General features: G+C 62.2%; 104 protein-coding genes and 1 tRNA gene (1 of these 105 running past the window's edge). 67 read left to right on the forward strand and 38 right to left on the reverse strand.

Features of this window, described 5'->3' with window-relative positions:
* Positions 1 to 504, reverse strand: a 504-nt coding sequence (locus tag ACN50D_RS25095; RefSeq protein WP_419970242.1) for a hypothetical protein, incomplete at its 3' end; no start/stop codon positions are given.
* 178 nt (positions 505 to 682) lie between these two features.
* Between ACN50D_RS25095 and ACN50D_RS25100 the strand changes: the two genes are divergently transcribed.
* On the forward strand, positions 683 to 1,183 hold the full coding sequence (locus ACN50D_RS25100) for an ImmA/IrrE family metallo-endopeptidase (RefSeq protein ID WP_003946241.1): 501 nt from the start codon (positions 683 to 685) through the stop codon (positions 1,181 to 1,183).
* Positions 1,180 to 2,181, forward strand: coding sequence for a hypothetical protein (locus tag ACN50D_RS25105; protein WP_007729031.1), 1,002 nt, complete (start codon positions 1,180 to 1,182; stop codon positions 2,179 to 2,181). Before ACN50D_RS25100 ends, ACN50D_RS25105 begins: the two co-directional genes overlap by 4 nt.
* A 60-nt stretch (positions 2,182 to 2,241) precedes the next feature.
* On the opposite strand, the gene ACN50D_RS25110 is transcribed toward ACN50D_RS25105, so the two are convergent.
* Positions 2,242 to 2,658 carry a helix-turn-helix domain-containing protein gene (locus tag ACN50D_RS25110; protein WP_003946231.1) on the reverse strand — a complete coding sequence of 139 codons (417 nt, stop codon included), beginning with the start codon at positions 2,656 to 2,658 and terminating at the stop codon, positions 2,242 to 2,244.
* A 479-nt stretch (positions 2,659 to 3,137) separates the two neighbouring features.
* Here ACN50D_RS25110 and ACN50D_RS25115 point away from each other — a divergent pair, with 479 nt between their 5' ends.
* From ACN50D_RS25115 to ACN50D_RS25125, 3 genes are all read left to right on the forward strand, one after another.
* The gene (locus ACN50D_RS25115) at positions 3,138 to 3,293 is read left to right on the forward strand and encodes a hypothetical protein (protein WP_003946253.1); all 156 of its coding nucleotides are present in this window, start codon (positions 3,138 to 3,140) and stop codon (positions 3,291 to 3,293) included.
* A 145-nt stretch (positions 3,294 to 3,438) separates the two neighbouring features.
* A complete protein-coding gene (locus ACN50D_RS25120; RefSeq protein WP_007729029.1) occupies positions 3,439 to 4,284 on the forward strand; it encodes an SDR family oxidoreductase in 846 nt (281 codons plus the stop codon).
* Between the two features lie 48 nt (positions 4,285 to 4,332).
* Positions 4,333 to 4,815: a DUF2505 domain-containing protein gene (locus ACN50D_RS25125; protein ID WP_030536322.1), complete on the forward strand. Its 483-nt coding sequence runs from the start codon at positions 4,333 to 4,335 to the stop codon at positions 4,813 to 4,815.
* Here ACN50D_RS25125 and soxR read toward each other — a convergent pair.
* Together soxR and ACN50D_RS25135 are read right to left on the reverse strand one after the other, a co-directional pair.
* Positions 4,801 to 5,280 (reverse strand): redox-sensitive transcriptional activator SoxR, encoded by a 480-nt coding sequence (gene soxR, locus ACN50D_RS25130; protein WP_003946250.1) that lies wholly within the window; start codon positions 5,278 to 5,280, stop codon positions 4,801 to 4,803. The two genes, ACN50D_RS25125 and soxR, sit on opposite strands and share 15 nt — an antisense overlap.
* 5 nt (positions 5,281 to 5,285) lie before the next feature.
* Positions 5,286 to 5,774 carry an FABP family protein gene (locus ACN50D_RS25135; protein WP_003946270.1) on the reverse strand — a complete coding sequence of 163 codons (489 nt, stop codon included), beginning with the start codon at positions 5,772 to 5,774 and terminating at the stop codon, positions 5,286 to 5,288.
* Positions 5,775 to 5,873: 99 nt separating this feature from the next.
* Between ACN50D_RS25135 and arcA the strand changes: the two genes are divergently transcribed.
* Positions 5,874 to 7,091, forward strand: coding sequence for an arginine deiminase (gene arcA, locus ACN50D_RS25140; RefSeq protein ID WP_158170053.1), 1,218 nt, complete (start codon positions 5,874 to 5,876; stop codon positions 7,089 to 7,091).
* A 13-nt stretch (positions 7,092 to 7,104) separates the two neighbouring features.
* On the opposite strand, the gene arsC is transcribed toward arcA, so the two are convergent.
* On the reverse strand, positions 7,105 to 7,458 hold the full coding sequence (arsC, locus tag ACN50D_RS25145) for an arsenate reductase (glutaredoxin) (protein WP_003946209.1): 354 nt from the start codon (positions 7,456 to 7,458) through the stop codon (positions 7,105 to 7,107).
* 94 nt (positions 7,459 to 7,552) lie between these two features.
* On the opposite strand from arsC, the gene ACN50D_RS25150 reads away from it, so the two are divergent.
* From ACN50D_RS25150 to ACN50D_RS25165, 4 genes are all read left to right on the forward strand, one after another.
* Positions 7,553 to 8,236, forward strand: a complete 684-nt coding sequence (locus ACN50D_RS25150; RefSeq protein WP_003946268.1) for an SDR family oxidoreductase — start codon at positions 7,553 to 7,555, stop codon at positions 8,234 to 8,236.
* 42 nt (positions 8,237 to 8,278) lie between these two features.
* Positions 8,279 to 8,638: a GntR family transcriptional regulator gene (locus ACN50D_RS25155; RefSeq protein WP_003946225.1), complete on the forward strand. Its 360-nt coding sequence runs from the start codon at positions 8,279 to 8,281 to the stop codon at positions 8,636 to 8,638.
* 48 nt (positions 8,639 to 8,686) lie between these two features.
* Positions 8,687 to 9,118, forward strand: coding sequence for a DoxX family protein (locus ACN50D_RS25160; protein ID WP_003946228.1), 432 nt, complete (start codon positions 8,687 to 8,689; stop codon positions 9,116 to 9,118).
* Positions 9,119 to 9,202: 84 nt separating this feature from the next.
* Positions 9,203 to 10,837, forward strand: coding sequence for a BCCT family transporter (locus tag ACN50D_RS25165; protein WP_211920693.1), 1,635 nt, complete (start codon positions 9,203 to 9,205; stop codon positions 10,835 to 10,837).
* Between the two features lie 72 nt (positions 10,838 to 10,909).
* Here ACN50D_RS25165 and ACN50D_RS25170 read toward each other — a convergent pair whose 3' ends face one another.
* On the reverse strand, positions 10,910 to 12,418 hold the full coding sequence (locus ACN50D_RS25170; protein ID WP_003946230.1) for a dolichyl-phosphate-mannose--protein mannosyltransferase: 1,509 nt from the start codon (positions 12,416 to 12,418) through the stop codon (positions 10,910 to 10,912).
* A 74-nt stretch (positions 12,419 to 12,492) separates the two neighbouring features.
* Between ACN50D_RS25170 and rsmI the strand changes: the two genes are divergently transcribed.
* Positions 12,493 to 13,323 (forward strand): 16S rRNA (cytidine(1402)-2'-O)-methyltransferase, encoded by an 831-nt coding sequence (gene rsmI, locus ACN50D_RS25175; protein WP_003946264.1) that lies wholly within the window; start codon positions 12,493 to 12,495, stop codon positions 13,321 to 13,323.
* Here rsmI and ACN50D_RS25180 read toward each other — a convergent pair.
* Positions 13,320 to 14,567, reverse strand: a complete 1,248-nt coding sequence (locus ACN50D_RS25180) for a DUF2786 domain-containing protein (protein WP_202425863.1) — start codon at positions 14,565 to 14,567, stop codon at positions 13,320 to 13,322. The genes rsmI and ACN50D_RS25180 overlap by 4 nt on opposite strands.
* 81 nt (positions 14,568 to 14,648) lie before the next feature.
* Positions 14,649 to 16,247, reverse strand: a complete 1,599-nt coding sequence (gene metG, locus ACN50D_RS25185; RefSeq protein ID WP_003946248.1) for a methionine--tRNA ligase — start codon at positions 16,245 to 16,247, stop codon at positions 14,649 to 14,651.
* A 21-nt stretch (positions 16,248 to 16,268) separates the two neighbouring features.
* On the opposite strand from metG, the gene ACN50D_RS25190 reads away from it, so the two are divergent.
* Positions 16,269 to 17,096, forward strand: a complete 828-nt coding sequence (locus ACN50D_RS25190; RefSeq protein WP_030536315.1) for a TatD family hydrolase — start codon at positions 16,269 to 16,271, stop codon at positions 17,094 to 17,096.
* Positions 17,097 to 17,172: 76 nt separating this feature from the next.
* Positions 17,173 to 17,562 carry a DUF6578 domain-containing protein gene (locus tag ACN50D_RS25195; RefSeq protein WP_165639595.1) on the forward strand — a complete coding sequence of 130 codons (390 nt, stop codon included), beginning with the start codon at positions 17,173 to 17,175 and terminating at the stop codon, positions 17,560 to 17,562.
* Positions 17,563 to 17,598: 36 nt separating this feature from the next.
* Here ACN50D_RS25195 and ACN50D_RS25200 read toward each other — a convergent pair whose 3' ends face one another.
* Together ACN50D_RS25200 and ACN50D_RS25205 are read right to left on the reverse strand one after the other, a co-directional pair.
* Positions 17,599 to 18,366, reverse strand: coding sequence for an amino acid ABC transporter ATP-binding protein (locus ACN50D_RS25200; RefSeq protein WP_003946239.1), 768 nt, complete (start codon positions 18,364 to 18,366; stop codon positions 17,599 to 17,601).
* The gene (locus tag ACN50D_RS25205) at positions 18,363 to 19,811 is read right to left on the reverse strand and encodes an amino acid ABC transporter substrate-binding protein/permease (protein ID WP_003946214.1); all 1,449 of its coding nucleotides are present in this window, start codon (positions 19,809 to 19,811) and stop codon (positions 18,363 to 18,365) included. The genes ACN50D_RS25200 and ACN50D_RS25205 overlap by 4 nt, the downstream gene beginning before the upstream one ends.
* A gap of 236 nt (positions 19,812 to 20,047) precedes the next feature.
* Between ACN50D_RS25205 and ACN50D_RS25210 the strand changes: the two genes are divergently transcribed.
* The 3 genes from ACN50D_RS25210 to rsmA are packed head-to-tail and all read left to right on the forward strand — an operon-like array spanning position 20,048 to position 23,240.
* A complete protein-coding gene (locus tag ACN50D_RS25210; protein WP_125051738.1) occupies positions 20,048 to 21,172 on the forward strand; it encodes a resuscitation-promoting factor in 1,125 nt (374 codons plus the stop codon).
* A gap of 31 nt (positions 21,173 to 21,203) precedes the next feature.
* Positions 21,204 to 22,331 carry a resuscitation-promoting factor gene (locus ACN50D_RS25215; RefSeq protein ID WP_211920691.1) on the forward strand — a complete coding sequence of 376 codons (1,128 nt, stop codon included), beginning with the start codon at positions 21,204 to 21,206 and terminating at the stop codon, positions 22,329 to 22,331.
* A 9-nt stretch (positions 22,332 to 22,340) separates the two neighbouring features.
* A complete protein-coding gene (gene rsmA, locus ACN50D_RS25220) occupies positions 22,341 to 23,240 on the forward strand; it encodes a 16S rRNA (adenine(1518)-N(6)/adenine(1519)-N(6))-dimethyltransferase RsmA (RefSeq protein ID WP_003946263.1) in 900 nt (299 codons plus the stop codon).
* A gap of 58 nt (positions 23,241 to 23,298) precedes the next feature.
* Here the strand turns inward: rsmA and ACN50D_RS25225 are convergent, their stop codons facing one another.
* Genes ACN50D_RS25225 through ACN50D_RS25235 form a run of 3 tightly spaced genes read right to left on the reverse strand, consistent with a single transcriptional unit; the run spans position 23,299 to position 26,691 of the window.
* Positions 23,299 to 25,560: a heavy metal translocating P-type ATPase gene (locus ACN50D_RS25225; RefSeq protein ID WP_003946240.1), complete on the reverse strand. Its 2,262-nt coding sequence runs from the start codon at positions 25,558 to 25,560 to the stop codon at positions 23,299 to 23,301.
* Entirely contained in the window at positions 25,560 to 26,474 is a 915-nt protein-coding gene (locus ACN50D_RS25230) for a hypothetical protein (protein ID WP_007729015.1), read from the reverse strand. The genes ACN50D_RS25225 and ACN50D_RS25230 overlap by 1 nt, the downstream gene beginning before the upstream one ends.
* A 7-nt stretch (positions 26,475 to 26,481) precedes the next feature.
* On the reverse strand, positions 26,482 to 26,691 hold the full coding sequence (locus ACN50D_RS25235) for a heavy-metal-associated domain-containing protein (RefSeq protein WP_003946267.1): 210 nt from the start codon (positions 26,689 to 26,691) through the stop codon (positions 26,482 to 26,484).
* Positions 26,692 to 27,005: 314 nt separating this feature from the next.
* On the opposite strand from ACN50D_RS25235, the gene ACN50D_RS25240 reads away from it, so the two are divergent.
* Entirely contained in the window at positions 27,006 to 27,209 is a 204-nt protein-coding gene (locus ACN50D_RS25240) for a cold-shock protein (protein WP_003946232.1), read from the forward strand.
* Positions 27,210 to 27,305: 96 nt separating this feature from the next.
* Here the strand turns inward: ACN50D_RS25240 and ACN50D_RS25245 are convergent, their stop codons facing one another.
* The gene (locus tag ACN50D_RS25245; protein ID WP_030536310.1) at positions 27,306 to 28,274 is read right to left on the reverse strand and encodes a helix-turn-helix transcriptional regulator; all 969 of its coding nucleotides are present in this window, start codon (positions 28,272 to 28,274) and stop codon (positions 27,306 to 27,308) included.
* A 97-nt stretch (positions 28,275 to 28,371) separates the two neighbouring features.
* On the opposite strand from ACN50D_RS25245, the gene ACN50D_RS25250 reads away from it, so the two are divergent.
* From ACN50D_RS25250 to ACN50D_RS25265, 4 genes are all read left to right on the forward strand, one after another.
* On the forward strand, positions 28,372 to 29,367 hold the full coding sequence (locus tag ACN50D_RS25250; RefSeq protein ID WP_211920689.1) for an ABC transporter ATP-binding protein: 996 nt from the start codon (positions 28,372 to 28,374) through the stop codon (positions 29,365 to 29,367).
* 36 nt (positions 29,368 to 29,403) lie between these two features.
* Positions 29,404 to 30,180 (forward strand): ABC transporter permease, encoded by a 777-nt coding sequence (locus ACN50D_RS25255; RefSeq protein WP_030536308.1) that lies wholly within the window; start codon positions 29,404 to 29,406, stop codon positions 30,178 to 30,180.
* A gap of 81 nt (positions 30,181 to 30,261) precedes the next feature.
* On the forward strand, positions 30,262 to 31,197 hold the full coding sequence (locus ACN50D_RS25260; protein ID WP_042921272.1) for a 4-(cytidine 5'-diphospho)-2-C-methyl-D-erythritol kinase: 936 nt from the start codon (positions 30,262 to 30,264) through the stop codon (positions 31,195 to 31,197).
* Positions 31,197 to 33,005, forward strand: coding sequence for an ABC-F family ATP-binding cassette domain-containing protein (locus tag ACN50D_RS25265; protein ID WP_003946255.1), 1,809 nt, complete (start codon positions 31,197 to 31,199; stop codon positions 33,003 to 33,005). The genes ACN50D_RS25260 and ACN50D_RS25265 overlap by 1 nt, the downstream gene beginning before the upstream one ends.
* Here ACN50D_RS25265 and ACN50D_RS25270 read toward each other — a convergent pair.
* A complete protein-coding gene (locus ACN50D_RS25270) occupies positions 33,002 to 33,421 on the reverse strand; it encodes a TetR/AcrR family transcriptional regulator (protein ID WP_064111652.1) in 420 nt (139 codons plus the stop codon). The two genes, ACN50D_RS25265 and ACN50D_RS25270, sit on opposite strands and share 4 nt — an antisense overlap.
* Before the next feature lie 217 nt (positions 33,422 to 33,638).
* Between ACN50D_RS25270 and ACN50D_RS25275 the strand changes: the two genes are divergently transcribed.
* On the forward strand, positions 33,639 to 34,877 hold the full coding sequence (locus tag ACN50D_RS25275; protein WP_211920687.1) for an HNH endonuclease signature motif containing protein: 1,239 nt from the start codon (positions 33,639 to 33,641) through the stop codon (positions 34,875 to 34,877).
* 80 nt (positions 34,878 to 34,957) lie between these two features.
* On the opposite strand, the gene ACN50D_RS25280 is transcribed toward ACN50D_RS25275, so the two are convergent.
* Complete coding sequence (locus ACN50D_RS25280) at positions 34,958 to 36,448, reverse strand: acetyl-CoA acetyltransferase (RefSeq protein ID WP_211920685.1); 1,491 nt, start codon at positions 36,446 to 36,448, stop codon at positions 34,958 to 34,960.
* 139 nt (positions 36,449 to 36,587) lie between these two features.
* On the opposite strand from ACN50D_RS25280, the gene ACN50D_RS25285 reads away from it, so the two are divergent.
* Positions 36,588 to 37,412 (forward strand): helix-turn-helix domain-containing protein, encoded by an 825-nt coding sequence (locus ACN50D_RS25285; protein WP_003946247.1) that lies wholly within the window; start codon positions 36,588 to 36,590, stop codon positions 37,410 to 37,412.
* 43 nt (positions 37,413 to 37,455) lie between these two features.
* Here ACN50D_RS25285 and ACN50D_RS25290 read toward each other — a convergent pair whose 3' ends face one another.
* A complete protein-coding gene (locus tag ACN50D_RS25290; protein WP_211920683.1) occupies positions 37,456 to 39,213 on the reverse strand; it encodes an ABC transporter ATP-binding protein in 1,758 nt (585 codons plus the stop codon).
* Positions 39,210 to 40,868 carry an ABC transporter ATP-binding protein gene (locus ACN50D_RS25295; RefSeq protein WP_307850416.1) on the reverse strand — a complete coding sequence of 553 codons (1,659 nt, stop codon included), beginning with the start codon at positions 40,866 to 40,868 and terminating at the stop codon, positions 39,210 to 39,212. The genes ACN50D_RS25290 and ACN50D_RS25295 overlap by 4 nt, the downstream gene beginning before the upstream one ends.
* 257 nt (positions 40,869 to 41,125) lie before the next feature.
* Between ACN50D_RS25295 and ACN50D_RS25300 the strand changes: the two genes are divergently transcribed.
* From ACN50D_RS25300 to ACN50D_RS25320, 5 genes are read left to right on the forward strand one after another with little or no spacing between them, the layout of a single operon-like run.
* Positions 41,126 to 42,013, forward strand: a complete 888-nt coding sequence (locus ACN50D_RS25300) for a siderophore-interacting protein (RefSeq protein ID WP_285183489.1) — start codon at positions 41,126 to 41,128, stop codon at positions 42,011 to 42,013.
* Complete coding sequence (locus tag ACN50D_RS25305; RefSeq protein WP_211920679.1) at positions 42,010 to 43,137, forward strand: Fe(3+)-siderophore ABC transporter permease; 1,128 nt, start codon at positions 42,010 to 42,012, stop codon at positions 43,135 to 43,137. Before ACN50D_RS25300 ends, ACN50D_RS25305 begins: the two co-directional genes overlap by 4 nt.
* Positions 43,134 to 44,183 carry an iron-enterobactin ABC transporter permease gene (gene fepG / locus ACN50D_RS25310; protein ID WP_003946259.1) on the forward strand — a complete coding sequence of 350 codons (1,050 nt, stop codon included), beginning with the start codon at positions 43,134 to 43,136 and terminating at the stop codon, positions 44,181 to 44,183. The genes ACN50D_RS25305 and fepG overlap by 4 nt, the downstream gene beginning before the upstream one ends.
* Before the next feature lie 23 nt (positions 44,184 to 44,206).
* Entirely contained in the window at positions 44,207 to 45,058 is an 852-nt protein-coding gene (locus ACN50D_RS25315; RefSeq protein WP_050794099.1) for an ABC transporter ATP-binding protein, read from the forward strand.
* Complete coding sequence (locus ACN50D_RS25320; protein ID WP_211920677.1) at positions 45,055 to 46,095, forward strand: ABC transporter substrate-binding protein; 1,041 nt, start codon at positions 45,055 to 45,057, stop codon at positions 46,093 to 46,095. The genes ACN50D_RS25315 and ACN50D_RS25320 overlap by 4 nt, the downstream gene beginning before the upstream one ends.
* A gap of 1 nt (position 46,096) precedes the next feature.
* Here the strand turns inward: ACN50D_RS25320 and ACN50D_RS25325 are convergent, their stop codons facing one another.
* Both ACN50D_RS25325 and ACN50D_RS25330 read right to left on the reverse strand, forming a co-directional pair.
* The gene (locus ACN50D_RS25325) at positions 46,097 to 47,071 is read right to left on the reverse strand and encodes an ABC transporter substrate-binding protein (RefSeq protein ID WP_211920675.1); all 975 of its coding nucleotides are present in this window, start codon (positions 47,069 to 47,071) and stop codon (positions 46,097 to 46,099) included.
* Between the two features lie 71 nt (positions 47,072 to 47,142).
* Complete coding sequence (locus tag ACN50D_RS25330; RefSeq protein WP_030536301.1) at positions 47,143 to 47,781, reverse strand: TetR/AcrR family transcriptional regulator; 639 nt, start codon at positions 47,779 to 47,781, stop codon at positions 47,143 to 47,145.
* Positions 47,782 to 47,865: 84 nt separating this feature from the next.
* On the opposite strand from ACN50D_RS25330, the gene ACN50D_RS25335 reads away from it, so the two are divergent.
* From ACN50D_RS25335 to ACN50D_RS25365, 7 genes are all read left to right on the forward strand, one after another.
* Positions 47,866 to 49,248 (forward strand): MFS transporter, encoded by a 1,383-nt coding sequence (locus ACN50D_RS25335; RefSeq protein ID WP_211920673.1) that lies wholly within the window; start codon positions 47,866 to 47,868, stop codon positions 49,246 to 49,248.
* Between the two features lie 55 nt (positions 49,249 to 49,303).
* Positions 49,304 to 50,296, forward strand: coding sequence for an ABC transporter substrate-binding protein (locus ACN50D_RS25340; protein WP_211920671.1), 993 nt, complete (start codon positions 49,304 to 49,306; stop codon positions 50,294 to 50,296).
* Complete coding sequence (locus ACN50D_RS25345; protein ID WP_249342784.1) at positions 50,293 to 52,194, forward strand: ABC transporter ATP-binding protein; 1,902 nt, start codon at positions 50,293 to 50,295, stop codon at positions 52,192 to 52,194. The genes ACN50D_RS25340 and ACN50D_RS25345 overlap by 4 nt, the downstream gene beginning before the upstream one ends.
* Positions 52,191 to 53,927, forward strand: a complete 1,737-nt coding sequence (locus tag ACN50D_RS25350) for an ABC transporter ATP-binding protein (RefSeq protein ID WP_211920667.1) — start codon at positions 52,191 to 52,193, stop codon at positions 53,925 to 53,927. Before ACN50D_RS25345 ends, ACN50D_RS25350 begins: the two co-directional genes overlap by 4 nt.
* A gap of 5 nt (positions 53,928 to 53,932) precedes the next feature.
* Positions 53,933 to 54,574, forward strand: a complete 642-nt coding sequence (locus ACN50D_RS25355) for a TetR/AcrR family transcriptional regulator (RefSeq protein WP_235867843.1) — start codon at positions 53,933 to 53,935, stop codon at positions 54,572 to 54,574.
* 97 nt (positions 54,575 to 54,671) lie between these two features.
* The gene (locus tag ACN50D_RS25360) at positions 54,672 to 55,172 is read left to right on the forward strand and encodes a nuclear transport factor 2 family protein (RefSeq protein WP_003946235.1); all 501 of its coding nucleotides are present in this window, start codon (positions 54,672 to 54,674) and stop codon (positions 55,170 to 55,172) included.
* 25 nt (positions 55,173 to 55,197) lie between these two features.
* Positions 55,198 to 55,872, forward strand: a complete 675-nt coding sequence (locus tag ACN50D_RS25365) for a pyridoxine/pyridoxamine 5'-phosphate oxidase (protein ID WP_003946217.1) — start codon at positions 55,198 to 55,200, stop codon at positions 55,870 to 55,872.
* Between the two features lie 18 nt (positions 55,873 to 55,890).
* Here ACN50D_RS25365 and ACN50D_RS25370 read toward each other — a convergent pair whose 3' ends face one another.
* The 3 genes from ACN50D_RS25370 to ACN50D_RS25380 form a co-directional block, all read right to left on the reverse strand.
* Positions 55,891 to 56,199: a hypothetical protein gene (locus ACN50D_RS25370; RefSeq protein WP_306665673.1), complete on the reverse strand. Its 309-nt coding sequence runs from the start codon at positions 56,197 to 56,199 to the stop codon at positions 55,891 to 55,893.
* Between the two features lie 340 nt (positions 56,200 to 56,539).
* Positions 56,540 to 57,190: a nicotinamide riboside transporter PnuC gene (gene pnuC / locus ACN50D_RS25375; protein WP_050654516.1), complete on the reverse strand. Its 651-nt coding sequence runs from the start codon at positions 57,188 to 57,190 to the stop codon at positions 56,540 to 56,542.
* Entirely contained in the window at positions 57,190 to 58,794 is a 1,605-nt protein-coding gene (locus ACN50D_RS25380; RefSeq protein ID WP_135000451.1) for a peptide chain release factor 3, read from the reverse strand. Before ACN50D_RS25380 ends, pnuC begins: the two co-directional genes overlap by 1 nt.
* A gap of 352 nt (positions 58,795 to 59,146) precedes the next feature.
* Between ACN50D_RS25380 and ACN50D_RS25385 the strand changes: the two genes are divergently transcribed.
* On the forward strand, positions 59,147 to 60,781 hold the full coding sequence (locus ACN50D_RS25385) for a fatty acyl-AMP ligase (RefSeq protein WP_007728923.1): 1,635 nt from the start codon (positions 59,147 to 59,149) through the stop codon (positions 60,779 to 60,781).
* A 3-nt stretch (positions 60,782 to 60,784) separates the two neighbouring features.
* Here ACN50D_RS25385 and pth read toward each other — a convergent pair whose 3' ends face one another.
* Together pth and ACN50D_RS25395 are read right to left on the reverse strand one after the other, a co-directional pair.
* A complete protein-coding gene (gene pth, locus ACN50D_RS25390; protein ID WP_003946229.1) occupies positions 60,785 to 61,357 on the reverse strand; it encodes an aminoacyl-tRNA hydrolase in 573 nt (190 codons plus the stop codon).
* Between the two features lie 106 nt (positions 61,358 to 61,463).
* Entirely contained in the window at positions 61,464 to 62,072 is a 609-nt protein-coding gene (locus ACN50D_RS25395; RefSeq protein WP_003946242.1) for a 50S ribosomal protein L25/general stress protein Ctc, read from the reverse strand.
* Positions 62,073 to 62,362: 290 nt separating this feature from the next.
* Here ACN50D_RS25395 and ACN50D_RS25400 point away from each other — a divergent pair, with 290 nt between their 5' ends.
* Positions 62,363 to 63,568, forward strand: a complete 1,206-nt coding sequence (locus tag ACN50D_RS25400) for a GAF domain-containing protein (RefSeq protein WP_307850414.1) — start codon at positions 62,363 to 62,365, stop codon at positions 63,566 to 63,568.
* Here ACN50D_RS25400 and ACN50D_RS25405 read toward each other — a convergent pair.
* Together ACN50D_RS25405 and ACN50D_RS25410 are read right to left on the reverse strand one after the other, a co-directional pair.
* Positions 63,565 to 65,025 (reverse strand): FAD-dependent oxidoreductase, encoded by a 1,461-nt coding sequence (locus tag ACN50D_RS25405; RefSeq protein ID WP_211920664.1) that lies wholly within the window; start codon positions 65,023 to 65,025, stop codon positions 63,565 to 63,567. The genes ACN50D_RS25400 and ACN50D_RS25405 overlap by 4 nt on opposite strands.
* A gap of 82 nt (positions 65,026 to 65,107) precedes the next feature.
* Entirely contained in the window at positions 65,108 to 66,289 is a 1,182-nt protein-coding gene (locus ACN50D_RS25410; protein ID WP_050654520.1) for an aminotransferase class V-fold PLP-dependent enzyme, read from the reverse strand.
* Positions 66,290 to 66,303: 14 nt separating this feature from the next.
* Here ACN50D_RS25410 and ACN50D_RS25415 point away from each other — a divergent pair, with 14 nt between their 5' ends.
* From ACN50D_RS25415 to ACN50D_RS25450, 8 genes are all read left to right on the forward strand, one after another.
* On the forward strand, positions 66,304 to 67,578 hold the full coding sequence (locus tag ACN50D_RS25415) for an APC family permease (protein WP_211920662.1): 1,275 nt from the start codon (positions 66,304 to 66,306) through the stop codon (positions 67,576 to 67,578).
* A gap of 78 nt (positions 67,579 to 67,656) precedes the next feature.
* Positions 67,657 to 68,880, forward strand: coding sequence for an ergothioneine biosynthesis glutamate--cysteine ligase EgtA (gene egtA / locus ACN50D_RS25420; protein WP_211920660.1), 1,224 nt, complete (start codon positions 67,657 to 67,659; stop codon positions 68,878 to 68,880).
* Positions 68,877 to 70,184 (forward strand): ergothioneine biosynthesis protein EgtB, encoded by a 1,308-nt coding sequence (gene egtB, locus ACN50D_RS25425; RefSeq protein WP_042920949.1) that lies wholly within the window; start codon positions 68,877 to 68,879, stop codon positions 70,182 to 70,184. Before egtA ends, egtB begins: the two co-directional genes overlap by 4 nt.
* A 1-nt stretch (position 70,185) precedes the next feature.
* The gene (gene egtC / locus ACN50D_RS25430; protein ID WP_007728904.1) at positions 70,186 to 70,932 is read left to right on the forward strand and encodes an ergothioneine biosynthesis protein EgtC; all 747 of its coding nucleotides are present in this window, start codon (positions 70,186 to 70,188) and stop codon (positions 70,930 to 70,932) included.
* Positions 70,929 to 71,900, forward strand: a complete 972-nt coding sequence (gene egtD, locus ACN50D_RS25435; RefSeq protein WP_030536289.1) for an L-histidine N(alpha)-methyltransferase — start codon at positions 70,929 to 70,931, stop codon at positions 71,898 to 71,900. The genes egtC and egtD overlap by 4 nt, the downstream gene beginning before the upstream one ends.
* Before the next feature lie 76 nt (positions 71,901 to 71,976).
* Complete coding sequence (locus tag ACN50D_RS25440; RefSeq protein WP_155277926.1) at positions 71,977 to 72,123, forward strand: hypothetical protein; 147 nt, start codon at positions 71,977 to 71,979, stop codon at positions 72,121 to 72,123.
* A gap of 231 nt (positions 72,124 to 72,354) precedes the next feature.
* On the forward strand, positions 72,355 to 73,896 hold the full coding sequence (locus ACN50D_RS25445; protein WP_051720841.1) for an HNH endonuclease signature motif containing protein: 1,542 nt from the start codon (positions 72,355 to 72,357) through the stop codon (positions 73,894 to 73,896).
* 108 nt (positions 73,897 to 74,004) lie between these two features.
* A complete protein-coding gene (locus ACN50D_RS25450) occupies positions 74,005 to 75,210 on the forward strand; it encodes a PQQ-dependent sugar dehydrogenase (RefSeq protein ID WP_054188780.1) in 1,206 nt (401 codons plus the stop codon).
* 3 nt (positions 75,211 to 75,213) lie between these two features.
* Here ACN50D_RS25450 and ACN50D_RS25455 read toward each other — a convergent pair whose 3' ends face one another.
* The 6 genes from ACN50D_RS25455 to ACN50D_RS25480 form a co-directional block, all read right to left on the reverse strand.
* Positions 75,214 to 76,101 (reverse strand): cyclase family protein, encoded by an 888-nt coding sequence (locus ACN50D_RS25455; RefSeq protein ID WP_030536286.1) that lies wholly within the window; start codon positions 76,099 to 76,101, stop codon positions 75,214 to 75,216.
* Entirely contained in the window at positions 76,101 to 77,681 is a 1,581-nt protein-coding gene (locus ACN50D_RS25460) for an SLC13 family permease (RefSeq protein WP_050654528.1), read from the reverse strand. The genes ACN50D_RS25455 and ACN50D_RS25460 overlap by 1 nt, the downstream gene beginning before the upstream one ends.
* A gap of 79 nt (positions 77,682 to 77,760) precedes the next feature.
* The gene (locus ACN50D_RS25465; protein ID WP_030536285.1) at positions 77,761 to 78,417 is read right to left on the reverse strand and encodes a hypothetical protein; all 657 of its coding nucleotides are present in this window, start codon (positions 78,415 to 78,417) and stop codon (positions 77,761 to 77,763) included.
* A gap of 239 nt (positions 78,418 to 78,656) precedes the next feature.
* The gene (locus ACN50D_RS25470; RefSeq protein WP_003946284.1) at positions 78,657 to 79,637 is read right to left on the reverse strand and encodes a ribose-phosphate diphosphokinase; all 981 of its coding nucleotides are present in this window, start codon (positions 79,635 to 79,637) and stop codon (positions 78,657 to 78,659) included.
* 71 nt (positions 79,638 to 79,708) lie between these two features.
* A complete protein-coding gene (gene glmU / locus ACN50D_RS25475) occupies positions 79,709 to 81,160 on the reverse strand; it encodes a bifunctional UDP-N-acetylglucosamine diphosphorylase/glucosamine-1-phosphate N-acetyltransferase GlmU (protein WP_003946310.1) in 1,452 nt (483 codons plus the stop codon).
* Between the two features lie 88 nt (positions 81,161 to 81,248).
* Positions 81,249 to 81,319: transfer RNA gene (locus tag ACN50D_RS25480), tRNA-Gln, on the reverse strand.
* A 154-nt stretch (positions 81,320 to 81,473) separates the two neighbouring features.
* Between ACN50D_RS25480 and ACN50D_RS25485 the strand changes: the two genes are divergently transcribed.
* The 11 genes from ACN50D_RS25485 (at position 81,474) to ACN50D_RS25535 (ending at position 95,401) form a co-directional block, all read left to right on the forward strand.
* Entirely contained in the window at positions 81,474 to 82,127 is a 654-nt protein-coding gene (locus tag ACN50D_RS25485; protein WP_003946303.1) for a TetR/AcrR family transcriptional regulator, read from the forward strand.
* 189 nt (positions 82,128 to 82,316) lie between these two features.
* A complete protein-coding gene (locus ACN50D_RS25490; RefSeq protein ID WP_003946317.1) occupies positions 82,317 to 82,958 on the forward strand; it encodes a ScbR family autoregulator-binding transcription factor in 642 nt (213 codons plus the stop codon).
* 286 nt (positions 82,959 to 83,244) lie between these two features.
* A complete protein-coding gene (locus ACN50D_RS25495) occupies positions 83,245 to 83,691 on the forward strand; it encodes a holo-ACP synthase (RefSeq protein ID WP_047270297.1) in 447 nt (148 codons plus the stop codon).
* The gene (locus tag ACN50D_RS25500; protein ID WP_003946296.1) at positions 83,684 to 83,926 is read left to right on the forward strand and encodes an acyl carrier protein; all 243 of its coding nucleotides are present in this window, start codon (positions 83,684 to 83,686) and stop codon (positions 83,924 to 83,926) included. Before ACN50D_RS25495 ends, ACN50D_RS25500 begins: the two co-directional genes overlap by 8 nt.
* Positions 83,923 to 85,113, forward strand: a complete 1,191-nt coding sequence (locus tag ACN50D_RS25505) for an acyl-CoA dehydrogenase family protein (protein ID WP_003946288.1) — start codon at positions 83,923 to 83,925, stop codon at positions 85,111 to 85,113. Before ACN50D_RS25500 ends, ACN50D_RS25505 begins: the two co-directional genes overlap by 4 nt.
* On the forward strand, positions 85,110 to 86,066 hold the full coding sequence (locus ACN50D_RS25510; protein ID WP_054781160.1) for an amino acid--[acyl-carrier-protein] ligase: 957 nt from the start codon (positions 85,110 to 85,112) through the stop codon (positions 86,064 to 86,066). The genes ACN50D_RS25505 and ACN50D_RS25510 overlap by 4 nt, the downstream gene beginning before the upstream one ends.
* Complete coding sequence (locus ACN50D_RS25515) at positions 86,066 to 87,052, forward strand: DUF1839 family protein (protein WP_003946304.1); 987 nt, start codon at positions 86,066 to 86,068, stop codon at positions 87,050 to 87,052. The genes ACN50D_RS25510 and ACN50D_RS25515 overlap by 1 nt, the downstream gene beginning before the upstream one ends.
* 2 nt (positions 87,053 to 87,054) lie before the next feature.
* Entirely contained in the window at positions 87,055 to 89,625 is a 2,571-nt protein-coding gene (locus ACN50D_RS25520) for a glycosyl hydrolase 2 galactose-binding domain-containing protein (RefSeq protein WP_192712310.1), read from the forward strand.
* A 128-nt stretch (positions 89,626 to 89,753) separates the two neighbouring features.
* Entirely contained in the window at positions 89,754 to 93,380 is a 3,627-nt protein-coding gene (mfd, locus tag ACN50D_RS25525) for a transcription-repair coupling factor (RefSeq protein WP_030536282.1), read from the forward strand.
* Positions 93,381 to 93,450: 70 nt separating this feature from the next.
* Positions 93,451 to 94,338, forward strand: a complete 888-nt coding sequence (locus ACN50D_RS25530) for a MazG family protein (protein WP_147308027.1) — start codon at positions 93,451 to 93,453, stop codon at positions 94,336 to 94,338.
* A gap of 277 nt (positions 94,339 to 94,615) precedes the next feature.
* On the forward strand, positions 94,616 to 95,401 hold the full coding sequence (locus ACN50D_RS25535; protein ID WP_064443929.1) for a glycosyltransferase family 2 protein: 786 nt from the start codon (positions 94,616 to 94,618) through the stop codon (positions 95,399 to 95,401).
* A gap of 2,215 nt (positions 95,402 to 97,616) precedes the next feature.
* Here ACN50D_RS25535 and ACN50D_RS25540 read toward each other — a convergent pair.
* Positions 97,617 to 98,543, reverse strand: coding sequence for an endonuclease/exonuclease/phosphatase family protein (locus tag ACN50D_RS25540; RefSeq protein WP_052416977.1), 927 nt, complete (start codon positions 98,541 to 98,543; stop codon positions 97,617 to 97,619).
* 228 nt (positions 98,544 to 98,771) lie between these two features.
* Here ACN50D_RS25540 and ACN50D_RS25545 point away from each other — a divergent pair, with 228 nt between their 5' ends.
* The 7 genes from ACN50D_RS25545 to ACN50D_RS25575 all read left to right on the forward strand — a co-directional run bounded on the left by ACN50D_RS25545 (position 98,772) and on the right by ACN50D_RS25575 (position 107,803).
* Entirely contained in the window at positions 98,772 to 99,725 is a 954-nt protein-coding gene (locus ACN50D_RS25545) for a glycosyltransferase (RefSeq protein WP_211920656.1), read from the forward strand.
* On the forward strand, positions 99,722 to 100,999 hold the full coding sequence (locus ACN50D_RS25550) for a hypothetical protein (protein ID WP_228401202.1): 1,278 nt from the start codon (positions 99,722 to 99,724) through the stop codon (positions 100,997 to 100,999). Before ACN50D_RS25545 ends, ACN50D_RS25550 begins: the two co-directional genes overlap by 4 nt.
* Positions 100,989 to 102,791, forward strand: a complete 1,803-nt coding sequence (locus ACN50D_RS25555; protein WP_064443931.1) for a glycosyltransferase family 2 protein — start codon at positions 100,989 to 100,991, stop codon at positions 102,789 to 102,791. Before ACN50D_RS25550 ends, ACN50D_RS25555 begins: the two co-directional genes overlap by 11 nt.
* Positions 102,788 to 104,563 (forward strand): hypothetical protein, encoded by a 1,776-nt coding sequence (locus ACN50D_RS25560; RefSeq protein ID WP_211920654.1) that lies wholly within the window; start codon positions 102,788 to 102,790, stop codon positions 104,561 to 104,563. Before ACN50D_RS25555 ends, ACN50D_RS25560 begins: the two co-directional genes overlap by 4 nt.
* Complete coding sequence (locus tag ACN50D_RS25565; protein ID WP_211920652.1) at positions 104,556 to 105,713, forward strand: glycosyltransferase family 4 protein; 1,158 nt, start codon at positions 104,556 to 104,558, stop codon at positions 105,711 to 105,713. The genes ACN50D_RS25560 and ACN50D_RS25565 overlap by 8 nt, the downstream gene beginning before the upstream one ends.
* A 107-nt stretch (positions 105,714 to 105,820) precedes the next feature.
* Positions 105,821 to 106,549, forward strand: coding sequence for a glycoside hydrolase family 16 protein (locus tag ACN50D_RS25570; RefSeq protein WP_157770437.1), 729 nt, complete (start codon positions 105,821 to 105,823; stop codon positions 106,547 to 106,549).
* Positions 106,550 to 107,278: 729 nt separating this feature from the next.
* Positions 107,279 to 107,803, forward strand: a complete 525-nt coding sequence (locus ACN50D_RS25575) for a hypothetical protein (RefSeq protein WP_144245859.1) — start codon at positions 107,279 to 107,281, stop codon at positions 107,801 to 107,803.
* A gap of 9 nt (positions 107,804 to 107,812) precedes the next feature.
* Here the strand turns inward: ACN50D_RS25575 and ACN50D_RS25580 are convergent, their stop codons facing one another.
* The 4 genes from ACN50D_RS25580 to efeU all read right to left on the reverse strand — a co-directional run bounded on the left by ACN50D_RS25580 (position 107,813) and on the right by efeU (position 112,095).
* Entirely contained in the window at positions 107,813 to 108,640 is an 828-nt protein-coding gene (locus ACN50D_RS25580) for a glycoside hydrolase family 16 protein (RefSeq protein WP_052416980.1), read from the reverse strand.
* Between the two features lie 120 nt (positions 108,641 to 108,760).
* Positions 108,761 to 110,047 (reverse strand): iron uptake transporter deferrochelatase/peroxidase subunit, encoded by a 1,287-nt coding sequence (efeB, locus tag ACN50D_RS25585; protein ID WP_211920650.1) that lies wholly within the window; start codon positions 110,045 to 110,047, stop codon positions 108,761 to 108,763.
* Positions 110,048 to 111,178: an iron uptake system protein EfeO gene (gene efeO / locus ACN50D_RS25590; RefSeq protein WP_193595087.1), complete on the reverse strand. Its 1,131-nt coding sequence runs from the start codon at positions 111,176 to 111,178 to the stop codon at positions 110,048 to 110,050.
* Between the two features lie 14 nt (positions 111,179 to 111,192).
* Complete coding sequence (gene efeU / locus ACN50D_RS25595) at positions 111,193 to 112,095, reverse strand: iron uptake transporter permease EfeU (protein ID WP_003946279.1); 903 nt, start codon at positions 112,093 to 112,095, stop codon at positions 111,193 to 111,195.
* A 140-nt stretch (positions 112,096 to 112,235) separates the two neighbouring features.
* Here efeU and ACN50D_RS25600 point away from each other — a divergent pair, with 140 nt between their 5' ends.
* From ACN50D_RS25600 to ACN50D_RS25615, 4 genes are all read left to right on the forward strand, one after another.
* Positions 112,236 to 113,048, forward strand: coding sequence for a lytic transglycosylase domain-containing protein (locus ACN50D_RS25600; protein WP_116058051.1), 813 nt, complete (start codon positions 112,236 to 112,238; stop codon positions 113,046 to 113,048).
* A gap of 214 nt (positions 113,049 to 113,262) precedes the next feature.
* The gene (eno, locus tag ACN50D_RS25605; RefSeq protein ID WP_003946309.1) at positions 113,263 to 114,549 is read left to right on the forward strand and encodes a phosphopyruvate hydratase; all 1,287 of its coding nucleotides are present in this window, start codon (positions 113,263 to 113,265) and stop codon (positions 114,547 to 114,549) included.
* Between the two features lie 176 nt (positions 114,550 to 114,725).
* A complete protein-coding gene (locus tag ACN50D_RS25610; protein WP_019744627.1) occupies positions 114,726 to 115,295 on the forward strand; it encodes an FtsB family cell division protein in 570 nt (189 codons plus the stop codon).
* On the forward strand, positions 115,292 to 115,343 hold the beginning of the coding sequence (locus ACN50D_RS25615; RefSeq protein WP_003946286.1) for a DUF501 domain-containing protein. It continues 494 nt past the right edge of the window; only the first 52 of its 546 coding nucleotides appear in the window; the start codon lies at positions 115,292 to 115,294; its stop codon lies beyond the right edge, outside the window. Before ACN50D_RS25610 ends, ACN50D_RS25615 begins: the two co-directional genes overlap by 4 nt.

The raw sequence follows: 115,343 nt of genomic DNA on the forward strand, positions 1-115,343 counted from the left end.
CACGACTGAGCCGACGACGACTGAGCCCACGACGACTGAGCCGACCACGACTGAGCCCACGACGACTGAGCCCACGACGACTGAGCCCACGACCACGACTGAGCCCACGACCAACCCTTCGGCGTCGCAACGTCCGAGCAGCAGCGCTTCCCCCGCGACCAACGCAACTTCTGCGACCAACGCAACTTCGCAGACCGAGAGTCCTTCGAGCCAAGCACCCTCCGAGACACAGTCTCCTTCCGAATCGCAGCCGAGTTCCGAGCAGTCGTCCGCGGTAGCGGCTCCGCCGGCTGGACCGTCTGATCCGCAGGGACCGTCAGCGGGCGGCGGAGCGCCTGCACCCTCTGCCGGTGGACCGGCAAACGCTGCGCCGGGCGCAGTCGCAGCCCCTTCCGCACCCGAGGTTCTGGCCGCACCCGCACCCGTAGCTCCGCAGGTACCGTCGAACGTTCCGAACGTCGCGGCTCCGACTGACAACCCGCAGGCATTTCCGACGGCGTTCACTCAAGGGCTTCCGCCGATTCTCAACGCCGCCGCCGTCGCCGGCGGTGTAGGCGGAATGGCAGTGGTAGCGGCCGGTGCGGGAGCACTGACTTTCCGCGGAGCATCGCTGCAGAAGGCGCGATTGGCTGCCGCGCGTGCCGAATTCCTGGCACCCGGATCACAGGGAGGTGCGTGAGTCGTGCCGGACAGACGTTCACATCGCCGCGTTCTGGCCGCGGTGGATGCCGTATGCGACGCAGCAGCGTCGTCGGAGGCAGTGTCACTGCTGACGGTGGTGCAGACAGTCGCCCGCGAGCGTGGGCGCCCGATCGAGATCGATCTGGAAACCCCTCTCGCCACCGGAGTGTGCGGTCAGCGCCGGGCCTACGACGACCACGACGTCATCGTTTTGGCTCCCGGACTACCCAATGTCGAGCGGACTCTGGCACATGAGTTGGGGCACATAGTGTTTCGCCACGAGGGTGCCGAGATCGCCGAGGCGACGCTCGAGGTCAGTGACGATTTGATCGCCTACATGTTGAGTCAACGTTCTCTGCGGCGCAACGAACCCGTGCCGATGGACGACATCGCGGAGTGGGAAGCCGAGACGTTCGCGTCGATGTTGATCATGCGTCTGCGAACGATGAGTGGCCGTGGGACACCGCTGTCGGTGTTGCGGTACGACGAGGCGATCGGATGATCTTTTGGGCTGTGGCCCTTCTCGTCTGGGTTGCAGCCGGCGCGAGACTGGGTCGAGTTGTCGCGCGCACCGCGACGCCGTTGCGAATGTCGATGGTCTTTGCAGGCTTCTCGGTCGCATTGTCGTCGACGGTCATGGTGCCGGCGGTATGGGACATCGTCGATCGCATTGCGCCGGACCAGCATGCCGCCGCGATGATCGTCATCGTCTTGTGGACAGCGTTGTCTGCGGCCAGTGCAGTCGGCGCCGTGTCTGCGTGGCCGGTGATGTCACGTCCGGCTATGCGCGGCCTCGCCACCGTGCTGTACTCGGTGGGGCTCCTGGTGGCGATCGCGGTTCTCTTCGGCTACCCGGCGCCGGCTCTGATCTTTATCATCGTCGCTCTGTCCCTTGTCATTTCGACGGGGCTACGGCACGTTGCGTGGGCGCCGTTGGGGCGCGGAATCGCGTTGATCGTGACCGGTTCGTCGATCCTGCTCGTCGTGGTCGTCGTGATGCTTGTCGAATCGATCGGTGGCACCGGCGCACTCGAATCGGATATCTGGACGGGCCCAGGGGTGTGGTTCATCGCTGCCTCGAGTGTTCTGATTGCGCTGGGCATCACGTGGGTGCTTCTCGAGACCTGGTTACGTGCGCGACGAGATCTGTACCGGCTGCGGCGGATGCACGCGCTTCTCGTCAAGCGATTCCCCGAGGTAGTCGACGCGGACAGCGCCGGGAGTACGTCTGTGCTGCGGGCATCGGACATGATCGCGCAGATCATGGATGCGATGTACATCCAGTCCGGCGCCGGGATGTTCGACGTCGGTGGTCAGGAACCGCCGCGGGCCGTCACTGCACACGCGGGGATTTTGGCGGGGTGGATCGCCGATCCCTTGGCCTCGGATGTGTTGGACACCAGGTGGATTGCGCCTCCTGAGAAGATGTCGGCGCGCCGCTGGGTGTTGTTGTTGGCGAAAGAACTCGATGAAACGACAAAAGTAGGTCGACGTTCGTAGTCGACCTACTCCATGTCATTGCAGTGCTCGAGATCGAGTCAGTGCTTCAGCACGGTCACATCAGCGTGACGCGTCAGGCGGAACCTCTGGCAAACCTTCACTCGCGCGGAGCTTTTCAGCCATCGTGGTGAGTAGATTCTGCGATTCTTCCGAGAGGTCGAATGCACGGCTCGAGAGGCGGCGAAGCCCGTAGCCTTGGAGCTGTGAGAGCAGTTCGAGATCGTGATCGATCTTGGCTGCGTAGATGTCGTTGAAGAAGTAGTCGGGCTTCACCTTGAAGAACCGGGCGAAGGCTGCGACTGTCTCGTCTGAGGGGTTGGTGCGCTGTCCCGAGCGGAGCTGCGAGATGTACGGCTTGGAGATCTGATGGCCGTCTTCGATGAGCGCTGCCGCAACCTCGGCGTTGGTATGGGGTTTGCGCCCCGGAGGATGAACACTGTCGAACAGTTTGTTCAATCGTTCTGCAAAGTCAGCCATTGTGAACCGCCCCGTAATCCTCTCTAGCTAGCAATTGTCCGTTCAGTGAATCCTACGGTATCACGCGGATAACCGATCGGTAGCTCACCGTAGTCTGTTTAGTGGACTAGTTGTCAAATGTGTCCGAGATTCGATTCGTCCGCCCAATGAGTGCTCAGCTATGTCTCAGCGCACATTGAGTTTCCGCCACACGGAAATGTGCAGCTACGACTGCGCTATTCGAACCTTCCAGTACTTGGCCAATCTGCCCAATATCAAACCTTTTACCCGTTTTGGCGATATTAGCTATGCGTTAGCCTGGTTTTTCACAACTATTTCGATTGAAAAACTGCAGTTCAAGCGATGTTTGAAGGTTTGGGGTCGCGATCAGGGTGGCTGGTTGCGATGTCATGCGGATCACCTCCGGGTTGAACCTTGAACGGTTTGCCGGATTGCGATCTGTGCTAGCTAAACCCTCCGAGTGGGTGCAGAATTGTGACATGAAACACACGATGAGCGATGATGAATTGCGCCGCGCAATCCGTGAAATTCAGGATCGAGCCCACGACGCACGCAAGCGTGGGGACGATGTAGCGGCGGAAGAACTCGACCGTACGGTCAAGGGCTATCAAGAGCAGATGATGCAGCGTCTCTAGTGCTCGCTGCGGTCGTCTCTGTGCGGTGTTTGCGCGGAGTGCGGCCGTGCCCCCCAGGTCGTCTTGCGTGTTTCAGGGCGGCCGCATCGTGCGTGCGTAGACTTTCCCGCATGTCCACAGTACGAGTGCGGGGGAGTGTTCATCCATGTCTGTAAGGTCGCTCGACGGCAAGAAATGCCTGATCACCGGCGCCGGTAGTGGAATTGGACGTGCAACTGCGCTGCGTGCATCAGAGGTCGGCGCCGAATTGTTTCTCACCGATATCAACAGCGTCGGATTGGAAGAGACGGTCGCGATGGTCGGCGCCGGCGGCGGCACGGTCAGCATGGCGAAGGCACTCGATATCTCGGACTACGACGAGGTCGTGAAATTCGGTACCGAGATTCACACTCAATTTTCTTCGATGGATGTCGTCATGAATATCGCCGGCATTTCAGCGTGGGGAACTATCGAGAACCTCGAACATCGGCATTGGAAGTCCATGGTGGACGTCAACCTGATGGGGCCGATCCATGTCATGGAGACGTTTGTTCCACCCATGATTCGTGCCGGCAAGGGTGGACACCTGGTCAACGTGTCTTCGGCTGCCGGACTTTTGGCCCTGCCGTGGCACGCCGCCTACAGTGCGAGCAAGTTCGGCCTTCGCGGGGTGTCCGAGGTGCTGCGATTCGATCTGAAGCGGCACGGAATCGGGGTCAGTCTGGTTGTGCCGGGTGGGGTGAAGACGCCATTGGTGGGAACCGTGGAAATAGCGGGTATCGACAGGAACGACCCGCGGGTCGAAAAACTCACGCACCGGTTCGAGGCGCGTGCTGTCTCCCCGGAGAAGGTGGCGTCGTGCATTCTGCGGGGAATCGAGAAGAATACGTACCTCGTATATACGTCCAATGACATCCGATTCGGATACTGGTGGGCGCGCAAATTCGCCCTGCCTTACGAGTTCGTGATGCAAAAAGCGAACGACCAGTTCAGTAAATTGCTCAAGCGATGAGCGTTAACTCCGCCGGGACTTTTATCTAGTCGAATAGGGACCAAAGTCATGCCGAAGAGTTTTCACTTCGATATCGAATTCAAATATCCGATCGACGACGTGCATCGAACTTTGACCGACCCGAATTATTGGAAAGGCAGACTCGGAGACCTTTATGCCACCTCGGACATCGAAGTTCGAGACGGATCGATCGAAGTATCCGTGTCCGAGGAAATCGACTCCGCCTCCCTCCCGAGCCTGGTCGCCAAGGTTGCGCCGAGTCGGCTCGGTCTGAAACGGGTCGATCGGTGGGGACCTCTGTCGGACGGGCGTGCAGCAGGGTCGGTCACCGGAATCGCGCGGGGACTGCCGATCCGAATCGAGACGACGCTCGATCTCACCGCCGCCGAGTCCTGCACGCGGTTGGTCGTCGACGGAACGGCTGAGGTGAAGATGCCGATCATCGGCGGCCAGATCGAGAAGTTGCTGAAGAAGACCGTCGAGGACTTGTTGGGGCGCGATCGGGACGCCGTCGAGTCATTTCTCGCCTGAGCCTGCACCGAAATCTACTTCCAGAACGCGCGCACCCGGGCCGGCGGATGCGAGTTGATCGTGCGGGTTGGCGAGGGCGCACCCCTCCAACGAGAGGCACCCGCAACCGATGCAACCGGTGAGGTTGTCCCGTAGACGTTCCAGTTGCTCGATGCGTAGATCGAGGTGGCGCCGCCACCCGGTCGACAATCTTTCCCAATCTGCGCGGTTCGGGGTACGGCCTTCAGGAAGTGTGCCGAGGGCCTCTCTGATTTCCGACAGCGGAATGCCGACGCGTTGCGAGATTCTGATGAAGGCGACGCGTCGAAGCGTGTCTCGTTGGTATCGGCGCTGGTTTCCACTGGTCCGGCGACTGACGATGAGGCCTTCTCGTTCGTAGAAATGCAGGGCAGAGACGGCGACACCGCTGCGCTCGGAGAGCTGGCCGGGCGTGAGTTCCTTTGCCTTCCACGACGGCATCTCCATGGCGACTACCGGTCCGTCGCGCGGTGGAGGGTGGCGTGGAGATGATGCGTCAGCGGGGTGTCACCGTGCGCCATCCACAAGTCGTATGTCAGCGTGTCGCCCTGAACGCGCATGACTCGCCGGACGTCGTGAACCGGTTTTGCGTCGGGCGATGCTGCGAGCGTGAGACGGGTCAAGGCGAGAGTGCCTTCGGAGTCGAGGGTGCCGCGATGGATCTCGACGAATCCGGTGGGCTGGCTGACCAGCAATTCGAGCTCACCACCCGGTGTTGGGCGCAGGTATCCCGATTCCATGTGAAGCGGTCGTCCGTCGGGGAGCCCACGAGTGCGCGACGAGTAGGTGAGAAACGGTTTCGGGGTGGGCGCGAACTCGATCTCCTCGGAGTACTCGAAGTCGTCGATGGTGGGGAAATGTCCGGCTCCAGCGCCGACCCAGCGCCCGGTGAACCTCTCGATTCCGGCGCCGTTCAGCGCCGCCTGATCCGTACTACTCATTGCCTGGTCCTCTCGCCTGCGTCGGATCAGACGTTACGCGGACCGGTACGACAGCTGCTTATCCCTGCTGGGTGGGGCCTACGGGATTAGTGTTCACTCATGAACGCTTCTGGCTCGGTCCCCCTCGGTGTCGATTCCGAGGTGGGCCGATTGCGATCGGTCATTCTTCATCGTCCTGGCGACGAGTTGAAACGATTGACTCCGCGCAACAACGACGAGCTGCTGTTCGACGCGTTGCCGTGGGTGGACCGCGCGCAGGAAGAACACGATCAGTTTGCGACCGTCCTTCGTGAGCGCGGCGTCGAGGTACTGCTTTTGTCCGATCTCCTCACCGAGGCGCTCGAGGTCAGTGGCGCAGCGAGGATCCAGGGAATCGCGGCCGCCGTCGACGCACGCAAGATCGGCCACGCGCTCGGGCAACACCTGGCCGCCTACCTGCGAAAGGTGGAGCCGAAGGAGCTTTCGTCGATCCTTACTGCAGGAATGACGTTCGACGAATTGCCGATCGATGCCGACTCGACCTCGTTGGTGCGCAGGATGCATCACGGCGGTGACTTCGTGATCGACCCGTTGCCCAACTTGCTCTTCACCCGTGATTCGTCGTTCTGGGTCGGGCCACGGGTCGTCATCACGTCCTTGGCGTTGTCAGCGCGAGCTCGCGAATCCTCGATAACGGATCTCGTCTACGCGCATCACCCTCGATTCAAAGGCGTGCGCCGCGCGTACGAGTCGCACACGGCTCCTGTCGAGGGAGGTGACGTGCTGCTTCTCGCGCCGGGGGTGATCGCAATCGGTGTCGGTGAACGTACGTCACCCGCCGGAGCAGAAGCATTGGCGCGTAGCGTGTTCGACGACGGCCTCGCCCACACGGTGTTGGTTGTTCCGATCGAGCAACGCCGAGCGTCGATGCATCTCGACACGGTCTGCACCATGGTCGAGGCCGACGCGGTCGTCATGTATCCGGCCATTCAGGACACCCTGGCGGCGTTCACTCTGCGCAAGGAAGACGACGGGGTGAGTATTCGCGGTGCGACGCCGTTCCTCGAAGCGGCGGCCGACGCCATGGGAATCGGAAAACTGCGTGTGATCGACACCGGACTCGACACGGTGACTGCCGAGCGTGAGCAGTGGGACGACGGAAACAACACCCTCGCCGTCGAGCCTGGCGTCGTCGTCGCTTACGAGCGCAACGTCGAAACGAACGCCAGGCTGGAGGCCTCGGGTATCGAGGTTTTGCGAATCGCGGGTTCGGAACTGGGGTCCGGCCGAGGTGGTCCTCGGTGCATGTCCTGCCCGATCGCCCGCGATCCGCTGTAAGCCGTCGACGCTGTCAGAGAATTTCTTCCACCTTGGCTGCAGGCCGCGCGAGGACGGTGCCTTTGTCGGTGACCACGAACGGGCGTTCGATCAGAATCGGGTGCTCGATCATCGCGTCGAGGATCTCGGATTCGGATGCATCGGCGAGCCCGAGTTCCTTGTACTGCGTTTCGCGCTTGCGAACGGCTTGGCTGGGCTCGAGGCCGGCGTCGGCGAGGAGTTTTTCCAGCTCGGATCGGGTAGGCGGAGTATCGAGGTACTTCACAATGGTCGGTTCGATGCCGGCGTCGCGGATAAGTCCGAGAACAGTCCGCGACGTGTTGCACCGTTGATTGTGGAAGATGGTTGCAGATGCCATGTCCGTCATTCTGCCTCTGTGTCCGAACTCGTGGGACAAACAGGGGAACAACGGACACCTCCGGCGCGCTGCACTTGAAGTACCGACTTGTGAGGAGAAAACGATGACGGAACATCGAAGTGTGGACGAACGGCGCGTGGTCATTGCCGGTGGGCACGGCAAGATCGCGCAGCACCTGACGTACCTGCTGGCAGGACATGGTGATCGGCCGGTAGCGCTGATCCGCAACTCCGCGCACGAGGGTGCGGTCCGCACACTCGGCGCGTTCCCCGTGGTGATCGATCTGGAATCCTCCACGGTCGAGGAAGTTGCGAAGGTACTCGACGGTGCCGACGTCGCGGTCTTCGCCGCGGGCGCCGGACCTGGTAGCTCGATCGAGCGGAAGGACTCCGTAGACCGAGCTGCGGCGGTGCTATTGGCCGATGCCGCCGAGAAAGCGGGAGTGCGTCGGTTCATACAGATCAGCGCCATGGGTGCTGGTGACGAAATACCGGAGAACACCGACGAGGTTTTTGCCGCCTACCTGCGGGCGAAGACTGCAGCAGAGGAAGACCTGAAGACAAGGACTTCGCTGGATTGGACGATTCTTCGGCCAGGCCTTCTGACAGACGACGACCCCACCGGTGAAGTCCTTCTTGCAGAGCCGCCCGTCGATCGAGGCTCTGTGCCTCGTGCAGATGTCGCCGCAGTGATCGAAGCGCTCATCGACGCGCCGTCCAGTGTCGGCAAGATATTGGTTCTGACCTCCGGCCCGCATACGATCCGCGAAGCGATCGAGGGTTTGTGAGAGAGAAGATGCTGTGACCGAGAAGATACGACGAGGGTGACGATGAAGATCGCGATCGAACACGATTCCTCCACAGCTCCGTACGACCAACTGCGGCAACAGATTATCGAGCAGGTTCACGGCGGCGGATTGATTGCGGGAACCAAGATCCCGACGGTGCGTGCATTGGCCTCGGAGCTGGGATTGGCGGCCAACACCGTCGCGAAGGCTTATCGCGCGCTCAGCGATCAGGGCGTGATCGAGACGAGGGGAAAGCAAGGGACGTTCATCGCTTCGGGGACCGATCCGGTGCAGGCGCAGGCGGAGCAGGCGGCGACCGCGTTTGCGCATAAGGTCCGCTCGCTCGGGTACTCCGACACTGAGATCGTCGCCATGGTGGAGTCGGCATTGAGAGGTGCGTGACACATTGATTGAGTTGACGCTTCAACTTAAAGCTGTCAGTCTTGGCTCATGAATTCGTCGATTGCTCGTGACCTCGGACTCCTCATCGCCCGTGTCGGCCTCGGGATCATCTTCATCGCCCACGGTTGGCAGAAGTTCTTCACCTACAAGATCGCCGGAACGCAGGCCGCATTCGAAGGGATGGGCGCCCCGCTCCCCAAGATTTCTGCAGTTCTGGCAGCATCCATCGAACTCGGTGGCGGCATCCTGCTCATCGCGGGTCTGTTGACCCCTCTCGTCGGCGCACTGCTGTTCCTCGACATGGTCGGCGCGTTCTTCATCGTGCACGCCGACAAGGGCGTCTTCATAGACAACGGCGGCTATGAACTCGTCGTCGCACTCGGTGTCGGTTCGCTCTTGATCGCTGTTATCGGCGCAGGACGCATCAGCATCGACGGATTGATCGGCAAGGGCAACGGTTGGGTTAAAACCCCAGCTTGATCGGGGTGAGAAGGCGGGTTCGACGGCTGTTGAGCCCGCCTTCCAGCTTGCTTTTGGCCCACAAAGTGACGAACGTAGTCATCTATGGTGACGAAATCTGATCGATCCGAACAAGATTCCGGGGCCAACGAAGAGCGCCCGGAGACGGGCTTTACTCGGGTAGGCGTTCGGACCGACTACGTGGTGTTTTCCGTGGCGGCCGCAGCGGTGCTGGCTATTGTCGTGTGGGGTCTCGTAGCTCCCGACAACCTGAACTCGGTAACCGGAAGTGTTCTCGGCTGGTTGGTGACGAACATCGGCTGGCTCTTCGTACTCGCAGCTTCGGCTTTCGTGCTGTTTTCCATCTACCTCGCTGTCAGTCGATTCGGCGACATTCCGCTGGGCAAAGACGGTGAGAAGCCCGAGTTCCGAACCGTCAGCTGGATCGCCATGATGTTCAGCGCCGGCATGGGCATCGGCCTGATGTTCTTCGGTGTCGCGGAACCGCTTGCGCACTACGTGACTCCGCCTCCCGGCACCGACGGTGGCGTCGGAACTGCCATGGCTACCACCATGTTTCACTGGGGTCTTCATCCTTGGGCGATGTATGCCGTTGTGGGCCTTGCCATTGCGTACGGGTCGTATCGCCGAGGACGCAAGCAACTGTTCAGTTCGGCCTTCATCCCGTTGCTCGGTCGCAAAGCCGAAGGGCCGATCGGCAAGGTCATCGACATCCTGGCAATCTTTGCGACACTTTTCGGCACCGCAGCATCTTTGGGGCTCGGCGCACTTCAGATCGGCTCCGGTTTCGAGGTAGTCGGCTGGATGGAAGAAGCCGGCGTATTCCTGCTCGTGGCCATCGTTGCGGTGCTGACCCTGGCGTTCGTCGCTTCGGCAGTTTCCGGTGTGGCCAAGGGAATTCAGTGGCTCTCCAACATCAACATGGTGCTAGCGCTGATCTTGGCCCTGTTCGTGTTCGTTCTCGGGCCGACCGTGCTGATTCTCAATCTGCTCCCGACGACCATTGGTGCATACGTTTCCGACCTCGCCCAGATGTCGGCCCGCACGGGTGCATCGTCGAATCCTGAAACCGGCGCGTGGCTTTCGTCGTGGACGATCTTCTACTGGGCATGGTGGGTGTCCTGGACGCCGTTCGTCGGCATGTTCCTGGCCCGCATCAGCCGCGGCCGCACGATCCGCCAGTTCATCGTCGGCGTCATCGCCGTTCCCACGACTGTCAGCTTGCTCTGGTTCGCGATCTTCGGCGGCGCAGGCATCGGCGAGGAACGCGACGGAATCGGCTTGTCCGGCCGAGGCTCGGAAGAGGCTCAACTGTTCGGCATGCTCGACAATCTGCCGTTGGCCGGAGTGACGACTGTCCTGGTCATGCTGCTCGTCGCAGTGTTCTTCGTCTCCGGCGCCGACGCTGCGTCGATGGTGATGGGGACGCTCTCGCAGCGCGGAACGCTCGAACCGAGTCGCTGGGTCGTGGTGTTCTGGGGCATGTTGACCGGTGGCGTCGCGGCGCTTCTGCTGTGGACCGGTGGTTCCGAAGCGCTCGACGGCTTGCAGACCATGACGATAATCGCTGCGGCGCCGTTCGTGCTGGTCATGATCGGATTATGCTTCTCGCTGTACAAGGATCTTTCGCACGACCCGATCATCATTGCGGCGAAGGAGCAGAAACGTGCTCTCCTACGCCCGCGCCGAGGACGCCGTGCGGGTAAGTCAGTGGAGTAGGACTTGAGCGGAGTAGGACTTGAACCGTGAAGGGGCACCGAACTGCGGTTCGGTGCCCCTTTTGTCGTCCGGTTATTTCCAGCTGGGCAACCACAGATGGTTCTGCCACGATTCCGGCGTGATCGGCATGGCGGTGAGTATCGGCCAGAGGTAGACGAAGTTGGCCACGACCAGACCGATGTACAGACTGACTGCCAGAAGTCCGGTGGTACGACGCTCGACGGACGCGCTCGCCTTGCCCAGTACATCGCCGAGGACCAGCGCAAATCCCATGACCATGAACGGGGCGAGTGCTACTGCGTAGAAGTAGTACATCTGGCGGTCGAGCGTCGCGAACCACGGGAGGTAAGCGGCACCGTAGCCCGTCAGGACCACGGCGTATCGCCAGTCCCTGCGCACGAACGTCTGCCAGATCGCCCACGCCAACATCGGTAGGGCCAGCCACCACATCGCCGGTGTGCCGATCAGCATCACGGCCTTGACGCAGCTGGCGGCCCCGCAACCGGTGACCTGCTCGCCGTCGGCGTAGTAGTAGAGCATCGGTCGTAGCCCCATCGGCCACGTCCACGGTTTCGACTCCCACGGGTGGTGGTTTCCGGCGGAGTTGGTCAGACCGGCGTGGAACTGGAGAACGTTTCCGCTGTAGTACCAGAGTGAGCGCAGCGCGGAGGGAATGAAGCTCCATGTGCCGCCCTCACCGATCTCGTTACCGACGGCGTGACGGTCGACGCCGGTCTCGCTGGTGAACCAGGCCCAGTAGCTCGCGAGGTACACACCGAGCGGAATGATCACCAACGCATACAGAGCCGGCCCGATGTCGCGAACTGCAGTGCCGACCCATGGGCGCTGCACGCGGTAGGCGCGGCGCGCTGACAGGTCGAAGGCAACACTGAGCAATCCGAAGAACAGAATGAAGTACATGCCGGACCACTTTGTTCCGCAGGCCAGGCCGAGCAGGATGCCGGCGCCGAACCTCCACCACCGGAAACCCAGCCGCGGACCCCAGGCAGAGTCGCCGATTCGGCCCTCTTCGTATACCTTCGCCATCCGTTCGCGGACTTGGTCGCGATCGACCACCAGGCATCCGAGAGCAGCGAGGACGAAGAAAGCCAGGAAGATGTCGAGCATCCCCAGGCGTGAGGAGACGAAGGTGACGCCGTCGACGATGAGCAGGATTCCGGCAATCGCGCCGATCAGCGTGGAGCGCGTCATGCGGCGCACGATCCGGATGATCAGCAGGACCATCAGTGTCCCGACCAGGGCCGACGAGAATCGCCACCCCCAACCGTTGTAACCGAAGAGTGCTTCGCCGATCGCGATCATCTGCTTACCGATGGGCGGGTGTACCACCAATCCGTAACCGGGATTGTCTTCGATGCCGCCACCGGTCAGAACTTGCCAGCCCTGCGGAACGTAGTGCTTCTCGTCGAAGACAGGTGTGCCGGCGTCGGTCGGGTAGGCGAGCATCGTGAAGCGTGTGATCGCCGCGATAGCGGTGACGAAAGCGGTGACGATCCAGCCGCGCAATCTGTCGGTCGGGCCGAAATCAGGATCCGGTACCAGCGGGCCGGGACTACGCATTACCCGATCGCTCGTGGCGGGCGTTGGCCGCTCGTCCGTCTGCACAGTCACCTGGCAATCGTAGGCTGTCAGGTATGACTGGTCGCTTGGTACTCGCCGCAACACCCATGGGAGATGTCGGTGACGCGTCTCCGCGTCTTCGGTCTGCTCTCGCAACCGCCGACGTCGTTGCTGCGGAGGACACACGACGCACCAAGTCTCTGGCGTCCGCGCTCGAGGTAACCATCACCGGGAAGATCGTCAGTTTCTACGATCAGGTCGAGATTTCCCGGCTGCCCGCGCTGGTCGCCGACGTCGCCGAAGGCAAGACCGTCCTGCTGGTCACGGACGCGGGCATGCCGTCGGTCAGCGATCCCGGATATCGCCTTGTCGCCGCCTGCGTAGCCGAGAACCTCGCCGTCACGTGCTTGCCCGGTCCGTCGGCGGTGACGACGGCGCTGGCACTCTCCGGATTGCCCGTCGAGCGGTTCTGCTTCGACGGGTTCCCGCCGCGTAAGCAGGGGCAGCGCAAGACGTGGCTCTCTGCCTTGGCAACCGAGCAGCGAGCGTGTGTGTTCTTCGAAGCGCCTCATCGCCTTGCCGACTGCCTCGCAGATGCGGTGGAAGTGCTCGGGCCGAATCGCCGCGCGGCTGTGTGCCGGGAATTGACCAAGACCTACGAGGAAGTGAAGCGCGGCACTCTCGGGGAGTTAGCTGCTTGGGCCGCCGAGGGCGTTCGCGGTGAGATCACGGTGGTGCTCGAAGGCGCAGTGCTGGTGGCATCTGATCCTGCCGATCTGGTCGACGAGGTGGAAAGGCTGGTCGAGGGGGGAGCACGATTGAAGGACGCGTGTGCTCTGGTCGCAACGGCCGGAGTCTCCAAGCGTGAGTTGTACGAGACGGTCCTGGCCGCTCGAAAGGACTAGCGGGAGCGGTTCACGGCGGGTGCGCCGGGACGCAGGTTGGCGTCGTCGGCTGCAGCCTGGCCGGCGTGCCAGCCTTCGGCGTCCACGGACCGTCCGCGAGTCTTGCGGGTTGTCGGGAACAATCGATCGAATTCGGCGTCGACGGCCTCGGATGTGGTGGCGAGGATCGGCAGAAGATCCGCGACGTCCATCGATGCCGCGTCGGCCGCTTCGGCGGTGGCCTTGGTGCCGGCGTCACGCAGGCGGTGTCCGATGCGGCTGGCGAACCCGGCCAGGAATCCCTTGCGGAACGAGGTGGTGCGTGAGCCGCCACGATTGCTCGAGTCGGCGAATTGCATTGCACGGGTTGCCTGTACGAGCAGGGAAGTGAACAGCATGTCGACTTGCTGAAGGTCGACCGGAGTGCCGACGACGGTCGCGAGTGCAATGTCGCTGAACCAGACAGTCCTGACTCGATTCGATTCGCCGATCTCGGTCAGGAGGTGAACCTTTTCCTTCACGTACGGGTTCTCGATGTGAATGCGTCGGGCATTGACGGATGTGTCGGTGACCCCGGCGCGACTGTGGAGCAGTGCGGAGTCGATGGCGTACCGGGTCATCAACTCCTGGGCCTTCGCGGTGAAAATCTCGGCTTCTTCCGCGAAGTTGGTTGCTTCCGCTTTGGCGAGTAGTCCACGAATTCGCTTGAGTACCTTGGCGTCGACCTCGGTATCGCCGACGCCGGCATAGCTGGTATCGGTGCGTTGCGACGGCCAGGTGGATGGTGGCGCGAGCAACACCGTCCACTGAGGTAGGCGCATCCACGATCGCGCGACGTCGACGATCTGCGAAACGAGGAAGTAGGGATCCTGGAACAGAAGGCCGGCCGCGAGGGAGCGAAAAACGTCGTCGTCCACGGTGATTCGAGAAGCGATGTGCCGAGACTTCGGATACTGCTCGCCGATTGTCTGCAACTGCCCCACCCATTCGAGCGGAGCGCGATCGGAGGCGCGCGACGCCTTCGCGTCGAACAGGATGGTGGTGGCGGCGAGATCGGCGTCGGACGCTTCTTTGCTTCGACGCGCCAGATGAATCAGATCCGCCGGCTGCCATCCGCGGTCGTACGCCGCGGACAGTTCGGAAACGAGATCTCGCACCGCGGAAACGGATTGAGGGCTGACCTCCTGAGTGGACACCCGCGCTCCGTTCCATGGCAGTGTCTGCGCCGAAGCGCTGGTTCGAATGTATGTTCTATTCGTCGTCATGGCTGGAGTGTGCACGTGGGGTCCGACACATCCGCCTGTAACCGGATATCTCGGACCCCACGTGCGGCACTCTCGCTTAGCTCATTCCTCGACGAAGCGGGGGAAAACTGGCGCCGGAGCAGGCAGTTTCCGGTTCGCGTCGATGCGAACCGCAATGTCGGCGAACTGCCGGTTCTCTTCGCTCTGGCCAAGCAGATCGAGGATGCGTGACGCCGCGTCGGGCATCACCGGCTGAACGAGAAGCCCGACGATACGGACCACTTCGAGCGTCACGTACAGTACCGTCGCCATGCGTGCCGGATCCGTCTTGCGCAGAACCCACGGTTCCTGCTTGGAGAAGTACCGGTTGGTCTCGCCGAGAACGCCCCAGATGGCTTCCAGTGCGAGATGCAGCGCCTGCACGTCGAACTCGCTGCGGCACTTGGCAAGCAGGGCATCCGCCGACGCCAGCATCGCCAGGTCGTCCTCGGTGAACTCGCCGGGGGTCGGTACCTGGGCATCGCAGTTCTTCGCGACCATCGTCAGTGAACGCTGCGCGAGGTTGCCCAGTTCATTGGACAGGTCTGCGTTCATACGCGTCACGATTGCTTCGTGGCTGTAGCTGCCGTCCTGGCCGTACGAGATCTCGCGGAGCAGGAAGAAGCGGACCGCGTCGAGGCCGTACTGATCGACCATCGCGATGGGGTCGACGACGTTGCCGACCGACTTCGACATCTTCTCGCCCTTGTTGTACAAGAACCCGTGGACGAAGACCCGCTCCGGCAGTTCGATGCCGGCAGACATGAGGAACGCCGGCCAGTACACGGTATGGAAACGCGTGATGTCCTTGCCGATGATGTGCAGGCTCGCGGGCCAGAACTTCTCGAACTCCGCCGAGTCGACGTTCGGGTAACCCACGCCGGTCAGGTAGTTGGTGAGGGCGTCGACCCAGACGTACATGACGTGGTCGGGGTCTCCGGGAACCTCGACGCCCCAGTCGAACGTGGTGCGCGAGATCGACAGGTCCTTGAGGCCGCCCTTGACGAAGCTGACGATCTCGTTGCGACGAGTCGCGGGTGCGATGAACTCGGGATGCTCTTCGTACAGAGCAAGCAAACGGTCCTCGTAGGCCGAGAGACGGAAAGTGTAGTTGGACTCCTCGGTCCACTCCACCGGAGTGCCGGTCTCCGTCGACTGACGGGTGCCGTCGTCCAGGAGCGTGGTCTCGGCTTCGGTGTAGAAGGCCTCGTCACGAACCGAATACCACCCCGAGTAGGTGTCGAGGTAGATGTCGCCCGATGCGGCCATCTTTTCCCAGATCGCCTTGCTGGCGACCTGATGGTCGGCGTCGGTGGTGCGGATGAACCGGTCGTACGAGATGTTCAGGACCTTGTCGAGGTTCTGGAACACGTCGGAGTTCCGAGCCGCGAGTTCGCGGACGTCGATGCCCTCTTTGATCGCTGTCTGCTGCATCTTCAGACCGTGCTCGTCGGTGCCGGTCATGAAGAACACTTCATGACCGTCCAACCGCTTGAAACGGGCGAGCGCGTCCGAGGAGATGTACTCGTACGCGTGGCCGATGTGCGGAGCGCCGTTGGGATACGCGATCGCTGTCGTGATGTAGAACGGCGATCGTTCCGCGCCTTCCGGGGCAGCGGAGTCCGGGCGCGGGGTCTGGGAGGGTGAGGCAGGCACAGTCATGGTGGGCTTACTCTATCGGGCGTGAGCAAAGACCGTCCCGCCCCCGATGCCCCTGAGCCCTTGTCGCCTCTGATCGACGCACATACGCACCTCGACGCCTGTGGTGCGCACGACGCTGCGACCGTGGCCGAAATTGTCGATCGGGCCGAAGCCGTCGGCGTCGGACGGGTCGTCACGGTGGCCGACGACCTTGATGCCGCACGCTTTGCCGTCGACGCTGCGAACTGGGATTCGAGGGTTTACGCAGCCGTCGCAATCCATCCGACCAGGGCGAACGTCCTCGATGTCGACACCAGAGCCGAGATAGAACGGTTGGCGTCCGATCCGCGGGTCGTCGCGGTGGGGGAGACCGGGCTGGATCTCTACTGGCCAGGCAAGCTCGAAGGGTGCGCCACCATCGAGGAGCAGGTCGACGGTTTCCGGTGGCACATCGACCTCGCGAAGCGTCTCGGCAAGACGCTGATGATTCACAATCGCGAAGCCGATGAGGACCTGCTGCGGGTGCTGCACGAGGAAGGCGCGCCGGAGACCGTGGTGTTCCATTGCTTCTCCTCGGATTCGGAGATGGCCCGTGCGTGCATCGACGCGGGCTACGTGTTGAGTTTCTCGGGAACCGTGAGTTTCAAGAATGCGAAGGCGCTGCGTGAGGCCGCGCTGTTGGTGCCGTCGGATCAACTGATCGTCGAGACGGATGCGCCGTTCTTGACGCCGCACCCGTTCCGCGGTGCGCCCAACGAGTCGTACTGCCTGCCGTACACAGTGCGCGCGCTCGCAGACATCCGCGGTGAGGATCCGCAGGCGCTGGCAGCAGCGTCCACGGCGACAGCGGAGCGCGTCTACAAGCTCTGACGCTATGGTGGTCTGACAGGTAACTCCGCGCCCGGGACGGTCGTGTCCCGGTTCGTCTACTGCGCGGAGTATTCAGATGAATGACTACAACGTGGTCACAGTCCGCATCGAAACGTGGGAATTCGAGTGCTGTGCACCGTTGCCGGTGGTCGGCGAAAAATCTGCGTGGGCTTTGCACCCCACACGTGAGTCGCTGTGGTTCGACGGGACGGTTCATGGAGGAATCTATCCCGACGACGTGGAACCTACGGCCGGGATCGTTCTCTCGATCCGACTCGAGCGCGGCGAGTTTGTCGAACAAGAACCCAGGCACTGGGTATTGGTACCTGGGAGCACCGATCACGTTCGAGTCGAGAAGGTCCCACGGTCTTTTCGCGGCATGTCGTCGCTGGTTGCCGGTCGTCGTGGCTGGATGGAGACGGCCGTTGTCGTCGAATTGGCCACCACCCGTGCGCCTTTCCGGTAGTCCCCACTACCAAAAAGGCGCACAGGGGGCTTGCCCCTAGAGAACCTTCGCCAGGAAGTCCTGGGTGCGCTGCTGCTGGGGGTTGCCGAACAGACTCTCCGGCTTACCTTCTTCGACGATGTATCCGTCGGCCATGAAGATGACTCGGTCGGAAACCTCACGGGCGAAGCCCATCTCGTGGGTCACGACGACCATGGTCATGCCCTGCTTGGCGAGGTCGCGCAGCACCTGCAGAACCTCACCCACCATTTCGGGGTCGAGGGCGCTGGTGGCCTCGTCGAAGAGCATGATGTCCGGACTCATCGCGAGTGCGCGGGCGATGGCAACGCGCTGCTTCTGCCCACCGGACAGGCTGGCGGGCTTGGCATCTGCCTTCTCCGCGAGACCGACCTGGCCGAGCAGTTTGACGGCGATCTCGCGAGCTTGCTCCTTGGTCGATCGCCCGGTCTGCACCGGAGCGAGCATCACGTTTTCGACGACGCTCATGTGGGGGAACAGGTTGAAGTGCTGGAACACCATCCCGATGTGCTGGCGCACCTTGTCGATGTCGACATCCTTGTTCGTGAGGTCGAACTGGTCGACGCGCACAGATCCGGCGGTGATGTCTTCGAGGCGGTTGAGGCAACGCAGGAAGGTCGACTTGCCGGAACCTGAAGGCCCGATGACGCAGACCACTTCACCGCTCTTGATGTCGACGTCCAGGCCCTTGAGGACCTCGTTGTCGCCGAACGACTTCTTCAGTCCCTTGACCGAAATCTTGACCTCGGTGGCGGACTTGCCCATGTTGACGGCTGTTTCGGTCACTTGTTGATCCTCTTCTCGAGGCGGTTCGACAGCTTGGTGAGCGCCATGATGATGATGAAGTACATGACGCCGATGATCAGCCACATGTTGAACGACTGGAAGTTGCGCGCGATGATGATGCGCCCTGTCTGAGTGAGCTCGGCGAGTCCGATGACCGACAGGATCGACGTGTCCTTGAGGGTGATCACGAACTGGTTGATGTACGACGGGATCATCGTGCGAATTGCCTGCGGCATGATGACTTTTCGCATCGACTTCATGTAGCTGATGCCCAGGCTTCGTGACGCCTCCATCTGTCCCTTGTCGACGGACAGGATGCCGCCGCGGACGATTTCAGCCATGTACGCGCCGGCGTTGAGCGAGAGCGTGATGATGCCTGCGGTGAAGGCGGACATCTGGAAATGCAGGGCTGCCGGGATGCCGAAGTAGATGAAGAATGCCTGCACCAACAGCGGTGTGCCGCGGAAGATGTCGACGTAGGTTGTGCCTATACCTCGGACGAACATGTTGGTGGACACGCGGCAGAGACCGAAGATCGCGCCTAGGACCAGAGCGATCGCGATCGAGACGACGGAGAGAACGATCGTCAACCACAGGCCCTTGAGAAGCTGCGGGTAGGTGCTCTTGATCAAGCCGATGATGGAGTTGTCCGACGTCGACGCGCCCTGACCGAGGTAGGTCGAGACGATTTCGTCGTACTGGCCGTCGTCGCGCAGGTTCTGCAGTCCGGCGTTGAACATCTGGAGCAGTTCGGCGTTCTGGCCCTTGTTGACTGCGAAGCCGTAGCTCGCGCCCACCTCTTTTTCGGTGACCGTCTTGAGGCCGTTGCCCTGTGTGATGCCGTAGGCGAGGACGGGGTAGTCGTCGAAGACTGCGACGGAGTTCCCGGTGCGGACCTCGTCGTACATGCTGGCGGAGTCGGCGAAATAGACTGTGGTGAAGCCGTATTGGTCCTTGATGGACTCGGCGAAGCTGGCGCCCTCGGTGCCGTTCTTGACGGCGACGCGCTTGCCCCTCAGATCCTCGTACGACTTCACGTCGTTGTCGGTCTCGAGGACCGCCATCTGCACGCCCGACTCGAAGTACGGGTCGGAGAAGTCGAACACCTGCTTGCGGGCGTCGGTGATGGACATGCCCGCGATGACGCCGTCCGCCTGCCCGGCCTGCACGGCCTGAAGGGCCGCGTCGAAGCCGAGCTGCTTGATGTCGACCTTGAAGCCTTGGTCCTCGGCGATCGCATTGAGCAGGTCGATGTCGATGCCGACGAGTTTGCCGTCTTCGTTCTCGAATTCGAACGGGGCGAATGTCAGATCGGTGGCGATCGTGTAGGTGCGGCCGGGTTGCGCGCTCGCGATTCCGGGGGCGAACAGCGCTGCGATCAGCGCCAGCAGGATGGCCAGGATCGGCCACCTGGCATTACGTGGTCTGTCGAATCTTCTTCGCACTATCGCCCAGCTTTCTTCTGTCGCGCCCGGGATCGCCGGACTGCTTTGAACCAGACGAGAACATACTGCGCCCAGAGCTGAATCGATACACGGGTATCGGAGCCGGAAAGTGCAGAACACACGACACGCCGTTGCCGTTCCGTGACAAAAGTCGCATTTCGTTGTGATTTGGTTGCCGATACAACGCTCGGTCGTTACCGTATTGTGATCGAACGTCGTCTGCCTTGGGATTTCCTGTGTCGCCTTTTGCCAAGATCAACTCCACGAAGTCACCACTTCTCTATTCAGTGGTGGGTGCGTTGCTTCTGACGCTCATCGTCGGGGGTGCGCTCGCCGTGGTTCGGCACAAGACGATCACCCTCGACGTCGACGGCGACATGATTTCGCTGTCCACGATGTCGAGCAGCGTCGGTACCGCTCTCGAGGACGCCGGATACCCGGTCGATCCCAAGGACGCGCTCGCACCCAGTGCCGATTCCTCCCTGTCCGATGGCGATACCGTCGTACTGCGCCGTGCCCGTGAGTTGGCTCTGACCGTCGACGGTCAGCCGACCACCATCTGGACCACCGCATTGACGGTCGACGAGGCATTGAAGCAGGTAGATGTTTCCGACGACTTCGCAGTCTCGGCTTCGCGCTCGCATCGTCTGCCGCTCGAACGGACCGAGCTCGACGTCGTCAGCCCGAAGACCGTCAGCGTCAGCGACGGTGGCGCTCCCGCGGCGGAGGTCAAGCTCGCCGCCGTGACCGTCGGTGATCTTCTCGCGGCCAAGAATGCGCCGCTCGAGCAGGCCGACTCGGTGGTTCCCGCCGCCGACACACCCGTTACCAACGGCCTGACCATCCAGGTCACTCGCGACCGCACGGACACTCGCGTCGAGACGCAGCCGATCGCGCCGCCGGAGAACAAGGTCGAAGATCCCGAGCTCGAGAAGGACAAGACCGTCGTCGAGAACCCGGGTGTTCCGGGTGAGCGCACGGCCACCGTCGAGGTCAAGACCGTCAACGGTGTCGAGGCCGGACGCACGGAACTGTCCGCGACCGTGATCAAGGAACCGGTCGCAGCAGTGGTGAAGGTCGGTACCAAGCAGGCTTCCGCTCCCGCTGTGTCCAACGCGTCGACGTGGGATGCCATTGCTCAGTGCGAGGCGACCGGAAACTGGGCCATCAACACCGGCAACGGTTTCTACGGAGGACTTCAGTTCACCCAGAGCACCTGGGAAGCATTCGGCGGCGGTCAGTACGCAGCTCGCGCCGATCTCGCATCACGTGAACAGCAGATCGCGATCGGCGAGAAGGTCCGCGCCGGTCAGGGCTGGGGTGCTTGGCCGTCCTGCACCAGCAAATTGGGCCTGCGCTGACGCGCTCACACCTCACAGAACACAGGAACCGATGTCACCGTTCGCCAAGATCAACTCGACCAGGTCGCCGTTGTTGTACTCGGCGATCGCCGCTCTTCTCCTGACGGTTCTCGTGGGTGGTGTTCTGGCCGTCGTCCGGCACAAGACCATCACTCTCGATGTCGACGGTGAGCAGATTCGCCTGAGCACCATGTCGACCAACGTCGACGGCGCTCTCGAGGACGCGGGTTACCCGATCGGTGACAAGGATGCAGTTGCTCCCGCGGCCGACGCTTCGCTGTCCGACCGCGACACCGTGGTGCTCCGTCGTGCCCGTGAGATCACGCTGACGGTCGACGGTCAGCCGCAGAAGCTCTGGACCACAGCCTTGACCGTCGACGACGCGTTGAAGCAGTTGGACGTCGCGGCGGATGTGCACGTGTCGGCTTCGCGCTCGCAGCGTCTTCCGCTGGACGGCGCCGCGCTCGACGTGCTGACACCGGTCGTCGCAAAACTGGTCGACGGCGCAAACGCGGCAGCAGACGTGCGTATCGCGGCGCCGACGGTCGGGGAGTTCCTTACCGCCAACGGCACTCCGCTCGAGCAGTCGGACACGGTGGTTCCCGCCGCCGACGCTCCACTGACCGAGGGCCTGGAGGTCACGGTGACGCGCAACCGCACCGAGAACAAGGTCGAGACCTTGCCGCTCGATCCGCCGGATCAGCGCATCGAGGACCCGACGATGAACCAGAGTCGCACGATCGTCGAGAACCCGGGCGTGCCCGGTGTGCGTGACGTGACGTTCGCCGTGAATCTCGTCAACGGTGTCGAAGCCGGACGTACCCAGGTCGCGGAGACGATCACCACACCGGCGCAGCCGAAGGTCGTGCGTGTCGGAACGAAGCCGGGCACCGAGGTGCCGCCCGTGGAGAACGGTTCGACGTGGGATGCGCTCGCACAGTGCGAGGCCACCGGTAACTGGGCCATCAACACCGGCAACGGTTTCTACGGCGGCGTGCAGTTCGATCAGAACACCTGGGAACGACAGGGCGGGTTGAAGTATGCGCCCCGCGCCGACCTCGCCACCCGTGAAGAACAGATCGCGATTGCGACACAGACCCAGCGCACTCAGGGCTGGGGCGCATGGCCGTCGTGCTCGGGTCGCCTCGGACTGGGATAAGTTCTACTGGTGTCAGACGCCGAACAATCGAACGAACCCATCGCTACTCCGCGCGGGCAGGCAGCCCTGCTCGGTCCGGTCGAGGTGCGCGCTCTTGCCGAGGAATTCGGTGTCCGGCCCACGAAACAGTTGGGGCAGAACTTCGTTCACGACGCCAATACCGTGAGGCGCATCGTCACCACGGCAGGCGTGACACGTGACGACGTCGTTCTCGAGGTAGGGCCTGGTCTCGGTTCGCTGACGATGGCGCTGATGGACGTGGTCGATCGGGTCATCGCGGTCGAGATCGATCCCAACCTCGCGGCTCGCCTGCCGAAGACGGTGGCCGAGCGAGCGCCGGAACTGGCCGATCGCCTGACCGTCGTCGAAGCCGACGCGATGCGTGTGTTGCCTTCGCAGATTCCCGGCGAGCCGACCGCGCTTGTCGCGAACCTGCCGTACAACGTCGCGGTGCCGGTGCTGTTGCACCTGTTCGCGTCGCTTCCGAGTCTGCGGACCGCACTCGTGATGGTGCAAGCCGAGGTTGCCGATCGCCTGGCGGCTGATCCGGGAAGCAAGATCTACGGCGTTCCCAGCGTCAAGGCCAACTTCTTCGGCGAGGTTCGCCGCGCCGGTGCCGTCGGACGCAACGTGTTCTGGCCGGTGCCGAAGGTCGAATCAGGACTGGTTCGTATCGATCGGTACGCGGAGCCGCCGTGGCCGATGGACGAGAAGCACCGCAAGCAGGTTTTTGCGGCGATCGACGCCGCGTTCGCACAGCGCCGCAAGACTTTGCGTGCCGCTCTCAGCGGTTGGGCAGGTTCGCCTGCCGAGGCCGAACGACGGCTCCTCGCTGCCGGCATCGAGCCACAGACGCGTGGTGAGATGCTCGACGCAGCAGCCTTCGTTCGGCTGGCTGGAGGCGAATAGTCCCGTGCGCGGTTAAGGAGTGCAGGGACTCCCTAACCGCGCACAGGGGCTTGCCCCCTTATTTGAACCGCCGCAACCTCAGGCTGTTGCTCACCACGAACACACTGCTGAATGCCATTGCGGCACCGGCGAGCATCGGGTTGAGCAGGCCGGCCGCAGCCAGCGGGATCGCAGCCGTGTTGTAGGCGAATGCCCAGAACAGGTTGCCCTTGATGGTCTTGAGCGTCTTGCGGGACAGTCGAATTGCATCGGCTGCCGACCGCAGGTCACCTCGCACCAGAGTGATGTCGCTGGCCTCGATCGCAACGTCGGTACCCGTGCCCATCGCCAGGCCGAGATCGGCCTGAGCCAGGGCTGCCGCGTCGTTCACGCCGTCGCCGACCATGGCCACGACGCGTCCTTCCGCCTGCAGTTTCTTGACGGCGTCGACCTTGTCCGCAGGCATGACCTCGGCGAAGACGGTGCTGATCCCGACCTGATCCGCGACAGTGCGAGCAACGGTGGCGTTGTCACCGGTCAGCAGAACCGGTTCGAGGCCGAGTGCTTTCAACTGCGCGATTGCTTCGGCGCTCGTGTCCTTGACCGCGTCGGCGATCACGAGGATGCCGTGCGCCTTGCCGTCCCAGCCCACCGCGATTGCGGTGCGCCCGGCCTTCTCTGCTGCAGCCTTCGCCTCGCGGAGATTTTCCGGCAACGGCATCGACCAGTCGGCGAGCAGCGCGTCTCGGCCCGCGACGACGGCGTGACCGTCGACCATTCCCTGTACGCCGCGCCCGGCGACGTTCACGAAATCCTCGACCGTAGGCAATTCGCCCACAGCTTCGGTCGCACCCTTCGCGATCGCTGCGGCGATGGGGTGCTCGGAGCGATGTTCGAGTGCGCCGGCCAGCCGAAGTACCTCGTCGACGGTTGTTCCTTCGCCCACCACGGTGTCCAGCAATGTCATCTGACCGGTGGTGACGGTTCCCGTCTTGTCGAGCACGACGGTGTCGACTGCGCGCGTCGATTCGAGCACCTCGGGTCCCTTGATGAGGATTCCCATCTGAGCTCCGCGACCCGTGCCCACCAACAGGGCTGTGGGCGTTGCCAATCCGAGGGCACAGGGGCACGCGATGATCAGCACGGCGACCGCAGCGGTGAAGGCCATCTCGATGGGGTTACCGGTGCCGAGCCAGTAGCCCAGTGTCGCAACGGCAATCGCGATGACGACCGGTACGAAGATACCGGCGATCCGATCGGCGAGGCGCTGAACTTCGGCCTTGCCGTTCTGGGCGTCTTCGACCAGTGCCGCCATCTGGGCGAGTTGGGTGTCGCTCCCGACCCGGGTTGCCTCGACGGTCAAGGTTCCACCGACATTGACGGTGGCGCCGACGACAGTGTCCCCGACACCGACTTCCTCCGGCACGGATTCGCCGGTCAACATGCTCATGTCGACGGCTGAGCGGCCCTCGGTGATGATGCCGTCGGTGGCGATCTTCTCGCCGGGCCGGACGATGAAGGAGTCGCCCGCTGCCAGTTCTTCGGCGGGGATTCGTACTTCGACGCCGTTGCGCAATACCGCGACGTCTTTCGCACCGAGTTCCATGAGTGCGCGTAGTGCGGCGCCGGACGTGCGCTTGGACTTGTGCTCGAAGTAGCGTCCGGCCAGCACGAACGTGATGACGCCCGCGGCAACTTCGAGGTAGATGTTGGCGCTGCCGTCCATCCGGTCGACCGTCAGCCGGAAGGCGTGCTTCATACCGGCTTCGCCCGCAGTGCCGAAGAACAGTGCGTAGAGCGACCAGACGAAGGCCGAGATGGTGCCCAGCGAGATGAGCGTGTCCATCGTGGCCGCGCCGTGACGCAGGTTCACCCAGGCAGCCCGGTGGAAGGGGAGGGCCGCCCACACGATGACCGGTGCGGCCAGTGTGAGGGAGAGCCATTGCCAGTTGTCGAACTGCAGCGCAGGAATCATCGCCATAGCGATGACCGGCACGGAGAGAAGAGTCGAGATGATCAGGCGGGTACGGAGCTCGCGCAGATCACGATCCTGCGGGGTTTCCGCATCCGGGTCGACGGTGTCCGGCGCGCTGGGCGGCTTGGGGAGCGCGGCGGAATAACCGGCGTTCTCGACGGCAGTGACCAGATCTTCGACGGGTACCCCGTCCGGGAAGGTGACCTTGGCCTTCTCCGTCGCGTAGTTGACGGTGGCTGTGACGCCGTCGATCTTGTTGAGCTTCTTCTCGATTCGTGACGCGCAGGAGGCGCAGGTCATCCCGGTGATCGCGAGTTCGACGCTGCTCGAGTTGGCAGCATTGTCGACCGCAGTCGGTGACGTCATCAGTGCCCTCCCTCGTGATTGTCTGGAACTGAAGCTGTGGAAGTGCCTGCATCAACAGTGAATTCGGCGGTCCGAACCACGCCCTCGTGCTGGAAGTCGAGGAACAGTCGGTATGTGCCTTCGCTCGGTGCCTGTGCGTGGAAGGAAATGTCCGGACCAGGAGCTGTGACGCCGTCGCCTGGCTCGCCTTCGGGGTGCACGTGCAGGTAGGCGAGGTCGCCGGTGCGCAGGGCAACGAGGTGACCGAAGGCACCGAGGTACGGATCGAGATCGGTGACCGGGGCTCCGTCGCGAGCAACGCTCAGCGTGATCGGGCCGCCGGCAGTGGTCAGATCACCGTCGAGAGTCACGGTGTATCCGTCGACGGTTGCGGTCGCGCTCTTCGCAGGTAGCGGCGCAGGAGTGAATTCGCCTGCCACGTCGAAGTTTCGGCCGAGTGTCAGTTGGGTGCCGTCGGTGGGATCGAAGTCCGCGAAGACTCGGTAGGTGCCGGCGGCGGGCCAGGCCCAGTCGATCGACCAGGTGCCGTCTGCAGCGAGGGACGGATGTACGTGGCGGAATTCGCTGGTGTCGTTTCGGACGACAATGAGGTGGAGTTTCTTCTCGTGCAGGAGGTCGAAATCGACGACGGGCGTGTTGGTGTCGTCGAGAATCCGGAAGGTCAAGGTTCCCGGCTCCCCAGCTCGACCGGGTGCGGTCACATCGGTGAGTGTGTATCCGCCGGAAGAGACTTCGAGTCCTGCAGGTGTTGCCGAATCCATGCCTGGCATCGATTCTGTGGTTGATTCGTGGGTGCTGTGCTGGGTGGTGGACATGTCTATCGGGCTTCCGATTGCGGCCCCCACGCCGAGGGCGGCGCCGAAGACGGCGACCAGCCCTACGGCGTAGGCGGCAAGTGTTGTCGAGGTGCGCACGGCTGACTCAGCTTGGTACGACTGCGTAGCCGGCTTCGTCGACTGCTGCGACGACGTCGGCTGCGGAGACGGGAGCATCGCTGGTGACGACGACGCGTCCGCTCGCCAGTTCGACATCGACCGCGGTTACTCCCGCGATGTTGCCGATCTCTTCCTTGACGGATCCGACGCAGTGTCCGCAGGTCATTCCGGAAACGGTGTATTCGGCGGTGGTCATCGCAGGTCCCTTCGGTTGTGGAAAGCTTATTTTACGGATACCCGGTGTAGGTATCGCTCTGCAATCGAAGGTACCCCCAGGGGGTATGCCTGTCAACGGGCTGGGTAGTGATGAAGGCCTCAGGGAAGACAACGCGGCGGATGTGTGGTCTACTTGTGTTGGTCGTAAGTGTTTGTGTTTGTGTTTCCACGCTCGCAAATGGTTAGGTTGCGAGCGTTTGGACATCCTCCACGGATTTGTCTCAGAACGGTCGTAGTAAGTGACCCGGGCGGTCGAAGCGACTGCCTGTTGACACTGTGTTAGAGGAGATTTACATGGCAGAGGGCATCGTGAAGTGGTTCAACTCCGAGAAGGGGTTCGGCTTCATCGCTCCCGAAGACGGCAGTGCTGACGTCTTCGTTCACTACTCCGAGATCCAGAGTGGCGGCTTCCGCACTCTCGAGGAGAACCAGCGCGTGGCGTTCGAGATCGGTCAGGGCAACAAGGGCCCGCAGGCCACCGGCGTTACCATCGTCTAAGACGTCCATGTGAGTCGGGCAACCGACGCATGACGTACTGACAAGACCCCAACTCTTCGGAGTTGGGGTCTTGTTGTATTTGGGTGAAAAACGCTGTCATGCATCGAGATACCGCTGAGTGGCGACCGCCGTCTCCGCCGCGATCGTGCGGCATTCCTCGCGGAGTTCAGGTGGATTCACAACGGTGAAATCGACGTCGAAAGCTCTGAGCCAGTGTGCGATCGATCGCAGAGAAGTGCCCGAAAGCACTATGACGCAACGCCCTTCGTCGGTGGACTCCACCGATCCCCACTGTTCGCTGACCATGGGTGCTATCTGCTCGATGGGTGCATGCAGTAGAACTGTTGCGCGCGTGGAGGAATAGGCCCGAGCGACACCGCGGGAAACGAAGTCTGCTGCACCACCGGCGGGTAGTTCCCGCGGCACGAATCGTGGGCCGGTGGGGATCTTGGGTTCCATTCTGTCTACGCGAAATGATCGCCAGTCTTCGCGAGCGAGATCCCATGCCACCAGATACCACCGGACACCCGACCGCACGAGCCTGTACGGTTCCACCTCGCGTCGGCTCTGGGTGCCGTCGTGAGTGCTGTAGTCGAATCTCAATCGCTCGTGGTTGTGGCATACGGATGCGATGGCGGACAGTACCGACGCATCGACTGCGCTCGCGGCGGGCTCGCGTGGCACGACATCGATCGACAGCGACTCCAGACGGTGTCGCAGCCTCGACGGCATGATCTGCCGCAGCTTCGCCAGCGCGCGCATCGAAGCCTCGCCGATGCCGACCACAGAGCCGGTCGCTCCGGATTGCAGTGAAAGTGCCACCGCGAGCACTTCTTCGTCATCGAGCTGTAGCGGGGGCATCTCCGCGCCGGCACCCAGGCGATATCCGCCACCGACTCCGACTGTCGCGTCGACCGGATAGCCGAGATCGCGGAGGCGGTCCACGTCACGTCGAACTGTGCGCGGGGTGATCGCGAGTTTGTCTGCGAGTTCGGCACCGGACCAGTCTCGACGCGTCTGGAGCAGTGACAGCAACCGCAGTAGGCGAGCCGATGTCTCCTTCATGGGAAGAAGTCTGCCAAACATTTAGGACCGTATGAGTCCTCAATTGAGTTTAGGTTGGTCCACATCCGACCAGTCGAGAAGAAATTGGGGCCACGTCATGAGTCGCATCAACGACGGCAGACCGATGATCGAGACGAAGGCGCTCACCAAGCACTTCGCTCAGGGCAAGAAACTCGTGGAAGCAGTCAAGGGGGTCACGCTCGACGTAGCGGAGGGTGAGTTGGTTGCCTTGCTGGGGCCGAACGGCGCCGGGAAATCGACGACGTTGCGCATGTTGACCACCTTGCTCGAGCCCACTTCCGGTACTGCGCGAATCGCAGGATTTGACATCTCCGCGGCGCGGAACGAGGTGCGATCGAGCCTCGGATACGTCGGGCAGGGGAACGGCGCCGGCCACAACCAGCGAGTTCGCGACGAGTTGGTGACGCAGGGGTTGTGCTACGGAATGCCCAAGGGTGACTCGCAGGTCCGGGCTGACGAGTTGCTGCGTGATCTCGAACTCACCGAGTTGGGTACTAGAAAGGTCAGTACGTTGTCCGGCGGGCAGCGCCGGCGGCTCGATATCGCCCTCGGCCTGGTGCATCGCCCACCGCTCCTGTTCCTCGACGAGCCGACCACGGGCATGGACCCGCAGAGTCGGGCCAACCTCTGGGACCACATCCTGCGGTTGCGGCGCGAGATGGGCACCACGATCGTGCTGACCACGCACTACCTGGAAGAAGCGGATTCGATGGCGGAGCGGGTCATCGTCATCGACGAGGGCACTGTTATCGCGGACAACACCGCCGCTGCACTCAAAGCGGATCTTGCGGGGGATCATCTTCTGCTCACCTTCGACAGCGTCGAGGCGGCCGCCGTCGCAGCGTCGGTGGCCGAGCGACTTGTCACTGTGCGTGACGTCACCGTGCAGGCGAGTTCGGTGAGTATCCGTGCCGGCGAGGGTGATTCGACGCTACCGGTGTTGCTGCGTGAAGCCGATGCCCGCGGTGCCCTCGCACTCACTGCCGACATCACCAGGCCGACTCTCGACGACGTCTTCCTCACTCTCACCGGCCGCAGCCTGCGCGAGAGCGCCGCTGCGGTCGCTTCCTGAAACACGACAAAGAACTTCGACGAACAGGAATCCGCCATGACAATCACACTCGATACCCCACGTACCGTGCACGGCAACATCGTTCGAGACAGCGTAATCGTGATGGGCCGTGAGCTACGACCGATGTTGCGCGACCCGGTCAGCGTCATCTTCAGCCTCATCCAGCCGCTGATCCTGTTGGCGTTGTTCGGGCCTCTGCTCAAAGGGGTTCCGGGTACCGGTGACGGCGTATGGAATTGGTTCATTCCCGGTGTGTTGGTGATGATCGCGATCTTCGGAACGACGATGACCGGGTCCAACCTCCTGATGGAGATGCAGCAGGGATCGCACGAGCGAATGTTGGTGACTCCGCTCCGACGCTCGTCCTTGTTGATCGGGCGAGCGTGCAAGGAGATGGTTCCGCTTGCCGCGCAGGCGATTCTGATCATTCTGGTCGCACTTCCGCTCGGATTGGACGTCAATGCAGCGGGAGCCGCGCTCGGGATAGTCCTGCTGGGAGTGTTCGGCGTCGGACTCGGTGCGCTCTCGTACGCTCTCGCTCTGGCTGTGCGGGAGCAGGATTGGATGTTCTGGGTCGTTCAGCAGACGCTGATGTTCCCGCTCCTGATCCTGTCGGGAACCATGCTTCCACTCGAGGACGCACCAGGTTGGATGAAGGTCCTCGTGAACATCAATCCGCTCGGCTACGTCGTAGACGCCGAGCGGGCACTCTTTGCCGGAGACTTCGCGTCGAGCAGCGTTCTGGCAGGAATCGTCGCCGCCTTGGGCGTGGCGGTGGTCGGTCTGGGCGTAGGTGTGCGCGCGGTGAAATAGCGTGGGTGTGCTGGCTGTCGGACGGGCTGCTGCGGTCGCAGGTTTTCGCCCAGGTGTTCGCAGCGCCTATTGTTGTTCCTTGTGCTCTCCGTCGTTCCACGCCCCGTAGTCGTCCGGGCCCCGTCCAAGGTGAATCTCCACCTTGCCGTCGGGGACCTGCGAGACGACGGCTATCACGAGCTGACGACGGTTTTTCAGGCATTGTCGCTGGCAGACACCCTCACGGTGGCGCCTGCGGACACCTTGACCGTGCGGGTGATCGGCGACGACGCCGCGGCCGTGCCGACCGATCGCACCAACCTCGTGTGGCGTGCCGCCGAGATGCTCGCCGTCGAGGGTGGCGTGGCCCCGAACGTCGAGATAGTCATCGAGAAAGGCATCCCCGTCGCAGGCGGAATGGCCGGCGGGAGTGCCGACGCAGCCGCCGCTTTGGTTGCGCTCAACGCTTTGTGGAAGCTCGACTTCTCGCGGCCTGATCTCGACGCTTTCGCGGCACGCCTCGGGAGTGACGTTCCGTTCTCGCTGCACGGTGGCACTGCCCTCGGAACCGGCCGCGGCGAACAACTTGTCCCCGTGTTGACCCGCCACACTTTTCACTGGGTGTTGGCGCTGGCCAAGGGCGGCTTGAGCACACCAGTCGTGTTCCGCGAGCTGGACAAGCTGCGGGCAGAAGGCTCCCCGAAACGGGTGGGGAGCGCCGATGCGTTGATCCAGGCACTGACCACGGGTGACGCTCATCTGCTTGCGTCGCTGCTCGGCAACGATCTGCAGGCTGCGGCACTCTCACTCAACCCGGATCTACGACGGACGCTTCGAGCGGGCGTCGAAGCCGGAGCTTTGGCCGGAATCGTCTCCGGCTCCGGACCGACATGCGCCTTTCTCTGCGCCGACGCACAGTCCGCGGTGGAAGTGAGCGCAGAACTTGCGGGAGCGGGGGTGTGCCGCACCGTTCGCGTGGCGAGCGGACCCGTTCCCGGAGCACGAATACTCGACAATGCGGCAAAGGGACAGCACTGATGGCGAATCTGATCAATCTGGAAAACGTGTCGAAGTCTTTCGGCGTCAAGCCGTTGCTCGACGGGGTCTCCCTGGGCGTCGAGGAGGGCGAGCGCATCGGCGTCGTCGGCCTCAACGGTGGCGGTAAGACGACCATGCTCGAAGTCCTCGCGGGTGTGGAGCAGCCGGATTCGGGACGCGTCAGCCGCGTCGGCGGATTGCGTATGGCCGTCGTGACGCAGCGCGGTGTACTGCCTCCCGGCTCCACCGTCGGTGAAGTGGTCCTGGGGCCGCTCGGAGTGGCGCAACACGAATGGGCCGGCGACGCGCGCATCCGTTCGGTGCTCTCGGGTATCGGCATCGACAACTTGGGCGCCGGCGGCGAGCGGTCCGCATTGGACGCCAAGGTCGACGGCCTGTCCGGCGGTGAGCGTCGCCGCGTGGCTCTCGCTGCGGCTCTGGTTCAGGACCTCGACCTGCTGGTGCTCGACGAGCCCACCAACCACCTCGACGTCGAAGGCGTTCAGTGGTTGGCCGAGCACCTCGTCTCGCGTCGCAGCGCGCTTGTCGTCGTGACCCACGATCGCTGGTTCCTCGACACCGTCGCCACCCGCACCTGGGAGGTTGTCGGCGGCGGCGTCGAAAGCTACGAGGGTGGCTACAACGACTGGGTGTTCGCTCGCGCCGAGCGTTCGCGTCAGGCTGACGCTTCCGAAGAGCGTCGACGCAACCTTGCACGCAAGGAACTCGCATGGCTGCGCCGCGGTGCGCCGGCCCGTACGTCCAAGCCGAAGTACCGCATCGAGGCCGCAGAGGCCCTGATCGCCGACGTTCCGGCACCTCGTGACGCGGTCGCTCTTGCGTCGTTCGCGCAGCGTCGGCTCGGCAAGGTTGTCATCGAACTCGAAGACGCGCGTCTGGAGACTCCGGACGGCCGTGTACTCGTCGAGGATCTGACCTGGCGTCTCGCTCCAGGTGAGCGTGTCGGCCTGGTCGGTGTCAACGGCTCGGGCAAGACGACTCTGCTGCGGACTCTGGCCGGCGAACTCGAGCCTGCCGCCGGAAAGCGCATTCAGGGGCAGACCGTCCACATCGGTTGGCTCAAGCAGGAACTCGACGATCTACCGACCGACATGCGCGTACTCGACGCGGTCAAGGATGTAGCCGAGCGAATCACGCTGGGAGACAAGGAAGTATCGGCGGGTCAGCTGGCTGAGCGGTTGGGCTTCACGCCGGCGCGTCAGCGCACCCCAGTCGGTGATCTCTCCGGTGGTGAGCGCCGACGTCTGCAGTTGACGCGTGTCCTCATGGCCGAGCCCAACGTCCTGCTTCTCGACGAGCCGACCAACGATCTCGACATCGACACGCTTCAGCAACTCGAAGATCTGCTCGACGGCTGGGCGGGCACCATGGTGGTCATCTCGCACGACCGGTACCTGATCGAGCGCATCTGTGACACCACCTGGGCGCTCTTCGGTGACCGCAAGCTCACCAACCTGCCCGGTGGTATCGAGGACTACCTGCGTCGGCGCGCAGCAATGGGGGATGGCGACAACCCGTCGGTGGCCTCGACGGCGAGTGGTGCGTCGAAGAGCAAGCAGGTCCGCGACGGCGCCGCGGATCGCGCTGCACGCAAGGAACTTTCGAAGCTCGAGCGGTCCATTGCGAAGTTCGACGACCGAGAGAAGAAGCTGCACGCTTCCCTCGCCGACGCGGCCACCGACCCGGACAAGCTGCAGAAACTCGGCGCAGAACTCAAGCAGGTCATCGCCGACAAGGAAGCCGCCGAAGAGCAGTGGATGGAGCTCTTCGCCGAGCTGGACGGCTAGGGGAACTTCGCTGCGAACCTCTTGAAGATTCGCTCGGGATCCAGGGTTTCCGGAGCATGCCTGCGCAGCAGTGCGTCCAGAACGAGCCCGTCCAGTGCTGCGACCAACTCCGTTGCATCGGACGAGGTCATGCCGCGTTCGACCAGGATGTCGACAAACCGATCCCGACCACGCACCAGTTCCACTGCGAGGTCGGGATCGTGGAATGACGCGATGATCAGTTCGTAACGCGCCCGAGTGCGGCCGGATTCAGGCCCCAGCCACCGGGCCACCTGTTGCTTCGGCGTCTCGCCCGGGCGAGGAAGATCACCGTCCAGAAGATGCCGCACCACCTCGACTATCAGTCCACGCTGGTTTGCGAAGTAGTGCCGTGCGCTGCCGTGTGGCACGCCCGCCTCGTCTTCGGCGCCTCTCATCGACCAGGCTCGAAACCCAACCCGGCCCGTCTTTTCGACATCCTGCTCGTGCTGTGCGTTGTTGCGATTGCGTGTTTCGCGGGATACGTCCTCTATCGCGTGATATTGGACGACTAGGCGAATGTTTATGTACTTCAACAGGTCTCGAGACTTCATGTTCCCGAAGTTGTCCGGTTTGTCTCTGGTTATCGAAAGTGTGTTCGATTAGACTTTGGGCATGGACAGTCGGGAAGCGTGGCAGCTGGATGGTGAGGGCCTCAAGGGTGAGGTTTTGGATCTGGTGCGTGTCCGGCACGAGTTGCAGTCGCGGATGGTGTTGCTGATCGTGGAGATGTTTTCCCGTGAGGTTCTCGGTGGGAAGGGTTTTCGGGCGATCGCGCAGTGGTTGCATGGTTCGACGAATCTGGAGATCGGTGAGTGCAGTCTGCTGGTCGGGTTGGCGCGGTTGTTGATGCTCGAACCTGTTGTCGCGGATGCATTCCATCGCGGTGACGTGGATGCGTTGAAGGCGCGTCAGGTGGCGTCGTTTTGTCAGCATCCGCCCAAGAACATGACCCTGGCGGATGTGGACAAGGCTCGCGGGATTCTGTTGGGGTTGGCGTCGCAGAACATTGCCGATTGTGATGCGGTGCGGGCGGCGATCCGGCGGATCGAGAAGCAGTACGGCAAGCGTGAGGACGGCGTTCCGGTGGGTGAGGATTCGGAGCGTAACGAGTTCTACGCCTCGAAAGGTTTGTACGGGCGTGTGACCGTGAAGGGTGACTTGGATGCGGTGAACGGGGCCCGTCTGATCACGTTGTTGTCGAGTCTGTCTGCGCCGACGCCGGAGAAAGACGGCGTCAAGGACACCCGTACGCCGGCGCTGCGGCGCGCGGACGGGTTCTGCGAACTACTGCGCCGGTACGAGCGGGCGGGGCTGGGTCCGATCGAGGGCGGAGTGAAACCGCACATCACAGTCACCGCCAGTGCAAAAGACATGACCGACCTCAAAGCCTTGAAGGATCTACTGCCGTCGACTCAGGAACTGGGTTTCGCGTGGGCGGATTGGGTGGGTCCGATCAGTATCGACACGGCCCGGATGTTGGCGTGCGACTGCACCGTGACGCGGATCCTCCTGGACGAGAATGGTGTTCCGCTCGACTGCGGTAAGGAAGCGAGAACGGCGACGGTTCCGCAGCGGCGGGCGTTGGCGGTTCGTGATGGTGGGTGTGCGTTTCCGGGGTGCGGGACTCCGTCGGGGTGGTGCGATGCCCATCATATTGTTCACTGGAACGATGGTGGCCCAACAGATCTCGACAACCTGATCTTGTTGTGCGGTCATCACCACCGGACGATGCACCACACCGAATGGCGGGTCGAGATCGGACCGGATCGGAAGACGGTGTTCTATCCGCCGATGTCTGTTGATCCGTATCAACAGCCGATCGGCGGGAACAGCCCACCCACAGCAGCCTGAACCGCGACAACTGAAGACGTGAGCACCGGGGCATCACCATGCCCCGGTGCTGACGGCTGTCTACTGTCAGAACGCTAGTGTCAGAACGTGAGCGTGAGTCGCCCGTTCTCGTCGCTGATGTGAACAGTTCGCCCGATCGACGGAGGGTTGTCACCGCGAAGCTGGGTCAGTTCGGTGGCATTCTCGGGACCGGTGTGACCGGCGACGCGGCCGCCGTCCGGCGTTGCCGCGATCACGAACCCGATCTCAGGCTCCCCGGTGCGGCCGTATTCGACAGAGGCCGTAACTATTTCCGCCGTGCCCGTGTAATCAGTGATCAGTTCCGGAACCTCCGCAGTTAGCGCGCGTGCGTCGGGATCACCGACGTACCCGCCAGCGTGAGCGGCGGACGACAGCAGTACGCAGTGCTGGTAGGTGAGGAATCCACCGTTGCCGTGGACGAGGGCAAGGTTCGCGCCGTCGCGAATTCGCCTGGTGACTTCAGCGACGGAATGCAGGGTGTAGCTGTTGAGCGGTCCGCCGAAGAACGAGTGTCCTCCGGTGACGCTTGGGATCGCGGTATCGGGAAGTCCGAGTTCGCGGATCAACAGCTTGGGCACGATCGGGAAGCAGCTGTAGGCATCGACGATGTCGAGTGCGTCGGCGCCGACTCCGGCACCGTCGAGTGTGCGATGTACGGCGTCATGCATCGCGGCCGAGCTGTCGAAGCTGTTGCGGCTGAGTATGTCCAACGGATCACTCGCACCTGCGCCGCCCCAGAGGTACACCAGCTTGTTTTCATCGATCCCGAACTCGCGGGCCGTCGACAACGAGCAGACGACAACGGCCGCAGCCTGATTGACGAAAGGCATGGCGTTGAGCATCAGCGGGTACGGCTCGGAGACCATCCGATTGCCGGGGCCGACGGTGCCGATCTCGTCTGCCGATCGGATCTCCGACGTCCAGGAGGCGGGATTCTTCGAAGCCAGTTCCGAGAACGCGGCGTACATCCGCGCGGACCAGTCGAGCGATTCACGGGCGTCGTGGCCCTCGGCAGCACTGAAACAGTTCTCGAAGAGCGGGTAGACACGAGTCGGCACGATGAAACCGGCGCGCTGCATTTCGGGGCTTCCCAGGTCGGTCGGATCGAATCCGGGAGGCCCACCGGGCGCGGCTGTCCACCCGATCGAGTCGGGGGCGACTCCGGACTTTCGCAGCGCGGTGCTGCTGGCGTGCGATTCGCCGCCCACGAGCAGAGCAGCCGAGGATTCACCGCGAGCGATGGCCGCGCCGATCCGATCGAGGAGTGCCGCGGGCCAGTGGCCACCGATCGGCGAGGTAGAGGTGACCGTGGGGGTCGCGCCTAATCGTGAGGCAAGCAGCCCGGGGAGATCGTCGTACGACCAGCTGACTGTCTTGATCGCGAACACGGAATCGATCTGTGTTCCCAGTTCAGCGTGTCCACTGTCGTTCAACGCGCCGACGGTGGCGTCGTGAATCAGATCGAGGGGTTCGCGGTGCCCATCGGCAGGATTCCAGCGCAGATCGCCGACGCCGACGATGACCGGGATTCGTGATGCGTCAACCATCATGTACCTCTCGTTGCCGACCCGTAGCCGGGAGTTGCAGTCACGATATCGGGGACCCTGGTATGTGTAACTCTGGGGTCACAGTCAACAATTTTCGGGTTCCTATTTAGGTATGCCTAACGAAAGTCCTATACTCGTCTTCATGACAGCTGTGGCAGAGAGAATTTCGGTGCCCGTGGGGCCGCGTTCCATCGATCACCCCTACTCGATGACAACGGTGACTCTGAAGCTCTCTCATCAGCGGCAGTGGGCCCCGCATCGTCATCCTGAACATGAGCTGATCTGGGGAAACTCCGGTGGAATGCTCACGGTTGTCGCTGACGGCATCACCTGGGAGGTTCCGCCTTCGGCCGGACTGTGGCTGCCTGCCGGGGCGTTGCATGCCGTGAAGGCAGGTCCGGGTACGGAGTTCTTCTGCACCTACTTCCGGCCCGAGGCTCACGCCGCGCCGTCGGGTGTTCCGGGCTTGTTCGGTGTCAGCGCTCTCCTGCGTGAGGTACTCCTGCACATGCATCGGCGGAACATGCCCGACGAGGCGCGCAGTCGCGCCGAGCGGGTGGCCTTCGACATGTTGCAGCCGCTCGAAGTTGCTGCGGTGGAGGTTCCGATGCCGACCGATCCGCGAGCGTTGTTCGTCGCCGAAGCGTTGGTCGCCAATCCGGCAGACCAGCGGTCGCTGTCCGAATGGGCGCTGACGGCTGGCGGTAGCGTCCGTACGCTGACGCGCGTGTTCGCGCAGGGCACTGGAATGACTTTTGCGCAGTGGCGAATACAGGTACGTGTCCGCGCAGCATTGACGTATTTAGCTGCTGGAGTGCCGGTTTCGGTTGTCAGTAGGCGGGTCGGATACGAAACTCCGAGTGCCTTTGTCGCGGTGTTCCGCCGGGTCACCGGCCGCACACCCGGCAGCATGATGAACAAGGGGAGTGTGGCGCCCGAATCGGTGCCGTACCTTCTGCACGCATGAGTTGGGTTGCACCGGGCGGAAGTGCTCGGTGCAACCGTCGCGGTCAACTCCGCGGAGCGGACCACGCTTCCCACAGCTCCGCATACCGACCCCCGAGGTTGACCAACTCGTCGTGAGAGCCGTGCTCGACGACGCGGCCGTCGTCCATCACCAGGATCTGATCGGCGTCGACGGCCTGTGAGAGTCGGTGTGCCACTGTGACAGCAGTGCGACCTCGGGTCAGAGCGAGAGCGGCATCGTCGAGGACCCTGGCTCCGGCGCTGCCCGCTTCGGCGGTCGCCTCGTCGAGAATCAGCAGCGGCGGATCCAGTAATTCGATTCTTGCCAACGCAAGTTGTTGTGCCTGTGTTGCGGTCAGCCGGTGTCCACCGTCTCCGACCACGGTTTCGAGTCCGTCCGGGAGAGCCCGCAGCCAATCCGACGCGCCGACGGTATCGAGCGCCGCGGTGATGTCGTTGTCGGTTGCCGACGGGTCGGCCAGCCGCAGATCCTCGGCCAACGTGCCGGCGAAGACGTGGACCTCCTGAGTCACGAGGGCCACCGCGCTCCGAGATGTCGACGGTGGCAGTTCGTTCCGGGGCACCGTCCCGATCTTCACGACGCCTTCGGTCGGTTCGTAGGTTCCCGCGATCAGCTTTGCGACTGTAGATTTTCCGGCTCCGGTAGCGCCCACCAGTGCGGTGACGGTTCCTGCCGGAATGGTGATGTCGATGTCTCGCAGAACAGGAGCGTCGCCGCTTCGGTACGAGAACGTGACGCGTTCCAAAGAAGCTGAGCTGTCGACAGGTTCCTGCGGATCGGTCGGTGCAGATGGCACGGGCGCAAGCGTGACTCCGACCAGGCGAGCCAACGCTATTGTGCCTTCCTGCAATTCGTCGAACACGCTGAGAACTGCGCCCACCGGATCGAAGAGGCGGTGGAAGAACAGGGCTGCGGCGGTGGCGGCACCGATGCTGATCTGACCGTCCTTCACCAGCCAGAAGCCGGTGATCAGCACAGCGGACAGGCCGATGAACTCCGCGATGTTGAGCCGGCCGAAGAACCTGGTGCGTAGACGCGTGGTCAACAAGCTCAGGCGGACGGCGGCCATAGATCGAGATTCGATCCGTTCGAGATGCGACTCGGCCAGGCGAAGCGATCCGACGGTGTCGGAGTTGCTCAGCGAGTCCAGGAGCTGTTGCGCACGTGCACCTTCTGCCTCCCGCTCCTCGCGGTAGACCGGTGCCGACCTCGAGAGGTACCAACGCAGCGCCTGGATCTGGATGGGTGCCGCGATCACCGCGGCGACGGCGAATCTCCAATCGAGGCTACCCAATCCGATCAGGGTCAACACGATGGTCAGTGCCGCGGTGGCAAAAACCGGAAGTGCTTCGGATACGGCCCGGGTCACCAACCGCACGTCGCCGGTGATGCGGGAGACGAGATCTCCGCGCCCGGCCCGTTCGACGTCGCTCTGCGGAAGGTCGAGAACCCGGACGACGACTTCTTCGCGAAGGTCGGCGACAACGCGCTCGCCGACGCCGGCGAGTAGGTAGTTGCTCATTCCGACGAGAAGTGACGAGGCAACCGCGATGCCGACCAACGCGAGAGTCAGTGTGCCGATGCGAGAGACAGCGTCGCCGTCTGCGTCGGTCACGGCGTCGACCATGGCGCCGAGGACCAGCGGTGTGAGCAGACCGATCGCGGTCGCGGCGGTCAGGGTGACGACTGCTGCGATCGCGGAAATCCGGTGGGGTCCCATCAACCGAAGTGCCGCGCGCCGCGCCTGTTTCGGTGTTGCGGTGGGGAGTAGTTCGTTCACAGCTCGATCACCCGATCGCAGATATCGAGCAGCACTGGGCTGCTGGTCAGAAGTATTGTGGCGTGTGCCCCGCGTACCTCGGCGATCCCGCGAGCAATGCGCGCTTCGGTGACGGAGTCGACGGCAGTGGTGGGATCGTGCAGGACCAGGACGGGAGCTTCGCTCGCCAGTGCCCTCGCCAACGCGATGCGCTGACGCTGACCGCCGGACAAAGAATTCCCTTGCTCGGTGACTCGGGTTGCGAGGCCGAGCGGCAGTGCCGAGATCACTTGATCTGCCGCAGCAGCGGCGATGGCCTCGTCGTTGCGGCTGCCGATCGGTGCGACGGCGTCGATGTTGTCGCCGACTGTGCCGATGAACAGTGCCGCGTCGTGCGGTGCTGCCAGAACGTGAGTGCGAAGTTCGTCGATGTGCAGCTCGTGAATGGCGTTGTCGCCGAGATGAATTGTTCCGCTCGAAGGCTCGATTCGACGCGCCAGTGCGTCGACCAACGCATCCGCCCAGGCGGCATTCTCGGTGACGATGCCGATGATCTCGCCGCGTTTGACGTCGAGATCGACTGGTGACGCTCCGGCCAACACGACGTCGCGCAGCGTCAGGAACTCGGAGTGATTCAGGGACACAGGTTCACCCGCGGGAGTGACAGCCTCGCCGGTCCCGAGAAGTGCTGCGACGCGGTTGGCGGAAGCACGCGCCCGTGCCAGACCGGCGCCGAAGTAGATGATGTCGATCAACGGACCCCGAAGGAACTGTGCCAGACCAACCACGGCAACGAATTCACCGACCGAGATGCTCCCGGACGCTGCCATCCGTCCGCCCACGTACGCGATGACGGCGAGGAAAGCGCCGGCGATCGCAACGTTGGCGGCGGAGTACATCGCTTGGTATCTCTGTGCGCGAAGGGTTGCTCCCAACGAAGTCCGGCTGGCTCCCCGATACCGCTGCGCTGCAGCATCTCCGGCGCCGATTCCGGAGAGGATTCGGAGTCCGGAGAGTAGATCCGCGGCTAGCGCGCCGGCCTTGGCGCCCTGCCACTGATCGGTTTCGGCTCGGCGTTCGAGCGGCCGACTGACCACCTGCATGAGAGCCAGCACCGGGGGAGTGCCGAGGATGACGAGCAGGCCGAGTGGCACCGAGATCACCAGTAGCGAAATCGCGGCGGTCAGCACTCCGCAGGCGGCCGCAAGTTTGGTGCTCAGCGTGTGCGTGAATCCGGCCACCGAACCCGCGTCGGATGTTGCAATCGAGTAGACCTCGCCCGGCATACGCCGCGGCGACATGCCGTGCGGATCGAGGCCTCGGCGCGCGATGTCCATCCGCAAGCGATGTGCTCCGTGCTCGGTGACGGAATCGGAGATGCGCGCCGCGAAGCGCCAACTGAGCAACAAGCCGGTGAAGAGAATTCCGAGAACGAGGATCCACTTTCCGAGTGCGGCGGCATCGCTGGTCGCCACAGCACGGTCGATGACCGCACCGATCACCACCGGCACCAACGCTTCCGCGACCTGGTGGCCGGTGAAGCCGACGGACGCGGCCGCCAGCTTGGCTCCGCGACCTTCGGAAGCGATCGCGCGTGTGATTACCTGACGCGGCGTGATCGCCGGGCTGGTTGGGGGACCGTTTGTCTCGGCCGAAAGAAGTGGTGTCGAAGGCACTGGGTCCACGCTAGGGATCGTGGGCGGTAGTCAGAAGTCACACCGGTGCCAATACTTGTCGTGAACAGGCCATACGTATTGCGTTGGCCGAATTGCGATAGTAGTTGGCCCCGTTGCAGCGGAGAAGGCATCGACTCATCGACGACACTGCAATAAATTAAGGTCTACCTTACTTAGCGCGGGTTAACTATGTCCGGAAGTCGGATGGATCCTCGTGTTCGGGTCCGGTTCATGTTCCATCGATGTTGGAGATTGTTGTGAGTCTTGTGTTCGGCGAGGTACTTCACAAGGAGTACGTGACCCCGGGAATGGTTCGTATCGTGTTCGGTGGGGAGGAGCTGACCGCCTTCGAAACCACCGGTACCGGTGACGAATACCTGCGCCTCCACTTCCCGGTCCCGGCTACAGGCAAGTTCGTTCTACCGGCGGAAGATCCGGATGCACCGCGCGGTTGGCGATACCCGGAGGGAGAGGAACCGTCCCCGTGCCAGCCGTACACCGTGCGACGGTTCGATTCCGAAACCAGCTGCATGACGATCGACTTCGTCGTTCACGAGGGTGGTATCGCCAGCGAGTGGGCACAGAAGGCCGAGATCGGTGACAAGTTGGCGATCGGCGAGTCTCGTGGCCTCTACGAGCCCCCGGCCGACGCACGTTGGCAGGTGTTCGTCGCCGACGCGACTGGACTCCCCGCACTCGGGCGCTTGATCGAACAGTTGCCCGCCGGGATGTCGGCCAAGGCGATCGTCGAGGTGGTGGACGAGTCTCACAAGCAGCAGATCACCTCGGACGCCGACGTCGAGTTCATCTGGCTGGTCGGCAGTGGCAACGGTGTTGCACCGTCGAAGTTGCCGGACGCGGTTCGCGCGATGAACTTGCCCACCGAACTCGGATACGTGTGGGTTGCAGGCGAGAGCACGATGCTCCGTGACATCCGCAAGTACCTTCGCCACGAACTGAAGTTGCCGGGTGAGCAGTACAAGGTCATCGGCTACTGGACGTACAAAGCCGAGGTGTGGAACGCGAAGTACGAGGCCCTCGACGAAAGTGTCCGCGCGGCACTCGATGCGGCTTGGGAATCGGACCGCGACGAGGAAGAGATCCGCGACGAGGTCGAGAAGACTCTAGAGAGCGCCGGCTTGTGACCGTTGGATTCGACAAGAGTGCTGTCGACAGCGGTGCGGCGGACAAGAGTGCAGTCGACAAACACACCGAAGAACTGGTCGACGAGTCGCTGCACGAGAAGCAGAAGCAACCGGACGGCCTGGTATCGACCAACTCTCGTCGTATGGCGGGTCTTCTGGTGTGCCTGGTGGTGCTCGCCGCCGTGCTCCTGCTGAGTATCGCGGTGGGATCGAAGACCATTCCGTTCGGGACCGTGATCGACGCGCTGGTGAACTACGACGACTCGAACGATCACGTGATCATCCGTGACCTGCGACTACCGCGTACTCTGCTCGGTCTGATAGTTGGTATGGCACTGGGTGTGGCCGGTGGCCTCATCCAGGCGATGACACGAAATCCCTTGGCTGATCCCGGAATTCTCGGTGTCAATGCCGGCGCGGGCTTCGCGATGGTCGTTGCCGTCGCGGTCTTCGGCTTGACCAGCATCTGGTCGTACATATGGTTCGCTTTCCTCGGAGCGGTGATAGCCACGGCGATCGTCTACACGCTGGGCTCGATCGGTCGAGGTGGTGCGACGCCCATTCGGCTGACGCTTGCCGGTGTTGCCATCGGCTCCGTGCTCGGCGGTATTTCGTCCGGGATCACCTTGCTCAACCCGACCGCCTTCGACCAGATGCGCCAGTGGAATGCCGGCTCACTCAGCGGGCGTTCGTTGGAAATCGTTCTCGCCGTCGCACCGTTCATTCTCATCGGGCTCTTCCTGGCGCTCGCGTTGGCGCGCCAACTCAACGCGGTGGCCCTGGGTGACGATCTGGCACGTTCGCTCGGTGCCAACATCACTCGTACTCGCATCCTCGGTGTCATCGCGGTGACATTGCTGTGTGGCGCGGCGACAGCTGCGGCCGGGCCGATCGGATTCGTCGGATTGATGGTTCCGCACGTCGCGAGATGGTTCGTCGGACCGGATCAGCGATGGATTCTCCCGTACACGTTGGTGTGCTCGCCGATTCTTCTTCTCTTCTCCGACGTCGTCGGCCGAATCGTGCTGCGCCCGGGTGAACTTCAGGTCGGCATCGTCACGGCCTTCATCGGCGCTCCGGTGCTGATCATGCTGGTGCGTCGAAGCAAGGTGAGCGGTCTGTGAGCATCGATTTCGGGCGCGCCACCACGGTGGTGCGCTCACCCAAAGAAGGCTGGTCCGCGCGGATCGACGTCCGCACGGTCACAGTCTGCCTCGTCCTCGTTGCGCTTGCATTGGCCATCGGTGTCATCGCGCTCGGTAGTGGTGACTACCAAGTGCCGATCGGGGACGTCCTCGGTGCACTGTTCGGCGAAGCCCCCGCGCGTATCCACATGGTCGTCGTGGAATGGCGTCTGCCCCGAGTTCTGTTGGCGCTGATGCTCGGTGCGGCGCTCGGCATGAGCGGTGCGATCTTCCAATCGCTGACCAGGAACCCGTTGGGTAGCCCGGACATCATCGGCTTCAACTCCGGTGCGTACACGGGCGCTTTGGTGGTCATCCTCCTCATCGGTGGTACTTACTACGAGATCGCAGTCGGTGCTCTGGTGGGCGGAATCGCCACCGCAGCAGTTGTTTATCTCCTTGCGTACAAGCGAGGTGTGCAGGGATTCCGGTTGATCATCGTCGGTATCGCCATCAGCGCGATGTTGGGCTCGGTCAACACCTGGATGATCCTCAAGGCGAAACTTGACGACGCCATGGCTGCCGCAGTGTGGGGTGCCGGTTCGTTGAACGGACTCGGCTGGACTCAGGTGTGGCCGGTGGTCGTCGTGCTGGCCATCCTCGTTCCGCTGATCCTGGTGTTGGGCAGGCGGATGCAGATGCTCGAGATGGGCGACGACGCCGCCAAGGCGCTCGGCGTCCGGGCCGAACCCACGCGGCTTTCCCTGGTTGTTCTCGGCGTCGCCCTGACGGCCATGGTGACAGCAGCGGCCGGTCCCATCGGGTTCGTCTCGCTGGCGGCTCCGCAGTTGGTGAGGCGATTGACCGGTAGTGCCGGAGTGACCCTGCTGCCGTCGGCAGCAATGGGTGGCGCGTTGCTGATGGTCAGCGACTGGGTGGCGCAGCGAGCTTTCGCGCCGACACAGTTGCCGGTCGGCGTCGTCACCGTCTCCATCGGTGGCATCTATTTCGTATGGCTTCTCGCGCGAGAGGCACGTAAGCAGTGATCGGTGAAGGAACGAGGAACAGCGTGAACGAGACAAGTACGGCCGCCGTCGTGGTCGAAAGGACGAATCGGCTTCGCGCCGAGGACGTCACGATCGGTTACGACAAGCGCGTCATCTCGGAACACCTCGACGTCGAAATCCCCGACGGTGGCTTCACCGTCATCGTCGGTCCCAATGCCTGCGGCAAGTCGACGCTTCTGCGTGCGCTGTCCCGGTTGCTCAAGCCGACCACCGGCAAGGTCCTTCTCGACGGTAAGGCGATCACGTCGTACCCGGCAAAGGAAGTTGCGAGGCGACTCGGGCTTCTGCCGCAGACGTCGATCGCGCCGGACGGAATCAAAGTCGCCGATCTGGTTGCGCGAGGGCGTTATCCGCACCAGAAGCTGATCCGCCAGTGGTCCCGAGAGGACGAGGCCGCCGTCATCAAGGCGATGGAGGCAACCAAGGTCACGGATCTGTCGGCCAGGCCGGTCGACGAACTGTCCGGTGGTCAGCGCCAACGTGTCTGGGTAGCTATGGTTCTCGCGCAGCAGACTCCGTTGGTGCTACTGGACGAGCCGACGACGTTCCTCGACATCGCGCACCAGATCGAGCTGCTGGAACTCTGCCGCGATCTGAACGAGAACGACGGACACACGCTGGTGGCGGTGCTTCACGATCTCAATCACGCGTGCCGCTACGGAACTCACATCATCGCGATGAAGGACGGCGCGGTGGTCGCCGAGGGCCCGCCCGCGGAGATCATCACCGAAGAACTGGTGCAGGAGGTGTTCGGCATGGCGTGCCGCATCATCGACGATCCGGTTTCCCACACACCGCTGGTCATTCCGCTGGGACGCGAGCGTCAGCGAAACATCGAAGGAGCAAAGGTATGACACTCGTCCTGGATGCGCAGGTTACCGACACGGAGTGGGCTCAGATCGTCGACCGCATTTCGCGACGCCGATTCTTCGGTGGCGCAGCTGGTGTGGCTGCAGCATTGGCGCTGAGCGCCTGCGGAAGCTCCGATGGCGAATCCGACTCTGCCAGTGACACTCTCCCGTACACGTGGGCCGAGTTCAGCGGCGACGTTCCGCGCGACCCGAGGCGTGTGGTGGTGCTCGACGGCCGCGTCGACCTCGAATTCGCGATGATGATGGACTACCCGATCGTCGGATCGGGCAACTTCTGGTTCCCCGACGCCAAGGCAGGATTCCAGTTTCCCGGCCGCACCATCGAGGACGCGAGCTTCGTCAACGTCGCCGGCGACTTCTCCACCAACTTCGAGGCTCTGCTCGCTCTCGAGCCCGATCTGATCGTCATCACTGCGATCGGATACACCAGTGACTGGTACGGCACCGAGCGCTTGTCTTCCATCGCGCCGCTGTTGGTCGTCGGCGACGACGTCGAACCGATTGCCGGGCACCCGGTCGACTGGCGAGGTGCTCTGATGGCGCAGGCGAGCCAGCTCGACCGGGTGACGATCGCCGAGGCTTCCATTGCGGAGTACGACGACAAGCTCGCGAGACTGCGACCGATGTTGCAGGAGAAGCTGGGCGGAGAGAAGATCGTGTTCGGCGTTCAGACGCCGACGGGCTTCCTTGTGCATCAGCGGAATCTGCGAATCAGTGTTGCACTCGATGCCGGCCTGGACGTGCTTTTCCGTGACGACGACAATGCAGAGAACTCGTTCGAGTTGTCGTTCGAGCAACTCGACACCTTGGCTCCGGCGGATGTGATCATCGCCCAAGCACGCGATCAGGAAGCGCTCGACGCGATCAAGTCGCAGCCGACGTGGCAGCGGTTGCCTGCAGTTCAAGCGGGCAACGTGTTGACCAGCGACGCGCGATACAACCAAGGATTTGCGCTCACCGCGGCCATCTTCCTCGACGTTCTCGAGGAAGCGGCCGGACGAATCACTGCTGGTCAGTAATTCAGGCGACGTTGCGGGCCTGGTCGAGTAGTTGTGCAACCTGCTCGAACCAGGCGCCGTAATTGGCGTAGGTGTTGGGACGCTTGTCGTCGAAGTCGATCACCTGGTTCGCGGTCACCGCGGGCAGCTTGACGAACACGGGTGATGCCGCGAATGCCTCTGCCGACTTCGCGAACTGGAACACGATGTCCGCCGGATAGTCCGGTACCTGTTCCCAGCTGAGATCGGCCCAGCCCTTGTCGCCTCCCGGACCGGTGAACTTCACGCCCAGTTCCTTCAGGTAACCGAACTGAGCGAGCGCAGTTGTGCCTGCGTACAACTCGGAGCTGTCACCGTTCAGGGCGAGGACTTCGATGTCGTCGACCTTGGCCGCAGCAGTTCGGATGCGCTCTGCACCGGATTCGAATGCTTCCTTGCCCTCGCGTGCTGCGGCTGTGTCGGTGTTCCCGCCGAGTGCTTCGGCGAGTGAGGCGTACTCGTTCAACACGTCCGGTGTCGAGGCTCCGGAGAACTTGACGCCGACAAACGGTGCAACATTGTTGACGGTCTTGCCCATCGGCTCGTCCCACCAAGTCCATCGTGTCGGGTCGTCGCTGTTGCCGTACCCGATGACCAGGTCTGGGTCCAGCGCCGCAAGAGCTTCCGCGCTGAGTTCACCTTCACGGCCGACGACGGTCATCGTCGACTCGTCAGCGCGATCGGTGACGTCTGGATTGCCGACGCCGTAACCGAAGATGCCGACCGGCCGAATGCCGTAGTCCCACAGAGCCGCAGCGGAGTACGCGTCGACGACGATCCGCTCCGGGGCGTGGTCGAGGGTGATCGTGTTTCCGTATCCCGTTGTGTAACTCCAGGACTGGTCGGCAGACCTGGTCTCGGTAGAGGGCGCTGCGTCGCTACTTCCGCAACCGACGAGTAGGAGCGTGGCGACGGCGGGTAGTGCGGCGAAGCCGGCGAGCCGGCGATTGATTTTCATGAGAACCTTCCGAACATGGCGAAATAAGCTAGGTAAGCCTAACCTGACATGTCATTCGGGTGTTCTCGGGGTCAGTTGCCCTGCCACATCTGAAGCCATTCGCTCCAGGACGGGGGAGTGATCGTTGGTCGAGGTGTTCCGCCACGAAGTCCGTCGAGCATGAAGTCGAGATAGCGCGTGTGTATTTCGGTGGCTCGATCACCCTCGATCGGCAGAGTCGGCCGCAGATGCACTGTCATGAGCATGACGTCTGCAGCAGTGAAGTCGGGCGGGACTTCGCGAGCGTCGATGCAGACGTCGACCATCGATTGCAGTGCGGCCTCCAATTCTTCGGCGGCACGAGTGACTTCGGCGTGTTCAGGTAACTTGCCGCCGAGGACCGGAATGAGCGGTCCCACTGATTCGGTGAGATATCGCGAGAAGAACGTCTTCAATACGGCTTCATCGGTTTTCGCGGTGCTCATGCACTCTCGGGCGAGGGTGGCGAGGTGGTCGATCGCCCAGACGCGCAGGGATTGCGCCAGTTCCTCCTTGCCTCGGTATCGGCGATAGATGCTGCCTACTCCCACTCCGGCCCGGGTGGCAATTGCCGATACCGGTGCATTCCAACCCTGTTCGGCAAAAATCTCGCGCGCTGCTCGCAGTACGGTGACGTCGTTGTCTGCGGCTTCTCGGGCGCGTCCGGGGAGGCTCGCATTCTCTTTCGCCATTCCCACAGGCTAGCAATGCATGGTTTACTCGATCGGAACGGAGTGTTCCGTTCCGATTCGATTCATGATTGGAGGAAGGTGTCGATGACAACCTTGGCGGAGGCGCCCACGCGATCCGGGAGCCGGGTGATCGCCGCGCTTGCGGGGGCGGTACTCGTCTACTCGCTCATGCAGACCATGCTGGTACCGGCGTTGCCGGTGTTGGGTGAGCATTTCGACACGTCCGTGGCGGTGACCGGCTGGATCCTGACGGCGTACCTGTTGGCGGCCGCGGTGATGGCTCCGATAGTCGGCGCGATGGGTGACCGATTCGGCGACAAGCGAGTCCTGGTGATCGTCCTGATCATCTTCGCTCTCGCGACATTTGCCGCGGCAGCCGCCCCGAATATCGGGGTGCTGCTTGTCGTTCGAGCTGTCCAGGGAGTGAGCATGGCGAGCTTCCCGCTTGCGATGGCAGTACTGCGGAGAACGGTAGTAGGTCCCGAGTTGTCTTCAGGGATAGGTTGGCTCGCTGGGACTTTGGGAATCGGTGCCGGAAGTGCACTGGTGATCGGCGGTGTCATCCTCGAGTATCTCAGTTGGCAGTGGTTGTTCGTGATCACCGGGATCTTGATCGTGCTCGCATTGGTCGCAGTGGTGGCCGTGGTTCCGGGCTCGCATCGCCGCCCGGGTATGCCGACGGACTGGGCCGGTGCCGGCGCTCTGGCGTTCGGATTGGTGAGCCTGCTATTGGCGATCACGAAAGCCTCCGACTGGGGAGTTTTGTCGCTCGGATTCTGGGGTCTGGTGGTAGTCGCGTTCGTTTCGTTCGCGACACTGATTGCCGTCGATTCCCGCCACGACGCGCCGATCGTCGACATGCGAGTTTTTCGGGACAAGCCGATGATGATCACCAGCGCACTCACCCTGGTGTTCGGGTTCGTGCCGTACATTTTCTATCTCTGTCTGCCGCGGATCCTCCAGGCGCCGGACACGTCCACGTACGGAAGCGGATTCACCGTTGTGCAGACCGGCTTGGCGCTCTTGCCCGCCGCTGTCCTCGTCTTTCTCGGTGGCCGCTTGACGCCGGCTCTCGCGCGGCGATTCGGGCCGCGGGTGCCCGCTGTCATCGCGCTGGCCCTCATGGCGGCGGGCGCAGTCGGACTCGCGATCTGGCCGAGTTCGGTGGTTGCGATCGTGGCGTTCTTTTCCCTCGTCGGATTGGGGAACGGCGTGGGGTTCGCGGTCTGTGCTCTGTTGGTTGCCTCGATCGTCCCGCCATCGGAAATGGCAGCAGCCAGTGGAGTCAACAGTGTGATCAGAACCGTCGGTTCGGCGGTGGGCGCCCCGGTGACCACAGCGGTCCTGGCGATCGGCATTTCCGGCGACTCGTTCGCGCTGGCGTTCGTGATGGGTGCCGTCATCAGTGTTGTCGCCTGTCTGCCGGCGATTGCACTTCCAGCGACGAGGACTGCACAAAAGGCGTGACTTATTGTAGGCTCCCCTAATCGAGACAGCGTGTAACTAAAGCGGGGAGAGAAGGATGCGGCAGCAGTGGGGCCTGCGAGCAACGGCACTCGCAGCGACAGCAACGGCGCTTGTCGGTTGCTCCGTGGGCGGCGATGACGCAGACGCATCGGAAACAGGCGAGTCGTCGGCCGTACCTGCACCTCAGAAACTGCTCGCACTGGACGAGTTCGCAGCGCTCAACGCACTCACGCTCGGGGTCAAGCCCGATACGGTCTTCGCCACGCTGCAGTCGCAGGCGGCGAAGGAGATATTGCAGAGTGAGGGGATCGAGGTCGTCGACAAACCGACGTTCTTCCAATCACCAGATGTGGAGCAGATCGCGGCCGTTCATCCTGACCGAATCCTGCTCAGTGATGTCGGCTCGTTGACGTCGATCACCGCGCAGGCCAACGAGATTGCCCCGACGACGGTGCTCGCCTATGCGGCGCCGTGGCGCGAAGTTCTGAATACCGCGGCGACTGCACTGGGTCGAGAGTCCGAAGCTCGCGAAATCGTGTCGAGGCTCGAGACCAAATTTGCCGAAGTATCCGGAACGTTCGAGGCGCAACCGCAGACGCTGTCAGTGCTGGTGGGATTCTCCGGCGGCATGTACACCGTCATCCCACAGTCGCCGATGTCCTCGATCATCGAGGAAGCCGGTTTCGGGCGCCCGCAAGCCGAACTCGACGCGAAGATCGGCCCCAACACAGGTGTTGCCACGTCTTCGGTGTCGGGCGAGGAGGTCGGACAGCACGCGGCGGACGCGATGGTCGTGACCTCGGGCAACATCTACGACGGCGCTCTAGTTCACGCAAATCCACTGTTCAACGAGATCTCCGCAGTGAAGGCCGGACGCACGGCGGACGTGAGCGGTGAACTTTGGTTCGGCAGTTATCCTTTCGCGGTCTACTGGATCCTCGAAGACCTCGAGGCTCTTGCCGATCGCACTCTCACCGGCGCGGAACTCCAAGGCCGCATCGCATCCGACGCCGACGCAGTTACCCGATGGAAGGCGTTCTCGAAATGACGACGACACAGGCTACGAAAGCAGACATTTCATCTGAAGAGGCCGACGCATCACAAGGAGCGACGGCCGAAGCCTCGCAAGCCAAAGCTGAAGCGGCGGCGCACAAGAGCGCGCTTCGCGAACTCCTTGCGCCAGTTCGTACACGGACCACCATCGCGATGGTGATGCAGGTGATCGCCGCGGTCGCGGCCATCGTGCCGTACGTGGCCATCGCCGAGTTGGGTAAGACGCTGATCGTGGGCGGCGACATCGACTCGTCTCGCGTCTGGACGATCGTGTGGGTGGTCGTCTTCGGTCTGGGTATGCGTGCGTTCTTCGGAGGCGGTGCATTGATCGTGACGCACTTCGCCGATGTCAATCTTCAAGCTGTGCTTCGGCGTCGAATCGCAGCGACACTGGGTCGACTTCCACTGGGCTGGTTCACCTCCCACTCGTCCGGAACCGTGCGAAAAGCCGCGCAGAACGACATCTCCGATCTCCACTACCTGGTTGCGCACAGCGCCGTCGAGACCACCGGCGCCATTGCGGTGCCGCTCGTCGGGCTCGGCTACGTGATCTCGATCGACTGGCGTCTGGGACTGGTCGCGATTGCCACCCTCCCGATCTACATGATCGCCTACGCGATGATGACCAAGGACATGGCCGTCAAGATGAGCCGGATGAATGAGGGCATCGCGGCCATCAGCAACACCATCGTCGAGTTCGTCACCGGCATCGCAGTGGTCAAGACCTTCGGTCAGGACAAGCAGTCACATTCTCGATACCGCGACGCTGCCAAGGCGTTTGCCGTCTCGTACGAGGGCTGGGTTCGCCCGATGCTCCGGACCGAGGCGCTGGCCTCGATTGCGTTGAGCGCACCGGTTGTGCTGGTGGTCAACCTTGGCCTCGGCTCGTGGTTCGTTCACTCCGGATGGGTGTCACCCGTCGATGTGCTGACCAGTTCTCTTGTCGCGATGGTGATTCCGGTGTCGGTGACGACCATCGGTTTCGGTATGCAGGCTCGCCGTGAGGCAGCCGCCGCTGCGGCGCGACTGATCGCGCTGTTCGCAACCGACGCTCTGCCGGAAACCGATCATCCGAAAAAGCCTGTGGGGAACGAAGTTCGATTCTCCGGAGTTTCCTTTGCATACGACGACGGCGCCGACGTCCTGTCCGACATCGATCTGACGCTGCCGGAGGGCACGGTGACGGCGTTGGTCGGACCTTCGGGTTCGGGTAAGTCGACGCTGGCAACGCTGGTTCCGAGGTTCCACGACGTGCGTGCCGGATCCGTGGCCATCGGTGGTGTCGACGTCAGGGAAGTCGCTACCGACGAGCTGTACCGCCACGTCGGATTCGTTCTGCAGGACGTGCAGCTGGTCGAAGCGACCGTGCTCGACAACATTCGGCTTGCCCGACCGCAGGCGACTTCGGCCGAGGTGAAGGCCGCTGCCGCAGCCGCGCAGATCGACACCCGAATCGAAGCGCTCCCGAGGGGGTACGACTCGGTGGTCGGGGTCGACGCCAGATTCTCGGGTGGTGAAGCCCAAAGAGTCTCCATCGCGCGTGCGATTCTCGCGGACACTCCTGTTCTCGTGCTCGACGAGGCAACTGCGTTCGCCGACCCGGAGTCCGAAGCCGATATCCAAGAAGCGCTGTCGCGCTTGACGGTGGGGCGCACCGTGCTGGTGATCGCGCACCGGTTGGCTTCGATCGTGAGTGCCGATCAGATCGTGGTCCTCGACGCCGGACGGATCGTGGAGAAGGGCACGCACGATCAGCTCGTGGCGAGTGGTTCAACCTATGCGCGGATGTGGGCGAGTCACAGTCGGGCCGACTCGATTGAACACAGTCGGGCCGACTCGATTGAACGCAACACCGCAGGTAAGTCTGACGCAGCAGGAAAGGCCAACTCATGATTCGCGACCTCTTCCGGATACTCGGCCCGCAGAATCAGGGCCGCTATCGCGAGTTCCTGGTGTGGGCAGTGTTGTACGGCGTGATGCAGGGTTTGGCAGTGGCGCTTCTGGTCCCTGCGGTGCAGGCACTGTTCGATCAGAATTGGGGCAGTTTCGTTCGGTGGCTCGCCGCCATGGCCGTATGCGCTGTGATCAGTTCGATTGCGCACTACCTGCAGGCGATGAAGGGTTTCGAGTCGGCCCTCACTCTGCTGCGGACGATGCATCTGCGCCTGGGAGATCATCTCGTCACTCTGCCGCTCGGCTGGTTCGGCGCCGGCCGACTCGGGCAGGTATCGCAGGTTGCCAGCAAGGGCACCATCTCGGTGATGGGGGCGGCTGCGCACCTGATGACACCGATCATCTCCGGAATTGCCAGCCCGGCAACCATTGTCGTGTGCATGTTGTTCTTCGACTGGCGGCTCGGGCTCGCGCTGGTAATCAGCGTTCCAATTCTCTTCGCGGCAGCACGATTTGCCTCGACGATGACTGCCAAGGCCGACGATCGGGCCCATGCAGCGGCCGTCGAATCGAACAATCGAGTGCTCGAATACGCGCGTTGCCAACCGGTCCTGCGTGCTTTCGGACGCACCCACGGGGTGTACGAACCGCTCGACGACGCGATCGAAGCGCAACACACTGCGGGTCGTTCACAACTGTGGTTCGTGGTGATCGGGTCCGTGGTCAACGGGATCGCCCTGCAATTCGTGTTCTCTGCCGTGATCATCTTGGGCGCGTTCCTCGCGCTCGGCGGCGACATCGATCCGGTCACGTTGATCGCGCTACTCGGACTGACCGCACGGTTCATCCAGCCGCTGGGTGAGATCGGCGAGTTCGGCGGTGCAATCAGAATGGCGCGCAATGAAATCCGGCGAATGTCCGAGATCCTCGAAGTTGAACCAATGGTCGAACCCGATACCAGCGGGACGGCGACGGGGGAGACGGCAGTGCAGTTCGACGCCGTCGACTTCGGATACGCGGACGGTGGGCAGGTTCTGCGAAACATCTCCTTCGACGTGCCACGGAAGTCGTTGACGGCGTTGGTCGGTCCGTCAGGGTCCGGCAAAACGACCGTCACCCGGTTGATCTCGCGCTTCTACGACGTCGACTCCGGTGTGGTGCGTGTCTGCGGCGTCGACGTGCGGGACCTCACGAGTGCCGACCTGATGTCGCAGCTGTCTCTGGTCTTCCAGGACGTGTACCTCTTCGACGACACGTTGATCGCGAACATCCGCCTCGGCCGCCCCGAAGCCACGGACGAGGAAGTCTTCGACGTAGCTCGGATCGCGGGCGTCGCGGAAATCGTCGAGCGGCTTCCGCGGGGTTGGGACACCCGTGTCGGTGAGGGCGGGACGGCACTGTCCGGTGGAGAGCGGCAGCGGGTCTCCATTGCACGCGCACTCCTCAAACGCGCACCTGTCGTTCTGCTCGACGAGGCGACTGCCGCGCTCGATCCCGAGAACGAGGCACACGTTCAACGTGCGATGCAAGAACTCGCCAGGGAAAGCACACTGCTCGTGATCGCTCACAAACTGTCGACCGTCGTGGCCGCAGATCAGATCATCGTGCTCGGTGACGACGGTTCGATAGTCGAAGTGGGCACCCACGAAGTCCTGCTCGCAGCCGGTGGGAACTACGCCGCGTTCTGGAATCAGCGCCACCGTGCGTCGGGATGGCGGTTGGTGGCAAGCTGAGCAGAATGCAGACCGGAAAGAAGACGGGGCGGCCGCCGACGTTGTCGACAACGGACATCGTCGAGGCCGCCCTCGCCGGTGATCTGAGTGAACTGACCATGCCGAGCGTGGCAAAGCGGCTGGGCGTCAGTCATTCTGCACTTTATCGCTACTTCGCAGACCGCGAAGCGCTGCTGCGTGCCTGCTCGGATCATGTTGTGCGTCAGACTGTATGGCCCGATACGAATCGTCCGTGGCGCGAATTCCTGAAGGATTTCTGCGACGTTCTGTGGTCCTCGTTCGAGCGCTATCCAGGTCTGGCCCAGGTCGGTCTCGCAGTTCCGGGCACGCCGCCGGCGATAATCGAGATCGTGGAGAAACTGGTCGGTTCGTTGACTGCGCAAGGCTTCACACCCCACGATGCGATATTGGCGGTGGACTTCATCTCCGAGGTGACGATGACGCAGTTCGCAATGATGGCGGCGATGGACAAGACCGTCAGCTCCGCCGATTCACGTTCCGCGCGACAGGCGTATCAGGAAAGTTGGAATGCATCGGAGTCGTTGATCGAGGGAATCGGCGACGAATCGACGTGGCACGGGCGAGGTTGGTTGGACGAGAAGATCACGATCATGCTCGACGGCCTGGAAAAGCGTGTTATCGGCTGACATTTCTACTAGCTTTGAGAGTAATGCCCGTTTCGGCGTGATACAGGCTAATGTGCACACATAGGACGGGTGGTTGCTGCACCGGGAGGCGGGGATCATGGATCTCGAAGCGATTGTTCTCATCCAAAGACTCAAGTACCGATACGCACGCGCCTTGGACACCAAATCGTGGGTCGAATTCGCCGACACTCTGACCGTCGACGCCACCGCGATCTACGGAGAACAACTCAGTTTCGATTCCCGAGATTCGTTCGTCTCCTTCCTCGAGAACACTCTCGGATCACACATCATCACCGAACATCAGTGCGGGCAACCCGAGATCGACGTCGACGGAGACACCGCAACCGGGATCTGGTGCCTCGCGGACACAGTGGTCATCCCCGAAGACGGCATGCTGCTTCGCGGATCGGCCTTCTATCACGACAGATACACCCGCTGCAGCGACGGTGAATGGCGAATCTCCCACACGAGCTACGAGCGGACCTGGGAATCGGTGGTGGCGCTCGCCGACATGCCGAGTTTCCGATTGACGTCCAACAAGTGGGCGCTGCTGCAGCAACCGTCGTTCGGCGACTCGGTCGTTCGCAACGTCTCCTGAGGTCGCCCGCGATTAGAGTCGGCTCATGGTTGATGCAGATTTTTCGCTGCCTGACGTACGGACGTGGATTCGCGGTATCCCCGCGCTGACCGGAACTCCGCCGCCCGCGCCCGAGTGTTTTCCGGAAAAGCCGGGGGAGTTGTTCCTCGACTGGCTCCGTGCGGCCGTAGCCTTCGGCGTCGTCGAGCCACACGTGTGTGCGCTCTCGACCGTGGACGGCGACGGTATGCCTGATTCTCGCTTCCTCATCCTCAAGGACGTGACCGAGGGTGGGTTCTGGTTCTCTGGTTCAGCTGCTTCGCCGAAAGGCGTTGAGCTGAAAGAAAATCCGCGAGCATCGCTCGCCTTCTACTGGCGCGAAACAGGCCAACAGGTCCGGATTCGCGGAACGGTTCGCGAGGGCGACGACGCACTTCGACGCCGAGACTTCGTCGAACGCTCCGTCACGGCGAGAGCGGTGGCGACGGCAAGTGAGCAGAGCGAGGTGCTCGAAGACTTAGGGGCGTACGACGCGTCGGTGGCCGCTGCGGAAGCAAGAATCAGCGACGACCCAGGGTTCGTGTCGAAGGACTGGCGTGCGTGGTGCCTCGAGCCGGAGTCTGTCGAGTTCTGGCAGGCAGACTCCGGGCGTCGGCATCAGCGGTGGTTGTACCGGCGCGGCTCGGACCGAGCATGGACACGAGCAGTGCTGTGGCCCTAAGTGACAGCTGGGTCGAGCTCAGCTGGCGCTGATTTCCGGTGAAACGAGGTTGACGACAATCGACTGTCCGCCCAGCTTGGCGTGGATTTCGGGATGTTCGAACCCCGAGGACAACAGGTAGCTGCCGAGCATCGTGAGCAACTCGTCCAGATCCGTCGTGGGGTCGGAGGAATGTGTGCTCGAGGGTGAGGCCTGATTTGAGATGAGTTCGGTGTGGGTGAGTCGACCGGCCACTCGAACGGCGGCTACGCCCATCGCGTCGCGACGTACGACGGTACGACTCCGAGTTTCGAGCGTCCTCGATGATTCGCGTGTTGAAGCTGGCACTGAAAGGTCCTCTCCGCTGCTGTGTGCGGCCGTGGTTCGGGCAGGAAGCGGAAACGTGAATGCATCGGATTGCTTGGGTGCGGTCGACAGAAAATCCGCTGTGGCGGTGGGACTGGTGGAACCGTTACCCGTGGAAAGGTTGCTCCCAGAACCATTGCTTGCAGAACCATTGCTTGCAGAACCATTACTTGCGGAGCTATTGGCTCTCGATCCGTTGCCGGAACCGTTGGGGCCCACTATTCCGTGAGAATTCTTGTCTTCCATTGTTTCGCTCCTGATGCCCGTAAACAGACCGCCGGTTTGCTTAATCGACGCAAACATACCAGGAGTTGGTTTACGGTCACACCCCTTGTGGAGTTCGGCGTTGAATGCGCAGCCACATTGCGAAGCCCCACAGGACGAAGAATGCATAGACCAGATAGAGGATCGCCGAAGGGTAATAGCCGGCTCGGAAAAGAAGGGGAACACCAACGGCGTCGACGCCGATCCAGATGAGCCAGAATTCGGTCCAGCCGCGCGCCATGCCGTATGTCGCGAGGATGGAGCCGGTGAAGATCCAGGCCTCTGCCCACGCTCCGTACGAGCCGAGGAGGTCGAAGATCCAGGCGAAAGCGATTGTGCCGCTGGTCATGACGGCGATCATGGCGACGCGCTCGCGAGTTGTCGCCCAATGGGGCAGGACTGCGCGACCGGAGTCGCGTGCCCCGCGTCGCCACTGAGTCCACCCGTAGACGCTGACGGTGATGAACAACAACTGACGGCCGGCCTGGCCGTAGAGATTGAGCTCTTGCGGCGTGTGGAAAAGTGCGCCCATGAACACCGTGAACAACAAGGCATTTCCGGCTATACCGACGGGCCACGCCCATACCGAGCGTCGCGCGCCCGCGATCGCGGAGCCGATTCCGAACGCGTTTCCGATGATCTCTCGCCAGAGAATCGTGGCGCTGCCGATGTGCAGTTCGGCGTCGAACAGCGCCTCGATCAGGCTCATCAGTCCGCAGCAGCGACGAGGGGTTCGAGCGTCAGATCCGGGAGTTCCTTCTGGATGTACTGCAGGCGCCACTTGTCACTGACCAGGGCGAGCAGAACACCGTCGGAACGGGTGAAGACCTCCACACCGCGCTGACGGTTCAGTTCGACCTCGGACGCGGCGTCGGTACGGCGAGCCAATGCGTAGCCGAGCGGTTCCATCTTGGCCTCGACGTTGAACTCGGCCTTCATGCGCGCTGCGACGACCTCGAACTGCATCGGGCCGACAGCCGCCATGACGGGGGAGGCGTCGCCGCGGATGTCGTTGCGGAGAATCTGGACGACGCCCTCGGAATCGAGTTGGTCGACAGCACGGCGGAACTGCTTGTACTTGCCGGCGCTTTCGGCGCGCAGGATCGAGAAGTGTTCCGGCGCGAACGACGGGATCGGCGGGAACTCCACCTTCTTCTCGGTGTACAGCGTGTGGCCGGGTGCGAGTGCGGTGGCGTTGACGAGGCCGACGACGTCGCCGGGGAACGCGGATTCGACGGTGGAACGTTCACGTCCGAACACCGTCTGGGCGTACTTGGTCGTGAAGGGCTTGCCGGTTTGGGCGTGTGTGACAACCATGCCGCGCTCGAACACGCCGGAGACGATGCGCATGAACGCCAGACGGTCGCGGTGCGCGGTGTCCATACCGGCCTGCACCTTGAAGACGACCGCACTGAACGGATCGGTGACCTCGCGTGGCTTTCCGCTGAGGTCTTCGCGCCCACGCGGCGGCGGCGCCAATTCGACGAGGGTGTCGAGGATCTGGCGGACGCCGAAGTTGAGCATCGCGGACGCGAAGATCACCGGGGAAGTCTGACCGGCGAGGAACATCTCCTGATCGTGGTCCTGGCCGGTAGCGGAGAGCAGTTCACTCTCCTCGGCCGCGGTCTCCCACTCGGAGCCTTCCTTGGCGAGCGCCGCGTCGGCGTCCATGACCTCTTCGGGGGCGATCTTCGCGCCGCCTGCGGTGCGGGTGAAGCGGACGTACTCGCGAGCCTCACCGTCTTCACCGCGCCGCAGCAGTCCGCGGAAGTCGCCGGCGATGCCGACCGGCCAGTACAGGGGGGTGGGCGTGAGGCCGATCCGTTCGCTGATCTCGTCGAGCAGTTCGAGAGGAGTCTGACCGGGACGGTCCCACTTGTTGATGACGGTGATGACCGGAATGCCGCGGTGACGACACACCTGAAACAGCTTGAGCGTCTGCGGTTCGAGGCCCTTGGCAGCGTCGATGAGCATGACCGCCGCGTCGACGGCGGTCAGGACGCGGTACGTGTCCTCGGAGAAGTCGGAGTGACCGGGGGTGTCGACGAGGTTGATGACGTTGATCTGCTCGTCCGGGGTCTCGGAGGAGTGGTAGTTGAACTGCAGTGCGGTGGAACTGACGGAAATGCCGCGGGCTTTCTCCATCTCCATCCAGTCCGAGACCGTCGACTTGCGGCCTGCCTTGCCGTGGACGGCTCCTGCCTCCGAGATCTTCTTCGCGTGCAGTGCCAGCGCTTCGGTCAGCGTCGACTTTCCGGCGTCGGGATGCGAGATGACGGCGAAGGTGCGGCGACGCTCTGCCTCGGCGGACAGGCCCTTGGTCGTCGTCGTGACCGCGACCGACCCGCTCTCGGTTGAATCGGGGCCTTCGGTGTCGGACTGGACAGTCGAGTCGGAAGGGACGGTCGAGTCGGACGGGGTAGTCAACGAAGAACCTCTCGAAGTGGGCGTCGGTGCCGGCGACGTGCCGGTGCGCGGACAGGTGGAGAGTGCGGCAGCACAACAGAGAAAGGATACTCGCAGACCACGATGCAATAGCCACTGCGGCGTAACACTCGGCGAACGATCGCTGATTATCCATGTATGTGTGTGTTCGAACACACAGCCATTTGTGTCCTGCGAAGAGTTGCACTGATCGAAGAGTGACACTGACCGAGGAGTTGCGTTGAGCAAGTTCACCGAAGAGATGTATGCGACCGCCGCAGTCACCGACCGCGGCCTGGTGACGGGAGAGCCGGACAACGCTTTCCGTCAGACCTGGGGCGACATCCACCAGGAGGCTCGGCGCATGGCCGGCGGCCTGGCCGAGGTCGGTATCGATCGCGGCGTCGCGATCGGCATTCTCGCCGGACAGCCCGTCGACATCGCACCTGCCTGCCAGGCGACGTGGATGCGCGGTGCGTCGGTGACGATGCTGCATCAGCCGACCCCCCGAACGGATCTGGGCGTCTGGGCTCAGGACACCGAGACTGTGATCGACATGATCTCCGCGAAAGCCGTCATTCTGGGTGCGCCCTTCGACGCGGCCAAGCCGCTCCTCGAAGAGCGTGGCATCACCGTCGTGACGGTGGACGAGCTTCGCAGCGGAACGTCGATCGATCCCGTGGAGACGGCCGAATCGGATATCGCACTCCAGCAGTTGACGTCCGGTTCCACCGGTTCGCCCAAGGCCGTGCAGATCACGCACGAGAACTTCTACACAAATGCCTACGCCATGATCAACCGCATCAAGTTCTCCATCGAAGACGACGTGATGGTGAGCTGGCTTCCGCTCTTCCACGACATGGGCATGGTCGGTTTTCTCACGGTTCCGATGCAGGTGGGCGCAGAGGTCATCAGCATCACGCCGATGGATTTCCTGCGCACCCCGGTGCTGTGGGCCGAACTGATGGGCAAGTACGGCGGAACTGTCACCGCCGCACCGAACTTCGCGTACTCGCTCTTGGCTCGTCGACTCGCACAGGCGGAAGACGGGGCAGTCGACCTGTCCAGCGTCCGATACATGTGGAACGGCGCCGAGCCGGTGGATCCCGACACGATGGATGCACTCGCCGAGGCCGGTGCGCGTTTCGGTTTGAACCCGACTGCGCTGGCGCCCGTGTACGGAATGGCGGAAACCACGCTCGCCGTGTCGATTCCGGATCCCGATCAAGGTCAGGTCCTCGACTACGTCGATCCAGACTTTCTCGAATCGATGTCTCGAGCGGTGCCGTCCAATCGCCCCAACGCTCGTGCCCTCGCCACACTCGGCAAGATGGTGCCTGACCTCGAGGGACGCATCGTCGACCGTGACGGTCAGGTGCTTCCGGCCCGCGGTGTCGGAATCATCGAGGTTCGCGGCAAGGCAGTCACTCCCGGGTACGTCACGGTCGACGGACACAAGCCGGCCCAGGACGCCGACGGTTGGCTCGACACCGGTGACGTCGGGTACTTCACCGAGGAAGGACTGGTCGTGGTGTGCGGGCGAGTCAAGGACGTCATCATCATGGGCGGCCGGAACGTGTACCCCACAGACATCGAACGGGCGGCCGGAACCGTTGCCGGTGTGCGTCCCGGAAATGCCGTCGCGATTCGTCTCGACGCCGGCCAGAAGCGTGAGAGCTTTGCAGTCGCCGTCGAGACCAACGCTTTCGAAGATCCGGAAGAGGTCAAGCGTATCGAACGCGAAGTGGTCCACGCCGTGGTTGCCGACGTCGGTGTCCGACCTCGCGCCGTTGCGGTCCTGGGTCCCGGCAGTATCCCGAAGACGTCGTCGGGGAAGCTCCGCCGCGCGAATTCGGCTGCACTGCTGGGTAACTGACCGTCAGTGCAGGCGGTTCTGTGCGGCTTCCAACCCGAGTTCAAGCAGTAGCTCCACTGCATCCGCAGCCTCTTCGCATACGAGATCGAGTTCTTTTCGCTCCGTGGACGAGAACGGCTTGAGAACGTAGTCCGCCGGGTCCATGCGGCCCGGCGGACGACCGATCCCGACGCGCGTGCGCAGGTAGTCCTTGGTGGTCAACGAACTCGAAATGGACCGCAGGCCGTTGTGGCCGCCTTCGCCGCCGCCGAGTTTGAGTCTGATCGTCCCGAAATCGAGATCCAGTTCGTCGTGGACGACGATGATGTTCGCGGCGTCGACCGAGAAGAACCGTGCGAGACCGGCGACAGCGCCACCCGAGAGATTCATGTACGAGCGTGGTTTTCCGAGAATCACGCGCCGGCCGGCGAGGCGACCTTCGACGATTTCGGCACCACTCTTCTTGTGTACGTTGAACTTTCCGCCCATGCGCCCGGCAAGGGTGCCGGCGACCATGAAGCCGACGTTGTGCCGGGTCTTCTCGTACTGGGGGCCGGGATTACCCAGGCCGATGACGAGGGCGGTATCTGTGCTCAACGGACGCTACTTTCTGGCTTGATTTTTCCTGCTACGCACGAACGGCGCGTCACTCCGAATCGGAATGACGCGCCGCGCGCAGTGAGTTCTGTTGGAACCGAGAGGATCAGGCCTCTTCTGCAGCCTCGTCGGCGGCGGGAGCTTCTGCGCCCTCTTCGAGGTCTGCCTCGGTGGGTGCAGCAACGACGTTGACGATCAGGGTGTCGGCGTCAGCCTGCAGGGTCGAGCCCTTGGGCAGTTCGAGCTGGCTGGCCAGGATCTGGGTTCCGATCTCGAGACCCTCGACCGAAACCTCGATCTGCTCGGGGATGTGAAGCGCGTCGGCCTCGATGGAGATCGTGGATGCGTCCTGCGCGACCATCGTGCCTGCAGCAGCATCGCCGACGACGATGACGTTCACGTCGATCGTGACCTTCTCGCCCTTCTTGATGACGAGGAGGTCGGCGTGCTCGATGTAGTTGCGGATGGGGTGCACGACGACCGACTTGGTCAGTGCAACCTGCTCCGTGCCCTCGATGTCGAGGGTGAGGATGGCGTTGGTGCCGTGTGCACGGAGGATGGCGGCGAAGTCGCGAGCCGGCACATTGAGGTGGCGGGGATCTTCACCGTGGCCGTACAGAACCGTGGGGACCTGGCCGTCACGACGTGCGCGGCGAGCTGCGCCCTTGCCGAATTCGGTGCGGACGACGGCGACGAGGTTGTTTTCTTCAGACATGATGAAACGGCTCCTACAACTCACGGGGTTCGTGCTCGGTTTACTGACGTGTGGTTTTGCCTGCGGCAAGGCGGACAGGCGCGCACACGGCCAGGAGCGAAACGCTCGAGCTGAGCCGTAGCCGCGTCGATCACGGTAAACCTGCAACGTGTGGAACTGCTGCGATTCACCCTCGCCGAGACAACTTTGGATACGTTACCGGAGTTTGCTCCCGGCCGCTAATCGCAGGTGGTGGGGACCTGGCCGTGTGGACGTGGTTCGCGTCACATCGAAAGCGGTAGCCTGACGGAGTGACCACCGTGGGGAACGCTCCCGAAGGCAGTCGGCTCGGTGCCGTCGTGCCGGGTACCGACCTGTCGCAGCATGCTCGCCTACTCAGTCGGGTGCACGACGCAGTTCTCTCCGGCCAGGAACCACCGGCGCAGCCGCGGACCGTCGTGGCGCGGTCGTGGTCGAGGGTGGCCGCCGGCGGGCTCACGCCGGATCACTGCGGTGCGTCTACTGTTGCCGATTTCTCCGAGTTGGAGGCGAGGCGTTCGCGTACCGCGCTGCGAAGCGTTCTGCCCGAACTGCGAACCACGCTCACCGAGGTCGCCGAGGACGCGGGCTTCATCGTGGTCGTTGCCGACGCCGACGGTGTCCTGCTCTGGCGCGAAGGGGCGAAGACCGTCAAACGTGCGGCGGACGCTCTCGGGTTCGCGGAAGGCGCACGCTGGTCGGAGCAGTCGGTGGGGACCAACGCGATAGGTACCGCGCTGATCGAAGACTCTGCGGTGCAACTCTTCTCGGCCGAGCACTATGCGCCCACGCATCACAATTGGTCGTGTACCGGCTCGCCCGTGCACGACCCACGGACGGGCGAGATACTGGGCGTGGTGGACATCAGTGGATCCGCAGCTTCGGTGCATCCCACCACCGTCGCGCTGGTGCGCACCGCGGTTCGCCTCGCGGAGGCGACGCTGTGGCGCGAGCACGCGGCTTCGCTCGAGCGCCTGCGCTCGCGGGCGGCACCGCTGTTCGCGGCAGGAACAGGTCCGGCATTGGTGGTCGACGAGTACGGCTGGGTGGCCGGCGCCAGCGGGATTGCCGCGCCTGACCGCGTGGCAGCACCCAGTGCGGGAAAGCCCGTCATCGTGCCAGGTCTGGGGATGTGTCTGCCTGAGCCGCTCGGAGACGGCTGGCTGTTGCGCACCGGCGTCGGCGGGCCGTTGATCGAGCTGGAGCTGGCCCTCGGCGCATCGCCGCAGGTGACGGTGCGTGGTGACGCCAACTGGACGCGCGCGCTTTCGCCGCGTCACGCCCAGATCTTGCGGGCACTGGCAGCCGTCGGTCCGGCAGGTGTGGATGCCGCAGGCCTGAGCGAAGTGCTCTTCGGTGATCGCGAGCATGTCGTGGCAGTGCGCGCCGAGGTGTCCAGACTGAGGAAACACCTCGGCGCGGTCCTGCAGACTCAGCCGTACCGCTTTGCCGAGGGCGTGCGAGTTGTGGTGATCTAGCGCGCCGCGCTGATTCCGGCACGACGTCCGAAGAAGCTGCCGTCGCCGAGACTTGTCCCGCTGGCGTAACCGCCCGCACAGACACCGGACGTGCAGCGACCCGCTGCGAAAAGTCCGGGGATCGGCGCACCCGAGACGTGCAGAACCTCGGAATCGACGGTGGTCTTCAATCCTCCCAGCGTGAATCCGCCTGTGCGGCCACGGAGATCGATTGCCGCGAACGGGCCGACGATCGGCTTCACCCACTCGGACTTCTTGCCGAGCACCGGATCCGAACCTTCAGCCGCGTGCCGGTTGTAGAGGTCGACGGTGGATTGCAGCGATCCGGCGGGCAATCCCATCTCGGCTTCGAGTTCCTCGACGGTCTCCGCCACCCAGCTCGGCTGCGCCCGCAACTGTGCACTGGACGATTCGGCATTCATGCCTTCCTCGTACGCAGCTTCGTCGATCACGAGGAATGCCTGGTTGTCCTGCTGGAACAGCGTTGCCTGGCCGACGCGGCCGGGGTAGGTGTCCTCGGGGATGTATCGCTGACCGCGGCCGTTGACAAGAATGCCGCGCACCATCAACTGCGGGTCGCAGAAGAACGCGACCTCGGTGGCGTCCATGTGTGCGGTGTCGGCGCCGAGTGCCTGACCGATCTGGATTGCGCGGCCGTCGTGCGCCTCGATGGAGGCCGCCGGGTGGCCGAAGATACGCGGTGCGTTCGAGCGCACCATCTCGTTGTTGTACGCGAAGCTGCCCATCGCCAGCACGACTCCCTTGCGTGCGCGAATCGCGACGTCTTTGCCGTAACGCTTGGCGACGACGCCGACAACCCGATCGCCGTCTACCACCACAGTTTGGACGCGCAGATCGTATTCTGCTCGGACGCCGAGCTTTTCGGCCGTCTCGACGAGTGGCTTCATCAGCATGTAGCCGCCGCCCTTCTCGCCGGTGTTCTTCTCGGACATCTGCGGAACGTGTCCGCGGGGCGCGGGGTCGACGAGGGTGTTGAACGGCGCGGCGTTCTCGCCTCCCGAGTACATCAGGCCGTCGTCGTACGGCGGTTCCCAGCCGGGCTGACCCCAGAACGATTCCTTGAACGGGACCCCGGCGTCGACGAGCCAGTTGTAGTGATCGACGCTGCCCTCGCAGTACGCGTCGATCTTCGTATCGTCGGTTCCGGGGCCGAGCGCTGCCTTCATGAACGTCTTCATGTTCTCGACCGAGTCCTCGAACCCGCACGCCTTCTGCAACGGCGTTCCACCGCCCAGGTAGATGAATCCACCAGCCAGTGACGCGGCTCCGCCCCAACCGCCCGTCCGCTCCAGGACGAGCACCTCGGCGCCGGCACGAGCTGCTTCGATCGCAGCGGTGACGCCGGCGATGCCGTATCCCGCGATGACGACGTCGGCCTCGTAGTCCCAGGTGGTGATGTCGGCAGCGGAGATCGGTCTGACGGTGGGGTCGGCCATGCGAATAGTCCTCTCGGAAGGCGAAACTGCTGATCACCCCACAGTTGCAGTTTCGACTTCCGCAGATCAGGCATGGTCCCGGTCAACGGGAGGTTTGCAAACTCCTCACCGCGCCCAGAAATGTGTCCAGGTCGGCTTCGTCGACGAAGTAGTGCGGCGATGCGCGAACCACGGCGTCGAGTCCGCGGGCATCCATGTCGAGGAGGGTGGACCCGCGACCGCTGACGGTGACGGTGATGTTCTGTGCTGCAAGCTGATCCCGAACCAGGTGCTCGGAAATACCGTCGACGGTGAAGGAAACGATGCCGCTCAGATGGGTTCCTCGATCGCGGACTTCGACTCCGGAAATCGCTGCCAGACCTTCCCTCAGCGTGACTGCTCGGGATTCGATCTGCTCCCACGCCGTGTCGGTGCCGATCGAGAGCAGATAGTCGGCGGCGACGCCGAGACCCAGGCGCGCCGCGACACTCGTTTCCCAGAGTTCGAATCGTGTTGCATCCGGCGCAGGGACGAAGCTGTTCTCGCCGGTCCATTCCGCTCCGTGCAGGTCCATCGCAGCGGGTTCGAGTGCATCGACGAGTCCGGGGCGGACGTACAGGAATCCGGTTCCGCGTGGCCCGCGGAGCCACTTGCGGCCGGTTGCGCTGAGGGCGTCGACGCCGAGTTCGGTGACGTCGATGGGCAATTGGCCGACGGACTGGCATGCGTCGAGCAGAACGAGCGAGCCGTGGGCCCTCGCGAGTTCGACGACCTCGCGAACGGGGTTGATCAGGCCGCCGTTGGTGGGGACGTGGACGACGGAGACGACGCGAACCCGATCGTCGAGCATGTTCTCGAGTGCGTCGAGGTCGATGCGTCCGTACTGATCGCTCGGGATGATCTCGACGTGGGCACCGGTCGAACGCGCCCGCCCCAGTGCAGCGATGGCGTTGCTCGCGTATTCGACTCCGCTGATGAGAATTCGATCACCGGGTCCGAGCGGAACGGCAGCGAGGAAGTCGTTCCACGCGCGGGTCGCGCTGTCCGTCAAAGCGATATCGGTTGCCTGAGCACCGATGACCCGGGCCAGCGAATGGGGAACAGCAGCGAGGGCGCCGCTCTGACGAGCAGCTGCGACGTATCCGCCGACGTCGGCTTCACGTCGCAGGTGCTCGATCATCGTGGCCGGCACCGGCTCGGGCGGGAGCGAGGATCCCGCGCTGTCGAGGAACACCTTGTCAAGGCATCCGGGAGTGTCGCGGCGGATCGTGTCGAGATCGAACATGGCACCTTCCGTTCATGTCGGTGTGGTTCAAACTACCTGTGAACGAAGCTGTCCCGATGGAGCGAAGACTGGGCACGGCCGATGCCGTGGTGATCGGCCTCGGCGCGATGATCGGCGCCGGAGTCTTCGTGGTGTTCGCGCCCGCTGCCGCAGTAGCCGGTACCGGGTTGCTTGTGGGCCTGGCGATTGCAGCGTTCATCGCATTCTGCAACGCGACGTCGTCGGCGCAGCTTGCGGCCAGATACCCCACTTCAGGCGGGACCTACGTCTACGGACGTGAGCAGCTCGGACCCTGGTGGGGGTTTGCCGCCGGCTGGTCGTTCGTGATCGGGAAGACCGCGAGCTGCGCGGCAATGGCTCTAACTTTCGCGACGTATGTTGCGCCTACGGCGTGGCGTGTCCCCGTCGCGGTATTGGTGGTGGCAGCGCTGGTTGCAGTCAACTACCGCGGAGTCACGCGGACGGCGCACATGGCCAGGGTGATCGTCGCCGTGTCGACGACGGCGCTGTGTGTAGCGCTGGTGGTTGCCGTCGTCGGTCCTGGTGCGGTGCGCGAGTTCCCGGATCTCGCATTCGGGTCGTGGTACGGCATTCTGCAATCGGCGGGACTGCTGTTCTTTGCCTTCGCCGGGTACGCCAGGATCGCGACGCTGGGGGAGGAAGTGCGTGATCCGCGTCGAACGATTCCGCGGACGATCCTGATCGCACTCACCGTCGCCGTCATCCTCTATGCGCTGGTAGCGGTGGTGCTGTTGGTGACGCTGGGACCTGATCGGCTGGCGAATTCGGCGCGACCACTGGCAGATGCGGTGGGCGCAGTCGGGTGGAGCTGGGCCGTTCCCGTAGTGGTGATCGGTGCCGCGGCGGCGTCGGCGGGGGCGCTGCTGGCTCTGATCGCCGGCGTGAGTCGTACGGCGATGGCGATGGCCCGCGAGCGCGATCTGCCAGTGGCCCTCGCTGCAGTCCATCCACGGTTCGGGGTCCCTCACCATGCGGAACTTGTGGTCGGTGCCGTTGTGATCGCCTTGGTCTCGACAACCGATCTTCGTGGGGTGATCGGCTTTTCGTCGTTCGGAGTGCTGCTCTACTACTTCGTCGCGAACGTGAGTGCGTACAGCCAACGCGGTGTGGACCGGATGTATCCGAAGTGGCTGCAAGCGGTCGGCGCGGCTGGTTGTGTCGTTCTGGTGGTCACACTTCCGTGGATCGCGGTTGTTTCCGGCGCAGGTGTGGTTCTGGCCGGTTGTGGGTACCGGTGGATACGACTGAAGAAATTCAACGACACGTAACACCACAAAGGGTGCATCTCGGACGTTGGCGTTCTATCGTCGGTAGCGACCGCGAAGACCGCCCGAAGGGGAAGTCGAATGGTGACAGCAGCGTTGACAGCAGCACAGACCACGCAGGTGGATTCACGTCCTGCGGCCGAGGCCTACGTCGGTGGTGTGTGCTTCAAACAGGGGCCACCCCGTTTGGTCGGAGCTGAGCTCGAATGGCTGACCAGCCAGGTTCCCGGTGGGGAGCGGCCGTCAGCAGCGACTCTGGCAAAGGCACTCGGGCGACACGCACCCACCAGTATCGACCCGGATTCACCAGCGGTTCCGCTTCCTCGTGGCAGCCTCGTCACCGTAGAACCTGGCGGACAGATCGAACTCTCGTCAGCGCCGCGGACGTCCGCCCGAGAACTGTGTGACTGTCTCGACGAAGACCGTCGTACTCTCGAAACACTCCTCGCGTCGTACTCCATCGAAATCAGTTCTGCCGCGGCCGACGTCGCCCGACCACCTTCCCGGATTCTCCGGTTGCCACGTTATTGCGCAATGGAATCCCGCTTCGCCGGGATAGGACCGTACGGCACCTTGATGATGTGCAATACAGCAGCAGTGCAGGTCAGTGTCGATGCCGGCGGCAGCCCGGAGTCCATTGCCAAGCGCTGGCGGCTCCTCGGGGACATGGGGCCGGCGCTCATCGCTGCGTTTGCGTGTTCTCCACGCTTGCAAGGGGTTCCGAGAGGGGATTGGGCGTCCCAACGCATGCGGACGTGGCTCGAACTCGATTCCTGGCGAACGGTCGCAGTCCCGGAAGTGCAGGACTACGCCGGCTGGGCGCTCGATGTTCCGCTGATGTGTGTGCGAAACGAGGGCGACGATTGGACGGCTCCGCGGGGTGCCACTTTCGGGGACTGGATAGACGGCGCTTTGGATGCCGAGGTCGGACGCCGACCCGTCTGGGCGGACTTGGACTATCACCTGTCCACGCTGTTCCCGCCGGTTCGCGCTGTCGGCCATCTGGAGGTTCGCTACATCGATGCGCAGCCGGGAGATCTGTGGCGAGTACCGGTAGCAGCGATCGACGCGTTGCTGTCCGGGCCTGCCGTGATGCGTGAGGCGAGTGATGCCGCAGCGTCGACGGCCGGGAGATGGCGGGATGCGGCAGAGTACGGTTTGGACGACGTCGAACTGCGTTCGGCGGCAACCTCTCTGATGTCGCTTGCCGCGTCGTACGCGCCGGAGCCGCAGTTTGTCCGTCTTCTCGATGCCGCAGCCGAACGGTGTTGTCGCGCAATTGTGCCCGGTGAGAGCGACACATGACGGGGGAGATCACCAAGGAAGCGGTCGAGGCCGTACTTCTGCGAGCGCGTGAACGGTCGACGCTGCTCACAGACTGCGTCGACGATACCGAATTGGTCGCTCAGCATTCTCCGTTGATGAGTCCACTCGTGTGGGACCTGGCGCATATCGGCAATCAAGAGGAACTCTGGCTGGTGCGAGATGTCGGTGGCCGCGATCCGGTGCGTAGCGACATAGACGAGCTGTACGACGCGTTCAAGCATTCGAGATCGTCGAGACCCACACTTCCCCTGCTCAACCCGGCCGAGGCGCGCGAATACGTACGTACGGTTCGCGGGAAGGTCTGGGATGTGCTCGAAGCCAGCACCTTCGGACGCACAGAACTCGACATGGACGGTTTTGCCTTCGGGATGATCGCGCAGCACGAGCAGCAACACGCCGAAACCATGCTCGCAACACACCAATTGCGTTCGGGACCCACGGCACTCGTTGCCACACCCGCTCCGCAAGCGGCCCGCATGCCGGAACTCGACGAGGTCACGATCCCCGCCGGCCCCTTCGTCATGGGGACCGACGACGAACCGTGGGCACTCGACAACGAGCGCACTGCGCATCAGGTCTATCTCACCGACTTCGCGATCGACAGATTCCCGGTCACCAATGGGCAGTTCGTCGAATTCATCGAGGACGGCGGCTATTCCCGACCGGAACTGTGGTCTCGAGACGGTTGGCGGCATCGCGTCGACGCGAAGCTCCGTGCACCACTGTTCTGGGAACGCGACAGTTCGGGTTGGTGGCACGAGACTTTCGGCGTCGAGGCTCCGGTCCCACCGGACAAGCCCGTCGTGCATGTGAGCTTCTACGAAGCCGAGGCCTACGCGTGCTGGGCAGGCAAACGGCTTCCCACCGAGGCGGAATGGGAAAAGGCCGCGCGGTGGGATCCGGAATCCGGAAGATCGCGACGATTCCCGTGGGGGGACGTGTCCGCAGACGAGAAACTTGCCAATCTCGGTCAGCGCCATCTCGGTCCCGCCGGCGTCGGCTCGTACCCGGCGGGTGCATCGGCAGCAGGTGTCGAGCAGTTGATCGGTGACGTGTGGGAGTGGACGTCTTCGGGTTTCCATCCGTATCCGGGTTTCCGGGCCTTCCCCTACCGGGAGTACTCGGAGGTGTTCTTCGGCGGCGACTACAAAGTGTTGCGAGGGGGATCGTTCGGGACCGACAGCGTTGCCTGCCGGGGGACGTTCCGCAACTGGGACCACCCGATCAGGCGCCAGATCTTCTCGGGTTTTCGCTGCGCCAGAACGATTTCGGGTAGATCCTGACATGTGTCGGCACCTCGGGTATCTCGGGCCGCCGCGTTCGGTTCGTGAACTCCTCCACGACGGCGAGAACTCACTGATGCGACAGTCGTGGGCACCTCGCGAGATGCGTGGCGGCGGGACCATCAATGCCGACGGATTCGGCGCGGTGTGGTGGAACGGTGGAAGGCAGGGACGGTACCGCAGTATCTCGCCGATCTGGTCGGACCCGACAGTCGACGAGACGTTGTCCCACATCGTTTCCGGATCCGTTCTCGCCGCCGTACGTTCCGCGACGGAGGGGATGGCCGTCGAGATCGGTGCCTGCGCACCGTTCGTCGACGGAACCTACGCTTTCAGCCACAACGGAGCGGTATCCGGTTGGCCTGGCTCACTCGCCGACTTGGCAGCAGAAGTTCCGGCCGTCGAATTGCTGAAGATGCCCGCGCCGACGGATGCTGCCTTGTTGTGGACAGTGCTTCGGCATCGGTTGAAGTCGAAGCCCGCGGAAGCCGCCGTGACGAGCCTCGTTCACGATGTGGCTGCGGCGGCACCGGATTCACGATTGAACCTCCTGTTCGGCGACGGGCAGGAACTGTGGGCCACGGCGTGGGGCCACACGTTGTACACGCGGGTCGACGAGTCGCGGGCACTGATCGTTTCCGAACCGTCCGATCGTTCGCCGGACTGGGAGCAGGTGCCGGACCGGCACATCGTCTGCGCGCGTCCCGGCCATTTGATCATCACGCCGATACCGATGGGAGAACAATGAAAACCCCTACGCTCGAGGTTTATCTGACACCGGCCGAATCGGTCGACGCATTGCGAGCCGAGGCCAGGGAGGGCTTGACCGCTACGCCGAAGTGGCTCTCGCCCAAATGGTTCTACGACGCGCGTGGAAGTGAACTCTTCGAGGAGATCACGGCCTTACCCGAGTATTACCCCACCCGTACCGAACGCGGCCTGCTCGCTCGGTACGCCGACGAGATCGCGGCGTTGACCGAACCCGAGATCCTGATCGAACTGGGTTCAGGTTCCTCTGAGAAGACGCGGTTACTCCTCGACGCGATGACGGCTCGCGGAACTCTGCGAACGTATGTACCACAGGATGTTTCGGTGACGGCCCTCGAAGGTGCGGCGCAGCAAGTCGGTGCCGAGTTTCCCGGAATCGACGTGGTAGGGGTGGTCAGTGACTTCACCGGTTCGCTGCATCATCTACCCGGGGGTGGACGGCGCGCGGTCGCTTTTCTCGGTGGAACTCTCGGCAATCTCGTTCCGGCAGAACGCGCCGAGTTCCTCTCGGGCATTGCAGCGGTGCTCGATCCCGGTGAGAACCTGATCCTGGGCGTGGGGTTGGTGATCGATCCCGCAGTCCTCGTTCCCGCCTACGACGACGCTGCCGGTGTGACTGCGCAGTTCAATCTCAATGTTCTCTCGGTCCTGAACAAGCAACTGGGAGCGAACTTTCCCTTGGAGGACTTCCGTCACGTCGCGCTCTGGGATGCCGAGAACGAGTGGATCGAGATGCGCCTGGAAGCACTTCGTGAAGTCTCGGTGCATATCGACGACCTGGATCTGGAGATCACCTTCGCAGCGGGCGAGCAGCTGCGCACCGAGATCTCGGCGAAGTTCACCGAGGAGGGGATTGCCGCGGAACTCGCGTCCGCGGGCTTCGGGGTGCGGAAGGTGTGGACGGATCAGGATCAGCGCTTTGCGCTGTTGTGCGCGCAGCGGGCGTGAAGTGGGCGCTTGTCAGAGGATGCTGTCTCCCCCCTAGAAGTGTCTCAAAAGTTCTGTAGGCGGCAATATTTGAGAAGTGTCGAGAGTAGAGATCTGCGGTGCCGGTATGGACAGCGTCCGACACCGGCGCAAGATCCACGAGATGCGCGAGTTTTACATAGGACTGGTCATCGCTCGCGCCGAGCGGATACTCCTGCTCGCCGGCCTTGCGCTCGAATTTTGACTGCGCCTCAGCGGGGTCGCCAGCCCAGATGAGATAACAGTCCTCTCGGTAGAAGCACCCGACCCCGTCATTCTTCCCCAACTCGAATATCGCTATGCCGAAGTACGGTTGATCTCGTGTCGGATGCTGAGTCATGCGATTGAACGTAGTGACATCGGAGCGCAAAAGGTATCGGTGAATACCCCGGGATTTCGCAAAAACTTGTCGGTGGGCGCCCGTAGAATCGCTCATATGTTCGAATCGAAGACTTCCGCGGACGCGCTGTTTCGGCAGCATGCGGAAATCGCGCGCGCCCACTTCCTCGAGATCGACGCGGTCACTGCGCTGTACTTGGACCGTTGTGAGGAGGATGCCGCGGTTGGAGTCAATGAGGCTTTTCGGGGTCAATTCGCGCACGTGGAGATCGCGTCGATACTGAGCATTACGGAGTACGCCGCGCAGAAAATGATTGCACTGGGATGTGACCTGCGCTGGCGACTTCCGCGGGTGGCGGCCGCTTTTGCTTGCGGTGACATCGATCTGGCCAAAGCGATGGCACTGTCCGAAGCTCTCGCCAACGTTTCCGAGCACGCGCTCGATGACATCGAGCGACTCCTCGTGGACGGTGCCTGCCGTGTAACCGGTAACAAGTTGAAGGCGCGCGCACGAGGTCTCATTGCTCGGCACGACCCTGATGGGGTGCGTGCCAGGCGAGTTCGTGCGGAGGCGGATCGGGACGTTCGGACGTGCGCGTCGCACGACGGTATGTCGACTCTGGACGGAATGCTTCCAGCGGTCGGCGCTCAGACTTTGGCCACGAGGCTCCGTGCGATGTCGATGCAGGTCTGTGGTTCCGATCCGAGAACTTTCGGGCAACGGCGTGCCGATGCACTGATCGCATTGGCGGAAGGAAAGACGTCGTTGGATTGTCAGTGCGACGGCGATTGCACCCGTAGGGATGATACGAAGACCTCCGCGCTCCCGATTGCGACAATTCTTGTGGGTGTCAACGCCTCCACCCTGCTCGGATTCGACGACCTGCCAGGCTATTTGCAGGGGTACGGCCACATCGATGCCGACCATGCGCGCGCGATCGCCGCGGACGCCACGTGGCAGAGAGTCCTCACCCTTGCACCGTCCGAGGTGCAACATTGTTCGACTGCGGGGGCAGTCGGACCGGTGCTCGGCGTGGGTCGGTCGATGCGCTCACCGGAGATATTGCCCGCTGCGGCAAGGGATAATCGCTCGAGAAGGAACAGTGGTTCGCGGCGCGGTGAATCCACGTACCAGCCGTCCGCGGCGTTGGTGACGATTGTAAGGACGCGAGACGGTACGTGCCGCTTTCCGAATTGTGTTGTGCGTTCTGATAGTTGCGATATCGATCACACGGTGCCGTTCGATCACGGCAACCCCGCTCAGGGAGGGCCTACTGCAGAACGGAACTTGGCCTGTCTGTGTCGAAAACATCACCGACTGAAGACGTTTGGCAGGTGGACAGTGAAGCAAATCGGAGGTGGTCTTCTGGAGTGGAAAGATCCGTCAGGACGACGAACGGTTACCGCGCCCGTAGGCCCATTCTGTGACCCCGAACTGAGAGTGCCCGACGCGGCGAGACTGCATTTGACGGACGACGATGCGCTGGAACGACGTTTCGGACTTCGGGACAGGGGAGTGGAAGCGGATCTCGAATACCTCCTGGACTGGAGTGTGCCCGGCTGGCGGAAGGCACGATCTGCATCAAGACGTAACGCATACCCACTGGCGAACGCTTTGCCGGAGTTTGCCGACTTCTGAAGGGGTTTCGTTTCTCCTGTGGCCTGCGGGTATAGCGAGAGGGCCCGAAAAATGGTGTTTGTCTGTTTATAGTGAGGCGCAGAACGGTTTCCGACCCGAGGAGAACGCGTGCGTCATCCGAAGCTCGCCGCATTGACCGTGGCCCTGACTGCAGTACTGGTGATGCCGGTAACGCAGAGCGTGGCTCAACCATTCCCCTTCGACCCCGGCAGTTTCGGCAACGGAAGCACCGGATCGTTGGGGAGCGACGACCCGGACATACCCATCGAGGACACCCTCCCGCAGTTGTCGGTCACCACACTGGTCGACGGACTCGACCACCCCTGGGACGTGGTGGCGGCCCCGGACGGTGCAATCCTGACCGGACAACGATCCGGCGGATTCTTCGTTCGCCGAGGCGACAACACGACAGGTCCAGTCGCTGCTGACCTTTCGGATCTCTACGCGCAGTCCGAAACCGGGCTCATGGGCATCGCGCTTGCTCGCGACTTCGCTCAGTCGCGCACCCTGTACACCTGCCAAGGATTCAGCGCTGGGGGAGTCACGGACGTTCGAGTGATCGCGTGGACCGTCGACGCCGGATGGACCGCACTCACGCGAACCGGAACTGTATTGCCAGGAATCCCGGTCTCGTCCGGGCGTCACGGGGGTTGCCGAATTCTTGCGGCGCAGGACGGAACGCTGTTCGTCGGGACGGGTGACACCGCGACGCCGAGCGTCCCCCAGGATCCGAATTCGCTGGGCGGCAAGGTCTTGCACATCAACGCCGACGGAACTCCGGCGGCGGGGAATCCGAATGCTTCCAGCCCGGTCTACACGCTCGGGCACCGCAACGTCCAAGGCTTGGCCGTGCAACCCGGAACCGGCCGGGTGTACTCGGTTGAACAGGGCACAAGCGTCGACGACGAAGTCAACCTGCTTACCCCCGGCGGAAATTACGGCTACCGCCCGGATCGGCTTCCCGGAACGTACGACGAATCCGTGCCGATGACCGACCCGGTGCGAGTGCCGGGAGCAATTGCGGCGGTGTGGCGTTCGGGTAGCTCGACGTTGGCTACCGCCAGCGCTGCCTTCACCGGTGGAGCTGCATGGGGTGCCTGGGACGGTGCGCTCGTAATGGGTGGCCTCAAGAGCAAGGAACTGATCTTCCTCCGCCTGAATGCCGACGGACGCTCGGTCGACGCGCAGACCTTCGGGTTGGAGAACCAGTTCGGTCGCTTGCGGTCGGTGACCCCGACGCCCGACGGCTCGCTCCTGGTGACCACCGACAACGGCGCCGGCGACAAGGTGCTGCGGGTGACGCCCACGCCCTGATCTTCAGTACCAGGCGATGACCCGGCACGGACCACCCGAACCACCCGCATGCGTCGGCGCTCCCACCATCACCGTGGCGCCGACGGCCGGAAGTGCGGACAGATTTGCGAGGGCTTCGACTGCGTACTTTCCTGAGCCCAAAGCGCTTCGGTGAGCCCCGTGGGTGGTGCTTCGGCCCGCGTCGATGCTGAGGGTGTCCGAGCCCACGGCGACGATGTTGCGCTCGCGGACGAGAAAGTCGATCGCCTCGGGGTTGAATCCCGGTGTGTGTTGCACGCCGAGTGCATCTCGATTCGTGAAGGCGCCACCGGCACCGGCCCGGGTATCCCAACCCGAGTTCATCGCAACCAGGCTGCGGGGAGCGATGGTCCCGTGGAGGGACTCCCAATCGAGGATGTCCTGGCGGGTGAGCAGTGTGTCGGGGTCGACGGAGGCTCGGGCACTGATGTCGACGACCGCAATCGGCACGACGAGGTCGGCGACGGGAATCTTCTCGACGGTGATTCCGTCCGCACTGGCGTGTGCGGGAGCGTCGATGTGAGTACCAGTGTGTTCTTCGAGGCGGAGTTCGTTGAGGTAGAAGTTTCCACCTGACCCGGCGGAGCCGAGCGAGCCCAGAGATCCGGCGGCGTCGGCGATCTTCGCCAGGTTTCTCATCTCGAACGAGCGCGCGCCCGGCCACACCGGGAACTCCGGCGTCAGTACGTGGGTCAGATCGACGATGGTCTGACCTGTTGGTGCTGCCGACGCAGTGGGCTGTACAGCGCCGGCCATGACGGTCGCGCCGAGGGCACCGGTGCCCAGCGCCGCGAACATCGATCGACGGCTGATCTTCCTGCCCTCGCGTCCGATTGATTCGTAGACCTCCGACAAGACCTTCGGTGAGCACATCAGAAACTCCAGATCACTGGGATCAACACCGTTGCAACTATCAGGAACCACAACAACATCGGGAGTCCGAGCTTCCAGTAGTCGCCGAACTTGTAACCACCAGGGCCCATCACCATCATGTTCGCGGGAGTGGCTACAGGCGTCAGGAAGGAGGCCGCGGCAGCGACGGTGACCGTCATCAGAAGGGGCAGCACCGAGATGTCGAGTTCGATGGCGACCGAGATCGCGATCGGCGTGATGATCAACGCGGTTGCAGTGTTGCTGATCAGCTGGCCCAGAGTCGCCGTCACGACGAAGAGTCCAGCGACGACGACATACGGGCTTGCCCCACCGACGACGTCGACAAACGCATGCGCGAGCTTTTCGGCCGCGCCGGTCTGCTGGATTGCGGTCGACAGCGGGATCATTCCGCCGACGAGAATCAACGTGGTCCACGAGATGGACCGATGCGCCTGCTCGACGCTGATGACTCGTAGCAGCACCATCGCACATGCCGCGAGGAGTCCGGCTATCGCGGATGGCACCAATCCGAACGTCAGCATCACTACCATCGCCGCAACGACGACGAGAGCGATGACCGCGCGGGTTCCCAACGGGGCTGCCTGCTTACGGATCTGGGCAGGTGCGTCGACCACGAGGACGTTCGGATCGACGGCGGTGTGGGTGTCGAGATCGTCCCAGCTTCCTTGCAGGAGAAGCGTGTCACCGGCCGCCAACTTGACGCCCTTGGGGCCGCAGTCCTCACCGGCGCGCTGGACTGCGAGTATCACCAGATCTCCACTGTCGGTCACCATGCCCGGAAAAGCCCTGTCGCCGATCATTTCCGAGCGCGGCGGGATGATCACTTCGACCACGCCGTCGTGCTTGGTGATCAAGGGCTCTGCGGACGGCGCATCCTTTCCCATGAGCTGATACTGCTTCGCGAGGGTCTTGGCATGCCGGCTCAGGTCAGGCGACATCGACGTCCCAGCACGATGGGGGAGGACGTGAGGACCGAGAAGTACGGCGATCGCAATCGTTCCCAATACGAGCGGCGCACCGACCAAGGTGAAACTGAAGAACCCGAAAGCACCGGCCCCGGATTCCTCGGCGGCTTCGGAAACGATGATGTTGACCGGTGTTCCGGTCAAGGTGAGCATCGATCCGGCATGGGCGGCAAATGCCAACGGCAGAAGCAGTTGTGACGTCGATTTACCGAGACGTACCGCCAAGACGACCACCATCGGTACCAACGCGGCTACGGCCCCGTTGACGCTGATCAATGCGGTCAACGCGGCAACCAGCAACATGATCGCACTCACGAGGCGGACTCGGGATTCGCCGACTTTCGCCAGCAGTTTCTCGCCCGCCCATGTGGTGACACCGGTGGCGTCGAGGGCTTCGCTGACGACAAAAAGCGCGGCGATGAACACCACCGTGGGATCGCCGAATCCGGCGAGCGCCTGCTCCATCGTGATCACACCGGTGGCGTACAGCGCCAGGGCAGTGCCGATCGCGATGATGCCGACCGGGATTCGGCCGATCACGAACAGCGCCACGACCAGTGCAAGCACGACGAAAGTGGTGGTGATGTCATTCACGATTCGTAAAGGTACCTGCTCATACAGAACGGCCCCGTCTCGCAAGTGAGACGGGGCCGTGGGACGGACGCGAGGAGAATTAGTTGGAGGCGGCGATGCGGGCCTTCTCGAGAGCGGCCAGCGTGCGAAGAACCGTGGCCTTCTGCTTGTTCAGATCGCTCAGTCGTGCGCGAGCCGGCAACCCTTGTGCGAGTTCGGCGACCTTGATCTGCTCGTCGATCGAACCGAGCTGATCGAGAAGCCCTAGGACGCGCGTCTGGAGCGTGTCGATGTCCACGGTGTCGGTCTTGACCGGAGCGGCAACGCGCGTCGCTGTGCCCGTGCTGGCGGGGCGGGAAGCGCGTGCGGGTGACGTGTCGGCGACAACCGTTGCGGCGCGGGGCCGAATTGCCTTGCGAACAGCGGCCGCATCGGGAAGGACGTCCATGCGGATCTCGTTCAGGACTCGGCGTGCCTCGCGTGCGTTGACGCGGTACTCGCGCTCTTCGTCGTCGTCGGACTGCAGCGTGCCGCCGAGCGGGCGCAGACCGTACATGCCGAGGAAGCGCTTGGCGTCGTCGATGATGCCTTCGTTTTCACGGCATTTTCCGCAGCGGGGTTCGTTGCGGAACATGTCCACGGAGTTGTCGTCTCCGCACCAGACACAAGATCCTGGGCGCCACCGCCGGATCGTCGGAACTGATGAATTCAGGGAATGAGATTCGGGCCGGGATTCCAGGGTTTGCGCGTCGATCACGACGAGCCACACTAGGCGAAGATTGCGGCGCGGTGAACACCGCCCCAACATCGACCTGGGTTTCTCGACGGTAGCGTGATCAAGATCATGTCAATCGTCGCATTCGGCGGTATTCGTGTGTCCCACAGGTGGTTTCATGATGACCGGGTGGTCTGTTTCTGAGACCTTCACGAAGACGACGACGGGCGCGTACCGGTGACCGTGAAGTCACAGGTACGCGCCCGTAGTGCGGCGCGAGACTAGGCGCTGCCGTTGAACAGCGAAGTCACAGAACCGTTCTCGAAAACTTCCTTGATGGTGCGAGCGAGCAGCGGTGCGATGGACAGCACCGTCAGCGTCGGGAACTTCTTCGACTCGTCGATCGGAAGTGTGTTGGTGACAACAACTTCCTTCGCGCCACACGTCGACAGACGCTCGGCCGCAGGGTCGGAGAGGACGCCGTGGGTTGCAGCGATGACGACGTCACCTGCACCGGCCTCCTTGAGCACCTTGACCGCGCCGGCGATGGTTCCGCCGGTGTCGATCATGTCGTCGATCAGGATGCAGGTGCGACCTTCGACCTCACCGACGACGCGGTTGGACTTGACCTGGTTGGGTACCAACGGGTCGCGCGTCTTGTGAATGAATGCCAGCGGTGCTCCGCCGAGCGAGTCGGCCCACTTCTCGGCGACACGAACGCGGCCCGAGTCGGGGGACACCACCGTGATGTTCTCGAGGTTGTAGCCCGCGCGAATGTGGTTGGCCAACTGGCTGTGTGCGTGCATGTGATCGACGGGGCCGTCGAAAAAGCCCTGGATCTGATCGGTATGCAGGTCGACCGTGATGATGCGATCGGCGCCGGCGGTCTTGAGCAGGTCGGCAATCAGGCGAGCGGAGATCGGCTCGCGTCCGCGATGCTTCTTGTCCTGGCGGGCGTACGGGTAGAACGGAAGAACGGCGGTGATGCGCTTTGCCGATCCACGCTTGAGAGCGTCGATCATGATGAGCTGCTCCATCACCCACGTGTTCAGCGGTGCCGGATGACTCTGCAGGACGAACGCATCGGAGCCGCGAACCGACTCTTCGAATCGAACGAAGATCTCACCGTTCGCGAAGTCGCGCGCGGTCTGCGGGGTGACGCGGATGTCGAGTTCCTTCGCCACCTGCTCCGCCAACTCGGGATGTGCGCGACCCGAGAACAACATCAGGTTCTTCTGGTTGTCGATCCAATTCGCAGTCACTGGTTCATGCCGTCCTTTTGTGCTTGCCGGTCGATCTGGTGGTGATCTGTGCTGTCTGTTGTGCAGGGCTGTCAGGTTGTTGCAGGGCCGTCAGGTTGTGCAGCTGCTGCAGCGGCATCGGCCGCGGGTGTGCCGGGACGATTCTTCTGGACCCAGCCCTCGATGTTGCGCTGCACCCCACCCGAGACGGCGAGCGCCCCAGGCGGTACGTCGTTCTTCAAGACCGTGCCCGCACCCGTGTATGCGCCGTCTCCCACGACGAGAGGGGCGACGAACATGGTGTCGGAGCCTGTTCGGACATGCGACCCCACCACAGTACGGCTCTTGTTCACCCCGTCGTAATTGACGAAGACGCTCGAAGCTCCGATATTGCTGTGATGGCCGATGGTGGCGTCGCCGACGTAGGTAAGATGCGGAATCTTCGAATGCTCGCCGATATCCGCGTTCTTGGTTTCCACGTAGGCGCCGATCTTGCCGTGTGCCCCGAGGCGGGTACCAGGCCGGAGATAGGCGAAGGGGCCCACAGTCGCGTCCGCGCCGACAACGGAGTCGGTCCCGTGCGAGCGGACGACTACTGCGCGCTCACCGACTCTCACGTTGTCCAAGGTGGTATCCGGGCCGATCACGGCGTCTTCGCCCACCGAGGTCGTGCCGGTCAACTGAACTCCGGGCAGGAGCGTCACGTCCTGTGCGATGTGCACGTCGCAATCTATCCATGTGCTCGCAGGGTCGACGACGGTGACGCCGGCACGCATCCACTTCTCGAGGATCCGACGGTTCATCTCGCGGGCGAGCGTCGAGAGCTGCACGCGATCGTTGGCGCCCGCGACGAGAACCGAATCCGCGATGTGCTGAGCACGAACACGCTTGCCCGCGCGACGGGCGATCATGATCACATCGGTGAGATAGAACTCGTGTTGTGCGTTGTTGGAGTCGAGGGACGCCAGCGCGTCGCGCAGAGTTTCGAAGTCGAAGGCGTAGACCCCTGAATTGACCTCGGTGATCGAGCGCTGCGAATCGGTGGCTTCCTTCTCCTCGACTATGGCGTTCACCTCGCCGTCCGTCGTACGAAGGATTCGCCCGTAGCCGGTGGGGTCGACGGCCGTCGACGTCAACACCGTCACCGCGGCCGCGGGAGCAGCCGTGTGCTGGGCGAGGAGGTCTGCGATGGTCTTGCCGTCGAGCAGAGGCACGTCGGCGGCTGTGACGAGTACGGTCCCGGAGAAGTCGGCCGGCAACCCCTCGAGCCCACAACTGACAGCGTGCCCGGTGCCCTTCTGCTCGTCCTGAACGGCGACGGTGACGGAACGGTCCAGTTCCCCGGCGACTGCGTTCACGGCTTCGGTGACACGCTCACGATCGTGACCGACGACGGTCACCAGGTGCGTGGGATTCAGTGAGGTTGCCGCGTGAAGCGAATGTGCCAGCATGCTGCGTCCGGCGAGAGTGTGGAGGACCTTGGGAGTCTTCGACTTCATTCGTGTACCGGCACCCGCTGCGAGAACGATCACGGCGGTCTGCACTGGTTTGAGCTCCCTCTGTCGATCAAACTGTCGATCAAACTGTCGATCAAGACATACATTCCGCTCGGGAAAGCATGTTGTTCACCAGCTCCGCCGCCAGGACTCGAACCTGAACTATCTGAACCAAAATCAGAGGTGCTGCCATTACACCACGGCGGATTGCCACGCATTGCCGAGCCTTGCGGCCGAACGCGCGAAAGAATAATCGCATGCCGACCCGCCGTAGGTCGAACCGCTCCTCCGATCGGGCCCCTGAAGTCCCGATAGGCTGAGCGTCCACAGCAGTAATTTGTGTGTCGGCGAGAGGAAGACAATGGCGACGGTGTCCGGTTCGGGTGGCGGGGATCCAGTTCCCGAACGAGTGACACGGATCCGGATGACCGGTACCCAACGTCGGCAACAGCTGATCGAGATCGGGCGGGCATTGTTCGCCGAACGGGGATACGAAGCGACCTCGATTGAGGAGATCGCCCAGCGCGCGAACGTGTCCAAGCCTGTCGTGTACGAGCACTTCGGCGGCAAGGAGGGGCTGTACGCCGTCGTAGTGGACCGGGAGATGTCGCGACTCCTCGAGATGATCACGTCTTCGCTCTCACAAAATCGCTCGAGAGTTCGAGTCGAGCGGGTTGCGTTGGCTTTGCTCACCTACGTGGAAGAGCACACCGACGGATTTCGGATACTCGTGCGCGATTCGTCCGTTGTCGCGCCCAGTGGGACATATTCGAGCCTCCTCAACGACGCGATCAGTCAGGTGGGCTACCTGTTGGCGGGGGACTTCTCCAGACGCGGTTTCGACCCCGGACTAGCAACGATGTACGCACAGGCGCTTGTCGGCATGGTGTCCACTACGGCTACTTGGTGGCTCGACGAACGGACTCCGTCGAAGGAAGTTGTCGCCGCTCACCTCGTGAATTTGTGTTGGAATGGGCTGACGAATCTGGAAGCCGATCCACAATTGGAGGGTTAACCAGGCGCGCCTGCCGCGCAGAGATGGATCGCGGTCTAAGCTGTGTTCGCTGTATCACGATCGTTTGATGGGCAAATGTCTCATTTGTTTGCAGGGTGGGTTGAATGCCGAACCGTGCCATCCATTTTGACGCTGTGAACGGGTAAGACCAAGAATTCGTTCGATGTGTGGTGATTGGAGGCCGGATCGATGGTGAGGCAAGAGCGGGCAGAAGCCACCCGTGATTCGGTGCTGCGCGGAGCAGCGGGTGTGTTCTTGCGCCTGGGCTATGCCAATGCCAGCTTGAGCGAGATCATCGCCGAGTCGCAGGTGACCAAAGGCGCCCTGTACTTCCATTTCGGGTCCAAGGAAGAACTCGCGCGGGCGGTGATAGACGAGGGTTCGGCACGTTTCGACGCAAAATGTGAGCTCTGGTTGGACCGTCGAACTCCCGCACTCGAGTCACTGATCGGTATTTCGTCGGTCATCGTCGACATCGGTGCGCATGACGCCATGGTTAGAGCGACGTTCCGCTTGTTGGTCGAGATCGGGGACTACCGGGGCTCCGGGCCGGCGACTCTGGACGTGTGGCTCGACATTTACCGTGAACTTGCCAGCCGTGCCGCCGACGAAGGTGATCTGCGTTCGGACGCGGATTCTGCTGACATTGCTCGTTTCCTGTTGGAAGTTGCGTCGGGAGTTCGGCTGATGGCAGCCGCGACCGGGACCGTTCGTGAGCTTTCGGACTCCATGAAGGCATCGTGGAATCTGATACTTCCGATCGTGGTCCCGGAATCGAAAGTGGAGTACTTCAGGCAATTCGCGGCCCGTCGCCTTGCCAGTGATCACTGAAATCACTGGCTCTCCGCACTGCTCCTTTTGTCAATTTGCTGCAAATGTCCTGGTAGGGACATTGTTCTCTTTGTTCTGCATTCGAAACAAACTAAGAGTATGTTTATAGTGTTGATGGGAATCTGGAAGTCCGATCTTGCCGTCAATCTTCGGATTGCGGTATGTTCTATCGGTAGCTGAAGAATTGCTGAGAATGAAGGTTTGTCAGGGCAGGGTGACGGCGTCGGCGCACCGGGCAGCATAGGGGGCTGCCCGGCGTGTACGACCCCAGATGGGGAGTCAACAGATGGGTGACACTGCGCCGACGCCGATGCTCGACATCGGCCCGCGGATCGGCTGTGACGTAGTGAACGTCGTGGATGTCACTCGAAGTATCGAACTCTTCGGGCGGAGGTATCTCGATCGGACCTTCACCCCGCACGAATTGCAGACGTGCGCCGGGCCGGCGCGGGATCAACGATTGGCTGCACGTTTCGCCGCCAAAGAGGCTGTGGTGAAGGTACTGCGGCCTGGTGACGTTCCCGTTCCGTGGAGTTCCATCGAAATCACTCGGGCCGAGTGGGGTGGCTGTGGGGTGACGCTGTCCGGTAATGCCGCGGAACTCGCGCGGACCCAGGATCTGCACGATTTTCAAGTATCTATCTCGCACGAAGCGGACGTGGCCATCGCAATGGTGATCGCAACACGCTCGGGCGCTCGCATCGAAAAGAAGGACGACATCGCTGATGATTGATCAGGCAATTCGGAAAGTGCTCGTCGAGCACGGTCGGCTGGCAGTCGACGTGAGCACGATCGACGGAGAGGCCGATCTTTACGAGTTGGGTTTGACGTCGCACGCGAGCGTGAATGTCATGTTGGCGCTGGAGGATTCGTTCGACATCGAGTTCCCTGACGAGTTGTTGCGGAAGAGTACTTTCGCAAGCGTCAAGGCGATCGAGGGTGCGTTGACGGAGTTGGGTGCTGCATGAACGCTCCGCAATCGCAGTGCTCCACCGGAACGGCCCTCGAGCGGGCCGCACGGTTGGCCGACGAAGTTGCAGCGGTGTGGGCCGACGAAGTCGATGCAGAAGCAAGGTTTCCGCGTGAAGCTGTCGACGCCATGCGAAGCGAACGGCTGCTGTCCGTAGCTGTGCCGAGGGAACTAGGCGGCGAAGGGCTCTCGCTGCAGGAAGTGTCGCAGATCGCCCGTGTGATCGGAACGCGCTGTGCAGCAAGCGGAATGATTTTCGCGATGCATCAGACGCAGATATACTCGTTGGTCAAGCACGGCAACACCGAAGCACTACGCGAGTTTGTCGAAGAAACGGTCGACAAGCAATTGCTGTTGGCATCGGCAACCACTGAGCTGGGAATCGGTGGTGACGTCAGCCGGAGTTACTGCGCGGTGGAAGACTTGGGCGGTCACCTGCTGTTGATCAAGAACGCGCCTGTCATTTCGTACGGTGAACACTCCGACGCGATAGTCGTGACGGCTCGGCGAACACCGGAGAGTCAGCCGAACGATCAGGTTCTCGTGGTGTGTCGTACCCCAGACCTGACGCTCGAACGCACCACCGAGTGGAACACGCTGGGGCTGAGGGGTACTTGCAGTCTCGGTTACATCCTTCGGGCCACCTCGACGCCGGAGATGGTCGCCGGCGTACCGTATTCCGATATCTCCACCCACACCATGCTTCCGGTCTCGCACGTCGTCTGGAGTTCGGTGTGGTTGGGAATTGCCGACGCTGCAGTCGAGAAGGCGCGCAAGTACGTGCGTGCCGCCGCCCGCAAGCAGCCCGGGGTCACTTCCCCCGGAGCGCTGCGGCTCGCCGAAGTTGCCGCTTCGGCACAACAATTCGCCGATCTCGTCGGCGCCTCTGCGCGCAGGTACGACCGCGCAGTCCACGCGGAGGAAGGCGTTGCCGATTTCGAGGCGACGGGAGCGGTGGGATTTTCGCTCGCGATGAACAACCTGAAAGTCACAGCGTCGACAGCGGTGGTGGAAATCGTGGGGCAGACAATGTTGATCTGTGGAATCTCGGGATATCGCGAGGACACCGAATTTTCGCTCGGTCGGCACCTTCGTGACGCGCACGGCGCAGCGGTGATGGTGAACAACGATCGAATCATGGCAGGTTCAGCGCACATGGCCATCGGATACCGGGGAACGCTATGACGAACGAGACTGTGACGACCGAGACTGTGACAGGCGAGACCGATCTGGATCGGGCCCGGGCTGCATTTCAACGTGAACTGCTCGTCGAAGGACTTCTCGTCGAGACGGAGGTGCCGGGACTCTACGGGCGTTCCGGCGTGTTCGAGGACATCGTCGACGGTATCGACCGAGTGGTGATTGCAGCGGGGCCAGGCGACGCCGCGACTCGGCTGCGGTTCCCGCCGGTGTTCCCGCGGAGCAGTTTCGAGCGCACCGACTACATCGCTTCGTTTCCCAACCTCACCGGCGCCATCAACACCTTCGCTGGTTCCAATCGCGATCACGCGCGACTGCTGGCCGATCGCGCCGACGGACAATCGTGGGACCGCCACCTCGAGCCGACCGAGACCATGCTCGTGTCCGCAGCGTGCCATCCTGCCTATGCGCGGTATACCGGAGTTCTCCCCGAAGGCGGAGTGCTGCTGGACATCTACGGTTTTTGCTTCCGGCACGAACCGGCCATCGATCCGGCTCGCATGCAGGCGTTTCGGATGCACGAGTTCGTGACGATCGGTGACGCCGCGGCAGCGCGAGCGCATCGCGAGCACTGGATCGAGCGGGGGCTCGAGGTGCTCGGCCGGCTCGAACTCGACGCTACCCCGGTGATCGCCAATGATCCTTTCTTCGGGCGCGCCGGAAAGATGCTTGCAGCCAACCAGCGTGAAGAGAATCTCAAGACGGAACTGACGGTTCGGCTCTACGGAGATCTCGACGAGGGCACGGCGATCGTGTCCTCGAACAACCATCTCGACCATTTCGGTGTCAACTTCGACATCCGAACGGCGGAGGGGGAGGTGGCACACAGCTCGTGCGTCGGCTTCGGGATGGAGCGAATCGCGTTGTCCTTGTTGCGGACTCATGGTCTTGACGTGGCTGCATGGCCAACCTCCGTTCGTGAACGAATGGGCATCTGATGTCACGGCTCATCGACATTTCACCTGATCGCTACAGGCCCCATTCGTTGCATCAGGACGACCGCGTGTGGGCGCAGACCAACTGCTACACGGATCTGTGGATCGAAGTGTTGCATTCGCTGGGATTGGACCCCGTCCCGGCATTGGCATGTGCCTTCTCATCGCGGTTCGACGGGACTCAGTGGACGTTCCTCAAGCTCAAGGCCGAGGACATCTACGCGCTGTACGGAATCGAAGTCGCCGAGATGAACGTCTGGCGGGCACCGCTGATCCATGTCGAGGACAACCTCGCGGTTGGGATGCTGTCGACGGTTGAAGTGGACGGATACTGGCTTCCCGATACTCTTGGAACGAGCTATCACGAGGGGCACACCAAGACCACGATCGTGCCCAATCGGATCGATCGCGTTGCCGGCGAGCTCGAGTACTTTCACAACAGCGGGTACTACTTGCTGCGAGGCGACGATTTCTCCGGCGTCTTCGATCTCGATCGTTCCTCACTTCCTTCGTTCGTGCCCTACGTCGAACAGATCAGGTTGAATCCGGTTCACGCGACCAACGCCGGAAACATCGCCGAAGTGGCTCGGCGGAATGTAGCGGTTCGAGCGGTGGGTAATCCCGTGCGAGAGCTGGGACGCAAGGTGATCGACGACCTCGAATGGGTGCAGGGGGCGGGTATGGATGCCTTTCACCTCTGGTCCTTCGGGCTACTTCGTCAGTGCGGGGCCAGCGCGGAGCTGGCTGCCGACGCCAGCGAGTTCTTGGACACTGCAGGTTTCTCCGGGACAGGCGAAGCTGCGCCAGATTTCCGCAAAGTGGCATCCGGTGCCAAGAGCGTGCAGTTTCAGATGGCGCGTGCCTCCAGGGGCCGCGCGGTGGACCCGCGTGAGCAACTCGACGAGATGGCCGTGTCGTGGAAGAGGGCGATGGAAATCGTTGCCGACACAGTCGGCGTCGACTCGCATCGACACTTGAGGTTGGTCTAACAGTGCCTCGTTCGTCAGCAGACCTGCTGGCCGGCGCGATATGGCGATGCGCTGCAACCGAACCCGGATCCATATCCGACCCGGATGCCCTCGAAGCCGTGACCGAGTGGGTCGCAGCGTCCGTGCCTGGAACAGTCGTCGGTGCGTTACGTGCGGAGCAGACGGACGCCGGACGCACGAAGTCCGTTTCGTCGTCGTCTGTTTCATCATCGGACTGGTGGTTCGTGACTACCGTGGCCACGACCGGTGAGGGGTCGTGGCTGCTCCAGTTCGACGGTATGACGGCGTTTGCGGATGTCTGGATCGGCGGTGTCCGTGTCGCGTCCACTGAATCCATGTTCGCACCTGGGGAAGTGAGCATTCCGGCCGGAGTCGGCGCTGGTAAACGTGTCCAGGTGGCTGTTCATTTTCATTCTCTCTCCGCGATTTTGAGATCGAGGCGTCCTCGAGGACGTTGGCGCTCGTCGATGGTCCGTGAACAGGGCCTTCGGTGGATCCGAACCACGATGCTCGGTATGGCTCCCGTGTTCAGTGGTGTACCGGTACCGGTGGGTCCGTGGCGGGGTATCCGCTTGTTGGACAAGGGGATTGCCGCCGTAGTCTCTGCTGTCAAGCATGCGAGTGTTGACGGCACAACCGGTCGCGTTGCCGTCAGTGCTCGGCTCACCGGATTGCCGGCCTCGCTGGAGTACGTGACCGTGCGCGTCGGCGAACACTCGCGGCAATTGGCTGTATCCGCCGGACCGGATGGATTTCTCGAGGTGTCCGGCGTCGTCGAAGTGCCGGAAGCGCAGTTGTGGTGGCCGCACACTCATGGCACCCCGCGCACTTATCCGGTGACGATGGAAGCGGTCGGAGTCTCCGAGCATCTCGGTTCAGTTGGCTTCCGGACGGTGGAGGTCGACAGATCCGATGGTGGATTCCGTTTGTATGTCAACGGCATCCGGGTGTACTGCCGTGGTTCGGTGTGGGTGCCGACCGACCCGATCTCGCTTCAAGGCGACGCCGGCACCACTCGCGTCTTGGAACGCCTGGCAGAGGCCGGCCTGAACATGATTCGAATCCCGGGGACGATGGTCTACGAGAGCGACCACTTCTGGGAGGAATGCGCGCGACTGGGCATTCTCGTGTGGCAGGACATGATGTTGGCGACGCTCGATCCGCCCGACACCGACGAATTCTTCGAACTCGTTGCCTCCGAGGTCACCGAGTTCTTGCACAGAGTGCGCGGAAATCCCGCTTTGGCAGTCTTCTGCGGCGGCAGCGAGACCGAACAGCAGCCGACCATGCTGGGCTTGGTCGATCAACACATCCCGCTCATTCATTCGAGACTGCCGGAGTTGATCTCGACGGTGGCACCCGAACTCGAGTACGTGACGTCGTCCCCCTCGGCGCCTCGCGGGGGCGAGCAATTGGCAACGCATGTCGGAAGCGGGGTCGCTCACTACTTCGGGGTGGGTGCCTATCGTCGTCCACTGGCCGACGTGCTCAGCGCGCGAGTACGTTTTGCGACCGAATCATTGGCATTTTCGATTCCACCGTCGAATGCCGTGATCGAGAACGAATTCGGTTCACTCGCCGTCGCGGGGCACCACCCGGCATGGAAAGCCGCGGTGCCTAGGGACAACGGATCGTCGTGGGATTTCGAGGATGTTCGGGACCACTACGTCTACGCGCTTTTCGGCGAAGACGCTCGTGAAGTCCGGTGGTCCGACCCGGAACGCTATCTCGACCTGGGGCGAGCAGCTGTATGTGAGGCGTTCGCATCGACGCTCGGATACTGGCGTCGCCCGGACTCTCGGTGCGACGGCGCCTTGACACTCGCACTGCGAGACATGGAGCCCGGACCGGGATGGGGGGTCCTCGATTGGAGCGGCAGCCCCAAAGCTCCGTGGTTCGTGCTCCGTAGGAGCGCCAAACCGATCGCGCTCCTCGTCACGGACGACGGTATGGACGGATTGAGGCTCGACGCGATCAACGAGACCGCCGAACCTGTCGTCGGCGAGATCAGGTTTCGAGCGCACAGTCGGTCAGGCGTCGTCCCGGTCGACGTCGCGCTACCGGTCAAGGTGGAAGCGCATTCAAGTCTGACCTGGTCCGTGGACAGCCTTGTCGGCCGTTTCACCGACCTCACTCACGTGTTTCGGTTCGGGGCGCGGACATACGACGCCGTCACCGTCACACTCGAAGACGAAGACGGCGAGATGGTGGACGAAGTGGTCCACCTCCTGGGTGGCTCGGCGCGGCCTCGCGAGCGATCGGTCGGACTTGTTGCCGCAGCGCGCAACGTCGGTGACGAAGAGTGGGTAGTCGACGTCTCGACGGATGCTTCCGCCCAATACGTTGCCCTCGAACTGCAGGGCTTCGAGCCCGAAGACTCCTGGTTCCACCTCGCGCCGAACGGTCGCAGGACTGTACGCCTACGGAGAACCGGTCAGGCGACGAAGGTGATCGGTCGCGTTCGGGCGCTCAACTCGCACGTGAGTGTGGCCGTGGCGCCGCCGATCACTCCGGTCACACAATCCTCGCCGTCCAAGCGGACGTCGAAGAAGACGAGTGCTACGGGAAACTGAACGGATCGGACTGCGCTGCGAGATCGCACACCGATAGAATCGAACCGGCGCACAACTCTGCCTCGGTGGGGATATTGCGCTCGGGCTGTGCGTCCGCAACCCGTCATCACTGTTCAGGAGCGCGTTCGTTGACTTCCTTGTCCTCTGCCCAGACTGCGCTCGCTGGACTCGCCGAGGTCGCCCTCGCAGATGCCGCGTTCACTCCGGTGATCGAATCCATCGGATCGGCCGCCTTGGACATCGTGGCTCCGAAGCCGGCTCGGCCGTTCATCGCCGCTGCACTCGCCGCTCGCACGCCGGTGCTGCTGGTGACAGCCACCGGTCGTGAAGCCGACGATCTGACTTCGGAACTCACCGAGATGCTCGGTGGAGGAGTGGCGCAGTTTCCGTCGTGGGAAACATTGCCGCACGAGCGACTGTCGCCGAGCGCGGATACCGTTGGGCGACGGGTGGAGGTACTGCGCAGACTCGCCAGGCCAGACGACGCCTCGTACGGATCGCCTCTTCGGGTGATCGTCACCACGGTGCGTTCCCTCGTTCAGCCGATGGCGCCAGGCCTGGGCGAGATAGAACCGATCACGTTGCGCGTCGGCACCGAGATCGATTTCGATTCCGTTCTGGTTCGTCTGGTGGAGATGGCGTACAGCCGCGTCGACATGGTGGGAAAGCGTGGTGAGTTCGCGGTCCGTGGTGGCATTCTCGACTTGTTCTCGCCCACGGCGGATCATCCGGTCCGTATCGAATTCTGGGGTGACGAGGTATCCGAGCTTCGGTACTTCTCAGTTGCCGATCAGCGTTCGCTAGCGGACGTCGACGTCGATTCCGTGATCGCGCCGCCGTGTCGTGAACTGATTCTGACAGCTGATGTTCGTGATCGAGCTGCCGCACTCGCTGCTGAGAACCAGGCTGACGCGTCGTTGGTCGAGATGCTGGACAAGATCTCGGCAGGTATCCCCGTCGAGGGGATGGAAGCTCTGCTCCCGGTTCTCAAACCCGGTGAACTGCAGCTACTTTCCGATGTACTTCCTGAAGGGGCGCACATTCTTCTGTGTGATCCGGAAAAGGTGCGCACCCGCGCCACCGACCTGGTGCGCACCGGCCAGGAATTCTTGGAAGCATCGTGGACGGCGGCGTCGATCGGCGGCGCTGCACCGCTCGACACGTCGATCCTCAACGGCGGAGGAGTCGATCTCGGTGCCTCCGCGTACCGGTCGCTTCGTCATGTTCGCGAATCTGCCGAAGCTGCCGGCAGACCCTGGTGGACAGTCAGCCCGCTGGCGTCGGGAAACGGTGAAGAACTCGAACTCCCGGTGCATGCGGCACCGCAGGTGCGCGGTTCCGACGACCTGTTGGCCGAGCTGTTCGTCAGCCTTCGGGCGCACGTGAGCACGGGCGGTCGCGCGGCGATCGTGGTGGCAGGTGCCGGAACCGCAAGCCGCGTCGTGGAGCGACTCGGTGAAGCCGAAGTGCCCGCCAAGATGCTCGATGCCGGCGCTACCCCCGCCCGTGGACAGGTCGCGGTGCTCCGCGGATCACTGCACGACGGACTGGTACTCGCCGGCGACGACTCGACGCCTGGGATGGTGATCGTCACCGAGTCCGATCTGACCGGCAACCGCGTTGCCGCGGTCGGCGACGGAAAGCGCTTGCCGGCCAAGCGCCGCAATCAGGTTGATCCCCTCGCGCTGTCGGCAGGGGACATGGTCGTGCATGATCAGCACGGTATCGGCCGGTTCGTCGAAATGGTCGAACGCACCATCGGTGGGGCGCGTCGTGAATACCTGGTCATCGAATACGCGCCGAGCAAGCGCGGTCATCCGGGCGATCGTCTGTTCGTCCCGATGGAATCGCTCGATCAACTCTCCCGATACGTCGGTGGGGAGTTGCCGGCGCTGAGCAAGCTCGGTGGATCCGACTGGGCAAACACAAAGCGTAAGGCCCGCAAGGCAGTTCGTGAGATCGCGGGCGAGCTGGTTCAGCTCTACGCAGCGCGTCAGGCTGCTCCCGGGCATGCGTTCGGCCCGGACACACCGTGGCAGAAGGAACTCGAAGACGCATTCGCGTTCACCGAGACGATCGACCAGTTGACCGTTATCAGTGAGGTCAAGGCCGACATGGAGAAGCCGGTTCCGATGGACCGGGTGGTCATCGGTGACGTCGGGTACGGCAAGACGGAGATCGCCGTCCGCGCCGCGTTCAAGGCAGTGCAGGACGGCAAGCAAGTGGCGGTGCTGGTGCCGACGACTCTGCTTGCACAGCAACATCTTCAGACCTTCACCGAACGAATGTCGTCGTTCCCGGTGAAGGTGCGAGGGCTGTCCCGGTTCACCGACGCCAAGGACTCGAAGGAAATCATCGCCGGCATGGCGGAAGGTGAGATCGACATCGTCGTCGGTACTCACAGGTTGCTGCAGACCGGTATTCGCTGGAAGGACCTCGGGCTTGTGATCGTCGACGAGGAACAGCGATTCGGAGTCGAGCACAAGGAACACATCAAGGCGTTACGCACCCACGTCGACGTCCTGACGATGTCGGCTACCCCGATTCCTCGTACTCTCGAGATGAGCATGGCCGGGATCCGCGAGATGTCCACGATCCTCACACCGCCGGAAGAACGTCATCCGATCCTCACGTACGTCGGCGCGTATGCGGACAAGCAGGTTGCCGCGGCCATCCGGCGTGAACTTCTGCGCGACGGCCAGGTCTTCTACGTACACAACCGTGTCAGCTCGATCGACAAGGCAGCCAAGAAGATCCGTGAACTCGTCCCGGAGGCTCGCGTCGTCGTCGCGCACGGTCAGATGAACGAGGACACTCTCGAAAAGACCGTGCAAGGATTCTGGGAACGCGACTTCGACGTGTTGGTCTGTACCACGATCATCGAAACCGGTCTGGACATCTCGAACGCGAACACACTGATCGTCGAACGTGCGGATTCGCTGGGCCTCTCGCAGTTGCATCAGCTTCGCGGACGCGTCGGGCGTAGTCGTGAACGTGGATACGCCTATTTCCTGTACCCGGCCGAAAAGCCTTTGACGGAAACGGCATACGACCGACTGGCAACGATTTCGCAGAATTCGGACCTCGGCGCGGGTATGGCCGTCGCGATGAAGGACCTCGAAATCCGTGGAGCCGGAAACGTTCTGGGCGCAGAGCAGTCCGGCCACGTCGCGGGGGTCGGGTTCGATCTGTACGTCAGGCTGGTCGGTGAGGCGGTCGAAGCCTTCCGGGCTGCAGCCGACGGCAAACCGATCACAATGGACGAGGGCACGAAGGAAGTCCGGATCGACCTACCGGTGGACGCGCACATCCCGCCCGACTACGTCACCAGTGACAGGCTCAGGTTGGAGGGGTACCGCAAGCTCGCTGCGGCAACTGATTCCGACGGCATCGCTGCCGTAGTCGAAGAACTGGTCGATCGCTACGGCCCACTGCCCGAAGAGGTTCGACGGCTGATCTCGGTGGCCAAGCTTCGACTGCTCTGCCGCGAGTATCAACTGGAGGAAGTCGCCGTCACCGGAACTCAGCTCAAGATCTCGCCTATGTCACTGCCCGATTCCAAACAGATCAGGCTCAAGAGGATCTATCCGAGCGCGCAGTACCGGGCAACGACCGGGCTCGTGCAACTCCCGCTGCCTCGCACCGGCGGAGTCGGCTCGGATCGCCTGCGGGACGTCGAATTGCTCCAGTACATCGCGGACTTCATCCTGGCGATTGACGGGCGCGCCGCCGGTGCCGTCCTGGTCGAGGCGTGAGCACACGGTGAACGAGATATCAGATGGCGACCACCAGCCGACTGTGGTCGTGCTCGACCCGTTTCGCCCCATGTCCGTTCCAATTGATGCCTTGACTGCCCTCGCCGGTCCTGTCGAGATTGCCGAAGATGTGCCATCGCAGGTTCGGGACCGATTTGCCGAGTCTGTACCCGGCGCCCGGGTATTGGTGACGACCGACCGCGAGTGTGAGGCGGCGCGCAGCAGGCTCGAGGATGGTGCACGTTTGATTGCCGCTGAAAGCGTGAAGGGCGACGGACTTGTCGCAGCGAGTGCGTTGATGGACCGGATGTGGAGTTTTGGCGGCTGGGAGGTTGCTCAGACTCACGAGAGCTTGTCGAACTACCTCCTGGAAGAGACGTATGAGGTGCTCGATGCGATTCTGGCCGGCGACCGCGAGGCGCTGAACGAGGAACTCGGTGACCTTTTGTTGCAGGTGTTGTTTCATGCACGGATAGCGGAGTGCGAGCCAACTGCACCGCCAGTCGACATAGACACGATTGCCGGCGCATTGGTGGCGAAACTCTGCCACCGGAGCCCACACCTGGCCGGCGAACCGTCGGAGTCGGTCGACATTGCGGCGCAGGAGCGAGCATGGGATCAGCGAAAGGCGGAGGAGAAGTCGCGTGCCTCAGAGCTCGACGGCATTGCACAAAGCCAACCCGCAGCGATGCTGGCTGAGCAGTATGTGAAGAGGGCTGTCCGTGGAGGGTTCCCCGAGGACCTGGTACCGGTTGAGTTGCGGGACGCGGTTGCGCGGTCCCTTGACGCCGACGAGGCTCTTCGCCTCGAGGCTCAGCGCTTTGCTGAACACTTTCGTGATGCGGAGTCGATGATTCAGTCGTCGGCGAGAAATTCGGTGAATGTGCAGGGCGAGGAGCCTTCTGCTCGTTCGACCGCACGGTGGGCTGATGCTTGGCGAATTCGGCGGCTCCCGTGATTTGATTGCCGTTCTGTAGCTGAGTGGAAGGTCACCTGAGTTCGAGGCTGCGAAATAAACAAACTCAAGGTATGTTTATCTCCAGACAAGCAAACCGTGCCGCTCTACGTGCAGGGTTGGGGGTACCAACCGTTGGTTCGGTACAGGTCAAGCGAGAGGCGAGCCAGTCTTCGTCGGACGGTGGGGCGTTCGGCGGTTGGCCAACTATTTGCTTGAAGCCAAAGGTTCACCGTTTTTGATATCTGGCGGGGGACGCAACCGGGGAGACAGAGGACCAATGAGCGTGGACACAACTGACCGCATCCAGATATCCGAGCAGGAGCATGCACCGGCTTCACAGCGTCCCTCTGTGACGGTGGTGGTGCCGGCGATGAATGAGGCGAAAAATCTGCCTTACGTTGCAGAACGGATGCCTGACGGAATCGATGAGATCGTTTTCGTCGATGGCCATTCGGTCGATGATTCGGTGGATGTTGCCAAGCGGTTGTGGCCGAAGGCGACGATCGTAACGCAGACGAGACGAGGGAAAGGCAACGCACTCGCATGTGGATTTCGGGCGGCAACGAGTGACATTGTCGTCATGATCGACGCTGACGGTTCGACGGACCCTGCGGAGATTCCTTTGTTCGTCGATGCGCTTGTGCAGGGGGCCGACTTTGCCAAGGGGACACGGTTTGCGCAAGGAGGGGGGAGCGATGACATCACTTTTTCTCGTAAACTTGGAAACAAAGCACTGAATGGAATCGTAAACATCAAGTTCCGTGCGTCTTTCAGCGACCTATGCTACGGCTACAACGCGTTCTGGCGTCGCCACATACCTGTCATGAACCTGCCGGAGACTGGTACCGCGGAGGCGCAATGGGGCGACGGTTTCGAGATCGAAACCTTGATCAATGTTCGGGTAGCCAATGCAGGACTGAAGATATCCGAAGTGCCGAGCTACGAGCGCGACCGTATCTATGGCGAGAGCAATCTCAACGCAGTACGTGACGGATTTCGAGTACTGCGAACCATCCGGAGTGAGCGTCGGGTTCCGCTACGGGAAGCGGCTCGCGCAAAGTAGTCGGTGACTGGCGAAGGCCCTCCCACCTGTCCGGCGGGAGGGCCTTCCTACGTTCAATCCCCGCACGAGACGATCTCGATGTGCCAACATTGTTGGATGTCGACATTTCGCCTCACCGGTTCGAATCTGCAGTGTCGCTGCGGACATGCAAATGACGCCCACCGGCACTTGCGGTCGGGGAGTGATTGTGGCTTATGTGAATGCACTCGATTTCGCCGCAGCAGTGGTCTCCTGAGCCGAATCACTCAAAGCCTCCGGCGGCACTGAGAGTAGTCGTGAACTCGGGATTCCAAACGTCGTCAAGATTGAATTCTTCATTTCCTTGTGAACCGAGGCGCGAATCCTTGGTCCGATCAACGCGTGATCACCCTGCGAAAGCTGTCGAATCTCGATGGTGCCGAACGCTTTCCGTAGGCGTTGGACTCCGCTGCGACCGCGATTCTCGTTAAACCATTCCTCATCGGTTGGTGATACAAGCACTGTCGTTGCGACGCCTGCTTGGACCAACGGCGCGAGAAGCACCTCTGGGACCTGCACGAGACCAATCCGACCCAATGCGAGCCAGACGCGATACGGCAATCGGTCACGAAGCTTGTCCTTGAACCTGACGGCCCAGTTGTGTGCTCGAAGCGCGAAGGTTCCTCGCGAGCATTCTGCAGGCGCGAGAGACTGGCTTCGCGTGAACTCTAATTGTCGCGTAGTCCACCGAAGGGGGTTGACTAGTATTGCGCGATTTGCTCCGAGTTCTGCGGCAGCGATTGCGGCACTCCACGATCCGGAGCACAAGCCGGCAACTACCAGGTTTTCTGGGCACACGCCAGCGTTTCTGGCCGCCTCTACGCCATCAGCGCGTTGCTCGGGTGTGTAGATGGTGCTGATTTCTCGATCCTGCGCAGCGGTCGTTTCGCCGGTTGAAGTGCGGTCGAAGCGGATAGTCGTGATTCCGTAGCCTGCCAACTCTCTTGCCAACTCAACCCAAAGGCGACTGGGACCGATCCGGTGTTCGGACGCGGTGCCATATAGAACTAGAGTCGGGCCGCCGGGGATGCTCGAGGCCGGCGCTGTGCGGATAGTCAGCATACGGTTCGTGCCGACGTAGGAGATGTATTCGGTGATCGGGATTTCGAACTGAGAGTTCAACAAGGTCGTGGAATGACGAAGATGTGCGGTGACACTTGTGCGTGGCGAGCGCGTCGAATCGCCAATCCATTGCGCCAGAGAAGACACTGTATGCCAGGGTATTTGGACCGCGAAGTCGGCTGGCTCGATGAAGGGGGCCTGGCCGTCGATGTTCATGTGGTCAGCTGACAGTGATTCTACGAGTTGTCTTACTCGTGCAGTGTCGGCGTGCTCTGGCCGCGACGCAACTAGGACCTTAATTGAAGGGTCGATGGGGAGCGCAGTGAGATTCATACCCGAAAGACGTTGTGCAGCAAGTGGGTGCACCGACATCCCGACGAGCGGGATGAGTGGATCGTCGGCATCGGGGGCCGCTGTGAGCCGATTCAATGCCTTCTGCTGCTGAACGAACGTGCGCCCACGGATGACGGGGTCCCAAAGTACCAGCGTCGTCATATCTCGTATCCTCGACGCCGCGGAAGTTGCGACCAACGCGCCTACTCGCAGCCCGACCAGTGTGATCTCGCGAACTCCGCAGGACTGGAGAAACTCAGCAGCCTCCACGACGCTCGACTCCCATATCTGGACAGCGTCTTCTCGGGTCTGTTCACCGGACGAGTCACCTGTGCCTAGATAGTCGAACCGAAGGACTAACATGCCCTGCGCGCAAAGTTTTTGAGCCAGGAGCATCAGGCCGCGATAAGAATCGACATGCTCCTTTCCGATCGGAGGGCACAGCACGACCCCTCCGCGTGCTGTGCCCCCAGCCGGAACGTGCAGTGTGCCGAACAGTGGCGAAGCCTCGTTGCCGAACCAAGTCGTGAACTTTCCGCCATCGGTGGCCACATGCGTTGAGGATGCGCTCTTGTTTATCTCGATGGTGTTCCCAGCAGTGCTCGGTGACGCTCCGAAATGACATGTCGAGCTTGCCGGTTCGACGTGACCGCGCGCTAACCGCATCTGAATCCTTCGACATCCGATTGGACTGAGAGGATGTCCTCAGTCGAGAACGTACTCATCGACAGCTGATCTGCCCCAAAACAATCTACAGGTTTGTTTTGGAAATTGCCAGACAGTTGCGGAAAGTTGACTTTCGTCAGCGCTGAACGAGTGTGCTCACGATTGCGAGGTGGTCGGAGCCGGCGATCTCGACGGTATCGAACGTTGTCGCCGTCAGTTCGGGCGGGACGAGAATATGGTCGAGAGCGGCGAATGGCGGCCACGACCAGTTCGCGGGAAAGGTGTTCACGTAGAACCGACCAGCCTGCCTCGCGGCATCCTGCGTTCCACCATGCAGTAAACCTCGAAACTGTCTGTGATCGACGGTTGCGTTGAAGTCGCCGGCGATAACGAGTGGGTTGAGATTCGTGTCCAATAGTGCGCGGATTTGTGCGAGTTCATTGATCCAGTTCGTGGAATCCTGATCTTGTATCGGGGCTGTGATGTGTGTCGCCACCAGGTCGTATTTTCCGCCTTTGAATTCGATTGTTCCTGCGACGCAGGCAAACCCGAACCCTTCCATTTGACGGGGTTCGCTGATCGGGAATCGGCTCCACAGTCCGGTTCCTCGTGCGTCATTGTCTGGCCGGATGACGCTGAACGGGAAGATCCCGGGCATTCCTGCAACTTCCAGTGCGGCCGCAAAGGCCGGGGTCAATTCCTGTACCGCGACAGCGTCGACGTTGTGAAGTCTCGCTGCATCGACGACTGCGTCCACGTCGGCCGCACCCTTTGCGACATTGATCGACATGATTCGCATGGCCTCGCCTGTCCGAGGCGGGGTGACGGGCACCGCGACCTGTGTGCCGATTGCAAACATGATCATCGCCAGCCCGATGATCGAGCCGACCCACTCGCGAGTGGCGAGCAATGTCAGCGTTGCAGGCACCATTGCGAGCGGTAGGTATGGCACTGCGATCACCAGTGAAAGCAGTGCGGGGTTGCGTAGCGGCAAGTATCGAAGGACGAGCAGTCCTGCGCCCACGACGAGGGTGGTCCAGCATGCCCATTTCAGAAACGTCACAACCTCGGTTGTACCGCATCGGTGAAATGATCGCTGGAACGTTACTGGGGTACATTGGTCCACGACAGTCGGCGGGGGAACCGTCAAGTAAATAGCCAAAGAACAGACCGATAGTCTGTCAATCTGGGCTTTTGTGGCGACTGAGATGTTTTGGTCTGTGTGTCCAGGCGGTGGTCCGGACGCGAGCGGGACGGGAAATCGGCCGGCACGATGATTGGAGACGTGACCATGGTCACACGACATGGCCTCAATTCGAATAGCGGTGCGGTAAGCGTCGTCATGGCTTGTTATTCGATGGAGCGGTTGCGGGGGATAGTTGCTGCTGTTCATTCGATTGCAGCGCAGACCTTGCAGCCTGCCGAGATCATCGTTGCGGTCGACCACAATCGCTCGCTCGCGCACACCTTGCGCCGCGAAATGCCGGGCATCTGTGTGATCTCCTACGAGGACGGGCCTCGAGGTGCGTCTGGCGCTCGCAACGCTGGAGTTGCTGTCGTGTCGACGCCCTACACTGCCTTCATCGATGACGACGAGATTGCTGACAGCAGCTGGTTGTCGGAGCTGATCAAACCGTTCGCGGACGAGCGGGTCGTCGGGACGGGCGGACGGTACAGGGCAGTATGGCGATCACCCAAGCCTAATTGGTTTCCGGACGAATTCGGGTGGGTCGTCGGAGAATCGTTTCACGGAATGCCGATCGAGACCTCCCGTGTTCGCAACGTCTGGAGTGGCAGCATGGCCGTTCGTACAGCGGCTTTCCGCGCGGTCGGAGGATTTCGAGTCGGGTTCGGCAAGAGCGGCGAGCGATCGCAACCCGAGGATACCGACCTGTGTATCCGAATGGCGGAACTTGGCAACGACTTTCATTGGATGTACGTGCCGACATCGGTGATCGATCACGATATTCCTTTGGAACGCAGCACGTTTCGCTTCTTCCTGGCCCGCTGCTATTCCGAGGGGAAGGGAAAGATCGAACTGCGAGACGACCGGAACGGCTCGGAGGAACTCGACGATGAGCGTGACTACGTGCGCAGTGTTCTCACCAGCGGGCTTCGGCGATACGTCTTGGGGGGTCGGGTGTCCCTATCGAGGGCAGGGGCCGTAGTTGCCGGAATCGTTTCGGCGGGTATGGGCGCCCTGTCCGCCATCATGTGCAGGCGTCGGCACTTTGTAGGCCCGTGATGACGAACAAGGGGCCGCGAATCTACGCGGATGCAGCGTCGATGGCGTCGTCCCAGGTCATCAATGCCGCACTAGGCATGGGATTTTGGGCAGTCGCGGCTGTAGTTTTACCGCCGGCACAGCTGGGCGTCATGACAGCGCTGCTTGCGCTCGTTACCGCTCCGGCAATGGTAATCGGTACCGGAGTCGGCGATGTCTTCAATTCGATGATGCCCGCAGCAGGTGCAAGCCTCGGCGCCGTGCACCGGCGAGGTCTGCGGGTGTTCTACATGTTGTCGGTTCCTGTGGGCGTCATTGCAGCAGTCGCGGCGGTTTGGTTCATTCCGGAAGTGAGGGGCTCGATTCCGGTTGCCTGCCTAGTGTTTGTGGGTGTTGTCGTCTGGGGCATGTTCATTCTGCAGAACAGCACTTTGACCAGTTTGGACGAGTCCCGGAAGCTGCCCTTGATCAACGGGATCGTCAGCGCTGGTCGCATTGGTGTTCTTCTCGCGTTGGTGTGGTTAGCGAATTGGCAACCGGTGGTCATGTCGACGGTCGTGGTAGGCGGAGCGTCGGTTGTGTTCATGCGGTTGATGATCGGCCGTATCGTCGAACGGCGATCGGCTACCTCGCCCCCTGGCCTGTGGACTGAAGGCAACGCGTCGGCTGAGGTCGTGAGAATGTGCAGGCAAGCTGTCCCGACCCAAGCCATGGGTGTCGGGGTGATCCTTCTGATGCCATTTCTCGTCACCGCCTATTCCGGTCCAGTTCAGGGCGCAGTTTTCTCTCTTTCGATGAGCATCGCACAGACTCTCGAATTCGTCGGCTCTGCCATGGGGACTTCCCTCGTGGTTCACGCCTCGAAGAACCCGAAAGATGGTTCCAAGATGGCGTTGGTTTTGTTTGTGAGGGTTTCTGTTTTGGTCGCGGTGGGCGGGGTGTTGGTCTCGCTGGGTGCACCGATTATCTTCGGAATACTCGATCCCGAGTATCTGGATTTGGATGCCGAACTTGTCGTGATCATCCTTGCGATCGGGTCGTTGATGAGAACGATGTTCGTGGTGTGGTCTGCGTTGCAGCGAGCGAGGCGCGAGATCGGACCATTGGTGGTCATCAACGGTCTGTTCGCCGGACTTCTCATGGTGGTCTTGCCTTTCGCGTGCTTTCTCTGGGGAGCTGTGGGTGCTGCGGTTGCTGTCGGTGTGGCCCAGACGGCGGCTAGCATCGCCGCAGTCTTCGGGATAGCTCGGCGTCGAGATGCAATAAGAAGGCGGGTGTTTCAGTATGAGGTTTGAAGAAGATGTCAGAAATCAGGACGCCGGTGAGCCAGCCGCACAGGGCCTTCGGCGTGATGGACTCACGAATCTCGATCCGGTGATGACGCCGACGGCCGGAATCGAATTGTGGGCAGGGGCCATTTGGATAGGTCAGGTGGACGAGTGGGAGCTACTTGCATCGAGTGTCATCGAATTGACCGGGGGAACAGCGTACGGACGTGCTCGCCTGCTGGTCGCCCGACTCAACGGATCATTTGCCTTTGTCGAGGTTCAAGTCGCGAACGGAATGATCAGATCGAAGGAAGTACTGGCCTACTTGCCGGATTCCGAGCCTGTAACCACTTCACCGGCTCCCGAAGTGCCTGTCACATTGATCATTTGTACGATGAATCGACCGGACATGCTCCGTGAAGTTTTGACTTCACTCGCCGATCTCGACTACCGAAACTACGACGTGCTTGTCGTGGACAACGATCCTTCGTCCGGGTTGACACCGCCGATAGTGGACGCTTTTGCCGGAGTTCGGATCGTTGATGCGCCGGAACGTGGCCTGTCCAAGGCACGAAACATAGGCCTAGTTGCGGCCACTGAAGAGTTCGTGGCATTTACGGATGACGATGTCGTGATTGACAAGAACTGGCTCCGTGAGTTGGTCGGCGGATTCGCAGTCGCGGAGGACGTCCACATCGTCACAGGTCTCGTGCCGACAGGTGAGGTATCGACTCCTGCTCAAGCCTTTTTCGATCGTCGCGTGAGTTGGTCGAAGAATCTTGTGCGAACGACGTACCGCTTGTCAGCTCCGCCTGAGAACGACGCTCTGTTCCCTTTCCGTGTGGGCGATTTCGGGACGGGTGCCAATTTCGCGGTAAGACGATCCGTGATGCTCGAACTCGGCGGATTCGACGAGGGGCTAGGGGTGGGATCGCCGTCAGGCGGCGGTGAAGATATCGACATGTTCGTCAGGGTCATTCTCGACGGGGGTGCGCTGGTCTACGCGCCTGCTGCGCGAGTCTGGCACCGCCATCGCATCGATTCAGCGGGATTGAGTAAACAGATGGCCGACTACGGCCTCGGCTTGGGAGCCTGGTTGACGAAACTCGCTATGGATCCGCGAATAGCGATGATGTTGGCGACGCGTATGGTCAAGGGACTTTCGCACTTCGGGAGCGTCTCCCAACCTGAAGAAGGTCAGATTCGACTTACACCCGATCTTGACAAATTGCCTTGGATCGAGCGGCGCGCATTGTTGCGAGGCCCCGCAGCGTTGGTGCGCTCGCGTTTGGGGGGATTGCGGGGGCGACCACTTCTCCCGAAGGGAACGCGCCCGGTGCGCAGTTCGATAGCCGTCGAATTTCCCGGCGCTAGGTCGATTCGTCGGGCGACTGCGATGGTTGACGCGCGGTGGCCGACCGACGAGCACAGACTGGCAATTCTGGGATTGGTCGGTGGAGTTTGTGGTCTGGTCGGCGCCGGCCTGGGCGCGATCGGCGCTCTCACCGGTGTAGCCGTGATCGTTTTTGTCGCGGTCGGCCCGGGTGCGGCAATTATGTCGTACATGCCTGATCAACCTGGCTACGTACGGGTCGCAGCTGTTCCGGCCCTGGGGATCTCGATCGTCGTGCTGATGACATTCCTGATGACCACAATCGAGGAGTACTATCCCTTTTCGCAGCTCGTGATTCCCAGTCTCGCTACCATCGGAGCATCTCTAGTTCGACTTCTCACCCTCGATAATCGCCCGGAAGTTTCCGGTCGCGAAAACCTCAAGCGACGTATCGGGGCTGTCCTGTCGGGGTTCCGGCGGTCATGACGAGATTGAAGGAGCGTAACGAGCTGTCGTCGACGAAGTCATATGATGCTCCGACTGACCGGCTGACGATTGCTGTCGTATCCGACAGAAAGAGGCGCGATTGGATTTCGTGGGGGATTCTCGTTGCAGCACTGGTGAGTTGGCGGATCGCTGCCCCTTCGCTGTCGACTGCACAGGCGTCGGATTTCGGCCTGCTGTTCGCGGCGTCACCGTTCTTCGCCGGTGCAATCACTTTGTCGGTGATCGGCTTCGCAGTCGCAATGTCACGAAGGAACGACCGTGCAGCGTTCGGCGCGGTGGTGACTGTTGCGCTCGTGCAGAGGACCGCGACACTCATGGCGTCCGATGTGCCGCTGTATACCTGGACGTACAAGCATCTTGGGGTCACGGATCTGATCCAGCGAAGCCATTTCCTGGCACGAGGTGTCGATGTGTACAACGGGTGGCCTGGCCTCTTCACGGCAACGGCTTGGTTCTCTCGCGTTACCGGCGTGCCGGACATAACCGTTGCGAACTGGTTCGCGATCGCTGCGCATCTCCTCATGGTGATTCTGTTCTACTGCATGGCGAGGGCGTGGAGGCTGGATGTCCCGACCGCTATTTCCGCCACGTTTCTCTTCGAGGTGCTCAATTGGGTGGCGCAGGATTACTTCGCCCCTCAATCGCTGGCTCTGATCCTAGTTCTTGCGTTCTTAACCCTGGTTGGATCCTCGCGAGACCGACCTAACCTTGTCGTCGTCATGATCGTGGTCTTCTGCGCGATAGTAGTCACTCACCAACTCACTCCGTATTGGATGGGATTGATCCTGTTGGCGCTCATGATCTTTCGAATGCTTCGGCCGTGGTGGTTGACATTCGTGTTCGCTGCAATAGCCATTGGTTTCCTCATCCACAACTGGGACAGTGCAGGTGACTTTGCGAAATTCTCTTTCGACGTGACGTCGAACGCGAAGTCCAACCTCGCCGGAGCGAATCTCACGCCGACTGCAGGACAGGCATTTGCAAGTAAGACGATGCGTTTCTTGACTGTCGGACTGTTGGTTTCCTCCGCGGTCACGGCAATTATCATGTGGCGCAAGAAGATGCCGGTACTTGCTCTCGCGATTGTCGCGTTTTCTCCCCTCGCCATTCTGGCCGGGCAAGGCTATGGTGGTGAAGCGATCTTTCGTGTCTATCTTTACTGTTTGGTGGGTTGTTCCCTGCTGCTTGCATTTCCGGTCACTGCGATGCTCCGCGCGTGCCGAGCCTCGAGGATGAAGCTAATAGCGGCGGGCATCCTGCTCATCGGTGTCACGCTGTCTTCATCAGAAGCGTATTTTGGTGCGTGGTTCGCCTACTTGACGAAACCTGCAGTAGTTAAGGGCGCTTCCGAGGTATTGGAGTCGGCGGATCCCTATGGTGTACTGAGGGTTCCGTCCCCGGCGTGGCCTGATCGGCCAACTCAGGCTTATCTGCGGTTGGCCGGCCTCGATCCGAAGTTCGATGTGCAACCGGAGGCCGCGACTCTTTTCTACGGTGCAGACTTTGCGACTGACGAAGAGTACGCGAAGTTCAATGAATACTTCGTCGCTGACCACCGGACAACGTACTTCGCGATTTCCGATCAAATGGTTTTCTACAATTGGTACTTCGGGCTCTCCCCACGGGACGCATTGCCGAATCTGGAGGCACGAATGCGGTTGGACCCGATGTGGAAAGTCTTCCTCGAAGGTAGTGGATTCGTAGTCTTCGAGCGAGTGGCCGTTAAGGATGAAAGTGGTAACGATGGCTGATCGCAGACTGCGAATTCTTGCGTCGACGCTGACTCGCGATGTCACGGGTATCGAGCACAGTGTTATTCGGTTGCTCCCACGTCTCGGTGAGCAAGGTGTGAACGTTGTCATGGCCGCGCCCTCTGGTGGTGAGCTCGAACAGACGTGGAACGAGATGGGACTCGAATTCATACCGATGCCAGACGGGGCGCGTGTCGGTCTGCATGATTCCTCTGGCGCTTCTCAGACTCCGGCGACGTTGTTGTCGCAGATCCCGCGGTCTGCGACGTGGGTTTCAAAGCTTTTGGTACATGCTCGGCGTGCTGATGTCGTCCACTCGAATTCGCTCTTGTCACATCTGGATTGCGTTGCGGCTGGCAGGTTGGCGCGAACACCTGTTGTGCTCGAGATTCACGACATACTCGACCCGGGGCGAGGTCGGAGTCTGCTGAGTTCGGCCGTTCGTGGGGCCTCAGCCGCGATCGCAGTGAGTAATGCTGCACGGCAGCAGCTTTCGAAGTCGGCTCAGAGAAAGACGACAGTAGTTCCTCAGGGCGTCGACTCGGCGGTCTTTGCGCCAGGACCAGCTACGGTGCGAGCTGAGCTCACCGATGCCCCCGATTCTGCATTGGTCGCAGTCGTTGGACGGGTCGACCCTGTCAAAGGAATCGACACCTTGATCGAGGCAGTATCCCAGATCCGTTCCCGCGGCAAGGACTTACATCTGGTCATCGTTGGCAGGTCGAGCCCGGGGAACGAGCGCTATGGCGAGAATCTTCGCCGAAAAGCTGCGGAATTGGCTCCTGGTGCTGTCAGATTTGTCGGACAACGGAACGATGTTGCGGCCATTTTGCGGTCGGTTGACATCCTGTGTGTTCCCTCCGCGCGAGAACCCTTCGGGCTCATAGCGATCGAAGCGATGTCAGTTGGTACTCCGGTGGTGGCCAGTCGGACCGACGGTTTCCTCGATTACGTCGTCGATGGTGAAAACGGACTGCTGTCCGTACCGGGTGATTCCGCAGACGTGGCCGGGAGAATTCTGTCCCTTCTGGATGACAGGCAGCTTCGCGCTCGGTTGGTGACCGGTGCACGCAGGTCGGTATTGGAGGACCACGCGGTCTCAGCGCGAGCTGATCGACTGATTGACGTCTATCGAAGGGTTGCGAAATGAGTGGGAGTACGCGTGTCGTGGTGCGGGCTGGGATGATTCTCTCGGTGGCCTCACTACTATTGGCTACTTCGTGCACCACCGGTGAACCCCCGAGTCCAATGATGCGAATGGTCTCGAGCGATTTCGGCACAGACGAATTCGATGGTGCTGCAGGGGATTCTCCTGACGCGGCGATGTGGGGATTCGATGTCGGGGGCGGAGGTTGGGGAAATCAGGAGAAGCAGATCTATACCGACAACGCCGAAAACGCGCGTTTGGATGGAAACGGTAATCTCGTGCTCGAAGCTCGTCGGGTCCTGGGGGGATTCACTTCGGCGAGGATCGTGACAAGGGACAAGTTTTCGTTCACCGAGGGCACGATTTCTGCCCGCATAAAGTTCCCGATGGCGCAGGGAATCCATCCGGCATTCTGGTTACTCGGCGAGAATTTGGCGACGGTGGGCTATCCGGAGAGCGGCGAGATCGATGTAATGGAGTTGGTGCACAATGCCACTGAGTATCACAACGCAATCCACGGTCCGTGGTCCGATCCTTCTGCACACACAGAAGGCAAGTGGAAGATGTCGTCGGATGGTTATCTCGGCGGTGATGCCTCGGACACCTTCCATGTCTACGAGGTGACGAGAAGATCTGACTCCATCTCGATCTTCATCGACGGTGTAATGGTGGGCGAGTATTTGCGCAGCGAGTCGCCGGACGGCTCCAAATGGGTATTCGACAAGCCGTTCTATGTCGTAATGAACATAGCGGTGGGCGGAGAATGGCCCGGGCCGACGGATGCAACCACCCCGGAGGTGTCGACCTTGACCGTCGACTGGATTCGATTCACGCCTTGAAAGTGAATAATGTCTAGGTACAAAATTTCTGCAGTTGATCAGATGCGGGTTCGTGATCGTGCGCTCGTCATCGGCGGACCAGTTGGTGTCATCTCGTCGAGTGATCTGCGGAGCGCGCTGATCGAGATTGCTCGGATCGGTCCGCAGACGAGGTTCGGATTGCGCGCGGATTCCTCTCGCCGTCGTTGGCTGTTCGATCCGGATGCTGTTGGCGCGGCAGTCGAAGAAGTTCCGCCCACCGACGCGGCGGACATTTCGAGATTTGCGACCGCCGTATTCAATTCGGATTTGACGCACTCGTCGATCCGAATCGTTGCGTCGGGGGAATATGTTGCATGTTTGGGTTCGCACGGCATCTCCGACGGGATCGGTGGTTCGCGATTGTGGGCTGCCCTTGTCAGCACCGCTCAATCAGGGCAACTACCCTCATCTCTGCATACAGCGGAGTCGAGACTTCCTTTGTCGCGCACAATTATTCGGTCTTTTGCAGCTGATCCTCGGCGGCTCGGAGCGGCCGTTCGATGGCATTCGCACGTGCGTGGAACACGGATTGAGGCGGTTTCGGCGACTCACCGAACGCCCTGGCGGCCCAACCCGGTCAGTCTTTCGCTCCCGATGGATCCGCAAGTTGCACGTCGACTAGTGTGCTGGCGCGACGAGCACGCACCGTCGGCGTCTCTGCGCGCGATAACACTGTTTGTTTTTCTTGCTGCCTTGCGAGGTCATGGAGTGGAAACCGCGTCCAATGCGCTCGTGTTGATGGACGCGCGCAGATATGCGCATCCGTCGACCGTGGTCAATGGTAATTTTGCTGTGGGGCAATATGTTCCGGTGGGTGAATCCGTGACTTTGTCGGAGGTCAGTCGGGGTATCGCGGGGGCACTCGTTTCGGGTCACCCGTTGCTGACCCTTTCAGCGATCAGCGCGAAGGCGACTGTGGCTTCGGTCCTCGGGAGGTCCCACGCCACGGTCGCCGAGGCGAGCGTGAGCATCAAGCCTCACGCCTTGGTTTCATACTCGGACATAGGTCGTCTTCCCAATTCGGATGAAATCAGATGGACAGGCGATCCGCTGTGTGTGGCGGCCACCGATCCATATGGAGCGGAAGGAATCGCGTTCCTCGGTGCAGAGATCGATGGGCGACGTCACTTTTCAGTTACCTTCCACAGCAACGTATTCGATACCGAAATGATCAGGAGGGTGCTTCGAGCGGTCGCTTGCGATCCCACCGCACTGCTGGATGAATGTCGGTAACTCCGCGTATCAGTTCTCGTGGAACCAACGTACGTAGTCGACAGTCATCGTGGATGGCCAAGGTGTGGTTGAATCGGTTAAACCTGGCCAGGTTCCACCAACGGCAATATTCAGTAAGGTGTATGCGGGAGCGTCGAACACCCATGCCTCCGCTCCGGATACCTGTGACCGATCGAGGTACAGCATTCGAACGCCGTCGATGTAGGTCTCGATTCGTCCGGGCCGCTTGAGTATCCCGTAGGTGTGGAATGCGGTGAAGTCGGTGCCGGGTCGTGCGCCGCCGACACTGCGGTCCCAAACTCCGGTCACACGTGTTCCTGATTTGGTAGGGCCGTGCACGGCGCTCGTGTATGTCTTCGCATCGTTGATGGTTTCGATTGCGTCGATTTCGCCACAGCCGGGCCAACCGGCTGTATATAGATTCGTGCCGAGCGTCCAGAATGCCGGATGCATGCCCTTTCCTGCTGGCAGTTTTATTCGCGCCTCGACTAGTCCGTAAGTGAAGTCGACCTTGCCGAAAGTTCCAAGTCGTGCGGAAGTGATTGTGTTGCCTACTTTTTGGGCCTGAATGAGGAGATTTCCTTGCCCATCCAGTCTCGAGTTGGACCGCGAGTCGGTGTACACCTGCTTTTCGTTGTTCCCCCAACCTCCGCCGGTTTCGTAGCGCCAGATGGCTGGGTTGGGGGCTGAATTTGCAGGGCCATTGAACTCGTCGTATGCATAGACCGTAAAACGATCTGCTGCGCGTGCTGGCGACATAAGAGGAGGCAAGCTAATCGTTGCCGTCGCCAGAGTCGTTGAAAGAAGGGCAATTCGAAGAAGTGCTGAAATTCTCATGCGCAGATCGTATGGGCGAGATATCACCTTCGGGACCATTGATCCCAAGATTGTTATCAGTTCGATATATAAAATTACTCGAAGTTTGTTAGCAAGTGTGGTATCCAACCAATTGATCGACTATTTGGGGTTGAACAGTGTTTCGCCCCAGTAGCTCCCGTCGGCGAGACCGCCGGGGCAAGCGAAGACCGCAGAACCGACGTGCTGGATGTATTCGTTCAGCGCATCGTGTCGTGAAAGGTTTTGCTGCATCGGAACAAACTGCTCGACCGGATTCCGGCAGTACGCAACGAAAAACAGTCCCGCGTCCAGGTGGCCGAAGCCATCGGAGCCGTCCGTGAAGTTGTATCCGCGGCGCAAGATCTGAATCCCACCGAGTTCCTCGGCAGAGGCCAGGCGCACGTGTGAATCCTCCGGGATGACGAAGTCGTGTCCCATTTTGGAATCGAGATCGAGCTCGTCGAACTCGTCCTTGCCGCCGAGCGGCGCTCCGCTGCGTTTGGAGCGGCCGATGACAGCTTCCTGTTCCTTGAGTACTGCGCGATCCCACTGCTCGATCAGCATGCGGATTCGTCTGGCGACGAGGAATGATCCGCCTGCCATCCAGGCCTGATCGTCAGTGGGATCAACCCAGACGTGCTGGGCGAGTGCGTCCGGATCTTCCGCCTTGATGTTGGCTGTTCCGTCCTTGAACCCGAACAGATTTCGTGGCGTCGCCTGCGTCGTCGAGGTCGAGGATGTTCGTCCGAACCCGAGTTGTGACCATTTGACCGACGCGGTCCCGAACGCGACTCGCGCGAGGTTGCGGATCGCATGGACGGCAACCTGGGGGTCGTTGGCGCACGCTTGGATGGCGATGTCGCCCCCGCTCCGATTCGGGTCGAGGTTGTCCGCCCGGAAGTGGGGGAGATCGAGCAGGGCAGCAGGTTTCTTGTCTGCGAGCCCGAAACGGTCGTCGAAAAGTGACGGTCCGAATCCGATGGTCAGGGTGAGTTGCGACGGCGCGAGATCGAGTGCCTCACCCGTATCGCTCGGTGGTGCATACGGACCGTCGCCGGTCGCTCCGTCTTCGGTTGCTTCCTGACCCGCCGTCATTCGTTCGGCCATCGCCGTCCACGTCTGCAGCAGCGTGATCAGTTCGTCGCGCGACTTCGTCGTCACATCGAAAGCGACGAAGTGCATACGATCCTGGGCCGGCGTCGTGATGCCTGCCTGATGCTCGCCGCGAAAGGCGACCACGTCTGCGTGATCGGCGCCGGAACTCTCGTCGGCGGTCACCCGCCCGATGACGGCACCGGCACCGGCCAGAACGGCGCCGGCCCCCACGGCGCCGAACAGTCGGCGTCGTGAGACTGCGTGCGGTGCTGCGTTTTCCGCAGCGGGTGTGCCTTCTGGTGAATCAGTCATCTACTGTCCCGCGACTACTTCCTGGACCTGGCTGACCTCGGCGGACAGTGCATCGATTTTACGCGAGAGTTCCTGACGCTGCGCCTCGGTGACGGTGTCGTAGTACACGAATCCGTCGCCGACCCGGAACTGCGCCAGCGCAGCGTCGAGGTCGGCGAATCGGTCAGCGATGCGCTGGGCGAGCTCGGGATTACGTTCCTGCAGGATCGGGTTCAGTGCCGCGATCGCCGCTTGCGAGCCGTCGACGTTGGCCTGGAAATCCCACAGGTCGGTGTGCGAGAAGATGTCTTCCTCACCGGTGATCTTGGAAGTCGAGATCTCGTCGAGCAGTCCTTGGGCGTCGCCGGCGATCTTGGTTGGATCGATCGTGTAATCCTCGGCATTCACCTGGTCGGCAAGATACTGAATGTCTTCGAGCAGTTGATCGGCGACCGCGTTGGTATCCGGCTGAAGCCCGGTCACCCACAAATCCTTCTCGAGGCGGTGGAATCCCGTCCAGACCTGACCGGGCTCCAGATCCGCTTCGCGCAGGTCCAGCTTGGGATCGAGTTCGCCGAAGCTCTCGGCTTCGGGTTCGATGCGCTCGTAGTAGGTACGTGCGATCGGGAAGAGTGCCTTCGCCTGGTCGACGTTGCCGGACTGGACGGCGGCGACGAACTGAGCTGCGGTGTCCTGCAGCGCGACGATCTGGCTGCGGATGTAGCGACGGTAACCGTCGGCAGCTTCGGCGAGCTGGCCGCTCTCGTCGGTGGCCGCCTGCGAATCGCCCGTGACGACGAAGTCCTGACGGATGCCGGTTCCGACCATGCCCGGCTTGCACGCGAGTTGATAGGTCGCAGCCTCGGGGAGGGAGACGATCAGCTGCCGGGTAAGGCCGGGGCCGATGTTCTCGACTTCGCCCATCGCTCGATCGCCCTCGGCGAAGACGTAGAACTCGGTGACCTTCGAGCCGTTGTTCGTCACCTGGAACGTCGCACTGCCAGTGGTTCCAGTGGTGGCACTGACGTCACACGAATCGTCGGTGGCCGTGACGACGATGTCGCCGTCGCTCGCGGTCGTCTTCTCGGTGCATGCGGCGAGGGAGAAGGGAAGTACCGCGGCCGTGGCCAGTACGAGGGTGGATTTACGCATGTCGGCAATGCCTCTCAGGATTTTTCGGGAACGTGTGTGTCGTGCGCAGGCGGGGTTGTCGGTTCCGATGGGCTCGACGGAAGGGGACGCAGGAAGAGCGCGAGGACGACTACGAGGTAGACGACCCATGCGACGGCTTGCAGGACGGTCGGGTCCGGGCGGAAGTTGAAGATTCCGGCGAGGACGGTGCCGTACCAGGTCGACGGGTCGTAGCCGGGTGTCAGGTTGAACGCGAGATTCGAACCGCCCGGCAGGACGTTTCCGGTCTGCAGAGCGCGAACACCGTACGAGAGGATTCCGGCGGCTACGACGATGAGGAAGATCGCCGTGTACCGGAAGAAGGTCGTCAGGTTGAGACGGAGGGCGCCGAAGTACATGGCGACGGTCAAGACGGCGGCCAGGAGAATTCCGAGGAGCAGTCCGACCAACGGCCAGGAGCTGCCTGCGGTGTTCTCGGCGTAACCGACCATGAGCAATGCAGTCTCGACGCCTTCACGACCGACCGCGAAGAACGACAGCGACAAGATGGCGACGGGTCCGGCGATCAACGCCTTCTCCATCCCCGCTTTCAGATCTCCGGAAATGTTTTTGGCGGCCGTGCGCATCCACAGGACCATGATCGTGACGATGACGACGGCGATCAGGGAGGCAACGCCCGCGATGATCTCTGCGGTCAGGCCGTCGACCGTCGACGTTCCGTAGTGGATCGCGAAGAAGATGATCGCCACCATCGCGACGGCGATCGCGACGCCGAGCCACACCCATTTCAGTGCGTCCTTGCGCTGCGCCTTCACGAGGTAGGCGGCGAGAATCATCACCACGATGCCCGCTTCGAGGCCTTCGCGCAGACCGATCAGGCCACTGCCGAATAACTGGGTGGCAACTGATGGTGTGCTCGCGGCAGCGAGTACCGACACGGGCACGGGCGACTCCTGACTGAGTGAGTGCAACAGCTTCTGACGAACGCATGAGGCTAGGCCAGCCTTAACTCAGAAGAAGATACTCCATCATCGACGGCGAACCATGCTCTCACCTGTACTTTTGCTGTTCTTTACCAATGGATTCGGGAGTAGTTCACTCGCATGTGGATGATGGAGGGGTGTACCGAACTCCCGCAGCCCGCAGAAGTCCCCGGCGTCTCTCGCGAGCCGTAGCAGCAGTAGCTGCCGGAACAGCTTTGCTGGGCGCAGGCGTCGTGGCTTGCGGATCGAACGAACCGAAAGTAGCCATTCCGGAGGGCATACCCCCAGGTACCGGCTCTCCGACGCCGCCGATCGACATCAATGCTCCCGGCCGCAGTGCTGATCAACTCGCCGACTGGGCAGCGGGATTGTCGGACGACATCGGGATCGGGACGACGGCACTCGAGGCCTACGGGTACGCCGCCGCGGTGATGGCCGAGACGCTTCCCGGCTGCGGAATCGGGTGGACAACTTTGGCCGGTATCGGCAGCGTCGAGAGCCGCCACGGGACCTACGACGGCTCGTCGGTCGACGCGTTCGGCCAGGTTGCTCCGATCATTCGGGGAATCCCTCTCGACGGTGGCCCGGGAGTTGCCGAGATCCCCGACACCGACGGCGGGGCGATGGACGGCGATCCAGTGCACGACCGTGCGATGGGGCCCATGCAGTTCATCCCCGAGACGTGGCTCAAGTGGGGAGTCGACGCCAACGGCGACGGCCGGGTGGACCCCGACAACATCGACGACGCTGCCCTCACGGCCGCCCGCTACCTGTGTGCACGCGGGGGAGACCTCACTTCCGCTGCCGGATGGCAGCAGGCACTGATGGCGTACAACCTCTCGGGCGACTATCTCGCGCTCGTTCGTGATCGTGCGTCGGCGTATTCAGTCGGGGTACGGCCGGACTGACGGTGATCGATCCGCAGGTCGGACCCGTGACCGCGCGTCGATAAAGAAGCCTTCGGCCCGTGCGGTTAGGCTGTGTGCTGGCACTACAGAGGTGCTGGCACTGCAGAGGCCCAGCCGCGATCGTGGTCCTCTTTCGACCGGAGGGGTCGGAGCCCAAGTGTCAAGCACGCAGAGCGTGCCCCAATGCGAAGCCCATTCGAAGGAGAACCACACAGTGGCCAGTATTGAGCAGGTCGGAGCTCGCGAGATCCTTGATTCCCGTGGTAACCCCACGGTTGAGGTCGAGGTTCTGCTCGAAGACGGAAGTTTCGCCAGGGCTGCGGTGCCGTCCGGCGCTTCGACGGGTGAGCACGAAGCCGTCGAACTGCGCGACGGTGGCGCACGCTACGGCGGAAAGGGCGTCGAGAAGGCCGTGGAGGCTGTGCTCGGCGAGATCGCTCCTGCCATCATCGGCATCGACGCAACCGAGCAGCGCACGGTCGACCAGGCGCTGCTCGACGCGGACGGCACCCCGGACAAGTCGCGTCTCGGCGCAAACGCTCTGCTCGGTGCCTCGCTTGCCGTGGCTCGCGCCGCCGCCGAGTCCTCGGGCCTCGAGCTGTTCCGCTACGTCGGTGGCCCCAACGCTCACGTTCTCCCTGTCCCGATGATGAACATCCTCAACGGTGGCGCGCACGCAGACACCGGCGTCGACGTCCAGGAGTTCATGGTTGCTCCCATCGGCGCACCGAGCTTCAAGGAATCGCTGCGCTGGGGCGCCGAGGTCTACCACTCTCTGAAGTCGGTTCTCAAGGAGAAGGGCCTCTCCACCGGTCTCGGCGACGAAGGCGGATTCGCGCCCGACGTCGCAGGCACCAAGGAAGCACTCGACCTCATCACGATCGCCGTGAACAAGACCGGCCTCAAGCTGGGTACCGACGTCGCGCTCGCTCTCGACGTCGCTGCCACCGAGTTCTACACCGACGGCACCGGCTACAAGTTCGAGGGCAAGAACCGCACCGCGGCCGAGATGGCGGCGTTCTACGCCGAGCTCATCGACGCCTACCCGCTCGTTTCCATCGAGGATCCGCTCGACGAAGACGACTGGGACGGCTGGGTCGCACTCACCGATCAGATCGGCAACAAGATCCAGCTCGTCGGCGACGACCTCTTCGTCACCAACCCCGAGCGCCTCGAAGAAGGCATCGTCAAGGGTGCGGCCAACGCACTCCTGGTGAAGGTCAACCAGATCGGCACCCTGACCGAGACCCTCGATGCCGTCGATCTCGCTCACCGCAACGGCTACAAGACGATGATGAGCCACCGTTCCGGCGAGACCGAGGACACCACCATCGCCGACCTCGCGGTTGCCGTCGGCAGCGGCCAGATCAAGACCGGTGCTCCGGCACGCAGCGAGCGCGTTGCCAAGTACAACCAGCTGCTGCGCATCGAGGAAAACCTCGGCGACGCAGCACGTTACGCCGGCGAGGTTGCGTTCCCGCGCTTCGCTTTCGAGGCCTGACGGAAATCTAAGATTCAGTAGTGTCTGCACAGCGCGGTAAGCCACGATCCCCCGGCGGAAGTCCGGGGGGTCGTGGTTCCCGTCGTGGGGACACACCGTCGCGTGCGCGTCGGGACAGTGCCCGACGCCCACGCGTGTCGGAACCTTCGGTAGATCCGGAAGCAGTCGAGTCCGCTGTGACAGACCCCGCGCAACCGGGTGTCTCCGCCGAGAAAGCGTCGGCGCGAGGGTCGAAGTCGGCCCGGGGGAAGAGCGGAACCAACAAGTTCTGGTCTCGGCTTCCGAAGTCGGACAACACCATTTTCGGCTTGTCCACCAGTCGGGCAGTTGTGCTCGCGATGGTTGTGCTCATGCTGGCGCTGACACTGGCAGTGCCGCTCCGTACTTACATCAGCCAGCGTTCGGATGCCGCGCAGGTGGCGGCCGAACGTCAGGTACTCGAGGAAGAGCTGCGAAAGCTGCAAGGGCAGAACGCGCGCTTCGACGACCCTGCGTACATCGAAGCTCTTGCACGAGAACGCCTTCGGTACGTCAAACCGGGCGAGACCCCGTTCCAGGTTCAGCTTCCCGGTGACTACAAGGAACCCGAGAAGAAGCAAGAAAAGGAAACACCGCTCACAGGTCCGTGGTATCGCGATCTGTGGCAAACGATTTCGGAACCGCCAGTGGTTCCCGAGACGACGACACCGGCCCCGATGCCGTTGGCGCCGATAGAGCCAGAAGAACAAGGAGTACCCACCGGGTGAGCAACACGTCCGAAAATTCCCCACAGGTTTCACAAGCGGATCTCGACG

The organism is Rhodococcus sp. SB1D (genome assembly GCF_048573875.1).
Classification (GTDB): domain Bacteria; phylum Actinomycetota; class Actinomycetes; order Mycobacteriales; family Mycobacteriaceae; genus Rhodococcus_F; species Rhodococcus_F qingshengii.

Coding starts and splice junctions, on each gene's coding strand:
- ACN50D_RS25325 (WP_211920675.1), bottom strand. CDS start 47,071: ATGAAAATCAATCGCCGGCTCGCCGGCTTCGCCGCACTACCCGCCGTC.
- ACN50D_RS25345 (WP_249342784.1), top strand. CDS start 50,293: ATGACGACGACACAGGCTACGAAAGCAGACATTTCATCTGAAGAGGCC.
- ACN50D_RS25105 (WP_007729031.1), top strand. CDS start 1,180: ATGATCTTTTGGGCTGTGGCCCTTCTCGTCTGGGTTGCAGCCGGCGCG.
- pnuC (WP_050654516.1), bottom strand. CDS start 57,190: ATGAGCCTGATCGAGGCGCTGTTCGACGCCGAACTGCACATCGGCAGC.
- ACN50D_RS25350 (WP_211920667.1), top strand. CDS start 52,191: ATGATTCGCGACCTCTTCCGGATACTCGGCCCGCAGAATCAGGGCCGC.
- ACN50D_RS25160 (WP_003946228.1), top strand. CDS start 8,687: ATGAATTCGTCGATTGCTCGTGACCTCGGACTCCTCATCGCCCGTGTC.
- ACN50D_RS25600 (WP_116058051.1), top strand. CDS start 112,236: ATGGATTCGGGAGTAGTTCACTCGCATGTGGATGATGGAGGGGTGTAC.
- egtB (WP_042920949.1), top strand. CDS start 68,877: ATGACGGGGGAGATCACCAAGGAAGCGGTCGAGGCCGTACTTCTGCGA.
- ACN50D_RS25215 (WP_211920691.1), top strand. CDS start 21,204: ATGTCACCGTTCGCCAAGATCAACTCGACCAGGTCGCCGTTGTTGTAC.
- ACN50D_RS25280 (WP_211920685.1), bottom strand. CDS start 36,448: ATGATGGTTGACGCATCACGAATCCCGGTCATCGTCGGCGTCGGCGAT.
- ACN50D_RS25565 (WP_211920652.1), top strand. CDS start 104,556: ATGGCTGATCGCAGACTGCGAATTCTTGCGTCGACGCTGACTCGCGAT.
- ACN50D_RS25265 (WP_003946255.1), top strand. CDS start 31,197: ATGGCGAATCTGATCAATCTGGAAAACGTGTCGAAGTCTTTCGGCGTC.
- ACN50D_RS25330 (WP_030536301.1), bottom strand. CDS start 47,781: ATGGCGAAAGAGAATGCGAGCCTCCCCGGACGCGCCCGAGAAGCCGCA.
- ACN50D_RS25555 (WP_064443931.1), top strand. CDS start 100,989: ATGAGGTTTGAAGAAGATGTCAGAAATCAGGACGCCGGTGAGCCAGCC.
- ACN50D_RS25530 (WP_147308027.1), top strand. CDS start 93,451: ATGTCCGTTCCAATTGATGCCTTGACTGCCCTCGCCGGTCCTGTCGAG.
- ACN50D_RS25320 (WP_211920677.1), top strand. CDS start 45,055: ATGACACTCGTCCTGGATGCGCAGGTTACCGACACGGAGTGGGCTCAG.
- ACN50D_RS25120 (WP_007729029.1), top strand. CDS start 3,439: ATGTCTGTAAGGTCGCTCGACGGCAAGAAATGCCTGATCACCGGCGCC.
- ACN50D_RS25545 (WP_211920656.1), top strand. CDS start 98,772: ATGGTCACACGACATGGCCTCAATTCGAATAGCGGTGCGGTAAGCGTC.
- ACN50D_RS25235 (WP_003946267.1), bottom strand. CDS start 26,691: ATGACCACCGCCGAATACACCGTTTCCGGAATGACCTGCGGACACTGC.
- ACN50D_RS25365 (WP_003946217.1), top strand. CDS start 55,198: ATGGTTGATGCAGATTTTTCGCTGCCTGACGTACGGACGTGGATTCGC.
- ACN50D_RS25510 (WP_054781160.1), top strand. CDS start 85,110: ATGACGAACGAGACTGTGACGACCGAGACTGTGACAGGCGAGACCGAT.
- ACN50D_RS25155 (WP_003946225.1), top strand. CDS start 8,279: ATGAAGATCGCGATCGAACACGATTCCTCCACAGCTCCGTACGACCAA.
- ACN50D_RS25485 (WP_003946303.1), top strand. CDS start 81,474: ATGGCGACGGTGTCCGGTTCGGGTGGCGGGGATCCAGTTCCCGAACGA.
- ACN50D_RS25255 (WP_030536308.1), top strand. CDS start 29,404: ATGACAATCACACTCGATACCCCACGTACCGTGCACGGCAACATCGTT.
- ACN50D_RS25395 (WP_003946242.1), bottom strand. CDS start 62,072: ATGTCTGAAGAAAACAACCTCGTCGCCGTCGTCCGCACCGAATTCGGC.
- ACN50D_RS25110 (WP_003946231.1), bottom strand. CDS start 2,658: ATGGCTGACTTTGCAGAACGATTGAACAAACTGTTCGACAGTGTTCAT.
- ACN50D_RS25225 (WP_003946240.1), bottom strand. CDS start 25,560: ATGACGTCACCGACTGCGGTCGACAATGCTGCCAACTCGAGCAGCGTC.
- ACN50D_RS25195 (WP_165639595.1), top strand. CDS start 17,173: ATGAATGACTACAACGTGGTCACAGTCCGCATCGAAACGTGGGAATTC.
- egtC (WP_007728904.1), top strand. CDS start 70,186: ATGTGTCGGCACCTCGGGTATCTCGGGCCGCCGCGTTCGGTTCGTGAA.
- ACN50D_RS25515 (WP_003946304.1), top strand. CDS start 86,066: ATGTCACGGCTCATCGACATTTCACCTGATCGCTACAGGCCCCATTCG.
- ACN50D_RS25245 (WP_030536310.1), bottom strand. CDS start 28,274: ATGAAGGAGACATCGGCTCGCCTACTGCGGTTGCTGTCACTGCTCCAG.
- ACN50D_RS25335 (WP_211920673.1), top strand. CDS start 47,866: ATGACAACCTTGGCGGAGGCGCCCACGCGATCCGGGAGCCGGGTGATC.
- ACN50D_RS25415 (WP_211920662.1), top strand. CDS start 66,304: ATGTCGGTGTGGTTCAAACTACCTGTGAACGAAGCTGTCCCGATGGAG.
- efeB (WP_211920650.1), bottom strand. CDS start 110,047: ATGACTGATTCACCAGAAGGCACACCCGCTGCGGAAAACGCAGCACCG.
- ACN50D_RS25240 (WP_003946232.1), top strand. CDS start 27,006: ATGGCAGAGGGCATCGTGAAGTGGTTCAACTCCGAGAAGGGGTTCGGC.
- ACN50D_RS25570 (WP_157770437.1), top strand. CDS start 105,821: ATGGTCTCGAGCGATTTCGGCACAGACGAATTCGATGGTGCTGCAGGG.
- ACN50D_RS25150 (WP_003946268.1), top strand. CDS start 7,553: ATGACGGAACATCGAAGTGTGGACGAACGGCGCGTGGTCATTGCCGGT.
- ACN50D_RS25360 (WP_003946235.1), top strand. CDS start 54,672: ATGGATCTCGAAGCGATTGTTCTCATCCAAAGACTCAAGTACCGATAC.
- ACN50D_RS25580 (WP_052416980.1), bottom strand. CDS start 108,640: ATGAGAATTTCAGCACTTCTTCGAATTGCCCTTCTTTCAACGACTCTG.
- ACN50D_RS25500 (WP_003946296.1), top strand. CDS start 83,684: ATGATTGATCAGGCAATTCGGAAAGTGCTCGTCGAGCACGGTCGGCTG.
- arsC (WP_003946209.1), bottom strand. CDS start 7,458: ATGACGGACATGGCATCTGCAACCATCTTCCACAATCAACGGTGCAAC.
- arcA (WP_158170053.1), top strand. CDS start 5,874: ATGAACGCTTCTGGCTCGGTCCCCCTCGGTGTCGATTCCGAGGTGGGC.
- ACN50D_RS25490 (WP_003946317.1), top strand. CDS start 82,317: ATGGTGAGGCAAGAGCGGGCAGAAGCCACCCGTGATTCGGTGCTGCGC.
- ACN50D_RS25250 (WP_211920689.1), top strand. CDS start 28,372: ATGAGTCGCATCAACGACGGCAGACCGATGATCGAGACGAAGGCGCTC.
- ACN50D_RS25125 (WP_030536322.1), top strand. CDS start 4,333: ATGCCGAAGAGTTTTCACTTCGATATCGAATTCAAATATCCGATCGAC.
- ACN50D_RS25340 (WP_211920671.1), top strand. CDS start 49,304: ATGCGGCAGCAGTGGGGCCTGCGAGCAACGGCACTCGCAGCGACAGCA.
- ACN50D_RS25170 (WP_003946230.1), bottom strand. CDS start 12,418: ATGCGTAGTCCCGGCCCGCTGGTACCGGATCCTGATTTCGGCCCGACC.
- ACN50D_RS25445 (WP_051720841.1), top strand. CDS start 72,355: ATGTTCGAATCGAAGACTTCCGCGGACGCGCTGTTTCGGCAGCATGCG.
- ACN50D_RS25355 (WP_235867843.1), top strand. CDS start 53,933: ATGCAGACCGGAAAGAAGACGGGGCGGCCGCCGACGTTGTCGACAACG.
- ACN50D_RS25165 (WP_211920693.1), top strand. CDS start 9,203: ATGGTGACGAAATCTGATCGATCCGAACAAGATTCCGGGGCCAACGAA.
- ACN50D_RS25405 (WP_211920664.1), bottom strand. CDS start 65,025: ATGGCCGACCCCACCGTCAGACCGATCTCCGCTGCCGACATCACCACC.
- ACN50D_RS25180 (WP_202425863.1), bottom strand. CDS start 14,567: ATGACGACGAATAGAACATACATTCGAACCAGCGCTTCGGCGCAGACA.
- metG (WP_003946248.1), bottom strand. CDS start 16,247: ATGACTGTGCCTGCCTCACCCTCCCAGACCCCGCGCCCGGACTCCGCT.
- soxR (WP_003946250.1), bottom strand. CDS start 5,280: ATGGAGATGCCGTCGTGGAAGGCAAAGGAACTCACGCCCGGCCAGCTC.
- ACN50D_RS25410 (WP_050654520.1), bottom strand. CDS start 66,289: ATGTTCGATCTCGACACGATCCGCCGCGACACTCCCGGATGCCTTGAC.
- ACN50D_RS25270 (WP_064111652.1), bottom strand. CDS start 33,421: ATGAGAGGCGCCGAAGACGAGGCGGGCGTGCCACACGGCAGCGCACGG.
- ACN50D_RS25115 (WP_003946253.1), top strand. CDS start 3,138: ATGAAACACACGATGAGCGATGATGAATTGCGCCGCGCAATCCGTGAA.
- ACN50D_RS25505 (WP_003946288.1), top strand. CDS start 83,923: ATGAACGCTCCGCAATCGCAGTGCTCCACCGGAACGGCCCTCGAGCGG.
- rsmI (WP_003946264.1), top strand. CDS start 12,493: ATGACTGGTCGCTTGGTACTCGCCGCAACACCCATGGGAGATGTCGGT.
- ACN50D_RS25560 (WP_211920654.1), top strand. CDS start 102,788: ATGACGAGATTGAAGGAGCGTAACGAGCTGTCGTCGACGAAGTCATAT.
- egtD (WP_030536289.1), top strand. CDS start 70,929: ATGAAAACCCCTACGCTCGAGGTTTATCTGACACCGGCCGAATCGGTC.
- ACN50D_RS25285 (WP_003946247.1), top strand. CDS start 36,588: ATGACAGCTGTGGCAGAGAGAATTTCGGTGCCCGTGGGGCCGCGTTCC.
- ACN50D_RS25495 (WP_047270297.1), top strand. CDS start 83,245: ATGGGTGACACTGCGCCGACGCCGATGCTCGACATCGGCCCGCGGATC.
- ACN50D_RS25275 (WP_211920687.1), top strand. CDS start 33,639: ATGGACAGTCGGGAAGCGTGGCAGCTGGATGGTGAGGGCCTCAAGGGT.
- ACN50D_RS25455 (WP_030536286.1), bottom strand. CDS start 76,101: ATGTGCTCACCGAAGGTCTTGTCGGAGGTCTACGAATCAATCGGACGC.
- ACN50D_RS25135 (WP_003946270.1), bottom strand. CDS start 5,774: ATGAGTAGTACGGATCAGGCGGCGCTGAACGGCGCCGGAATCGAGAGG.
- efeO (WP_193595087.1), bottom strand. CDS start 111,178: ATGCGTAAATCCACCCTCGTACTGGCCACGGCCGCGGTACTTCCCTTC.
- ACN50D_RS25535 (WP_064443929.1), top strand. CDS start 94,616: ATGAGCGTGGACACAACTGACCGCATCCAGATATCCGAGCAGGAGCAT.
- egtA (WP_211920660.1), top strand. CDS start 67,657: ATGGTGACAGCAGCGTTGACAGCAGCACAGACCACGCAGGTGGATTCA.